At 52.0% G+C, this 115,343-nt stretch carries 98 protein-coding genes and 4 pseudogenes (2 of these 102 cut by a window edge); 36 read left to right on the top strand and 66 right to left on the bottom strand.

Annotated features, from left to right (window positions below; all coding sequences use genetic code 11):
* Positions 1 to 129: the end of a flavin reductase family protein gene (locus M2374_RS13470; RefSeq protein WP_096757013.1), read on the top strand. It extends 444 nt beyond the left edge of the window; the window shows 129 of its 573 coding nt (coding positions 445-573); its start codon lies beyond the left edge, outside the window; it ends in the stop codon at positions 127 to 129.
* Between the two features lie 208 nt (positions 130 to 337).
* The gene (locus M2374_RS13465; protein ID WP_137363323.1) at positions 338 to 2,314 is read left to right on the top strand and encodes an alkyl/aryl-sulfatase; all 1,977 of its coding nucleotides are present in this window, start codon (positions 338 to 340) and stop codon (positions 2,312 to 2,314) included.
* A gap of 38 nt (positions 2,315 to 2,352) precedes the next feature.
* On the opposite strand, the gene pptA is transcribed toward M2374_RS13465, so the two are convergent.
* Complete coding sequence (gene pptA / locus M2374_RS13460; RefSeq protein ID WP_096757011.1) at positions 2,353 to 2,580, bottom strand: tautomerase PptA; 228 nt, start codon at positions 2,578 to 2,580, stop codon at positions 2,353 to 2,355.
* A 22-nt stretch (positions 2,581 to 2,602) separates the two neighbouring features.
* Complete coding sequence (locus M2374_RS13455) at positions 2,603 to 3,538, bottom strand: LacI family DNA-binding transcriptional regulator (protein WP_249420988.1); 936 nt, start codon at positions 3,536 to 3,538, stop codon at positions 2,603 to 2,605.
* Between the two features lie 388 nt (positions 3,539 to 3,926).
* On the opposite strand from M2374_RS13455, the gene M2374_RS13450 reads away from it, so the two are divergent.
* Complete coding sequence (locus tag M2374_RS13450; protein WP_181689089.1) at positions 3,927 to 5,123, top strand: L-talarate/galactarate dehydratase; 1,197 nt, start codon at positions 3,927 to 3,929, stop codon at positions 5,121 to 5,123.
* A gap of 74 nt (positions 5,124 to 5,197) precedes the next feature.
* Entirely contained in the window at positions 5,198 to 6,508 is a 1,311-nt protein-coding gene (locus M2374_RS13445; RefSeq protein ID WP_117342807.1) for an MFS transporter, read from the top strand.
* A 139-nt stretch (positions 6,509 to 6,647) separates the two neighbouring features.
* On the opposite strand, the gene M2374_RS13440 is transcribed toward M2374_RS13445, so the two are convergent.
* From M2374_RS13440 to M2374_RS13415, 6 genes and pseudogenes are all read right to left on the bottom strand, one after another.
* A complete protein-coding gene (locus tag M2374_RS13440) occupies positions 6,648 to 7,421 on the bottom strand; it encodes an amino acid ABC transporter ATP-binding protein (RefSeq protein ID WP_153879576.1) in 774 nt (257 codons plus the stop codon).
* Entirely contained in the window at positions 7,405 to 8,331 is a 927-nt protein-coding gene (locus M2374_RS13435; protein ID WP_117342809.1) for an amino acid ABC transporter permease, read from the bottom strand. Before M2374_RS13435 ends, M2374_RS13440 begins: the two co-directional genes overlap by 17 nt.
* Positions 8,332 to 8,340: 9 nt before the next feature.
* Positions 8,341 to 8,850, bottom strand: coding sequence for a GNAT family N-acetyltransferase (locus M2374_RS13430; protein WP_096757005.1), 510 nt, complete (start codon positions 8,848 to 8,850; stop codon positions 8,341 to 8,343).
* A gap of 9 nt (positions 8,851 to 8,859) precedes the next feature.
* Positions 8,860 to 11,118, bottom strand: a pseudogene (locus tag M2374_RS13425) (NtaA/DmoA family FMN-dependent monooxygenase).
* Positions 11,119 to 11,143: 25 nt separating this feature from the next.
* Positions 11,144 to 12,265, bottom strand: a complete 1,122-nt coding sequence (locus M2374_RS13420; protein WP_115258466.1) for an amidohydrolase — start codon at positions 12,263 to 12,265, stop codon at positions 11,144 to 11,146.
* Positions 12,265 to 13,263 (bottom strand): MsnO8 family LLM class oxidoreductase, encoded by a 999-nt coding sequence (locus M2374_RS13415; protein WP_181689087.1) that lies wholly within the window; start codon positions 13,261 to 13,263, stop codon positions 12,265 to 12,267. Before M2374_RS13415 ends, M2374_RS13420 begins: the two co-directional genes overlap by 1 nt.
* Before the next feature lie 496 nt (positions 13,264 to 13,759).
* Between M2374_RS13415 and M2374_RS13410 the strand changes: the two genes are divergently transcribed.
* Together M2374_RS13410 and ansP are read left to right on the top strand one after the other, a co-directional pair.
* On the top strand, positions 13,760 to 15,301 hold the full coding sequence (locus M2374_RS13410; protein WP_181632213.1) for a PAS domain-containing methyl-accepting chemotaxis protein: 1,542 nt from the start codon (positions 13,760 to 13,762) through the stop codon (positions 15,299 to 15,301).
* Positions 15,302 to 15,447: 146 nt separating this feature from the next.
* Positions 15,448 to 16,890 carry an L-asparagine permease gene (gene ansP / locus M2374_RS13405; RefSeq protein WP_096756999.1) on the top strand — a complete coding sequence of 481 codons (1,443 nt, stop codon included), beginning with the start codon at positions 15,448 to 15,450 and terminating at the stop codon, positions 16,888 to 16,890.
* A gap of 43 nt (positions 16,891 to 16,933) precedes the next feature.
* Here the strand turns inward: ansP and M2374_RS13400 are convergent, their stop codons facing one another.
* The 4 genes from M2374_RS13400 to M2374_RS13385 form a co-directional block, all read right to left on the bottom strand.
* Positions 16,934 to 17,155: a YgdI/YgdR family lipoprotein gene (locus tag M2374_RS13400; protein WP_096756998.1), complete on the bottom strand. Its 222-nt coding sequence runs from the start codon at positions 17,153 to 17,155 to the stop codon at positions 16,934 to 16,936.
* A 137-nt stretch (positions 17,156 to 17,292) separates the two neighbouring features.
* Positions 17,293 to 18,354, bottom strand: coding sequence for a YncE family protein (locus M2374_RS13395; RefSeq protein WP_115258463.1), 1,062 nt, complete (start codon positions 18,352 to 18,354; stop codon positions 17,293 to 17,295).
* A 209-nt stretch (positions 18,355 to 18,563) separates the two neighbouring features.
* Positions 18,564 to 19,598: an NADP-dependent oxidoreductase gene (locus M2374_RS13390; protein WP_137400152.1), complete on the bottom strand. Its 1,035-nt coding sequence runs from the start codon at positions 19,596 to 19,598 to the stop codon at positions 18,564 to 18,566.
* 69 nt (positions 19,599 to 19,667) lie between these two features.
* Positions 19,668 to 20,243 carry an XRE family transcriptional regulator gene (locus M2374_RS13385; protein ID WP_181689086.1) on the bottom strand — a complete coding sequence of 192 codons (576 nt, stop codon included), beginning with the start codon at positions 20,241 to 20,243 and terminating at the stop codon, positions 19,668 to 19,670.
* Positions 20,244 to 20,280: 37 nt separating this feature from the next.
* Between M2374_RS13385 and mddA the strand changes: the two genes are divergently transcribed.
* Together mddA and M2374_RS13375 are read left to right on the top strand one after the other, a co-directional pair.
* Positions 20,281 to 20,799: a GNAT family N-acetyltransferase gene (gene mddA, locus M2374_RS13380; protein ID WP_181689085.1), complete on the top strand. Its 519-nt coding sequence runs from the start codon at positions 20,281 to 20,283 to the stop codon at positions 20,797 to 20,799.
* Positions 20,796 to 21,245 carry a DMT family transporter gene (locus M2374_RS13375; RefSeq protein ID WP_096756993.1) on the top strand — a complete coding sequence of 150 codons (450 nt, stop codon included), beginning with the start codon at positions 20,796 to 20,798 and terminating at the stop codon, positions 21,243 to 21,245. The genes mddA and M2374_RS13375 overlap by 4 nt, the downstream gene beginning before the upstream one ends.
* A gap of 87 nt (positions 21,246 to 21,332) precedes the next feature.
* On the opposite strand, the gene M2374_RS13370 is transcribed toward M2374_RS13375, so the two are convergent.
* Together M2374_RS13370 and M2374_RS13365 are read right to left on the bottom strand one after the other, a co-directional pair.
* The gene (locus M2374_RS13370; protein ID WP_096756992.1) at positions 21,333 to 21,566 is read right to left on the bottom strand and encodes a YdcY family protein; all 234 of its coding nucleotides are present in this window, start codon (positions 21,564 to 21,566) and stop codon (positions 21,333 to 21,335) included.
* A 17-nt stretch (positions 21,567 to 21,583) separates the two neighbouring features.
* The gene (locus M2374_RS13365; RefSeq protein WP_181689084.1) at positions 21,584 to 23,182 is read right to left on the bottom strand and encodes an ABC transporter substrate-binding protein; all 1,599 of its coding nucleotides are present in this window, start codon (positions 23,180 to 23,182) and stop codon (positions 21,584 to 21,586) included.
* Positions 23,183 to 23,464: 282 nt separating this feature from the next.
* Here M2374_RS13365 and M2374_RS13360 point away from each other — a divergent pair, with 282 nt between their 5' ends.
* The 3 genes from M2374_RS13360 to M2374_RS13350 are packed head-to-tail and all read left to right on the top strand — an operon-like array spanning position 23,465 to position 29,917.
* Positions 23,465 to 24,775, top strand: a complete 1,311-nt coding sequence (locus M2374_RS13360) for an SrfA family protein (RefSeq protein ID WP_181518280.1) — start codon at positions 23,465 to 23,467, stop codon at positions 24,773 to 24,775.
* Positions 24,776 to 24,779: 4 nt separating this feature from the next.
* On the top strand, positions 24,780 to 27,761 hold the full coding sequence (locus M2374_RS13355) for a virulence factor SrfB (protein ID WP_181689083.1): 2,982 nt from the start codon (positions 24,780 to 24,782) through the stop codon (positions 27,759 to 27,761).
* Entirely contained in the window at positions 27,758 to 29,917 is a 2,160-nt protein-coding gene (locus M2374_RS13350; RefSeq protein ID WP_181689082.1) for a virulence factor SrfC family protein, read from the top strand. The genes M2374_RS13355 and M2374_RS13350 overlap by 4 nt, the downstream gene beginning before the upstream one ends.
* A gap of 8 nt (positions 29,918 to 29,925) precedes the next feature.
* On the opposite strand, the gene M2374_RS13345 is transcribed toward M2374_RS13350, so the two are convergent.
* Positions 29,926 to 30,099 (bottom strand): GhoT/OrtT family toxin, encoded by a 174-nt coding sequence (locus tag M2374_RS13345; RefSeq protein ID WP_096756988.1) that lies wholly within the window; start codon positions 30,097 to 30,099, stop codon positions 29,926 to 29,928.
* Between the two features lie 193 nt (positions 30,100 to 30,292).
* On the opposite strand from M2374_RS13345, the gene yncL reads away from it, so the two are divergent.
* Entirely contained in the window at positions 30,293 to 30,388 is a 96-nt protein-coding gene (gene yncL, locus M2374_RS13340) for a stress response membrane protein YncL (RefSeq protein WP_115258458.1), read from the top strand.
* Positions 30,389 to 30,612: 224 nt separating this feature from the next.
* Here yncL and M2374_RS13335 read toward each other — a convergent pair whose 3' ends face one another.
* Together M2374_RS13335 and M2374_RS13330 are read right to left on the bottom strand one after the other, a co-directional pair.
* On the bottom strand, positions 30,613 to 32,343 hold the full coding sequence (locus M2374_RS13335; RefSeq protein WP_117342821.1) for a SulP family inorganic anion transporter: 1,731 nt from the start codon (positions 32,341 to 32,343) through the stop codon (positions 30,613 to 30,615).
* Positions 32,344 to 32,732: 389 nt separating this feature from the next.
* Positions 32,733 to 33,599, bottom strand: a complete 867-nt coding sequence (locus M2374_RS13330) for an arylamine N-acetyltransferase (RefSeq protein WP_115258457.1) — start codon at positions 33,597 to 33,599, stop codon at positions 32,733 to 32,735.
* A 236-nt stretch (positions 33,600 to 33,835) separates the two neighbouring features.
* On the opposite strand from M2374_RS13330, the gene M2374_RS13325 reads away from it, so the two are divergent.
* The gene (locus M2374_RS13325) at positions 33,836 to 34,750 is read left to right on the top strand and encodes a LysR family transcriptional regulator (RefSeq protein ID WP_115258456.1); all 915 of its coding nucleotides are present in this window, start codon (positions 33,836 to 33,838) and stop codon (positions 34,748 to 34,750) included.
* 313 nt (positions 34,751 to 35,063) lie between these two features.
* Here the strand turns inward: M2374_RS13325 and patD are convergent, their stop codons facing one another.
* From patD to M2374_RS13295, 6 genes are all read right to left on the bottom strand, one after another.
* Complete coding sequence (gene patD, locus M2374_RS13320; RefSeq protein WP_117342824.1) at positions 35,064 to 36,491, bottom strand: aminobutyraldehyde dehydrogenase; 1,428 nt, start codon at positions 36,489 to 36,491, stop codon at positions 35,064 to 35,066.
* Positions 36,492 to 36,512: 21 nt separating this feature from the next.
* On the bottom strand, positions 36,513 to 37,319 hold the full coding sequence (locus tag M2374_RS13315; RefSeq protein ID WP_096756981.1) for an ABC transporter permease: 807 nt from the start codon (positions 37,317 to 37,319) through the stop codon (positions 36,513 to 36,515).
* Positions 37,309 to 38,253: an ABC transporter permease gene (locus M2374_RS13310; RefSeq protein ID WP_096756980.1), complete on the bottom strand. Its 945-nt coding sequence runs from the start codon at positions 38,251 to 38,253 to the stop codon at positions 37,309 to 37,311. The genes M2374_RS13315 and M2374_RS13310 overlap by 11 nt, the downstream gene beginning before the upstream one ends.
* Positions 38,254 to 39,270, bottom strand: a complete 1,017-nt coding sequence (locus M2374_RS13305; protein WP_096756979.1) for an ABC transporter ATP-binding protein — start codon at positions 39,268 to 39,270, stop codon at positions 38,254 to 38,256.
* 16 nt (positions 39,271 to 39,286) lie between these two features.
* Complete coding sequence (gene ydcS, locus M2374_RS13300) at positions 39,287 to 40,432, bottom strand: putative ABC transporter substrate-binding protein YdcS (RefSeq protein ID WP_117342825.1); 1,146 nt, start codon at positions 40,430 to 40,432, stop codon at positions 39,287 to 39,289.
* A gap of 330 nt (positions 40,433 to 40,762) precedes the next feature.
* A complete protein-coding gene (locus M2374_RS13295; protein WP_096756977.1) occupies positions 40,763 to 42,172 on the bottom strand; it encodes a PLP-dependent aminotransferase family protein in 1,410 nt (469 codons plus the stop codon).
* 350 nt (positions 42,173 to 42,522) lie between these two features.
* Between M2374_RS13295 and M2374_RS13290 the strand changes: the two genes are divergently transcribed.
* The 4 genes from M2374_RS13290 (at position 42,523) to M2374_RS13275 (ending at position 45,478) form a co-directional block, all read left to right on the top strand.
* Positions 42,523 to 43,926, top strand: a complete 1,404-nt coding sequence (locus tag M2374_RS13290; RefSeq protein WP_117342827.1) for a cytochrome ubiquinol oxidase subunit I — start codon at positions 42,523 to 42,525, stop codon at positions 43,924 to 43,926.
* Positions 43,926 to 44,936, top strand: a complete 1,011-nt coding sequence (gene cydB / locus M2374_RS13285; protein WP_115258450.1) for a cytochrome d ubiquinol oxidase subunit II — start codon at positions 43,926 to 43,928, stop codon at positions 44,934 to 44,936. Before M2374_RS13290 ends, cydB begins: the two co-directional genes overlap by 1 nt.
* Positions 44,936 to 45,061 carry a DUF2474 domain-containing protein gene (locus tag M2374_RS13280; RefSeq protein ID WP_137362262.1) on the top strand — a complete coding sequence of 42 codons (126 nt, stop codon included), beginning with the start codon at positions 44,936 to 44,938 and terminating at the stop codon, positions 45,059 to 45,061. Before cydB ends, M2374_RS13280 begins: the two co-directional genes overlap by 1 nt.
* Positions 45,062 to 45,247: 186 nt before the next feature.
* Entirely contained in the window at positions 45,248 to 45,478 is a 231-nt protein-coding gene (locus M2374_RS13275) for a DUF2554 family protein (RefSeq protein WP_096756971.1), read from the top strand.
* A gap of 3 nt (positions 45,479 to 45,481) precedes the next feature.
* Here the strand turns inward: M2374_RS13275 and M2374_RS13270 are convergent, their stop codons facing one another.
* Both M2374_RS13270 and M2374_RS13265 read right to left on the bottom strand, forming a co-directional pair.
* Positions 45,482 to 47,443: a U32 family peptidase gene (locus M2374_RS13270; protein WP_135912009.1), complete on the bottom strand. Its 1,962-nt coding sequence runs from the start codon at positions 47,441 to 47,443 to the stop codon at positions 45,482 to 45,484.
* 78 nt (positions 47,444 to 47,521) lie between these two features.
* Positions 47,522 to 48,058 (bottom strand): helix-turn-helix domain-containing protein, encoded by a 537-nt coding sequence (locus tag M2374_RS13265; protein ID WP_153879599.1) that lies wholly within the window; start codon positions 48,056 to 48,058, stop codon positions 47,522 to 47,524.
* 105 nt (positions 48,059 to 48,163) lie between these two features.
* Between M2374_RS13265 and M2374_RS13260 the strand changes: the two genes are divergently transcribed.
* Positions 48,164 to 49,330 carry a benzoate/H(+) symporter BenE family transporter gene (locus M2374_RS13260; RefSeq protein ID WP_181689081.1) on the top strand — a complete coding sequence of 389 codons (1,167 nt, stop codon included), beginning with the start codon at positions 48,164 to 48,166 and terminating at the stop codon, positions 49,328 to 49,330.
* On the opposite strand, the gene M2374_RS13255 is transcribed toward M2374_RS13260, so the two are convergent.
* Complete coding sequence (locus M2374_RS13255; protein WP_115258445.1) at positions 49,313 to 50,182, bottom strand: helix-turn-helix domain-containing protein; 870 nt, start codon at positions 50,180 to 50,182, stop codon at positions 49,313 to 49,315. The genes M2374_RS13260 and M2374_RS13255 overlap by 18 nt on opposite strands.
* Before the next feature lie 188 nt (positions 50,183 to 50,370).
* Here M2374_RS13255 and M2374_RS13250 point away from each other — a divergent pair, with 188 nt between their 5' ends.
* Positions 50,371 to 51,279: a DMT family transporter gene (locus M2374_RS13250; protein ID WP_096756966.1), complete on the top strand. Its 909-nt coding sequence runs from the start codon at positions 50,371 to 50,373 to the stop codon at positions 51,277 to 51,279.
* A gap of 43 nt (positions 51,280 to 51,322) precedes the next feature.
* On the opposite strand, the gene M2374_RS13245 is transcribed toward M2374_RS13250, so the two are convergent.
* The 3 genes from M2374_RS13245 to tehA all read right to left on the bottom strand — a co-directional run bounded on the left by M2374_RS13245 (position 51,323) and on the right by tehA (position 53,760).
* On the bottom strand, positions 51,323 to 51,994 hold the full coding sequence (locus M2374_RS13245) for a DUF3313 domain-containing protein (RefSeq protein ID WP_115258444.1): 672 nt from the start codon (positions 51,992 to 51,994) through the stop codon (positions 51,323 to 51,325).
* Between the two features lie 168 nt (positions 51,995 to 52,162).
* Positions 52,163 to 52,759, bottom strand: a complete 597-nt coding sequence (tehB, locus tag M2374_RS13240) for a tellurite resistance methyltransferase TehB (protein ID WP_117342834.1) — start codon at positions 52,757 to 52,759, stop codon at positions 52,163 to 52,165.
* Complete coding sequence (gene tehA, locus M2374_RS13235; protein WP_115258443.1) at positions 52,759 to 53,760, bottom strand: dicarboxylate transporter/tellurite-resistance protein TehA; 1,002 nt, start codon at positions 53,758 to 53,760, stop codon at positions 52,759 to 52,761. Before tehA ends, tehB begins: the two co-directional genes overlap by 1 nt.
* A 113-nt stretch (positions 53,761 to 53,873) precedes the next feature.
* Between tehA and ydcK the strand changes: the two genes are divergently transcribed.
* Complete coding sequence (gene ydcK / locus M2374_RS13230) at positions 53,874 to 54,854, top strand: YdcK family protein (RefSeq protein ID WP_181518271.1); 981 nt, start codon at positions 53,874 to 53,876, stop codon at positions 54,852 to 54,854.
* On the opposite strand, the gene rimL is transcribed toward ydcK, so the two are convergent.
* The gene (gene rimL, locus M2374_RS13225; RefSeq protein ID WP_117342836.1) at positions 54,846 to 55,391 is read right to left on the bottom strand and encodes a 50S ribosomal protein L7/L12-serine acetyltransferase; all 546 of its coding nucleotides are present in this window, start codon (positions 55,389 to 55,391) and stop codon (positions 54,846 to 54,848) included. The genes ydcK and rimL overlap by 9 nt on opposite strands.
* A 218-nt stretch (positions 55,392 to 55,609) precedes the next feature.
* Here rimL and alr point away from each other — a divergent pair, with 218 nt between their 5' ends.
* The gene (gene alr / locus M2374_RS13220) at positions 55,610 to 56,836 is read left to right on the top strand and encodes an alanine racemase (RefSeq protein WP_135912003.1); all 1,227 of its coding nucleotides are present in this window, start codon (positions 55,610 to 55,612) and stop codon (positions 56,834 to 56,836) included.
* A gap of 66 nt (positions 56,837 to 56,902) precedes the next feature.
* Here alr and M2374_RS13215 read toward each other — a convergent pair whose 3' ends face one another.
* The 3 genes from M2374_RS13215 to M2374_RS13205 form a co-directional block, all read right to left on the bottom strand.
* Positions 56,903 to 57,127: a YdcH family protein gene (locus M2374_RS13215; RefSeq protein WP_003833168.1), complete on the bottom strand. Its 225-nt coding sequence runs from the start codon at positions 57,125 to 57,127 to the stop codon at positions 56,903 to 56,905.
* A gap of 167 nt (positions 57,128 to 57,294) precedes the next feature.
* Positions 57,295 to 58,950 carry a glucan biosynthesis protein D gene (locus tag M2374_RS13210; RefSeq protein WP_096756958.1) on the bottom strand — a complete coding sequence of 552 codons (1,656 nt, stop codon included), beginning with the start codon at positions 58,948 to 58,950 and terminating at the stop codon, positions 57,295 to 57,297.
* 193 nt (positions 58,951 to 59,143) lie between these two features.
* Positions 59,144 to 60,487 carry a VOC family protein gene (locus M2374_RS13205; RefSeq protein ID WP_181689080.1) on the bottom strand — a complete coding sequence of 448 codons (1,344 nt, stop codon included), beginning with the start codon at positions 60,485 to 60,487 and terminating at the stop codon, positions 59,144 to 59,146.
* A gap of 598 nt (positions 60,488 to 61,085) precedes the next feature.
* Here M2374_RS13205 and M2374_RS13200 point away from each other — a divergent pair.
* From M2374_RS13200 to M2374_RS13175, 6 genes are all read left to right on the top strand, one after another.
* Entirely contained in the window at positions 61,086 to 61,415 is a 330-nt protein-coding gene (locus tag M2374_RS13200; protein ID WP_115258438.1) for a hypothetical protein, read from the top strand.
* 11 nt (positions 61,416 to 61,426) lie between these two features.
* Entirely contained in the window at positions 61,427 to 61,639 is a 213-nt protein-coding gene (locus tag M2374_RS13195) for a hypothetical protein (protein ID WP_181689079.1), read from the top strand.
* Between the two features lie 154 nt (positions 61,640 to 61,793).
* Positions 61,794 to 61,979: a hypothetical protein gene (locus M2374_RS13190; protein WP_135912000.1), complete on the top strand. Its 186-nt coding sequence runs from the start codon at positions 61,794 to 61,796 to the stop codon at positions 61,977 to 61,979.
* A 64-nt stretch (positions 61,980 to 62,043) separates the two neighbouring features.
* Entirely contained in the window at positions 62,044 to 63,069 is a 1,026-nt protein-coding gene (locus tag M2374_RS13185) for a hypothetical protein (protein ID WP_181689078.1), read from the top strand.
* Between the two features lie 88 nt (positions 63,070 to 63,157).
* Positions 63,158 to 63,676 (top strand): hypothetical protein, encoded by a 519-nt coding sequence (locus M2374_RS13180; RefSeq protein WP_146716867.1) that lies wholly within the window; start codon positions 63,158 to 63,160, stop codon positions 63,674 to 63,676.
* Positions 63,677 to 63,726: 50 nt separating this feature from the next.
* On the top strand, positions 63,727 to 64,209 hold the full coding sequence (locus M2374_RS13175) for a hypothetical protein (RefSeq protein WP_135911998.1): 483 nt from the start codon (positions 63,727 to 63,729) through the stop codon (positions 64,207 to 64,209).
* A 580-nt stretch (positions 64,210 to 64,789) separates the two neighbouring features.
* Here M2374_RS13175 and M2374_RS13170 read toward each other — a convergent pair.
* Positions 64,790 to 65,692 carry a manganese-dependent inorganic pyrophosphatase gene (locus M2374_RS13170; RefSeq protein WP_181689077.1) on the bottom strand — a complete coding sequence of 301 codons (903 nt, stop codon included), beginning with the start codon at positions 65,690 to 65,692 and terminating at the stop codon, positions 64,790 to 64,792.
* A 220-nt stretch (positions 65,693 to 65,912) separates the two neighbouring features.
* Between M2374_RS13170 and M2374_RS13165 the strand changes: the two genes are divergently transcribed.
* Positions 65,913 to 66,836 carry a LysR substrate-binding domain-containing protein gene (locus M2374_RS13165; RefSeq protein WP_135911996.1) on the top strand — a complete coding sequence of 308 codons (924 nt, stop codon included), beginning with the start codon at positions 65,913 to 65,915 and terminating at the stop codon, positions 66,834 to 66,836.
* 46 nt (positions 66,837 to 66,882) lie between these two features.
* Here M2374_RS13165 and M2374_RS13160 read toward each other — a convergent pair whose 3' ends face one another.
* The 4 genes and pseudogenes from M2374_RS13160 to umuC form a co-directional block, all read right to left on the bottom strand.
* The gene (locus tag M2374_RS13160; RefSeq protein WP_115258431.1) at positions 66,883 to 68,571 is read right to left on the bottom strand and encodes a methyl-accepting chemotaxis protein; all 1,689 of its coding nucleotides are present in this window, start codon (positions 68,569 to 68,571) and stop codon (positions 66,883 to 66,885) included.
* Between the two features lie 169 nt (positions 68,572 to 68,740).
* Positions 68,741 to 69,859 carry an S-(hydroxymethyl)glutathione dehydrogenase/class III alcohol dehydrogenase gene (locus M2374_RS13155; protein WP_181689076.1) on the bottom strand — a complete coding sequence of 373 codons (1,119 nt, stop codon included), beginning with the start codon at positions 69,857 to 69,859 and terminating at the stop codon, positions 68,741 to 68,743.
* 32 nt (positions 69,860 to 69,891) lie between these two features.
* On the bottom strand, positions 69,892 to 70,167 hold the full coding sequence (locus M2374_RS13150) for a metal/formaldehyde-sensitive transcriptional repressor (protein ID WP_003833178.1): 276 nt from the start codon (positions 70,165 to 70,167) through the stop codon (positions 69,892 to 69,894).
* A 168-nt stretch (positions 70,168 to 70,335) separates the two neighbouring features.
* A pseudogene (umuC, locus tag M2374_RS13145) lies at positions 70,336 to 71,502 on the bottom strand (translesion error-prone DNA polymerase V subunit UmuC); the annotation flags it as partial.
* Between the two features lie 518 nt (positions 71,503 to 72,020).
* Between umuC and M2374_RS13140 the strand changes: the two are divergent.
* On the top strand, positions 72,021 to 74,699 hold the full coding sequence (locus M2374_RS13140; protein ID WP_181689075.1) for a TrlF family AAA-like ATPase: 2,679 nt from the start codon (positions 72,021 to 72,023) through the stop codon (positions 74,697 to 74,699).
* Between the two features lie 482 nt (positions 74,700 to 75,181).
* On the top strand, positions 75,182 to 75,967 hold the full coding sequence (locus tag M2374_RS13135; RefSeq protein WP_181689074.1) for a hypothetical protein: 786 nt from the start codon (positions 75,182 to 75,184) through the stop codon (positions 75,965 to 75,967).
* Positions 75,968 to 76,528: 561 nt separating this feature from the next.
* Here M2374_RS13135 and M2374_RS13130 read toward each other — a convergent pair.
* From M2374_RS13130 to M2374_RS13120, 3 genes and pseudogenes are all read right to left on the bottom strand, one after another.
* A complete protein-coding gene (locus M2374_RS13130) occupies positions 76,529 to 77,902 on the bottom strand; it encodes a hypothetical protein (protein ID WP_181689073.1) in 1,374 nt (457 codons plus the stop codon).
* A gap of 12 nt (positions 77,903 to 77,914) precedes the next feature.
* Positions 77,915 to 80,143, bottom strand: a complete 2,229-nt coding sequence (locus M2374_RS13125; RefSeq protein WP_181689072.1) for a P-loop NTPase fold protein — start codon at positions 80,141 to 80,143, stop codon at positions 77,915 to 77,917.
* Positions 80,144 to 80,160: 17 nt separating this feature from the next.
* A pseudogene (locus tag M2374_RS13120) lies at positions 80,161 to 80,388 on the bottom strand (transcriptional regulator); the annotation flags it as partial.
* Positions 80,389 to 80,955: 567 nt separating this feature from the next.
* Between M2374_RS13120 and M2374_RS13115 the strand changes: the two are divergent.
* Complete coding sequence (locus M2374_RS13115) at positions 80,956 to 81,375, top strand: translesion error-prone DNA polymerase V autoproteolytic subunit (RefSeq protein ID WP_181689071.1); 420 nt, start codon at positions 80,956 to 80,958, stop codon at positions 81,373 to 81,375.
* A 2-nt stretch (positions 81,376 to 81,377) separates the two neighbouring features.
* Entirely contained in the window at positions 81,378 to 82,646 is a 1,269-nt protein-coding gene (locus M2374_RS13110) for a Y-family DNA polymerase (RefSeq protein WP_181689070.1), read from the top strand.
* A gap of 64 nt (positions 82,647 to 82,710) precedes the next feature.
* On the opposite strand, the gene M2374_RS13105 is transcribed toward M2374_RS13110, so the two are convergent.
* The 11 genes and pseudogenes from M2374_RS13105 to M2374_RS13055 form a co-directional block, all read right to left on the bottom strand.
* Positions 82,711 to 83,124, bottom strand: coding sequence for a TetR family transcriptional regulator (locus M2374_RS13105; protein ID WP_181689069.1), 414 nt, complete (start codon positions 83,122 to 83,124; stop codon positions 82,711 to 82,713).
* The gene (locus M2374_RS13100) at positions 83,114 to 84,958 is read right to left on the bottom strand and encodes a tyrosine-type recombinase/integrase (RefSeq protein ID WP_220133092.1); all 1,845 of its coding nucleotides are present in this window, start codon (positions 84,956 to 84,958) and stop codon (positions 83,114 to 83,116) included. The genes M2374_RS13105 and M2374_RS13100 overlap by 11 nt, the downstream gene beginning before the upstream one ends.
* The gene (locus M2374_RS13095; protein WP_181689068.1) at positions 84,955 to 86,565 is read right to left on the bottom strand and encodes a hypothetical protein; all 1,611 of its coding nucleotides are present in this window, start codon (positions 86,563 to 86,565) and stop codon (positions 84,955 to 84,957) included. The genes M2374_RS13100 and M2374_RS13095 overlap by 4 nt, the downstream gene beginning before the upstream one ends.
* A 10-nt stretch (positions 86,566 to 86,575) precedes the next feature.
* The gene (locus M2374_RS13090) at positions 86,576 to 87,733 is read right to left on the bottom strand and encodes a site-specific integrase (protein ID WP_181689067.1); all 1,158 of its coding nucleotides are present in this window, start codon (positions 87,731 to 87,733) and stop codon (positions 86,576 to 86,578) included.
* An 86-nt stretch (positions 87,734 to 87,819) separates the two neighbouring features.
* Positions 87,820 to 87,921: pseudogene (locus M2374_RS13085) on the bottom strand (hypothetical protein); the annotation flags it as partial.
* Between the two features lie 2 nt (positions 87,922 to 87,923).
* Positions 87,924 to 88,343 (bottom strand): translesion error-prone DNA polymerase V autoproteolytic subunit, encoded by a 420-nt coding sequence (locus M2374_RS13080; RefSeq protein ID WP_117342847.1) that lies wholly within the window; start codon positions 88,341 to 88,343, stop codon positions 87,924 to 87,926.
* A gap of 208 nt (positions 88,344 to 88,551) precedes the next feature.
* Entirely contained in the window at positions 88,552 to 89,658 is a 1,107-nt protein-coding gene (locus tag M2374_RS13075) for a DUF4056 domain-containing protein (protein ID WP_137399060.1), read from the bottom strand.
* Positions 89,659 to 90,789, bottom strand: a complete 1,131-nt coding sequence (locus tag M2374_RS13070) for a BamA/TamA family outer membrane protein (protein WP_117342849.1) — start codon at positions 90,787 to 90,789, stop codon at positions 89,659 to 89,661.
* Entirely contained in the window at positions 90,789 to 91,727 is a 939-nt protein-coding gene (locus M2374_RS13065) for a hypothetical protein (protein WP_181689066.1), read from the bottom strand. The genes M2374_RS13070 and M2374_RS13065 overlap by 1 nt, the downstream gene beginning before the upstream one ends.
* A gap of 31 nt (positions 91,728 to 91,758) precedes the next feature.
* Entirely contained in the window at positions 91,759 to 92,874 is a 1,116-nt protein-coding gene (locus M2374_RS13060; RefSeq protein ID WP_164496614.1) for a BamA/TamA family outer membrane protein, read from the bottom strand.
* A complete protein-coding gene (locus M2374_RS13055) occupies positions 92,871 to 94,487 on the bottom strand; it encodes a mechanosensitive ion channel family protein (protein ID WP_181491361.1) in 1,617 nt (538 codons plus the stop codon). The genes M2374_RS13060 and M2374_RS13055 overlap by 4 nt, the downstream gene beginning before the upstream one ends.
* Positions 94,488 to 94,798: 311 nt before the next feature.
* Between M2374_RS13055 and M2374_RS13050 the strand changes: the two genes are divergently transcribed.
* On the top strand, positions 94,799 to 95,707 hold the full coding sequence (locus M2374_RS13050) for a DMT family transporter (RefSeq protein WP_135911989.1): 909 nt from the start codon (positions 94,799 to 94,801) through the stop codon (positions 95,705 to 95,707).
* 49 nt (positions 95,708 to 95,756) lie between these two features.
* Here the strand turns inward: M2374_RS13050 and cybB are convergent, their stop codons facing one another.
* The 7 genes from cybB to deoC all read right to left on the bottom strand — a co-directional run bounded on the left by cybB (position 95,757) and on the right by deoC (position 102,251).
* Positions 95,757 to 96,287, bottom strand: a complete 531-nt coding sequence (gene cybB, locus M2374_RS13045; protein ID WP_115258383.1) for a cytochrome b561 — start codon at positions 96,285 to 96,287, stop codon at positions 95,757 to 95,759.
* Positions 96,288 to 96,448: 161 nt separating this feature from the next.
* Positions 96,449 to 97,348: a sugar phosphate isomerase/epimerase gene (locus tag M2374_RS13040; protein ID WP_115258382.1), complete on the bottom strand. Its 900-nt coding sequence runs from the start codon at positions 97,346 to 97,348 to the stop codon at positions 96,449 to 96,451.
* Positions 97,345 to 98,475, bottom strand: a complete 1,131-nt coding sequence (locus M2374_RS13035; protein ID WP_181689065.1) for a Gfo/Idh/MocA family protein — start codon at positions 98,473 to 98,475, stop codon at positions 97,345 to 97,347. The genes M2374_RS13040 and M2374_RS13035 overlap by 4 nt, the downstream gene beginning before the upstream one ends.
* A 57-nt stretch (positions 98,476 to 98,532) precedes the next feature.
* Positions 98,533 to 99,915 (bottom strand): sugar porter family MFS transporter, encoded by a 1,383-nt coding sequence (locus M2374_RS13030; protein WP_161959024.1) that lies wholly within the window; start codon positions 99,913 to 99,915, stop codon positions 98,533 to 98,535.
* A gap of 121 nt (positions 99,916 to 100,036) precedes the next feature.
* A complete protein-coding gene (gene rbsD / locus M2374_RS13025; RefSeq protein WP_115258378.1) occupies positions 100,037 to 100,537 on the bottom strand; it encodes a D-ribose pyranase in 501 nt (166 codons plus the stop codon).
* 29 nt (positions 100,538 to 100,566) lie between these two features.
* Positions 100,567 to 101,478 carry a ribokinase gene (locus tag M2374_RS13020; protein ID WP_161959025.1) on the bottom strand — a complete coding sequence of 304 codons (912 nt, stop codon included), beginning with the start codon at positions 101,476 to 101,478 and terminating at the stop codon, positions 100,567 to 100,569.
* A gap of 71 nt (positions 101,479 to 101,549) precedes the next feature.
* Positions 101,550 to 102,251: a deoxyribose-phosphate aldolase gene (gene deoC, locus M2374_RS13015; protein WP_115258376.1), complete on the bottom strand. Its 702-nt coding sequence runs from the start codon at positions 102,249 to 102,251 to the stop codon at positions 101,550 to 101,552.
* Positions 102,252 to 102,492: 241 nt separating this feature from the next.
* On the opposite strand from deoC, the gene M2374_RS13010 reads away from it, so the two are divergent.
* Together M2374_RS13010 and M2374_RS13005 are read left to right on the top strand one after the other, a co-directional pair.
* Entirely contained in the window at positions 102,493 to 103,383 is an 891-nt protein-coding gene (locus tag M2374_RS13010) for an AraC family transcriptional regulator (protein WP_161959026.1), read from the top strand.
* A 108-nt stretch (positions 103,384 to 103,491) separates the two neighbouring features.
* Positions 103,492 to 104,418: an alpha/beta hydrolase gene (locus M2374_RS13005; RefSeq protein WP_115258374.1), complete on the top strand. Its 927-nt coding sequence runs from the start codon at positions 103,492 to 103,494 to the stop codon at positions 104,416 to 104,418.
* 42 nt (positions 104,419 to 104,460) lie between these two features.
* Here M2374_RS13005 and aldA read toward each other — a convergent pair whose 3' ends face one another.
* The 3 genes from aldA to hrpA all read right to left on the bottom strand — a co-directional run bounded on the left by aldA (position 104,461) and on the right by hrpA (position 110,923).
* On the bottom strand, positions 104,461 to 105,900 hold the full coding sequence (aldA, locus tag M2374_RS13000) for an aldehyde dehydrogenase (protein ID WP_115258373.1): 1,440 nt from the start codon (positions 105,898 to 105,900) through the stop codon (positions 104,461 to 104,463).
* A gap of 200 nt (positions 105,901 to 106,100) precedes the next feature.
* Entirely contained in the window at positions 106,101 to 106,898 is a 798-nt protein-coding gene (locus M2374_RS12995; RefSeq protein ID WP_181689063.1) for a YdcF family protein, read from the bottom strand.
* Positions 106,899 to 107,020: 122 nt separating this feature from the next.
* Positions 107,021 to 110,923, bottom strand: coding sequence for an ATP-dependent RNA helicase HrpA (gene hrpA, locus M2374_RS12990; protein ID WP_181689062.1), 3,903 nt, complete (start codon positions 110,921 to 110,923; stop codon positions 107,021 to 107,023).
* Between the two features lie 201 nt (positions 110,924 to 111,124).
* On the opposite strand from hrpA, the gene azoR reads away from it, so the two are divergent.
* Positions 111,125 to 111,730 (top strand): FMN-dependent NADH-azoreductase, encoded by a 606-nt coding sequence (azoR, locus tag M2374_RS12985; protein ID WP_115258370.1) that lies wholly within the window; start codon positions 111,125 to 111,127, stop codon positions 111,728 to 111,730.
* A gap of 50 nt (positions 111,731 to 111,780) precedes the next feature.
* Here azoR and M2374_RS12980 read toward each other — a convergent pair whose 3' ends face one another.
* From M2374_RS12980 to M2374_RS12965, 4 genes are all read right to left on the bottom strand, one after another.
* On the bottom strand, positions 111,781 to 111,972 hold the full coding sequence (locus M2374_RS12980) for a hypothetical protein (RefSeq protein ID WP_096756937.1): 192 nt from the start codon (positions 111,970 to 111,972) through the stop codon (positions 111,781 to 111,783).
* Between the two features lie 83 nt (positions 111,973 to 112,055).
* A complete protein-coding gene (locus M2374_RS12975) occupies positions 112,056 to 112,457 on the bottom strand; it encodes a hypothetical protein (RefSeq protein ID WP_181689061.1) in 402 nt (133 codons plus the stop codon).
* Positions 112,433 to 113,737: a phosphatase PAP2/dual specificity phosphatase family protein gene (locus tag M2374_RS12970; RefSeq protein WP_181689060.1), complete on the bottom strand. Its 1,305-nt coding sequence runs from the start codon at positions 113,735 to 113,737 to the stop codon at positions 112,433 to 112,435. The genes M2374_RS12975 and M2374_RS12970 overlap by 25 nt, the downstream gene beginning before the upstream one ends.
* Positions 113,727 to 115,343 carry the 3' portion of a bifunctional alpha/beta hydrolase/class I SAM-dependent methyltransferase gene (locus tag M2374_RS12965; protein WP_181689059.1) on the bottom strand. Its footprint extends 144 nt past the window's final position, so the window shows 1,617 of its 1,761 coding nt (coding positions 145-1,761); its start codon lies off the right edge, out of view — the gene reads right to left on this strand; the stop codon is at positions 113,727 to 113,729. Before M2374_RS12965 ends, M2374_RS12970 begins: the two co-directional genes overlap by 11 nt.

Genomic DNA, 115,343 nt, shown 5'->3' with positions numbered 1-115,343 from the left:
GCTGCAGCGGACGATCGCGTCTTTGTCGACGGACGCTGGCAGTTCGATGATGACAAACTCAACACCCTGCATCATCTCGGTGCGGGCACCTTTATCACCAGCGGAAAACGCATTACTGCAGGTGAGTGATCGGAACGGATGACAGCCCCCCTGTCATCCACGTTTTTTTATTCTACTTTTTCTTAAAACTTCCAAAAAAAACAATTGGATAAAACAGCCACCGTGACCTTGCCGATTCATTCATGTGAATTATAGTTAAGTTTGCTCTAATTCAAATATTTAACCAAAACGCTATCCGTAGACACCGCACGTCCTGAAGTCTCTGAGAGGATTTACGATGCAACTTAATAGAATCGCACAAAGTTTACTCCTGGCTGGGTTATTAACATCGTTTGCCGTCCCTGTTATGGCTGCTGAAGCGCCAAAAGACGCCACTGCCGCCACGCAACAGGCCAACAATGCGCTATACAATCAACTGCCCTTCTCTGATAACACCGACTTTACTGACGCCCATAAAGGCTTTATCGCCCCGATTCCTCAGGAGGTGATTAAAGGTGAGCAAGGTAACGTGGTCTGGAACCCGCAACAGTACGCCTTTATTAAAGAAGGTGATAAATCACCGGATTCGGTTAACCCAAGCCTGTGGCGACAGGCTCAGCTAATCAACATCAGCGGACTGTTTGAAGTAACGGATGGCGTCTACCAGATCCGTAACCTCGATTTGTCGAACATGACGATTATCGAAGGTAAAGAAGGCATCACCGTGGTTGATCCGCTGGTCTCTGCTGAAACAGCTAAAGTAGGGATGGATCTTTACTTTAAAAACCGGGGTAACAAACCGGTTGTAGCGGTAATTTACACCCACAGCCACGTTGACCATTATGGCGGCGTACGCGGCGTTGTTGATGAAGCCGACGTGAAAGCGGGCAAGGTGAAGATTTATGCGCCAGCTGGCTTTATGGAAGCCGCGGTGGCAGAAAATATCATGGCCGGTAACGTCATGAGCCGTCGCGCCAGCTATATGTACGGTAACCTGCTAAAACCGGACGCCAAAGGCCAGGTCGGCGCGGGACTCGGCACCACCACCTCTGCGGGCACGGTTACTCTGATTGCACCCACCAATATCATTGAGAAAGATGGGCAAAAAGAAGTTATCGACGGTCTGACCTATGATTTCATGTTGGCACCAGGCTCTGAAGCCCCGTCGGAAATGCTGTGGTACATCGAAGAGAAAAAGCTGATTGAATCTGCCGAAGATGTCACCCATACCCTGCACAACACCTACTCGCTGCGCGGCGCTAAAATCCGTGAACCGCTGCCGTGGTCAAAATACATCAACGAAGCGATTGTGCGCTGGGGGGACAAAGCTGAAATCCTGATGGCGCAGCACCACTGGCCAACCTGGGGTAACGACAAGGTCATGACACTGCTGAAAAGCCAGCGTGACTTGTACCGTTACATCAACGATCAAACGTTACGTATGGCCAACGAAGGTCTGACCCGTGACGAGATCGCCGCGAACTTTAAACTGCCGGACTCGCTGGCACATACCTGGGCCAACCGGGGCTACTATGGCTCTGTTAGCCACGATGTGAAAGCCACCTACGTGCTGTATCTCGGCTGGTTTGACGGCAACCCGGCAACGCTTGATGAATTGCCGCCGGAAGAAGCCGCGAAGAAATTCGTCGACTATATGGGCGGTGCCGATGCTATTTTGCAAAAAGCGAAAGCCGACTATGACCAGGGTAACTACCGCTGGGTGGCGCAGGTCGTGAGCAAAGTGGTGTTTGCCGATCCGAACAACCAGGCCGCGCGTAATCTGGAAGCCGATGCGCTGGAACAATTAGGCTACCAGGCTGAATCCGGACCGTGGCGTAACTTCTACCTCACCGGCGCACAAGAGTTACGTAACGGCGTGATCAAAGGGCCAACCCCGAATACCGCCAGCCCGGATACCGTCCGCGCGATGACGCCAGAAATGTTCTTTGACTATCTGGCCGTGCATATTAACGGGCAGAAAGCGGGCGACGCGAAATCAGTATTCAACATCGACCTCGGTAGCGACGGCGGTAAATACAAGCTGGAGCTGGAAAACGGCGTGCTAAACCACACCGCCAATTCTGAAGCCAAAGACGCAGACGCAACTATCACGCTCAACCGTGACACGTTGAACAAAATCATCCTTAAGGAAGTGACGCTGAAACAGGCTGAACAGAGTGGCGATGTGAAGGTGACCGGTGACGGCGCTAAACTTGATTCTATGCTGGGCTACATGGATAAATTCGAGTTCTGGTTCAATATCGTTACCCCTTAAACTAACGTACAACGGGCGGATTATCCGCCCGTTTTCTCTCACATACTGTAACCCGGTTTTTTAATCAGCGTATCCATGTGCGGTGCGATTTCCCTATCCCACACCTGCTGCCAGGCTTTTGGGTCAACCTCATTGAGCGCGACGCTCACCGAGCTGTCTTTACTTTGCAGATGGCGAACGATCACCTCGGTAATCTCCGCTGCCAGCGCGGATTTTTGTTCGTCATTCAAATCGCGGGGAAAACATTTAATATCAACGTGCGGCATAGCAGGTTCCTTATTATTGTCTTTACGCGGACTCGCGTACGATAAGATGAAATCCGACATCGATAATATCGTCTTCACGAGGAATGTGCTCAATTCTGTCGGCGAGCAGCGAGGCGGCCCGCTGTCCAATGGCACGTCGGTCTACGCTGACGGTGGTAATTGCCGGGCGATTGCTAGCGGCAAAATCAAGATCGCCAAAGCCCACCACCGCTAAATCGTGTGGTACCGCCAAACCACGGCTTTCCGCCTCCATAATTGCCCCCTGCGCGAGGGTATCCGAGCTACAGACAATCACATCAAATTCGCTGTCGGCAAAAAGCTGCGTCAAGCCACTGCGTCCCAACGCCAGCGAAGCCGGAAGCGGCACATCCACCTGCGGCACCGTGGTAATGCCATGGCGACTCAACACATCACAGAGTCCGTGTTTACGCTGACCGGCGCGGCGATCGGCGGTCCATAACAGGCCCGGGCGACGATAACCTTTTGCAAGGAGATAGTCAGCCACCGCCTGCCCGACTTTTTCGTGCGAGAACCCCACCAGCATATCGATGGGGGTTGGCGTCAAATCCCAGATTTCCACCACCGGGATGGCGGCGTTGAGGATCACTTTTTTCAACTCAACGGTGTGGTGGATACCCGTGAGCACCACGCCGTCCGGTCGACGAGAAAGCAGCGTCGCTACCAGCTCGGCTTCGGTTTGCTGCGTATACCCAGCCACGCACAGCAAGATGTGATACCCACGTTCAGCCAGTTCGTCGCTCAGCGACTGAATGGTATCGACAAACATATTGTTGTTAATTTGTGGGACCACTACCGCAATCAGTTTGCTGCGACGTGAGGCCAACCCCCCCGCCAGTGCGTTGGGAATATATCCGGTGGCGCGAACGGCCTGCATCACCTTTTCTACTGTTTTCGGGCGCACCATTTGCGGGGTATTCAGCGCCCTGCTTACGGTCATTGGCGATAATCCCGCGGTGCGGGCAACATCTTCCAGCGTTGGTGCGCGGGGAGGTCTGGAATTTTTCACGGTTGATGCCTTTGTAAAAATCGCCGATGGATTTGTGCATTATTCATCATGATTTCAGCCATTGCCAGCATCCCTGGTGCATAACGCTGAGAAAACAGCAGCTTAGTGAAATAACACCTTGTAAAATGTTAGCGCCATCATAATGATTTGTGCATTTTCACACAATGCATTGGAATGTGATGCTGTTTATAAAAACAGCCCCTGTTATCTCCGCATTTGTGATCGATTGTTCAAATCAGAAGCAATTTACTGGCGTAATGATTGCGCCATCATTAAAAATGTTAGCGCAATCATTTTATAACCACCAGGAGAGAACAAGATGTCACTAAGTGCGAATTCCGATGCCGTAACTTATGCCAAAACGGCCAACGCAAAAACAGCGGCTGAAACAGGCGACCGTATTGAGTGGGTAAAACTGTCTCTGGCCTTTCTGCCGCTGGCAACGCCAGTCAGCGATGCTAAAGTGCTCACCGGTCGCCAGAAACCGTTAACTGAAGTCGCCATTATCATCGCTGAGATCCGCAGCCGTGACGGATTTGAAGGGGTGGGATTTAGCTACTCGAAGCGCGCAGGCGGTCAGGGTATTTATGCGCATGCCAAAGAGATCGCCGATAATCTGCTTGGCGAAGATCCGAACGATATAGACAAGATCTACACCAAATTGCTGTGGGCCGGCGCTTCCGTTGGCCGCAGCGGGATGGCGGTCCAGGCCATCTCCCCTCTCGACATCGCCCTGTGGGATATGAAGGCCAAGCGCGCGGGCCTGCCGCTGGCAAAACTGCTGGGCGCACATCGCGACTCCGTTCAGTGCTATAACACCTCCGGAGGATTCCTGCATACGCCGCTGGATCAGGTGCTCAAAAACGTGGTTATCTCCCGCGAAAACGGCATTGGCGGCATCAAACTGAAAGTCGGTCAGCCAAACTGCGCCGAAGATATTCGTCGCTTAACCGCGGTGCGTGAAGCGCTGGGCGATGACTTCCCGCTGATGGTTGACGCCAATCAGCAGTGGGATCGGGAAACCGCCATTCGCATGGGCCGCAAAATGGAACAGTTCAATCTAATCTGGATTGAAGAGCCGCTGGATACCTATGACATTGAAGGCCACGCTCAACTGGCTGCTGCGCTTGATACACCGATTGCCACCGGTGAAATGCTGACCAGTTTCCGCGAGCACGAGCAGTTGATCCTCGGCAACGCCAGTGATTTTGTGCAGCCCGACGCCCCACGCGTGGGCGGTATTTCTCCATTCCTTAAAATTATGGACCTGGCGGCAAAACACGGGCGCAAGCTGGCTCCACACTTTGCCATGGAAGTGCACCTGCATCTGTCCGCCGCTTACCCACTTGAACCGTGGCTGGAGCATTTTGAATGGCTGAACCCGTTATTCAATGAACAACTGGAACTGCGCGATGGTCGGATGTGGGTTTCAGATCGCCATGGTCTGGGATTCAGTATTAGCGAACAGGCACGCCGCTGGACGCAGTTAAGCTGTGAATTTGGCAAGCGCCCTTAACGTATCTGGCGGGGAATAATACCCGCCCTCTTTCCCTACAGAAACGCTCTCAAACCTAATAACAGGAGTGGGTGATGAACACAATAATAAAGCGCACTAAAGTGCGTTACAGTATTTTGATATTTCTGTTTCTGGCCACCGTATTTAATTATGCCGATCGTGCAACGTTATCCGTTGTCGCACCGATTATGAGTAAAGAGTTGGGTTTTGACCCTGAAGCAATGGGGCTGGCCTTTTCTGCATTTGGTATTTCATACGTCATTATGCAATTGCCAGGCGGCTGGTTACTGGACCGTTACGGCTCTCGCCTGGTGTACGGCTGCGCGCTGATCGGCTGGTCGCTGGTGACCATGTTTCAGGGCACCATTTATCTGTATGCCAGTCCGCTGATCGTATTGATTATCTTACGTCTGATGATGGGCGCTATCGAAGCCCCCGCCTTCCCCGCCAACAGTCGCCTGAGTGTACAGTGGTTTCCTAATAACGAGCGCGGGTTTGTCACCTCAGTTTATCAGGCAGCGCAATATATCTCGCTAGGCATTATTACGCCGCTGATGACCATCATATTGCATAATTTGAGCTGGCATTTTGTCTTTTATTATATCGGGGCAATTGGCGTTATTCTGGGTATATTCTGGCTGGTTAAGATCAGAGATCCGATGCATCACCCGAAAGTTAACCAGCAGGAACTTGACTACATTCGTAATGGCGGTGGCGAACCATCGTTGGGAAATAAGAAAGAACCACAAAAAATCACCTTTGCGCAGATTAAAAGCGTTTGCGTCAACAGGATGATGATCGGTGTTTATATCGGGCAGTTCTGTGTCACATCCATTACCTGGTTCTTCCTGACCTGGTTTCCGACTTATCTGTACCAGGCTAAGGGAATGTCGATTCTCAAGGTCGGGTTTGTCGCCAGTATTCCTGCGATTGCCGGTTTTATCGGTGGATTGTTAGGTGGCGTATTCTCTGACTGGTTATTGAAACGCGGCTACAGCCTGACGGTTGCCCGCAAGCTGCCGGTCATCTGCGGGATGCTGCTTTCCTGCGTGATTGTTATCGCCAACTACACCTCTTCAGAATTTGTGGTGATTGCCGCCATGAGCCTGGCATTTTTCGCCAAAGGTTTTGGCAATCTGGGCTGGTGCGTACTCAGCGATACCTCACCAAAAGAAGTGTTGGGCATTGCCGGAGGTGTGTTCAATATGTGCGGCAACATGGCCAGTATCATCACCCCACTGGTTATCGGCGTCATCCTTGCCAATACCCAGTCGTTTGATTACGCCATTTTATACGTCGGCTCGATGGGGCTGATTGGGCTGTGTTCGTATCTGTTTGTCGTCGGACCGTTGGATCGTATTACCCTGACGCCGTCCGTCGCGTGATTTAACCGTATGGCGATATTTCGCCCGCTGTTCCGGGACTTGCACTCCTGCGGAACAGCGTTTTTTTACGGCTAGGATTTGCTCAGCGCTCGCTGCATCGAGGTTAGCCATTTTCCCGCGGCACATAGCGCGCCCCGGTTCACAGCACCTTCGACAAAAACTGCTGCGTGCGCGGATGACGCGGATGATTCAGTACCTGCTCGCTGCTGCCCTGCTCGACGATTTTACCATCAACCATAAACACCACCTGATCCGCCACCTCCCGGGCAAAACCAATCTCGTGCGTCACCACCACTAACGTGGTACCGGACTTTGCCAGGGCTTTAATGACATCCAGCACTTCGCCCACCAGTTCAGGATCAAGCGCGGATGTCGGTTCATCAAACAGCATCACACGCGGGTTCAACGCCAGCGCACGAGCGATGGCGATACGCTGCTGCTGCCCGCCAGATAAATGGCGTGACCAGGCATCGGCTTTATGCCGCAAACCTACCGCATCCAGCAGGGTTAGTGCCCGCTCGGTAGCGGATTTCCGTGACGCGAGTCCGTGAGCCACTGGCGCTTCAATCAGGTTCTCCAGTACCGTTAAGTGCGGGAAGAGATTAAAGTTCTGAAACACATAGCCCACATTAATGCGCTGGCGCAGAATATCCGCCTCTTTCAGTTCATACAGTTTGTCTCCCTGTCGGCGATAACCTATATAGTCGCCGTCGATCTGAATGAAGCCTTCATCGACGCGCTCCAGATGGTTGATTGCCCGCAGTAACGTGGATTTTCCCGAACCCGATGGCCCGAGAATAACCGTTACCGTACCAGGCGGGATCTCCAGCGACACGTCATCCAGCGCTTTATGGCGGCCGAAGGACTTGCTGACGCCAGTAATGGAAATATGGCCTTCAGGCGAGTGGGACATGGACGACCTCCTGAGGCGTAAGTTGACGGCGACCTTTAACTGCGCGGCTGACGCGGGTGGTATTGATGGCTGAGCGCCGTTCGCTGCGGGCCAGCGCGCGTTCAACCAGGTGTTGAATCAGCGACAGAACGCTGGTGATCGCCAGATACCACACCGCCCCAACCATCAGCAACGGGATCACCTCCTGGGTACGGTTGTAGATCATCTGGATGGTGTAAAACAGCTCCGGCATCGCCAGCACGTAAACCATCGCCGTCCCTTTCGCCAGGCTAATAATTTCATTGAAGCCGGCAGGCAAAATGGTGCGCAGCGCCTGCGGCAGGATAATGCGCAGCGTGCGTCGCCAGGCAGGTAAACCCAGCGCTGCCGCAGCCTCATACTGGCCGTGATCGACACCGAGAAATCCGCCACGAATAATCTCGGCGGTATAGGCGCTTTGCACCAGCGTCAAACCCACTACCGCGGTAGAAAACTGACCCAGTACATTGATGGTCGCGAAGCTGCCCCACTGAACGTGGGTGAACGGAATGCCAATCGTCAGCGTGTCGTACAGATACGAGAAGTTGTATAAGATTATCAGCACCACGATCAGCGGCAGCGAGCGAAACAGCCAGATGTATCCCCAGGCCAGGCTATTCAGCAGCCACGATGATGAGAGACGTGCCAGTGCCAGCAATCCACCGAACACCACACTCAACAGTGTGCCGATAAGGGTCAGCAGCAATGTTTGCCCCAGACCGGACAAAATCACCGGGTCGAAGAACCAGCGGGCAAACACGCCCCACTCCCAACGCGGATTAAACGCCACCGACTGGATAATCACCGCCAGCACAAACAGCGCGACTATCGCACCTGCCGTGCGCATCGGATAGCGTGCCGGGACGACTTTGATGGTTTCCGTCGTTTTCATTTTTTCTCCTCAGGCAATTTTTGCCTGACCTGCGATGGTCAACAGTTTGGTAAAGCGCAGCCGACCGTCAAACGGCGGCAGGCTGTACTCTTCCGGGTTACGTGCAATATCAAATTGTGGATCGTACCCCTGACGCAAATAGAGCTGAACGGCCTCCGGTTGGCGAAACCCTGTCGTCAGGTAGATACGGCTGTAGCCCGCCAGTAGCGCCCGTCGTTCCAGTTCCTGTACCACGCGCGCCGCCAGCCCCTGCTTACGCAGGGTGCTTTGGGTCCAGATGCGTTTAATCTCAGCCGTGTCTTTGTCGTAAGGTTTGTAGGCCCCGGTGGCGATAATCTCGCCGTCGCGCTCCAGCACCACAAAGATCCCCTGCGGCGCCAGATACCATTCAGTCAATTCAACTTCAGCATCACGGGAAAAATAATCGCCATAGCGCGCGGCATATTCAGCAAACAGACCGTTCAGAATCGGCTGCAGTTCTGCCGCCTCCGGCGAGACCACGCGGAATTGATCGCTCACGTTACCTCCTTAGTCGCCTAAACCGGCCGGGTTGATTTCAGATTGTGGAATGCGTTCCACCCCCTCTCCCCAGCGATTCAAGACTTTGTCGTAGTCACCGTTGGCGATCACACCGTTAAGCGCGGTTTGCACCGGCTGTACCAATCCGCTGTCTTTTTTCAGCGTTACGGCGATATGCGCGGCCTTTGGCCAGCCACCGTCGACGCTACCCACGAGTTGCGTTTTTCCATTGAGCGCTGCTTTCCACGCGCCGATAACGTTAGGGCCAAAATAGGCATCGGCGCGGCCTGACTGTAGCGCCAGCGTCTGGGCGGCATCATCCTTGGTATAGACTGGCGTAAACGCCGGTAACCCTTTCTTCAGGTTCTCTTCATTCCATGCCAGAAGAATGGCTTCCTGGTTGGTCCCGGAGCCGACAATAATGCGCAGCCCGGCGATATCTTTTGCCTGTTCAATTTTGGTCAACTTACTGCCGGTTTTGACGTAAAAACCGAGTGAATCTTTACGATACGTGGCGAAGTCGAACTTTTCTTTGCGCGCTTTGGTGACGGTAATATTGCTGATCGCAGCATCATATTTGCCGGAAGCTACGCCCAACGGCCAGTCTTCCCATGACGTTGGCACCACGTTCAACTCCAGCCCCAGACTGTCGGCCACCAGACGGGCGATATCCGCCTCGCTGCCGATCAGCGTTTTATTGTCATCTGCAAACACCGTCAGCGGCGGCTGGCTCAGTCCGGCAATCGCCACCGTGAATTTACCCGGTACGGCCAGCTGCAGCCTGGCGGGCAACTGCGCGATCGCCTGGGCGTTTTTCACCGTGTTAATCGGCGTTTTATTGGCCTCCAGGCTTACGCCCGTGCCGTTGATGGTGACATCGTTTGCCCAGACGGAAGCGCTGAAAGCCAGGGACAGCGCCAAAAGTAATGATTTTTTCTGCATCGTATTTGTCTCTTATTGTGTGAATTGATTGGCAGGTGTCGCTAAGCCAAGGCTGGCACGCAAAGTCGTGCCGGGGTAGTCAAGACGGAACAGACCGCGCGCCTGAAGTAACGGGATCACCTGTTCAACAAAGCGTGGGAAGGTGTCCGGCGTGCCGCCCTGAATGATAAATCCGTCGGCGGCTCTCTCATCGAACCACTGCTGCAGGCCGTCAGCCACCTGTTCCGGCGTACCGCTAAAGCGGGGGCGTGGGCTGGCCGCTTCCAGCGCAGCCTGGCGCAGGGTTAACCCGCGCTCACGTGCATTGCGCTTGATTTCATCGGTGGTGCTGCGAAAACTGTTTTGCCCGAGATCGCCGAGCTCCGGGAACGGCGCATCAAGGGAATATTGCGCGAAATCGTGATGTTCAAAATAGCGGCCGAGGTAATTCAGCGCGTCGTTAATGGAAACCAGCGCTGCGGTGGTTTGATATTGCTGTTCAGCATCCTGCTCGGTGTCACCCACAATGACGCTGATGCCCTGGAAAATATGCAGATCATCGTCACCCCGCCCCGCTATTTCCAGCTGGCTTTTCACATCCTGATAAAAAACTTTGGCCTCTGCCAGTGATTCCTGATGGGTGAAAATGGCGTCAGCGTGTGTTGCTGCTAATTTCTTGCCATCCTCAGAAGCGCCAGCCTGAAATATAATCGGCCTGCCCTGCGGTGTACGGGCAATATTTAAGGGGCCGGCAACCTGGAAATAATCGCCATGATGATTGAGCGTATGCAGTTTCTGCGGATTAAAGAATTCACCGCTCGTTTTATTGCGGGTAAACGCATCCTCTTCCCACGAATCCCACAATCCTTTGACCACCTGCAAATATTCATCGGCAATACGGTAGCGTTGAGCATGTTCCGGGTGCTGCGCGCGAGAATAGTTCTTTGCTGAACCTTCCAGGGGCGATGTCACCACATTCCATCCAGCGCGCCCCTGGCTGAGATGATCGAGGCTGGCAAATTGCCGCGCGGTGGTAAACGGTTCGCTGTATGACGTTGAAACCGTGCCCACCAGTCCCAGATTGTTGGTGATGCTCGCCAGTGCCGACAATACCGTTAGCGGTTCAAAGCGATTTAAAAAATGTGGGATGGATTTCTCATTGATATACAAACCATCGGCAACAAAAATAAAATCCAGTTTGCCTTTCTCGGCAATTAATGCAGTGTCTTTGACAAACTCAAAATTAATACTGGCATCGGCAAGTGCTGCTGGATGACGCCATGCTGACATATTCCCGGAGGCACCATGCAGAATAGTACCCAACCGTAATTGCCTTTTTTTAGCCATAGTACCCCCTACCCAATAGGTAAAATTAAAGGTGTGTGAATGCCGTTTTCGCTAAATGCGTAAAGTACTGCGCGGCGGGTTCAATTAATCGTTCGTCAGGATTAAATCCCGGATGGTGTAATCCGTATTCGCTGGCGCTGCCAATACTGACAAATGCCCCGGGCGTATTTTGCAGATAGACGGCAAAATCCTCTCCCCCCATATGCAGATCGGCATAGTGCGTCGTGTACCCGGAGGTTTTTGCCACCTCGGTGGCAATCTCTGCCCAGCGCGAATCGTTGACCAGCGCCGTGGGGCCCGCGTGCCAGATAACATCAATTTGTGCGCCAAAGGCGTGGGCAAATCCGGCGGCGATGTCATTCACCCGTGATTTGACCTGCTGCTGAACGACTGTGCGATGGGTTCTGAGCGTCCCTTCCAGCTCAACGGATTCTGGCAGCACGTTCCACGTGTTGCCGCCCTGAATACGGGTCACGCTCAACACCACCGAATCCAGCGTGTTAACCTCCCGGCTGGCCACGCCTTGCAACACCGTCACCAGTTGGCTGGCAAGCAGAATGGCATCTTTGCCTTCATGTGGCCGAGCGGCATGTGCGCCTTTGCCATGGATACGCAGCACGACACGATCGACGTTGGCATAAAATGCGCCGCCACGCGTGGCAAACTCACCCACCGGTAAGCCAGGCTCGTTGTGCATACCGAAAATCGCCGCTACGTTTTGTAGCGCCCCGGCGCGGATTAACGCTTTCGCGCCACCAAAGTTTTCTTCCGCAGGCTGAAACAGGATACGAACCCGCCCCGGTAATGCGCTTTCTTGCTGTTTCAACAACAGCGCAGCACCGAGCATGACGCTGGTATGCACGTCGTGTCCGCAGGCGTGCATGACCCCCGGCGTTACGGAGCGAAACGCCACATCGGCATTCTCTTCTATCGGTAAGGCGTCGATATCGGCCCGCAGGGCGATAACATCGTCTCCTCGCCCAACCTCAGCCACCAGACCGGTGCTCAGTTCAAAGGGCAAAATGTTGACGTCGGCAGCACGCAACCAGTCGCGAATACGCGCTGTAGTCGCCACCTCCTGTAAGGACAGCTCCGGATACTGGTGCAGTTCACGGCGCCAGCCAATAAGCGTCGAGGCCAATGACATCAGACGACCTCCACAGCGGAATGGGCCTGCGCCAACAAATGCAGCGATGTCAGACGCGCATGACCTTCTGCTAGCGGGGTATCGATAATAAATTCATCAATGCCGTACTGCGCGTGCAGGCTGTTCAGCTTTGCGGCCACATCTTCGGCCGTTCCGTGCAACAACGCCTGCGCTCGACGGGCAATTTTTCGTGGCACGCTACCCGCCTGTGCGGCGAATGCCAACGCCTGCTCTTCACTGGCCACCGTCACGCGTTGACCATCTTCCAGCTCAACGCCCCATATTTGTACGTTCTCCGCCAATTGCGCGGCAGTCTCCGGATTGTTCGCCACAATCACCTGCACGGCGACAATCGTCGGGCGCACACTGTTGGCTTGCCAGTAAGTCAGAACATCGCGTAGCAGCGCCGGATCACCGTTCAGGTGTGCGGCAAAGATAAAATTCCAGTCAGACTCTGCCGCCAACTGTGCGCTTGGCACGCTGGCCCCCAACACGAATCTTTGCGGCGGAGAGGGCGGGATCGGCGTCGGAAATACCGCGTGCCCGGTTTCCGTCCCGGTCAATGCCAGCCAGGCATCGAGCTGCGAAAGCTGCTCGGCAAAGCTGCCCTTTTCACTCTGATGTAGCCCTTGCTGGAGCGCCTGCGTTGACAGCGGTAGACCGCCTGGGGCTTTCCCCACGCCGAGATCAACGCGCCCAGGGGCCAGTGATGCCAGTAAATTGAAGTTTTCCGCTACTTTATACGGGCTGTAATGTTGCAGCATAACGCCACCAGAGCCAACGCGGATACGTTGTGTTTGGCCAAGGATCCAGGCGATCACCAGCTCCGGTGACGGACTGGCTAGCTGCGGCGTATTGTGATGCTCCGCTATCCAAAAGCGGTGGTATCCCCACGCCTCTGCCTGCTGTGCCAGCTGTAGCGTACGGGCAAGCGCAATGGCAGCAGTTTCGGTTTCCCCTACGGGGCTTTTATCGAGAATACTCAGGCGATATGACATGTTACAGGCTCACGATTGTTAACATGTCGTCATTATTAAATTATCAAACAACCATTCAGAAACATTTAATTCACATTTACTCAGCTAAAAAATCGCTAACCAACCTTACTTCGACTACGGGTAAGGTCTCTCCTGGGCAGGTATAAGAAGCAGAAAAAACATACCCTACAAAATATAATAGGGTTACTGTTTATGCCAGAAACCCAACAATATCATTTTGCGGTAGTTTTATTTTTGCGCACTATATTTATGCTGAATTTAATTTAAGTCAGCTGAAGAATCTCTTTAGGTTATACACTTGTATTTATTGTTTCATATTTATGACCATTAACAATCTGCATACAACAAAATTTTTATTTGAAATACTTTCGTCAGGCTAATGATTAGTAGAGAATGCAACGTTTCTTATTAAAAATGGTTTAAAACAGCTTTTTAATATCCCCTGGTATTATTCCGGGGATTTTTGTATGACTTGAACATACCACCAGGGACCGCTATGAAAAGTAACATGCCCGTTACACAAGTTGAGCACACACTTAACGCTAAAGCGACGCTGCTGTCGACGACGGATAAAGAAAGCCACATTACCTATGCCAACACGGCTTTTATTGAAGCCAGCGGCTTTAATGAAACCCAGCTCATGGGCGAACCCCACAATATTATTCGCCATCCCGATATGCCCTCTGCCGCCTTCGCCGACATGTGGCACACTCTCCAGCAGGGTGACAGCTGGACCGGGATGGTGAAAAATCGCCGGGAAAATGGTGACCATTACTGGGTTCGCGCCAACGTCACCCCCGTCTGGCACCATGAAAAATTAACCGGCTACATCTCTGTGCGTACCGTTCCATCACGGGAAGAAATAGCCCAGAGTGAGCAGCTGTATGAAAAAATAAATAGCCAGCAATTTAAAGGTTTCCGACTGTTTAAAGGCATTATTATTCGTCGTGGCATACTGGCATGGACCTCTGCGTTTAAATGGTTAAGCATAAGTCAGCGAGTCAATTATGCTTTAGGGGTGGTAGCCCTGCTCTGCGTATTATTAACACTCGCACCGGTGAATTCATTTATTCAGGCTGGCGGAATGATCGTGCTATTTCTGCTATTTGGCATTTACCTTAAGTGCCAAATTTGTCAGCCAGTTAATACGTTGCTCAGTCAAATGAAAAAGGTTGTCTCCGGCCGTAAACCCGATAACTGTCATTTAAATCGCGTAGATGAAATCGGGATGCTGATGCGACTGGTTAATCAATCCGGGCTGAATCTAAATTCTCTGGTGGATGATGTCAGTACTCAAATCGCCGGGATCCGCGAAATCAGTCAACGGGTATCAAAAGAAGGCGTTGCATTGCATACACGTTCCGAAGAAACCTCCGCTGACCTGCAGCAAACCGCTGCCGCCATTGAAGAAATTGGCAGCGCGGTGCAACAAACCGCCGATACCGCCGCACAAACGATGACCATGGCCGATAAAACCAGCGTCAACGCGACGGAAGGCGGCGATATCATGAAACAGACCATCGGCATGATGCAGGCTATCTCGCGTGATAACAGTCAGATCGTCGACATCATCGGTGTTATCGACAGTATCGCCTTTCAGACCAATATTCTGGCGCTGAATGCTGCCGTCGAGGCCGCACGCGCCGGGGAGTCCGGTCGTGGTTTTGCCGTTGTGGCGGCGGAAGTGCGCAACCTGGCGCAGCACTCCGCCTCAGCCGCCAAAGAGATCAAGCAGCTAATTGAGAAGAACGTCGCGAACGTCAACTCCGGCGTAAAAATGGTGGAGCAGACGGAAACGCATCTCACGGGCATGATCGGTGACGTATTGCAGATGTCGATGATGATTAAAGACATCAGCCTCGCGACGCGGGAACAAACCCAGGCGCTGGATCTGATCAATGACTCGATTTCACGCGTCGGCACCATGACCCACACTAACGCCGAGATGGTGGAACGTGTCACTGATGCCACCGCCGATTTAACTCAGCGTTCCTCACGACTGCAGCAGGCCGTTCAGGTCTTTGGCGTATCGGCATGATGCAGGCTTTGCGTCACTGATTAATTGACTGTAGGATGCTCGGCCGACAGTTTTCCCCTCTAACACAATGAAGGGTAACGCTGTTTTCGCCGCTGCATGGGCGGAAAAAAGGATTTTGTTAATTTGTCAGGCCAACAGGAAACGCAATGAACACACACAACACGCAAGCCGCAGAACAACATGCGGCGAAACGACGCTGGCTGAATGCTCACGAAGAGGGGTATCACAAAGCGATGGGCAACCGACAGGTACAGATGATCGCCATCGGCGGCGCGATTGGTACCGGGTTGTTTTTAGGGGCCGGGGCACGTTTACAAATGGCTGGACCCGCTTTAGCGCTGGTGTATCTGGTATGCGGTATTTTTTCATTCTTTATTCTTCGTGCGCTCGGAGAACTGGTTCTGCACCGCCCTTCCAGCGGCAGTTTTGTCTCCTACGCCCGTGAGTTCCTGGGAGAGAAAGCGGCCTATGTGGCTGGCTGGATGTACTTTATCAACTGGGCGATGACCGGGATCGTCGATATCACTGCTGTCGCGCTGTACATGCACTACTGGGGGGCGTTTGGCGATGTGCCACAGTGGGTGTTTGCCCTTGGTGCGCTGGCGATTGTTGGTACCATGAACATGATTGGCGTGAAATGGTTCGCCGAGATGGAGTTCTGGTTTGCGCTGGTCAAAGTGTTGGCAATCGTGATTTTTCTGGTGGTTGGTACGGTCTTTTTAGGTACCGGACAACCGCTGGACGGTAACACCACCGGGTTTCATCTGATCACCGATAATGGTGGCTTCTTCCCGCACGGTCTGTTACCCGCGCTGGTGCTGGTACAAGGTGTGGTCTTTGCTTTTGCCTCTATTGAACTGGTGGGTACGGCCGCCGGAGAATGCAAAGATCCGCAAACCATGGTGCCAAAAGCGATCAACAGCGTGATTTGGCGTATTGGCCTTTTCTACGTTGGCTCAGTCGTACTGCTGGTGCTGCTGCTGCCATGGAACGCCTATCAAGCGGGCCAAAGTCCGTTTGTGACCTTCTTCTCGAAACTCGGCGTGCCGTATATCGGCAGTATCATGAACATTGTGGTGCTGACTGCCGCCCTTTCCAGCCTCAACTCGGGGTTGTATTGCACCGGGCGAATTTTACGTTCGATGTCGATGGGCGGTTCAGCCCCCAAATTTATGGCGAAAATGAGCCGTCAGCAGGTCCCCTGGGCTGGGATCCTCGCCACGCTGGTGGTGTATGTGGTTGGTGTTTTCCTCAACTATCTGGTGCCTTCGCAGGTGTTTGAGATCGTGCTGAACTTCGCGTCGTTAGGGATTATTGCGTCGTGGGGATTTATCGTGGTGTGCCAGATGCGTTTGCGTCAGGCCATTAAAGACGGCAAAGCGGCAGACGTCAGCTTCAAGCTACCGGGCGCGCCGTTTACCTCATGGTTAACGTTGCTGTTCCTGCTAAGCGTGCTGGTGCTGATGGCCTTTGATTATCCGAACGGCACCTACACCATCGCGTCGTTACCGTTGATTGCTATTCTGCTGGTTGCCGGATGGTTTGGCGTGCGTAAACGCGTGGCGGAAATCCAGCGCACCGCGCCGTAATCGCATTCAGGCCTGACAGCGTATCCCCGTCAGGCCTGCTTTCTTAGTTGGCTTCGATTAACTGCGCAACATCATTGCTGTTAATTTCCCGCGCGTTGCCATCCTGATCGGTATAGCTGGTCATCCCGGTGTCTTTATCCAACTGCGGTTTGCCCTGGGTGACGATAGTTTGCCCACTTTTCGTGGTCATGACGTAATCCGTTGAACAACCTGCCAGAGTAAACAGCATTACGCCTGCGCAAAGGCAGATAAATGGCTTTTTCATGATATTCCTGTGTTATGCAATGAGCCGATAAGGACCTAGTGTAAGTCCCTGATGTTTATCAGGCCAGCGATGGGGTGTAACGAGGCGTATCGTGGGGTATGGATAAATAACAGGAGGGGTTTCCCCCTCCGGGTAAATTACAGCGCGATGCGAATCACATCATCCGGCTGTGTGGCTTCCTGCTCACGTGAAGATTTTTGTTTCACGCTAACATACAGGGTTTTGCCATCAGCGGAGAGCGCCAGGCTGTTCGGGAACGTCGGGGTGTCGAATGTTTTGACGACTTTATAGCTTTTCGCGTCAATCACGCTGACCTTACCGGCCTGACGATGCGTCACGTAGGCTTCATTGCGCGCAGGGTTGAACAGCACAGCCAGAGATTCCGGCGCGGCGACTTTCGCCAGTACTTTGCCGTCACGGGTATCAATCACCAGCACTTCTGCCGCTTTAGAATCGGTAATAAACGCGCGGTTACCAGCGGTATCCAGGCTCAGGTTGATAAAGAAATGCTCTTTGCCGTCATCCAGCAGCTTTTTGCGGCTGAGAATTTTATTGTCTGCGGTATCGATGGTAATAAACTCACCGTCAGCATTGGTGGTGTACAAGCGTTTAGCCTTGCTGTCGACAGCCAGACCGGTGCTCATTTTACCGGTGTTAGCAATGGTGGTTTTCAGTTTGATGGTTTCACCGTCGACCACCCAGATCACGCTCTCTTTACCAATCCCGCTGATGTAGACCGTGTTGGTGGCGTCATCGGCTACCAGCTGACGCGGCTGCAGCGGACGGACATCTTCCGAACGTTTACGCGCATCCAGTACCAGACGGCCTTTTACGTCGCCGGTTTTAGCATCCATCGCGGTGACTGCACTGTTGACAGTATTACCAAACCACAGGGTCTGTGTCGCATTATTGATGGTGGCGCCAAACGGTTTCAGGTCGTTATGAATCGCCTGAGTCACTTCCAGCGTGATCGGATCGAGACGGTAAACCACCCCGCCCTTATCCAGCTTACGACTCTGGGAGGTGGCAAGCCACAGCGCGTTTTCCTGTTGGCTGTACGCCATTTCGTAGGCGCCTTTGCCTACCGCTTTGCGCAGCAGTTCTTCCGCAGCCTGCGTACTAAAAGAGGATGCAACAAGCAGTGAACCTAACAGTAAAGAACCACGCAGACGCGGTGAAAACAGATGACGTAAAGACATGACGACTCCCTTTGATAAATTCATTTGTTACTGCTTCACAATGCTTCAATCAGCAAAATCATGGTTTTGCCTTTTTAAGAATGAGAATAGTAATCATTATTTATCTCAAAGTGGAGTGTTTATTCGCTTTCTGGCAACAACCTTCTTATTTTCTCCATAAATGCTTAACGTGCCGCTCACAAACAGAGCGGCACAGCGGATTTTCGCGATTAGTCTTCAGCGAGCCGGATCACAACCTTGCCAAAGTTTTTCCCGGTCAGCAGACCAATAAAGGCTGCCGGAGCATTCTCCAGCCCCTCCGTAATCTGTTCCCGGTACTGGATTTTGCCTTCTTTGACCCAGCGTCCCATCTCCTGCTGGAACTCATGAATGCGATGACCGTAATCCTGACCAATAATAAAGCCCTGCATCCGGATGCGCTTTTTCAGTATGGTGGCCATCAGCAGCGGTAAACGGTCGGGACCTGCCGGTAACGCCGTGGCGTTATAACCACTGACCAGCCCACACACCGGAATGCGCGCAGAGGTGTTGAGTAACGGCAGCACCGCGTCGAAGACTTTGCCGCCAACGTTTTCATAATAGATGTCGATCCCCTGCGGACAAGCCTGCGCCAGCTGTTGCGCGAAATCAGGCGCATGGTGATCGAGGCAAAGATCAAAGCCGAGCACCTCGGTGGCATGACGGCATTTTTGCGCTCCACCAGCCACGCCGACTACCCGACACCCTTTGAGTTTGCCAATTTGCCCGACGGTTGCGCCTACCGGCCCGGTGGCTGCTGCCACCACCAACGTCTCTCCGGCTTTAGGTTGGCCGATATCCAGCAGCCCCATATACGCGGTAAAGCCCGGCATGCCCAACAGACCTAACGCCCAGGATGGATGTTCAGGGTTATCGCCTAATTTTACCAACCCGCTACCATCGGAGATGTCGAAATCCTGCCAGCCGCTGTAGCTCAGAACCCATTCACCAACGTGATAATCAGGATGATTTGATGCCATCACCCGGCTGACGGTACCGCCGACCATCACCGCGCCAATCTCCACCGGGGGAGAATATGAAGGCTCATCGCTCATGCGACCGCGCATATAGGGATCGAGAGACAGATACACGTTGCGCAGTAAAACTTGCCCTTCCCCAGGAGTGGCGACAGCACCCTCTTCCAGATGGAAATTACTGAGTACCGGAGCGCCATGGGGGCGTGAAGCCAGTACCCAGCGGCGATTGCGTTGCAGTTGTTGACTCATTGATGTTCTCCTCTGCTTTTGGCATGAATCCATCAATAGTAGACGCCCCGCGCTAGCGATGCTTTCACATTAATTGCCGACGGCGTTTAACCGCACAACCAGATAAACACAGGGTTGCGCGGTTTCATTAATAAATCGGCAGTCATTCGGCGGGCCGAGTTCCAGACAATCACCGGCCTTCATTTCGTGGCGTGTGTCCCCTTCGACAAACACTAACTCCCCCTGCTGCAGCCAGATTAGCTGTCTGGCCTGAACGTAGGACGAAGCGGGCATGGGAATGTCGCTCCCGGCTGGCAGTTCTATCTGCACCAGATCGATGGGCAGATCGCTGCGCGGGGAGACGTGGCGGCGCAGATAATGGCTTTGCGGATCGTGCCAGACTGGCTGGTTGGCGAAGCGCAGCAGCTTGCCATCCTGCATTTCAGCACGCGCCATCAGCGTTGACATGCTGATGCCAAATGCCCCGGAAAGCCGCCCCAGCAGCGTTGCCGTTGGACTGCTCTCGCCACGCTCAATTTTATGGATCATGGCCCGCGACACGCCCGCGCGCTCGGCAAGTTCCGTCAGCGACCAGCCGCGAGATTCCCGTTCTATGCGAATTCTTGCACCGATCCGTTGATTTATGCTGTCTTCAATAGTATTCATATTGTAATACTATAGTGAACAATACCTGAGGTTCAACATGTCAATTCGCTTTGCCAGTAAAGAAGACTGCGCCGCCATTGCAGAAATCTACAATCACGCGGTGCTGCATACGGCGGCTATCTGGAACGATCAAACTGTCGATGCCGAAAACCGTATATCCTGGTACGAAGCCCGGCAAATACTGGGGTATCCGGTGCTGGTGAGTGAAGAGAATGACGTGGTCACCGGGTATGCGTCTTTCGGCGACTGGCGTAATTTTGATGGTTTTCGTCATACCGTTGAGCATTCGGTGTATGTGCATCCGGATCATCAAGGCAAAGGCCTGGGGCGCGCATTACTCAGCCGGTTGATTGATGAGGCCCGCAGGTGCGGTAAGCATGTGATGGTCGCGGGCATTGAGTCGCAGAATCAGGCATCGTTGCAACTGCACAGCACGCTCGGTTTTGTCTTAACCGCGCAAATGCCGCAGGTGGGGACGAAGTTTGGCCGCTGGCTGGATCTGACCTTTATGCAGCTACAACTGGACGATCGCCGCGATCCGGACGCACGCGGATGAACTCGACGCTAACCCTCTCCTTTCTGATTGCCGCCGGCATCGGTCTGGTGGTGCAGAACACCTTAATGGTACGTATTACTCAGACCTCTTCAACCATTCTGATTGCCATGCTGCTCAATTCGCTGGTGGGTATTGTGCTGTTTGTCAGCATTCTGTGGTTTAAGCAAGGTATGGCGGGGTTTGGTGAGCTGGTTTCCAGCGTACGCTGGTGGACGTTAATTCCCGGTTTATTGGGTTCGTTTTTTGTCTTCGCCAGTATTAGCGGCTATCAAAATGTGGGGGCTGCCACCACCATTGCGGTGCTGGTTGCCAGTCAGTTGATTGGCGGTCTGCTACTGGATATCTTGCGAAGCAACGGCGTACCGCTGCGTGCGCTGGTGGGGCCAGTTTGTGGCGCGGTGTTGCTGGTAATCGGCGCCTGGCTGGTGGCCAGACGCGCGTTTTAACTGCCTGATGGCGCTTTGCTTATCAGGCCAACGGAATATGCCTGTAGGCCGGATAAGGTGTGAGCACCGCCATCCGGCAAGGAAATATCAGAGAATAGTGCCACCTTTGGTGAGCTGCTCGCGGCGGGCTTCCATATCCTCTTTATACTGACGACCATGATGCGCAATCGCCGTGCGCAGACGCTGTTGCTGGGTGTAGCGATCTTCCCGGCTCAGTTCTGCATCATCGCTGAGCGCAATCAGCAGTTCGTTCATATGCGTAATGACGCTCTCTTCAATGGCGGCGTCGACGCGGGCGCTGACCTCATCCAGGTGCGACATACTTTCTCCTTAACTGATTAATTTAATTTAGCTTTTGAAAAATCACTGCCCATCAGGCTAACGCTGTATCCGCTGACGTTACTGCGTGTGGCATAAAACGTTTTGCCGTTTGCCAGCGCGATCCACGGCGCCTGCTGGTAGAAAATCTCTTGCGACTGCTGGTAAAGCGCGGCACGTTCTTGCGGCTTGCTCACCTGTTTCGCCTTTTGCACCAGCGCATTATACGCTTTATCGCACCAGCGTGCGGCGTTGGATCCGGTTTTAATGCTGTTGCAGCCCAGCAGGACATCAGCGAAGTTATCCGGATCGCCGTTGTCAGACATCCAGCCAAACAGCGCGGTGTCGTGCTCGCCCTTACGCATTCCGGAGAGGTACTCACCCCACTCCCAGGAAACGATTTTCGCCTTCACGCCAACCTTCGCCCAGTCACTTTGGATCATCTCAGCGATCCGACGGGAGTTCGGGTTGTACGGACGTTGAACCGGCATCGACCATAGCGTCGCCTCAAAACCGTTCTCCAGCCCAGCTTTCTTCAGCAGTTCTTTCGCTTTTTGCGGGTCGAAATCGTAGTCTTTCAGATCGTTGTTGAAGCCCAGCATATTCGGTGGAATCGGTGATTTCGCCACCGTCCCCGCCCCTAAAAAGACGGCGTTAATGATCGCTTTTTTATCGGTCGCGTAATTCAGCGCCTGACGTACCAATACGTTATCAAACGGTTTTTTCTCAGTATTAAATGCCAGATAACCGACGTTCAGTGCGTCGACCGAATGCAGCGTCAGGTCGTTGTTTTTCTTGATTTCCTCAAACTGCACCGGCGCAGGCGCGGGAATTATCTGGCACTCATTGGTTTGCAGTTTTGCCAGTCGCGTTTGCACGTTTGGCGTAATGGCGAAGATCAGGTGTTTGGTCGGAACGTCACCATCCCAGTAGTTCGGGTTGGCCAGATAGCGGATCTGTGAATCCTGCTTATACTGTTGCAGCACGTAAGGTCCGGTGCCAATCGGCCAGGTATCGACGTTTTCCGGCGTACCTTTTTTCAGCATCTGGTCGGCATATTCCGCAGAGAGAATGGACGCGAAGTCCATCCCCCAGTCGGCCAGAAACGCCGCATTAGGTTCGTTCAGCACAAACTGGACATGATAATCATCAACCTTCTTCACCTCTTTGATCAGCTTGTCCAACCCGACATCGTTGAAGTACTCATAGTTACCCTGCGAGACGTTATGGTACGGATGATCGGCATCTTTCTGACGTAATACCGAGAACAGCACGTCATCCGCGTTGAAATCACGGGTCGGTTTGAAGAATTTATTGCTGTTGAACTTCACGCCCTGACGCAGGGTAAAGGTATACGTCAAGCCATCCGGGGATATCGTCCAGTCGGTAGCCAGAGACGGCACCGGGGTGTTTTTCACCGGATCAAAGTTAATCAGTCGGTTATACAGCACCTGAGAACTGGCCACAAATGATGGGCCGGAGCTGGCGATTTGCGGGTTAAAGGATTCGGGAGACGCTTCAGAGCAGTAGATAAGGGTGTCGGTATTGGCAGCAAATGCAGCACCGGTTGGTAATCCCGCGCTGAGCGCCAGCGCGAGCAACGTTTTCCTTGCAATCATTGTTGTATGCCTTCTTATTTTATTATTCATCTCATTATCAGAGCATAGCTGACAAAAACTGACTAATAACAAATCACTATCAGGTTATTCTTATCCGGTGGTTTTCGCTGATTAATTCGACAGCACCGGTGAAATAATTTCCCTTAAGTCTTTTTCAAAACGTCAAGATTTTTCCCCGTGCTCTATGCCATGAAAATTCGCCCCTTTTTGCCTCTCTTCCACCGTTTGCTCGCGTTTATAAGCCGTAAAGTAGATGTGTGAAGAAGTCTAAGGGATAACAACGTGGCAAAAACTCTCTTGCGCAGCGGCAATTTGGATGACTATCAGGCCGTGGGCGGCGGTGGTCAGGCCGTTTTTGATTCAGCATTGCAAATTCGTGAAACGCTTCGTCTGCGAAAACAGCAGGCCATGGCCGATTGTCTGGCGATCCCGCAAGTCAATGATAATGGCGATCGGGTTGACTGGTATTCCCCGATTGAAGGACAAGCCGTCGCCTGGAAAGCCGCTGATGAAGACGCGCGCTTTCGGGCATTACGCTATCTGGCCAGCACGCTGGACAGCGCGGCGACTCTCAGTCGTAAAAGCCTGCAATCGGGTAAAACCTCGCTGCAATTGTTTGGATCTCTGCTGGAAAAGGCAGTTCAGTTTCCTGGGGAAAATCACGTTTTTCTGGTTGATGGCAAACCGGTGATAACGTTCTGGGGATTCGTCAATCTGAACGAAAACACGCGTGACGATGTGCTCGACTGCTTGCGGATTGCCGATGTTCCTCCGGTCATGCCCGCACCGCAAGCCGAACCTGAAGAAGATATGGTCGTCCCGGAAATCACCTTTGCCGAAGCCGATGCACCTTTACTGACTCCGGTCGTGGAAACACCCAAGCCCGCAGAACCTGAACCGCAGCCCCCGGTCATCGTAAATGAACCCGAGGCCTCACCACCGCCCGTATTGCCAACACCTGCGCGTAAACTGCCGCTGTGGAGCCTGCCGGTTGCCGCGGTCATTATTGCCGCTATCGTTGGACCGTTACTGTGGAAACAGCAGGCGACACGCCCTGCGCCCGCGCTGCAGCCGATTGAGGTTGCGAGGGTCGACATCAAGCCGCTACCCGTACTGACACCTTCGCTGCCGCTGCATCGCGCGGAAGTTGTCCCGGTGGTAAAAAAAGAGAAGCCTGCCGAGGGGCCGGTGGTGATTGCCGCGATCCCGAAAGATGCGCTGGTCATGGACGCGAACCAGATGAAGGTCGGCACCACCCGCTTCCTCAACGGTAACTGGCGCGTGATGGTCGACATCAAAGATCCGGTCAGCGGTAAAGCGCCCTCGCTGCGTTATCAGATCCAGACCAATAAAGGCACTGCGCGAGTCGTCCACGGCGACAATGTGGTATGTCGTGCGGAGATTTTCTCCGGTCTGCACCAGTCGGGTGAATTAATGATTAAAAGTCGTGGGAACGCGCGTTGTACGGACGGCTCGCGTTATCCGATGCCGGAAATCACCTGTAAAGCGGGAACCAACGACGTAGCCGCCTGTACCGCACGTTATGACGATCACGCGGAGATCCCCATGACCATCAAAAAGATAGGTGCCTGATTTTATGTTGGTGAATCTGTGTGATTACAAACAGAGCGTGACGCTCATTGCCAATAGCGGCGTACAGTTTCTGGATTTTGGCCTGACGCCGCAGGAATCCGCGCATCACGGGCGCTTTGTGCGCAAAACGGCCAACGGCCCGCTGCTGCGACTGGATTTCGACCTGACAACGGGCCGCTATACGTTACCAGGTAGCACTGGCGGGCAACCCGAAGTGGTCAAGCCAGAAAGCACCCAGACATTACATTATTCACTGGACGTGCTCGACGGCGTCTGGCTGCCGCTGCCGTTCCTGCGCTTTAACCCGCCGCGCACATTTGTCGAAGGCCCGGATAACTGGGCGCGCGTACAGGTGCGCAAGCTGGCACAACCGGACAGTGCGGGCAACACGCACCGTGTGACCGTGGCGCTGGACAGCCAGTTAACCGAGCATGCCCCCGCCGTATTGACGCCAAATGAAAACGATTTGCTCAACGGCACGCGATTTGCGCTGGCCTGGCACGATAAAGAAATCGCTGATTTTCTCGACCAGACGTGGATTGACGGCTGGCTGCGCGAGTCTTTTTTGCACTATGTGACGCAACAAGAAAACCGCGCCGAACAAGAGATCCAGCTCGCGCTGCGAAATTTCGAATATCAGGCGCACTGGCTGAATGTGTTGACCCTGTTAGGCGAGCAGCTTGCCATTCCGGAAGTAAAGCTGGTGACGCACACCCTTAGCACCCCGGCCATTCCTGTCGATCTGATCTTGGATATCGGCAATACCCATACCTGCGGCGTATTGATTGAAGATCACGGTGACGCCAATGACGGGCTACGCCAGACGGCAGAATTACAGGTCCGTTCATTAAGCGAGCCGCAATACCTCAACGATCCGCTGTTCACTAGCCGACTGGAGTTTTCCGAGGCGCGTTTTGGGAAACAGCACTTTTCCGTGGAGAGCGGTCGTGACGATGCCTTCATCTGGCCGTCGATCGTTCGTGTCGGCGATGAAGCCCGCAAGCTGGCCATGCAGCGCGTCGGCACCGAAGGCAGCAGCGGGATCTCCAGCCCGCGTCGGTATCTGTGGGATGAAACACCGGTGTTGCACGACTGGCGCTTTAGCCAGATGAATGGCAAAACTCAGCGCGAACCGCTGGCAACTGCCTTCCCGCTGATGAATCTGATGAACGATGATGGCCAACCGCTGTTTAGCCTGCCGCAGGATGACCGGCTGCCGGTATTCTCACCGCAGTACAGTCGCAGCACGCTGATGACTCATATGCTGTGCGAAGTTCTGGCGCAGGCGCTGGGGCAAATTAACAGCGTGGCGACACGTCTGCGCCTTGGTTTTCCGGCCTCGCCTCGCCAGCTGCGTACGCTGATCCTGACCCTGCCGTCGGCGATGCCAAAACAAGAGCGTGAGATCTTCCGCCTGCGCATGTTTGAGGCTATTGCATTAGTGTGGAAAGCGATGGGCTGGCATCCGCAGGATGACGATTTTACCACCCGCAAGCAGCAGGAAAAAAGCGTGGTCCCCGTCCCTGAGATCCAGATGGAATGGGATGAAGCCAGCTGTGGGCAGCTGGTTTGGCTATACAATGAAGCGATTTCACACTACGACGGGCACACCGAATCGTTCTTCAACGCCCTCGCCCGCCCGGACCGCCTGCCGGAACCGGGTGAAGTCAACGGTCGCGCCCTGCGTGTGGCATCAATCGACATTGGCGGCGGCACCACGGATATGGCCGTGGTCCATTATCAGTTAGATGATGGCGTGGGGGCGAATGTCAAAATCACGCCGCATCTGTTGTTTCGTGAAGGATTCAAGGTTGCCGGGGATGACTTGCTGCTCGATGTTATCCAACGCTGCGTGCTACCTGCCCTGCAAACCCGCTTACAACAGGCGGGGGTTACCGACGCCGCCGCCCTGCTGGCCACGCTGTTTGGCGACTCCGGGCGCATCGACACCCAAGCGATTTTACGCCAGCAAACGGCGTTACAGCTGTTTATGCCGCTCGGGCATGCGGTGCTCTCCGCGTGGGAGCAAAGCGATGTTAACGACCCGGTAGCGGGGCTACATGCCACCTTTGGTGAACTGCTGGCCCAGCCGCCAACGCGCAACGTGATGAACTATATCCAGCAGGCCATCGATCATGCGTTGCCTGCGGGCTCGCCGGTTTTTGACGTGCTGAGCGTGCCGCTGCAAGTGCAGTTCAGGCCATTACAGGAAGCCTTGCTGGCCGGGCAGTTTACCCTGACCTCTCCGCTGCACGCCGTGTGTGAAGCCATCTCGCACTATCGTTGTGACATTTTACTGGTAACCGGCAGACCCGCCTGTTTACCAGGTGTACAGGCGCTGATTCGTCATCTGCAACCTGTTCCGGTTAATCGTATGATTTGGATGGACAGCTACCGCGTGCATGAGTGGTATCCGTTTAGCCAGCAAGGGCGCATTGGCAATCCGAAGTCCACCGCCGCCGTGGGCGCCATGCTGTGCAGCCTGGCGCTGGATTTGCGTCTGCCGCGTTTTAACTTTAAAGCCGCCGATATCGGCGCGTACTCGACGGTACGCTATCTCGGCGTGTTAGATAACACGGTTAATACGCTGCGCGATGAGAATATCTGGTATCACGATATCGACCTCGACAAGCCTGGCGCAAAGCTGGACGCGCGCCTGAATTTCCCGCTGCGTGGCAATGTGACGTTAGGTTTCCGCCAACTGGAGAACAGCCGCTGGCCCGCCACCCCGCTGTATACGCTCAGTATCAACTCTGCTGAGCTGGCGAAAACCATCGCCGGTGATGGCGTATTAAATGTGCGTCTGCAATTACGTGGCGGTAGCAAAGAGGCCGGCCCGGAATACTTCGTCCTCAGCGATGCCTGGCTGCAGGATGGCACACCCGTTGCCGCTAACGCCTTAACCTTAAAACTGAATACGCTGGCAGACCGCCGCCACAGCGGCAGCCATTACTGGATTGATAGCGGGAGTGTGTACCTGAAATGAGCAAGACGTTAAACACCGCACAGGCCGCCATCGAATGGGTAACGGACGTACGTACACGCGCGGCACGCCTGGATGATGAAGCAGATTCCCTGCTGGCTCAGCTCACATTAGCCGCGGTCAATGAAACCGCGCTCAATGAGACATTCGCCGCGCCGGGTTGTGTGGGATTGTACGGCCACTCACAGGCGGCGAAAGCGCATTTGCTCTGCGCATTGTGCAGCGATTCGGGTGGCAAACTGAACATCATCACGCCGGATCGCAGCATCGATTACTTTACGCACATTAACCCCGGCCATGCGCCAACCAACATGGCTATTCGCTTCACCCGCGACGAAACCCCATTGGACAGCGCATGGCCGCTGCGCCTGCGGTTGATGAGCGAGGCGGAGCTGGTTCAGCTGTTTATCGCCCAGTTCTGTGCGTTACCTGACAACCGTCAGGTTGAAAAAGCGATCATTGAGACGCGGTTAGAAAAATGGCAGACGCTGCGCCAGCGCCATCCTGTGCCGGGGATCTGCGCACAAGACGTGGCCACCATCGCGCGTTTCTGGCGTTCTCGTGTTCCCTCAAACCAGCAGCAAATTGACGATGCGCTGTGGCACCAGTTTGCCATGCTGCTTCCGGCACTGGATCTCACCACCCGGGCACATGCCTGGGCATTACTGTGGGGAGAACAGCCAGAACTCACGCAGCAGTTTCTGGCACTGGCGCATACGCTGCAGCAAACCGGGCATGCCAAAGAATTAGCTGCGCCGTTTAGCCTGCTGGTCGACCATTTCGGCTTGCCCGCCGAAAGCTTTCTCACTCAGGCGGCACTGGCCGGGAACGACGCGCTAAGTGATGTGGTGGTGCATCCCATTGCCGACAATCAGTTGCTTAATGCGGTCAGCCTGTCACTGGAATCACTGGCGCTGTTGACCCGCGAACTGGTACTGACGGTAGAAGACGCGGTGCTGGAGAGCACGGACCTGCTGGATATCCCCCTGGCACCGGATGCGCATCCACACCCGCTATGGCAAGCAAAATTAGGCTGGATGCTGGAGCATTACCGCCAGTGTCTGCAACCCGATGTGTTAGTCATCTGCAACGCGGTATCCACCCGTTCGCAGACGCCGACCGTCACCCGCACACTACTCGGTTGGATCAACGATACCCAACCGCTGCACGATGCTGCGTTACCGGGCGTGGTGTGGGCCATTACCCCACAGGATGCACGTTTTAGCACCCAGCAGAACCTCGATGAAGCCGTTCAGCAATTACTGGGCAAACCCGGACTGCACTGGGGCACGCTACAGGCGCTGGATAAGCACAGTTTACAGCGGCTGGTTGAATGGTTGTCGCAGGCCACTTCGCCCGCTCAGCGTCAGGCTCGGTTTATCTCTCTGCACGAGCAGAACCAGCAGCGAATTCGCGCCACGTTAATGAGCTGGCTACACACGGATGACGAGACGACTGGGGCGAGTGAATCACTTATTCGCCAGTTGCAAGCTCAGGCGGCAAAACATGGCGAGCTGCTGGAGGGACTACTGCCGCCTATGCGCAGCGTGGAGTCGTTGTTACGTATTCAACAACCGCGTGAGGAGCAGGTTAGCGGCTTATTTAATGATGCGATCGACCTGTTTGCTGACGCGCGAGATACGTCTCACCCGCAAGAGAGTGAAGAGACCGGATACCTGGCGCATAAAATGTGGATCAACCATGTGCGCCAGTGGTGTCGTAATGAGAATAACGCGCGTCGCCTGCACCTGGAGCCGGAAACTTTAAGGCAGGTTGCTGACATCCTGGTGACCACCAGTTACCGGCTGGAGATGCCGCAACGCCTGCACGCTATTATGCAGCGCGAGAACGTCTGCGCAGCGCAGCTGCACGCGGATATCGGTGATTTTATTACCTGGCTTGGGTTTGCTCGCGTTGCCGAGGAACAGCGCCCTGCCAGCAGGATCCTAAAAGGTGCCGCTATCTTTAGCGCCCCGCCGCAACAACCGATGCGTCGACTGGCAAAACTGGACGAGCAACCTCGGCATGGTGCCAGCCGATACGTGTATGACTGGTTGGTTGCCCTGTACACCCGCGCCAATGAAAACGTCGGCTATCAGCATCCGCTGGACGTGACTGACGCTGACAGGTTGCGATTAATCGCGCTGCTAAAGGCCTGACGACGTCATTAGAAAAGAGAAAACAGGAGTGCGACGGGAAAGCTCATCGGCCACGTCGCCCCGACTAATACCGCGCTGAGAAAGCGAATACGCTTTTTATCGCGCGATAGAAACCAGGTGATGATAGCCGCGATGGCGGCCATTACCGCATAAAAAACCAGCATGTTTTGGTACAAAGACATTTAGGGCATCCGGGCCAGAAGGGAAAATCGCGCGCAATATGCTCTTTTTTATGACACACATCAAGTTTTATTCATTTTTTTTAAGAAAATTGGCGAGAAAACAACCGCTCTCCGTAATGTTCAGATTTCGTACTATTGCGGATAGTTTTAACCCGTACTATACCCATAAGGGTTAAATCGAAAGGTGGCAAAAATGAATGTTTCCAGTAAAACCGTAGTACTGATAAATCTCTTTGCTGCTGTAGGACTTTTCAGCCTGATATCCGCAAGGTTTGGCTGGTTTGCTTGATGTGACTCTTGTTGATTAATTGCAGCGTCTGCTGGCAGAGAGAACATTCTCTCTGCCATTGATGTGCGATCTTCCCACTGCTTCACCTGCCAGTAAATTATCCTTAGTGTGTAATAGCCCTAACCTTTCTGCGGTAATGAGATAGCGAATCCCGGCATGCATTGCCCCCTAAGCGGCCCCGTATGAAGTGGTCTACTGAATTTGGACCCCTTTCAAGAATTGTGTCACTGGGATGGTACATCACCGTCTGATTCGCCCTCACCCGCACTCTCTTTGCTTTGAATGAACCGGAGTGCCAAATAGAGGTCTGGAGCCAGAAGCATGTCATCATCATTCATTGTTGGCCGGCTTTCTTTAAACCAGCGTGTTAATTCCGTTTTCCGGCCCGCCAGGATTAACGTAATCTGTCGACTTTTCAGGTCACGCTTTAACTCATTAATGGTGGCCAGGACACTTATATCTGAATAGGTGAAGCAGGCAACGGCATCAATAACCACCCATTTAGGTTGTAATGTTGTACCATCAACTAAGTTCAATACCCGACGTTTAAAATAAGCCACATTAAAATAGGTCAACGGGGAGTTAAATCGATACATCAACACGCCCGGAACCATTTTAATATCGGTTGAATTACCTAATGAGTGAATCATTCCATTTTCGTCAGTTCCCAGTAAGTGCTCAGAAGGACGAAAGACTGTACGCAGGAACTGTAACAGACCGAGCAACACGGCAAGCCCGATTCCCTGGATTACACCGATAATTAACACACAGCCAAAGGTGAAGAAGGCCAAACGAAATGCCTGTTTATTTCTTCGCCTCAGGTTCCATAGCCCACGTAAATCAATCAATGACCACGAGGCATACATTAGAACAATACCTAATGCAGAAACCGGAATAAACTGTAATGGCTGAGTAAAAAATACGACTATGATACCGATGAGTAAGGCTGCGACCACGGAAACCAGCTGACTTTTCCCCCCAGTTGAATCATTAACAGCGGTTCGGGAATCGGCTCCACTGATAGCAAACCCCTGAGATAATCCAGACATGAGATTCGCAATACCCAGAGCTCTAAACTCAGCATCAGCATTAATGTCATAGCCATTTTTCGCGGCGAAACTACGGGCGGTCAGCATAAGACTGACAAAACTGACCAAAGCCAGGTTCAGCGCCGGGATCACTAAATCACGCATCAGACCTGGCTGGAACGCCGCCCAGTTAACGACGGGTAAACCAGGCTGAAAACCGTCCCCCCCAATAGTGGTAATCCCATGATTTTGTGCTGATGTTCCCCATACCAGCGCCGTTGTTATCACAATGGCAATCAACGGTGCTGGCCAGTGGCTGCGATACGTTTTGATAACCATTAAAATAACTAACGTTAAAAGTGATAGTCCTAAGGTTAATAAATGGCTGTCTGCGATTCGGCCTGGCAAGGCAATTATTTTTTCAATAACCTGCGCCTCATCAAGTGTGATCCCTAAAACCTTACCTAATTGCCCGACAATAATCGTCACGGCTACGCCATTAAGCAAACCAGTAAGAATGGGATGAGAAAGCAGATCGGCAAGTGCGCCCAGGCGAAATTTACTGGCAAGCAGGCACCATCCGCCCATCATCAATGTCATGATGATCGTCAGTTGCCAGTGCAGTTCGGGATTACCTGCAGAGAGGGGAAACACGACGGCCGCAATCACCGCGCAGGTTGTTGCATCAGGGCCAACAATAAGCTGACGTGAAGAACCAAACAGTGCATAAGCGATCATCGGTAAAACGCAGGAATACAGCCCCACGATTGCCCCAACACCCGCCAACTCAGCGTAAGCAATAGCAACGGGTAGTGCGACAGCCGCAACAGATAACCCGGCTTTAACATCATGTTTTAGCCAGCTTTTATCGTAGGCTAATAAATTTTGTAAACCAGGCATGTAATTTAAAAAAAATTTTCCGAACACTTTATTCTCCGGATATTGTTCTTACCCACGCAATGTTGGCACACTTCTGAGTGAGGTTCTGGTTATCTAATGCTCCCGGAATGAGGCCGCCACCGTTCAGGCCCTAATAACCTCAACCATCTTATTATTCTGACTGGTGTTAAACATAGTTCAAAACCGACCGTGCCTTCTGACCCCAAAAATTGTCCGCTGAGTGCCAGCAGCGGACATTAAGCATGGATTTATGTAGGGGAAAGTGCGATTAGTGCAGTTGTAATATTAATAAGATTTCGCTCGCTGCCGAATAATGAGCAAATCCAGTATACGATTGTTGGTACTCCGCTCAATGATACTGCTCCGGCCGATAACATCAACGTATGTATCGGGCCGGTCGTCAACAACTTGCTGTTTTACGTACTTTCGCGAGTCTGGACCCATTCTTCATGGATCTTCTGTACTTTGACCCACAGTTTTTTAAGCGATATCTCAGGAACGTTTTCGAAAGTCAGACCGAATTCTTCATCAAGCACTTCCTGCCACTCGGGTAAAGACGTTGAGATGTGAGTCGTAACGACTTCGCCATCGGTTTTTGTTAAAACGCAACCTCGCAGTATCGTTTTGCCGTGTGGCTTCCGGAGTTGTGCAGTAACAACTTTTGCATATCCGGATTCAGGGGAATGCATATTAAAGTGATGACGGTCTACGAAATCACTCATAGAAGCGGGTTGCTCTGCCATATTCACGCCTGCGATCCAGCACGATGGATCGGCAATGAGATGCCAATCGCCCACGCCGTCCTTGTCCATGGCTTCCATGCCAAACTGCATCGAGTCCTGGTTAACGGTAGTATTCATCAGAGGCATTTGCTCATGAAGCGCATCGCCAAGACCGACATCCACCCACCATCTCCCGTTGGGATTATTTTCACTCGGCAACCCCTCAGCGATGATAGCTGCATGGTTTTCCAGTTTTATATGCTCAGGGCCTTCAGCGCCGTGGACGTTTGCTGGGTGAATACTCACACGATAACCAAGGTGGGTGAGTAGCGTATGTAAGCCGCCATTGAGCTGAAAACAATAACCACCTCGTCGGGTTGTTGCCGCTCTTCTGAAACTTTCCATGGCGTCAATTCCCCAATCCTGACCAAGGTGGATCCAGAATGTTTCGTAAGGGATCCGCTCTACATGAGCTTGATGTAAACGGGTAAGTGCCTCAATGGAGGGTTTTTCTGCGTCAAGGCCAAGGCGAGCCAGATAGGCTTTTACTAAATCGTTCATGTTAATGTCATATTCCTAAGTCTGTGCATTTTCATTTTTGAGAGTTTATCAGGGGGAAGGTTTAGAGCTTTAAAAATGACTGATGGCGTCAGATAGATTCTAAATCTGCTCCAGGCAATACATTTTTTCTATAATTACGGGCATTGCTAACTGAAAGTGGCTGTATTTTAATATCCACATTCAGTACTGTGTAGCGTCTAAATTGAGAATAATGTTTTCATATTTGAGAGGAGTCGATGGACTTAAATGCCTTAAAGATGTTTGTTCTGACAGCCCGCTGCGGTAGCCTTTCTGCAGCCGCGCGGGAAAACAACATACCGCTTCCGACGCTAAGCCGTAGGATCGCTGAACTTGAGCATGAGCTGGATGTTGTTCTGCTAGAACGCACTGTGAAAGGTTGCAGAGCAACAGAGGCGGGTAAAAAATTGCTGGATCAGGCCAGTTCGGCTATTGATACGCTTAATGATGCCGAGCAGTTCCTCACCACTGCCGATTCCCGCATTACAGGCCGATTACGCCTGACAATGCCTCAATCACTTGAACCGTGGTGGGAAATCATCAGGCAGTTTCAGCGTATATATCCGGGTATTGCCATTAACGTTTATACGACTGAACGTCGAGTGGATTTAGTTTCTGAAGGTATTGATGTCGCGCTGAGAGTTGGAAGCATCTCTGATGATGATGTCGTTGCGAGCCATCTCATGGATTTCAGGCATATTCTGGTCGCCAGCCCGGCGCTTTTTCAGGGCAGTGAGCCCCCCAAAGAGCCATCAGACCTGATGAAGTATCCCTGTGCCGCCTGGGGTTCGGTGATAGGCGCGCGTCCGGTGTGGATGCTCGGTGAACATACCTACGATGTTCCAGCGACCTTCATCGTCAATGATTATCTTCATTTGCGCTCTGGAGCCCTTGCTGGCGACTACATTACTGAGTTACCTGCTTTTTTTGCTGCGGAATACATTAATAGTGGAAAACTGATTGAGGTTTTACCCCAGACACGTTTGCCCTACTCATCATTGCATCTGGTTTATAAAAAACACCGACATGTTTCCACGGCGGCCAGAGCCTACATAGAATTCTGTAAGGCTAATGTACACATACTAAAAGAAAAAAGCCGCGTACCCTCAGATGATGAAAGTATGTATCCATGAATTTGAATTATCAGTCAGATAGCGTATGTAGGTAAGGCGGTGACCGATTCACGCTGTGAGTTCAAGGGGTAGATGCAACGCTATCCTTAATCGAAGGGATGTTGCCATGAAACCCAGATACCGGGCATCAGCGAAGTGATGTTCATTAAGAGAACGGAACGCGACTCCAATGTATGTAAATTAGCCTGACCTCGTGGATATTTCCAACTTACCGCCGTCCGATGGCGACGAGGCCAGTGCCGCGCATAGTATAGACACCCTTCTACCAGTAATTAGCTATCCGTGCGTCTATGGCCATGCGCGGGTACTGATTTTACTCGTGTTTAATCATCACATGGCGGATAACAGTGTAATCCTCGAGTCCATAAACCGACATGTCCTTACCGTAACCGGAGAGTTTTTGCCCGCCGTGCGGCATTTCGCTCACCAACGTGAAGTGGGTGTTGACCCAGGTACAGCCATACTGCAAGCGGGCGCTGAGGCGATGGGCACGACCGACGTCTCGCGTCCAGACCGAAGATGCCAGCCCGTATTTTGAATCGTTAGCCCATGCCAGGACCTGAGCCTCATCATCAAACTGGGTGATGCTGACCACCGGGCCGAAGACTTCCCGCTGAACGATAGCATCGTCCTGCTTCGCGCCCGCCAGCAGCGTTGGGGCAAAATAGTAGCCTGCACCCTCTACTTTTTTACCGCCGGTGATGACTTTGATGTGCCCGAGCGCTTTGGCCTCATCCACCGCTTTGGTGATGCGATCCAAATGAGCCTGAGAGCTTACCGGCCCCAACTCTGTTGATTCATCATTCGGTGAACCGGTTTTCAGGCTGGCGACCGCCGCACCCAATTTTTCGACCAGCGCGTCGTAAATGCCTTTCTGCGCGTAGATGCGACAGGCTGCGGTGCAATCCTGCCCGGCGTTGTAATAACCGAACGTGCGTACGCCGCTCACCACCGCATCGAGATCGGCATCATCAAAAATAATAACCGGGGCTTTGCCGCCCAACTCCATATGCGTGCGCTTAATCGATGGCGCAGTATGCCCAATGATGTGTTCACCGGTAGCAATAGAGCCGGTCAGTGAAACCATGCGCACTTTTTCATGACCGGTCAGCGGATCGCCCACGGTTTTACCACGACCAAACAGCACGTTAATCACGCCTGCCGGGAAAATATCTTTCGCCAACTCCGCCAGCTTCAGTGCTGTTAATGGGGTAATTTCGGATGGTTTAATCACCACGCAGTTACCTGCAGCCAGCGCCGGGGCCAGTTTCCACGCAGCCATCATCAGCGGATAGTTCCACGGTGCGATAGACGCCACCACCCCCAGCGGATCGCGACGGATCATGGACGTATGCCCTTCCAGATACTCCCCGGCCGCCAGGCCGTTGAGCGTACGTGCCGCACCGGCAAAGAAGCGGAAAACATCCACAATCGCCGGAATTTCATCATTTAGCACGCAGTGAAAAGGCTTACCGCAATTCAAGGATTCCAGCTCAGCAAATGTCTGCGCGTTTTCGGCGATAGTGTCCGCCAGCTTCAGTAACAGCTCTGAACGCACTTTCGGCGTGGTTTGTCCCCAGCTGGCAAAAGCCTCATCGGCGGCACGGACGGCTGCATCAACCTGCACGGTTGACGCCTCGGCAATTTCCAGGATCACGTCACCGGTAGCAGGGTTATAGACCGGCTGCTTTTCACCTTCACCGTTGACCAGTTCGCCGTTAATCAGTAATTGATGTTGCATAGCAATTTCCCATATTGTCGTTTATTTACCGTTTCCGGCGAGAGTGTCGCCTTCACGCGTCAGCCACCAGGCCCCTAAAATCGGCAGTGTTGTGACCGCCATCACCAGCAATGCCACTACGTTGGTCACCGGGACATCACGCGGACGTCCCAGTTGATTGAGTAGCCACAGCGGAAGTGTTCTTTCGTGTCCGGCCGTGAACGTTGTTACGATGATTTCATCAAACGACAACGCAAACGCCAGCATGCCTCCGGCCAACAGCGCCGACGCAAGATTCGGCAGCACCACATAGCGGAAGGTTTGCCAGCCATTCGCCCCCAGGTCCATTGACGCTTCAACCAGACTCCATGATGTGCGACGAAAACGGGCCACAACGTTGTTAAATACCACTACCACACAAAACGTCGCATGCCCCACCACGATGGTCAGGAAGCCGGGTTCCAGATTGATGGTTTTAAATGCAGTCAGCAGTGCCAGACCGGTGATAATGCCCGGTAGCGCAATAGGCAAAAGCAACAACAGCGATATTGCGTTCTTGCCAAAGAAATCCCGCCGCCACAGGGCCGCCGCCGCCAGCGTTCCTAGCACCAGTGCGATGGCCGTCGACAGCGCGGCGATCTTAAGTGACAGTGTCACTGATTCCAAAATATCGCTACGCTGTGCCGCCACGCTAAACCACCGTAGCGTAAGCCCCTGCGGTGGAAAGCTAAAAGCGGCTTCCTCGGTATTAAACGCATAGGCGGCGATGATGAGGATGGGAAAGTGCAGGAAAATCACGCCACCCCATGCGGCCAGTTTGAGTAAAAACGGTGCGCGTTCAGAGTGCATCAAACGCTCCCAGACGCTTCACGAACGCCAGATACAGTGCGATTAATACAATCGGCACCAGGGTGAATGCCGCCGCCATTGGCATGTTGCCGATAGCCCCTTGTTGCGAATAGACCATGTTGCCGATGAAAAAACCCGGCGGCCCCACCAGTTGCGGCACAATAAAATCACCCAGCGTCAGCGAGAAGGTAAAGATTGAACCCGCAGCAATACCGGGGATAGCCAGCGGCAGCACTACATAGCGGAAGGTCTGACGCGGGCGGGCGCCCAAATCCGCCGAGGCCTGCAGCAATGACGGCGGTAACCGTTCCAGCGCAGCCTGTACCGGCAGGATCATAAAAGGTAGCCAGATGTAGACGAAAACCAGAAAACGCCCTAATCCTGACGTCGACAGCGTATTCCCGCCCACGGCTGGCAGCGTCAGAAACGCGGTCAGGATCGGCTCCAGCCCGAGATGGGTTAAAAACCACTGCGCCACGCCGTCTTTAGCTAACAGCAACGTCCACGCGTAGGCTTTGACGATATAGCTGGCCCACATTGGCAACATGACGGCGATGTAAAAAAAGGCTTTCATCTTGCCGCTGGTGTAACGCGCCATATACCACGCCATCGGAAACGCCAGAATGGCGCTGGCAATAGTCACCGCTATTGCCATGGTCAACGTGCGTAAAATGATGTCGTAATTCGCCGGGTTAAACAGCGCCTGCAGATTCGCCAGCGTCAGATCTGGCGTAACGGACATGGTGAAATCGTCAAAGGTATAAAACCCTTGCCACAATAGCGTCAACAATGAGCCAAAGTAGACAACACCAAACCACATCAGCGGTCCGAGCAGCAGTAAAAACAGCCCCAGCCCCGGATTACGCCAGAAATAACCTGAGATTTTGTTCAACCTGGTGGTCTGGGGAGGTGAATGTAAAACGTTCATCGCCATTCACCTCTCCTCAACCAGCGGGACCATCACGTCACGTGACCACGAGGCCATGACCTGCTGACCCGGCGACAGCGTTGACGGCAGCGTTTCTCCCGTCAGGTTCGCCTGGCTTACCAGCAACTTTTCGCCACCAGCCAGTTTTAGCTCAAACCGCGTCGCGGCCCCCTGATACTGCACCGCCTGAATAACGCCCGGCGCCTGCACTTCTGCGCCAGGATCATTCAAGCGAATGTGTTCCGGGCGCAGAGAGAACATTCCCTGCAGGCCGCAGACATTCGCCGACATGGCGGTATCAAAGACGTTGGATGTCCCGACAAAGCTCGCCACAAACGGCGTGCGTGGGCGCATATAGAGTTCACGGGGAGAGTCCACTTGCTCAATGCGGCCGTTATTAAACACCGCCACGCGATCGGACATCGACAGCGCCTCACCCTGATCGTGGGTAACAAAAATGAAGGTGATGCCCAGCGCCTGCTGTAGTTTTTTCAATTCCAACTGCATCTGTTCACGCAGTTTAAGATCCAGCGCCCCAAGCGGTTCATCCAACAGCAGCACGCGTGGTTCATTAACCAGTGCGCGGGCGATCGCCACGCGCTGGCGCTGTCCACCAGAAAGCTGCGACGGTTTACGCTCATAAACGAAGCCGAGCGCCACCTTCTCCAGCGCTTCTCGCGCTTTGGCATGGCGCTGTTTTTTATCCATCCCTTTAACCATCAACCCATAGGCCACGTTATCGAGGATCGACATATGCGGAAACAACGCGTAATCCTGAAATACCGTGTTGACGTCCCGCTCCCAGGGCGGCAACTCGCTGGCCTGCTTGCCAAAAATGCTAATTGCACCGCCTGACAGCTGTTCAAAACCAGCTATCAGGCGCAGACAGGTAGTTTTGCCAGAGCCGGATGGCCCCAGCATAGAGAAAAACTCACCATCGTTAATCGCAATACTGACCCCATCGACGGCACGAACGTCCCCGTACAATCGCGAGACATTGTTAAATTCCACTGCGTACGTCATAAAACCCCCAGCGGAATCAGCGACCGCCCATAATGGCTATGTAATCTTGCGTCCAGCGACTGTAAGGAACGAACTTGCCCCCTTCGGCGATCGGCGTTTTCCAGAAGGCGATTTTGTCGAAATAGCTATAGCCATTGGTTTCACATCCTTTTTCACCCAGCAGCGGGCTGGCTTTGCATCCCTCAGGCACGACCGGCAGCGATCCAAACCAGGCGGCAACGTCGCCCTGCACTTTCGGGGTTAATGACCAGTTCATCCATTTGTAAGCACAGACCGGATGTTTTGCTTCGCTGTGCAACATGGTGGTATCCGCCCAACCGGTAACCCCTTCTTTTGGGAAGACGGTGGCGACAGGTTGCCCTTCAGCCTTCAGGGCGTTAGCTTGATAAGGCCATGCGCTGGAAGCGACAACACCTTCGTTTTTAAAATCACTCATTTGCACGGTGGTGTCATGCCAGTAGCGATGGATCAGACTATGCTGATCTCTCAGGACCTTAATGACGGCCTGATACTGTTTCTCGGTCAGCTGATAGGGGTCGGTAATGCCCAGTTGTGGTTGGGTGGCTTTAACAAATAACGCCGCATCGGCGATATAAATCGGACCGTCGTAAGCCTGGACGCGCCCTTTATTGCTTTTGCCGTCTTCCAGCGTTTGCGCTACAAACACCACTTTCCAGCTATCCGGCGGCGTTGGGAAGGTCTTGGTGTTGTACATCAGCAGGTTTGGCCCCCACTGATACGGTGTGCCGTACACTTTTCCCCCGACATTAAACCATTCGCCGTTGACTACACGCGGATCGATGATTTTCCAGTTCGGAATAAGTGCAGTATTAATAGGTTGAACACGTTTCCCCATAATTAAACGCAGTGACGCGTCACCGGATGCCGTGACCAGGTCATATCCGCCTTTTGCCATCAGGCTAACCATTTCGTCTGAGGTGGCCGCCGTTTTCACATTCACCGCGCAGCCCGTTTCCTTCTCAAACTGTGAGACCCAGTCATATTGTTTATCCGTTTGGCCACGTTCGATATACCCCGGCCAGGCAATAATATCCAGGCGTCCTTCTGGTTTATCTAATGATGTTGGGGGTTCAGCTGCGTGGGCGGTCATCAGTGTCATACTGAGCGCACACAGGCTCGTGAGGGCAAATTGCTTGCTCATAACGTCTTACTCCTGTCGAAAAAAAATAATGAGCGGCAGCCTTGCCGTAAATATATGTCCTTTCCTAAAAGTAGTCGGGGTGTTGGCAGCGTTCCTGCTGGCGCAAGGAAATTTAATCAGGTTGTGAGCTAACGCTCATTACGCTGTCAGTTATTGCAACGTTATTTAATCTTCTGGAGTATAGACAACGAGTTAGATGCACGGAGGGGAATAATTAGAGGTATTGATATTTTGTATGGTTGCACCTGAAGAAATAACATCGTGATTTTACTGGTGCTATTTCAAAAATAAGAATGGGCTATTCTTTTATATTGAATAGCCCATTCATTATTATTTCATCATCTCGCGAATTAATTTCCCAAGTTGTTTCACGGCCTGCTCTTCGCGTTCTCCCCAGTGCCATGCGGTATTGAAGCGAAAGAAGCGTGTCCAGGTTCCTGACGTCGAGAACATTTTCCCCGGTGCAATGCTGATATGGTGCGCCAGTGCCTGCGTGCTGAGCTCGCCCGCATCAAGCGGTTCAGGCAGTTCGAGCCACAGAAAATAGCCGCTATCGCTATGATGAATTTTGACTTCCGCCGGAAGATGGCGCAGCAGCGTTTGCCAGGCTTGCTGTTTGCGTTCTGCCAGTTGACGACGTAGCCGACGCAAATGCGCGTCATAACGCCGGGTAGACAGGTAATCCACCAATGCGAGTTGCATCGGGGAACTGGTTGATAAGGTGCTCATCAACTGAAGCCGCTGAATGCGCCGCGCATGCTTCCCCGCCGCCACCCAGCCAACGCGAAATCCGGGCACCAGGCATTTTGAAAACGACGAACAGTGTAGCACTCTGTCGCCACGATCCCAGGCTTTGGCGGGCAGCGGTTTTTCACGGCCAAAATACAGCTCGCTGTAAACATCATCCTCGATCAGCATCACGTTGTATTTTTCCAGCAACGCGACCAGATGGGCCTTTTTCTCTGCGCTGAGCGTAAACCCCAACGGGTTTTGGCTGTTGGTCATCAGCCAGCAAGCCTTCACCGGGTACTCTTGTAAAGCCTGCTCCAGTGCGACGAGATCGATCCCGTCCTTGACGTCGGTGGCAACAGACAGCGCTTTTAAACGCAGCCTTTCAAGCGCCTGCAAGGCGCCGTAAAAACAGGGATTTTCGACAATCACCCAGTCGCCAGGTTCGGTCACTGCCTGCAGGCTCAGGTTGAGGGCTTCCAGCGCCCCGGCGGTAATCACAATGTCATCCGGCGAAATAGTGATCCCCTGCTGTGCATAGCGACGTGCAATGGCATTACGCAATTCGGCATTACCCGGCGGCAGGTTTTCAATCACGCTCATTGCCGTCGCCGTTTTGCTCACCTGCGCCAACGAACGGTTAAGCTGCTGCAGGGGAAATAAACGGGGGTCGGGAAATGCGGACGCAAACGGCATCACCGAAGCATCCCGGCTGGCCTGCAGCATGTCAAAAATATACGTGTTGATATCGACCGCTTCATCGCGCACAACCTGCGATTGCGGGGTTGCCGACTCACGTTCGGGCCGCGCGGCAACATAATAGCCGGATTGCGGCCGCGCAATGATCCGCCCCTGACTTTCCAGCAGCTGATAAGCATGGCCAACGGTCATAAAACTCATCCCACTGGTCGCCACCTGTTCACGTAAAGAAGGTAGACGATCGCCGGGTTGCCAGACGCCAGAGGCGATTTGATCGCGAATTTGTTCCGCCAGCCGTTGATATTTTTTCATGATGATTCTCGGGAGTCAGATGCAGGTGACGCTCGCAGTGTATATCAGTCAATAAAATTAACAACATTCTGACAACTGTTATGGGATTGTGTTTTTACTGCATTGTGAACGAAAGCGGTTAACCACATGCTCACACCGCGAGCCTGCACAGCATCAATTTTCGTCGCGTGCTTTAAATAGAATAAATGATTGATTTAATGGGTATTTAAAAAACAAAGTTTTCATATCAGTACCACTAACAAATAACAGCACTGCAACTGTTATGGTTAAAAAGAACTGTTCTGTTTCTGCCCCCCACTGTTCCTCAGGCATAGAATTGCGCTAAATCAATTTTGCCTGCGGAGTTAAGCATGTTCGGTCTTGACGCGTTTCACCTGGCGCGTATCCAGTTCGCGTTTACGGTGTCGTTTCACATCATCTTTCCGGCCATTACTATCGGTCTTGCCAGCTATCTGGCGGTGCTTGAAGGTCTGTGGCTGAAAACCAAAAATCCCACCTGGCGTTCGCTGTATCATTTCTGGTCTAAAATATTCGCCGTCAACTTTGGTATGGGCGTGGTTTCGGGCCTGGTAATGGCCTACCAGTTCGGCACCAACTGGAGCGGTTTTTCCGAGTTCGCCGGGAGTATCACCGGGCCGCTGCTGACCTATGAAGTACTGACCGCCTTCTTCCTCGAGGCAGGATTCCTTGGCGTGATGCTGTTTGGCTGGCAGCGCGTGGGTCCAGGTCTGCACTTCTTCGCCACCTGTATGGTCGCGCTGGGCACCATTATTTCAACTTTCTGGATCCTCGCCTCCAACAGCTGGATGCAAACACCGCAGGGTTACGAAATTATCAACGGACAAGTCGTGCCGGTGGACTGGTTTGCCGTCATCTTCAATCCGTCCTTCCCCTATCGTCTACTGCATATGTCCGTCGCCGCCTTCCTGAGCAGCGCCCTGTTTGTCGCGGCGTCGGCGGCCTGGCATCTATTACGTGGAAATAATACGCCGGCAATTCGTGCCATGTTTTCAATGGCCCTGTGGATGATGCTGATCGTTGCCCCATTACAGGCGTTGATTGGTGATATGCATGGACTTAACACCCTGAAGCATCAACCCGCCAAGATTGCCGCCATTGAAGGCCACTGGGAAAACGTGTCCGGTGAACCGACCCCGCTGTTGCTGTTCGGCTGGCCGGATATGGAACAGGAGCGCACCCGCTACGGGCTGGCAATACCCGCGCTGGGCAGCCTGATTTTGACCCACAGTCTGGATAAACAAGTTCCGGCTCTGAAAGAATTTCCGAAAGAAGATCGTCCTAACTCCACCATGGTGTTCTGGTCGTTTCGCATTATGGCGGGGCTGGGGATGTTGATGATCTTGCTCGGCACATTTGCCCTGTGGCTGCGCTACAAACAACGCCTGTATACCTCGCGTCCTTTCCTGCGCTTCGCACTATGGATGGGACCCTCCGGTCTGATTGCCATTCTGGCCGGATGGGTGACCACCGAAGTTGGTCGTCAGCCGTGGGTTGTTTACGGCCTGCAACGGACGGCGGATGCGGTTTCCGCACATGGCGATTTGCACATGAGCATCAGCCTGATGGCCTTCTTTGTGGTTTACAGTTCGGTCTTCGGTGTGGGCTACAGCTACATGATCCGCCTGATCCGTAAAGGACCGCAGGAAGATGACCCGACGAGTCCGCCAACGGGTACTCCTGCACGACCGCTTTCCGCTGCGGTCCTCGATTCTCAACCGGAGGCACATCGCTAATGGGTATTGATTTATCAGTTATCTGGTTCGTTATCATCGTGTTCGCCACGCTGATGTATATCGTGATGGATGGTTTCGACCTTGGGATTGGCATTTTATTTCCGGCCATTCAGGACCCCGACGATCGCGATGTGATGGTCAACAGCGTCGCGCCGGTCTGGGACGGCAATGAAACCTGGCTGGTGCTGGGGGGCGCAGGCTTGTTTGGTGCCTTTCCGCTGGCCTACGCGGTGATCGTCGATGCGCTGACCATCCCCTTAACCCTGATGCTAATCGGCCTGATTTTTCGCGGTGTGGCCTTTGAGTTTCGTTTCAAAGCAACGCCCGCACACCGGCCATTCTGGGATAAAGCGTTTATATGCGGTTCAATCCTCGCCACCTTTACCCAGGGCGTTGTCGTCGGTGCGGTGCTTAATGGATTTTCAGTCAGCGGACGCAGCTACAGCGGCGGACCTTTCGACTGGCTCACCCCTTTCACGCTGTTTTGCGGCGTGGGCCTGGTGGTGGCCTATGCGCTGTTGGGTGCGACATGGCTGGTGATGAAAAGCGAAAATCCACTACAGGATAAAATGCGCAACGCCGCCAAAAAACTGCTGCTGGCGTTGCTGGTCGTCATTGCCATTATCAGCCTGTGGACACCGCTGGCGCACAGCGCCATTGCCGATCGCTGGTTTAGCCTGCCAAACCTGTGGTTCCTGATGCCGGTTCCACTCCTGGTCGCGCTGATCAGCCTGTGGTTGTGGCGTTCGCTGGGCCAGCAGCACAGCCATGCACTGGCGTTTATCCTGACGCTGGGGCTAATTTTCCTCGGTTTCAGCGGACTGGGGATCAGCATCTGGCCGCATATCATTCCACCGTCCATCACCCTCTGGCAGGCGGCAGCCCCGCCACAAAGTCAGGGCTTTATGCTGGTAGGTGCCTTGTTGATTATCCCAATAATCCTCGTCTACACCTTCTGGAGCTATTACGTTTTTCGCGGCAAAGTTCAACCTGGTGAGGGGTATCATTGATGCAACAATCAATCTGGAAACGCCTGATGTGGCTGGCGATCCTGTGGGGCGGCAGCGTGCTGGCCCTGGCCGCTGTTGGCATGGCCTTCCGTGTGCTGATGACGGCTGCAGGTTTTAAGTCCTGAGTCTGCATTCATATTGGTCGGGTAGCGTAGCGTTACCCGACAGCTAAAATCCCAACGTTATATAAACAAAAATGCAATAACCGGCGAATTGATGAAACACCGATTGCCTTTAACCCGATTAAATAATGAAATAGTCACCCGACGAAATTACAGCAATTTTTGTTAAAACGTACCAGAGGGTGAATGATGTTTAAGAAAGGGTTAACGGTGTTATTGCTGACCAGTGCGCTTTTTTCTGGCCAGCTTTTCGCTACTAATCAGGGACATGAATATCTTCAGGTGCAGGATGCCGATCACTTATTACGTCATACGGCTGACAGCGATGAACTGCGTATGACGGCGGAAGAATCCGCCGCCGATCTCCGCGAACACCATCACTGGCAAAAATCACGCAAACCCGATACCCATCAAAGTTAACGCTTAGCCTTTACGCTTCGGCAGCGTTTTCATCAGTTCATCCGGACTGACGGAAGCCACGATGCTGCCCGGCAACGGCATTTTCAGAATGTGATGTTTCATCTTGCCGATGACGTGCATTTCGCACGGTCGGCAATCAAATTTCAGCGTCAGCACATCGTCACCGTTGACCAACTGCATTGGCGTCGCTTTCCAGCTTTTGATGTTACCTTTAGCCTGTTTTGGGCATAGATTAAAGGCAAAACGCAGGCAGTGCTTGGTGATCATCACCGGCACCTCGCCTTTTTCCTCATGCGCTTCATAAGCAGCATCAATCAGCTGAACACCATAACGGTGATAAAACGCGCGCGCTTTATGGTTATAGACGTTTGCCAGAAAACTCAGATGGGTTTGCGGGTAAACCGGGGCCGGGTCGGCTACCGGTTTGCGGCGGCCACGCTGGTAACTGGCCAGTCGCGCTGCGTCCAGCATTTCAACGGCGTCACGACGCAGCTGATTAAGCTGACCGTTCGGCACAAACAGTGCGCCCGGCAGATTCACCTGAATATCACGGGCGTAATACAGCGTCTGCCCAAGCTTTGCCAGCCCCTCCTGCAAATTGCTCAGCGCTTTTTCCGCGTTGTTCGCTTCCTCAAACTGGCCGTCCAGCGTGTGGGTGATGCTCACGCCCTCTTCGCTGGTGAGCGTCAGGATCAGCTGTTCCTGCCAGCCGCCCAGTTCAATATCGACCGCCACGCGACGTTCGCTGGACGTTTTGGTCAACGCCTGCTGCCAGTTATGATCGAGGTTACGATTCAACGGATGATGCGGACGCACTTTATGCAGATCGGCCGGCATTTCATTCGGCCAGACCCGATAGCGGTTGTTCCCCGTTTTCTCGACGGTATTGGCGCGAAATCCAACCACATCGCGTTTGATCAACACGTTCAGGCCATCGCCGTTAGCCAGCGGCTCCGTCACTTCAACATCAAGGTGATCTTTTGCTACTTTCAGCACTTCGCCTACCGGCAAGCCGATAAACTTCGGCGAGTCAAATGCACCGATATCCCCTTTGCGGGCGGTGACAAAGTAATCTGTGCTGCCACGGTGGAACGTTTTGTCCGTTGAGGGGGTAAAGAAATGTTCTGTACGACCGGCTGAGGCACGGGCCAAATCACCGCGCTGTTCGATAATCGCATCCAACATCTGGCGATAATGGGCGGTGATATTTTTCACGTAGCTCATGTCTTTGTAGCGGCCTTCAATTTTGAAGGACCGCACGCCTGCGTCGATCAACGCGCCCAGATTAGCGGTCTGATCGTTATCTTTCATCGACAGCAGGTGTTTTTCGTATGACACCACCCGCCCCTGATCGTCTTTCAGGGTATACGGCAGGCGACAAGCCTGAGAGCAGTCACCACGGTTAGCGCTGCGCCCGGTCTGGGCATGGGAAATATAGCATTGGCCGGAATACGCCACACACAACGCACCGTGAATAAAAAACTCAAGGGTCGCGTCGGTAGCCTGATGGATGGCACTAATCTGTTCCAGACTCAGCTCGCGCGCCAGTACAATCTGGGTAAACCCCACATCGCCGAGAAACTTAGCCTTCTCGACGCTGCGAATATCACACTGGGTGCTGGCATGCAGCTCAATGGGCGGAATATCCAGCTCCAGAATCCCCATATCCTGTACAATCAGGGCATCAACGCCGGTCTGATACAGGTCGGTAATCAACCGCTGAGCGGGTTCCAGCTCATCATCGTGTAAAATCGTGTTCAACGTCACAAAGATTTTTGCCCCATAGCGATGGGCGAAAGGCACCAGTTCAGCAATATCCTTCAGGCTGTTACTGGCATTATGACGTGCACCAAACCCCGGTCCACCAATGTAAACGGCATCTGCGCCGTGCAAAATGGCTTCGCGCGCAATCGCGGTGTCACGGGCCGGGCTTAACAATTCAAGACGATGAGGTTGCTGAGGCATACGGTTGTTACCATCCAAAAGCGGTAAAATGGCGGCTATTGTAGTCAGAAGCGCGACGTTGCGAAATAGTTTTCCCTATTAACTCCGTGGGTAATGGATGAGCGAATGAAAGTGAACCGGCAGTTCACTGCTGTTCCGATAACTGTGTGCGGTATCCCCGGCAAAACGCACTCCCTCACCGGTTTTTAACGTTCGCCATCTGCCGTCAATGTCCATATCCAGCAGGCCATTAATCACCACCACATGTTCAATAACGCCGGTCTCATGCGGGGTAGATTCGCTAAGCGCTCCCGGTGCCAGCAGTATCGAAAAATGGTCAAAGCAGAGCTGTGGATCCCACGGGAACAACGGCGTGACGATCATCGCCTGCTGCTGCGGGTCGAATGCGGGCGTGCTCTCCGCTTCCGGCGGCGTGATAAAGGTCGAAAAGGGAACGTTCAGTCCGGTGGCGATTTTCCATAATGTCGCCACCGTTGGGCTGGATTCGTTGCGTTCAATCTGCCCCAGCATGGCTTTTGACACGCCGGTCTCCTGCGCCAGACGTGCAAGGCTCCATTCCCGCTGCTGACGTAACGCCCTGAGCGTGGTCGCCAGATAGTGGGTAACATTGTCCATTCGTTATCTCCCTCGATCTCATATGGCAAAGCACTAGACTATCACTTGTACGCTATAGCGCACAGTGCTACAGTGACCGACCGTTATAACGCACGCGGAGCCGCTATGCGCACATATTCACTCCCTCTGCCTACCGTACTGTCTGGTTTTGTTGCTGTGCTGGTCGGCTACGCCAGTTCAGCGGCGATTATCTGGCAAGCAGCGATAGCCACCGGGGCAACTACCGGGCAAATTGCCGGCTGGATGACCGCGCTGGGCATCGCCATGGGCGTCAGTACGCTGGCATTAACGTTATGGTACCGTGCGCCGATATTAACCGCGTGGTCAACGCCCGGTGCAGCGCTGCTGGTCACCGGTCTGCAGGGTGTCACTATTCAGGAGGCAATTGGCGTATTTATTGTCGCCAATGCGCTGATTGTCCTGTGCGGCGTGACAGGATTGTTCGCCCGACTGATGCAAGTCATCCCTCACTCGCTGGCGTCAGCGATGCTGGCTGGGATCCTGCTGCGTTTTGGCCTACAGGCATTTAATAGTTTGAACAACGAGCTGCTCCTGTGCGGCAGCATGCTACTGGCGTGGTTGGTGCTCAAAGTTGTCGCCCCGCGCTACGCGGTCATTGCTGCGATGTTGGTGGGAATAATGATTGCTTTGATAAAAGGTGACGTTGTCACTAACAACATCACTCTCTCACCGGTGATGCCGGAATTTATCGCCCCCCATTTTTCCCTCGCCCACAGCATCAGTATTGCTTTGCCGCTGTTTCTGGTCACCATGGCCTCGCAAAATGCCCCCGGCATTGCCACCATGAAGGCCTCCGGCTATTCATTACCCGTTTCGCCGTTGATCGTGTTCACCGGCCTGCTGGCGCTGTTGTTTTCCCCGTTTGGCGTCTACTCCATCTGTATTGCCGCCATCACCGCCGCGATATGCCAAAGCCCGGAAGCGCACCCGGACGCCCAGCGACGCTGGTTAGCGGCCGCTGCCGCGGGGGTTTTCTATCTGCTGGCAGGCGTATTCGGCGGTTCAGTGACCGGGTTAATGGCGGCCCTGCCGGTGAGCTGGATCCAGATGCTGGCCGGTCTGGCGCTGCTGGGGACGATTAGCGGCAGCCTGTATCAGGCGCTGCATCAAGAAGCCGAGCGTGACGCGGCGATAATCACCTTTCTGGTCACCGCCAGTGGTTTGACGCTGCTGGGGATTGGATCTGCATTTTGGGGATTAATTGCCGGAGGGGTGTGCTACACGGTGCTGAGATTAGCGCGCCGCACGTAGCTGCGAGGGCGTTTTGCCTGTCACCTGCTTAAAACGGTTGCTGAAGTGGCTGGCGGAGCTAAACCCGCAGGCCATCGCGATATCAGACAAGCTGCGTGAAGAGTAACAAACCAGCTGCTGCGCCAGCGCCATACGGCGCTGCATGACATACTGATGGGGCGCCATGTTCATCGACTGGCGGAACATTCGAGCGAAGTGAAAATCGCTCAACGCCGCTTCACCTGCCAAATCGCTCAGGGTGATGGGGTATGCCAAATGCGCGTCGATATAGGCCAGCACATTACGCAAGGTGACGGGCGCGAGTCCGCCCGTCACCACCGGCGGTCGCCATTGTACGTTACTGTAATGCTGGATCAGGTGCGTTAATAACAGCGAAGATGCGGCGCTCAGCGTGAGATGGTTAGCAGGCTGTTGCCAGTCATTACCAAGCAGAAACTGGCGGTACACAGCGGTGATCCCCGGATCGCTGCCGAAAGTATGTTCGTCCAGAGTAACGCTATAAGGGCTCTTATCCCAGACTTTCTCCCCCACCTCACGCAAATGCGCGTCGGTGCAGTAGAGATGCACAAACGACAGATCGTCGCGGATATCCCAGCTGGATTCACTCTCTTTGGGCATCAGGCAGAAGCGGTCCGGGCCACCGCCGTTCTTCCAGCCGCCCGCCGTTTTGTGGTAACTCTCATAGCCATCTGCCACATACAAACTGAGCGTATGGTGATCGCAATATTGGGTGATGGTATCGCGTTTGTTCGACCACGCCGCCAGCTGGATCCCAGAATGTAACGCAACCGATTCATGCAGCACGGCATTATGTTTGCGTAAGTTTTCAAAGGCATCGTAGGGCTGAGGCATACCATCACTTTCAAAGACGTTGTGAGCAGACTTTCAGTCTATCTCAGCAACAGGGTGTTAACAGCCCTCTTTTCCGCTTTGCATAAAAAAAAGCGCAAGATTTTACAAGTCTCCCGCAATCGGATGAAAGCGCCCTCAGAGGTGGCGTGGCACAGTCTGCCTTTGAATAGGCAAAATGAGAGCGATGTATGAACGCACTGTTGTACAGTCTGGTGGTGGTGATATGGGGCACGACATGGATTGCCATTTACCTGCAACAAGGCCCGGTTGCCGCCCCTGTTTCTATCTTCTGGCGCTTTGCCGTTGCCAGCACGGTGATGATAGTCATTCTGCTGGTCAGCGGAAAATTGCGTAAGCTTTCCGCACGTGACCATCTGTTTTGTTTGTTACAAGGCGGCTGCGTTTTTTGTTTTAACTTCTGGTGTTTTTACACTGCCGCCGCATGGATCAATACCGGACTCGAATCGGTTATTTTCTCAATGGCAGTCCTGTTCAACGCGGTTAATAGCTACTTGTTTTTTGGTCAAAAACCGCCGCGACGTTTTTATGTCGCCGCCGGACTGGGCCTGACAGGCATCGTCACCTTGTTCTGGCAAGATTTAGTCAACAGCGGGTTAAATCATTCACTGCTGCTGGGCATTGGCTTGAGCGCCCTCGGCACGTTTGGTTTCTCACTGGGCAACATGATAAGCCTGCGCCATCAGAAAAATGGCCTCGAGGTGATGACCACCAACAGCTGGGCGATGTTATACGGCACCGTGTTGATTGCTACCATTGCCCTGGTGCGCGGCGACAACTTCACACCTCAGTGGACCTTCAGTTATCTTAGCGCGCTGTTGTATCTGGCAATTTTTGGTTCGGTGATTGCCTTTGGCGCCTATTTCACGCTGGTCGGACGTATCGGTCCCAGCAAGGCGGCCTACAGCACGCTGCTTTTTCCACTGGTGGCACTGACGCTGTCTACGCTGTATGAGGGGTATGTCTGGCAGATTAATGCCATTGCCGGATTAGTGCTGATTTTACTGGGGAATTTGGTGATGTTCACCCGCCCGGAAATGCTGATGGGGAAACTGCTGTACCGCCGCCGGGTCGCCTGAAAAAAATCGCACCATCCGCAGAAAGCAGACGGTGCGTTTTTCATTATTGCTTTTTATTTACGTCAAACATGGAGGCATCGGTCGCCATGTCATCAACAACTTTCTTCAACGTTTCGAACGCCATCGGCGTACTCTCGTTATTCAGATCTTTGCCTTCGCCCTTACGGACAACTTTAATTACCGGCTTATTGGTTGCCGCATCGATCAACTCACCCTCGAAATAGAGGTGGGTATCCATGGTACGGTGCCCTGTTGCCATTTGTGTACCGGCAACAACCAGTGCAACCGGAACCACTTCATAGAATTGCAGCCCTTCTTTACTGGTATCAACACCAGTGATCGCCCCGCGGAAAATCAAAGTACGTGGGCCAGGCGTTGTCACCAGCGGCTTACGCTTACCAATGGAGGTTTTCATTTGAGTATTGGTATAGCTCAGCAGCCTATCAAGAACCTGTTGTCCAACCTGAGTGGTTGGTTTAGGAACCGGATAATACGTAATCGGGTTATAAACGATATTGTCGTATTTAGATTCATTAAAGCTAGGGTCAACCCAACGAAGCACCGGTTGCCCCGTTGCTGATTTAGTTTCCTTCAGGCCAGAATAGTCTTTTAAAAACCCAGAGTATTTCTCCGGCTGAGTCACTTTTGATGCACAGCCAGATAATGCCAACAGGCCAGTAAGCACTGCAACTTTAAATAAAGTTTGAGTACGCATGAAACGGTCCCTTTAGTTTTCGCAATGGTGCCTGAAAAGAATAGCAAATCAGAATCATTTTGGATGCACTAAAAATGGTAAGGACCGCACAATTTTATCTTAACGTTATCTTAACGTTCAGCACAAAAAAAATGCTGAACGTAGAAAGGCTTATCACAAATGGGTAGGTTAACCAGCTTTACGCGCCAACATTGTTGCAAAGCGCAGTTTAATACGGTTGCCGTTCTCATCCGTACGATGAAGTTCACCCACATCTTCGTTATATTTCAGCAGATCCCATCCGGTGTAATAGCGGCGTAATTCTCCGGCTTTAAACGCAAACGGGAACCCAACGGTGCACGGAAAATCATCGGTATCCATTGCCGCGACGATCAGGTTATATCCACCCGGTTTGGTGCAGCGTTGCATATTTTCAATCAAGCCCGGGATAGTTTTTGCTTCGAGGAACATCATCACCACGGTTGAAAGAATAAAATCATATTCACCGTCAAAGCGTAACGCATTGAGGTCCGCTACCTCAGCGTGCAGATTGGTCAGCCCTTCCGCGTCTTTAATGCGCTCAAGGTTGGCAATGCTCATTGGGTTTTTATCCCACGCCGTCACGTCATAACCGTTAGCCGCCAGGTACAGGCTATTACGACCATTCCCACAGCCTAAATCTAATGTTTTGCCTGGCGTAACAATTTTTGCCGCCTCGACAACATCGGAATGCGTGCGGGTTAAATCATATTTCTCAGTAAAGTAGTTTTCGTCACAACGGGTCATTATTTATCCTCAGATTTCAGTAATGCTGCACGCTCCGTGCGAATAAGCAGTTTTCCCTGCATCAGCAATGCAAACGTGCGTATCAGTAATAGCGCAATGATAAAATTGGTAAAAATAAACAGCGGGATCGCCAGCGTATGAAAAAAACCTGACTCGCTGCCGTGGCCTAAATGCAGCCCCGTCGTTGCCAGCGCCGAGACACCGAACGAGAAGCTCCAGAATGATGCATTAAACGGCTGAGACAGATACCACGGCATGAGACGCAACATGAACAGCAGTTGCAGCAGGCCATAGCCGAACAACATTTTTGCCAGCGTATCGCCTTCGCCACCGTTGACGCTGAGCCAGGCACTACAGGCCACCAGCGCCGGAGCCAGTTGAATACCCAGCGAGGTACGTAATACCGCCGGCAGTTCACCAGAACTGCGTAAACGCTGCAGAATAACCGGCTCAAGACTTAACCATGAAAAGACGCCCGCCCCGAGAAACACCAGCCCGGCATCAGTGTAACCAAGCGCGCCGCAGGCCATGGCGCTGATAAAGTTATTGGCCACGGTCGGCAGATACAAACCCGGCGTGGTAGCTTCTTCCGGATGAGAACCCCGCCACAGCCCTGCCGTTTGCCAGGCTGCGTACGACAGCTGGATCACCACCCCAATACCAAACAAGACCACGGCTAAGGGCCGGCACCAGGGAACGAAACCAATCGCCACCAGCATGGTGGTGGCAGGGAAAAGACTGACAAAGCTGCTCATCACCGGGTGGCGTATTTCCGCCAGCACGCTGTGGGGAAAACGCACCAGACGGGTCATAAATGCCAGCGTCAACAGCCCCCAAATGACCATCGCGAGGATCACCAGACCGTCACCTATCCAGTGACTCACCGGCCATATCTGACTGGCATATCGCCAGGCAAAACCCATCCCGATGGTTCCCAGTACCATGCCAAAATAACCGGCCGGAAGATTAAGAACTCGCTCACTGTATTTGTTATTACTCATTTTGTTTATTTTTTAAAGTATATTTGAAATACATTTTATGGAATTTACGGCTGTTTAGCCAGTGCTGAAAACTTTGCTACGTTTAACTAAGGTGCGCAACTGGGAAATTCTTTATGACCAAATACCGTCTGAGCGATGAGCCACGTTCCTTCAGTTATCAGGATAATGGCCACAAAAAAAACGTATTGCTACACCAGGTCATCGCCCTCACCGACTTTAATGATGTGCAAGCCGGTACGCCAGGCGGCTGGATTGACGACGAAAGCGTGCTGGCGCAAAACGGTGATTGCTGGATTTACGATGAGAATGCCATCGCCTTTGCCGGGGCGGTTATCTCCGGCAACGCCCGCATTACCCGTGCAAGCGTGATCAGAGAGGGGACGCAAGTTGGCGATAACGTATGGATTGACCAGGCAGAAATCAGCCATGGCGCAGAAATACGTGACAACGTCACGGTCAAAAATTCGACGGTCCGTGGGGAATGCCTCCTTTCCGGTGAGGCTCGCGTGTTGAGTGGTTCAGAAATCATTGCCGCCAAAGGATTAACCCGTGAAAGCGACCAGATTTTGCACATTTATGACCGCGCAACCGTCAGCAACTCGCGCGTTGTGCATCAGGCGCAAATCTATGGCGACGCTGTCGTCAATTATGCCTTTATCGAACACCGCGCCGAAGTTTTTGATTTTGCGCGAATAGAAGGCAATGAAGAAAATAACGTCTGGATCTGCGATTGCGCGAAAGTTTACGGCCATGCTCGGGTTACCTCCGGAACTGATGAAGATGCCATTCCTACCCTGCGCTACAGCTCACAGGTGGCGGAGCACGCCGTGATCGAGGGTAACTGCGTCCTGAAGCATCACGTGCTGGTTGGGGGGCATGCGCGCCTACGCGGTGGCCCAATCCTGCTTGACGATCGCATTCTCATTGAAGGCCACGCCTGTATCCAGGGCGAAGTGCTGATCGAACATCACATTGAGGTTACCGGCCAGGCTTGCATCGAGGCCTTTGAGGGCGACGCAATTCATCTGCGCGGCCCGAAAGTGATCAACGGCGAGCAACGTATTACCCGCACGCCTCTGGCAGGCTTATTCTGAGGCGCAATCAATGATACGGGCGTAGAGATTCACATCATGGTACTCACCGTTGAGGAACTCCGCCTGCTTCAGACAACCTTCCAGCAGGAAACCATTGCGCTGTGCGACCTGATTGCTTTCACGGTTATCTACTCGGCATTTAATGATAAAACGGCGGATCTCACCGCGCTGCGCGTAATGTTGAATAAACGCCTGTAGCGCCCGGGACAGTATGCCTTTCCCCTGATGTTCTTCATCCAGCCAGTAACCAATATAGGCAGCTTTGTTCAACGGTTCGATCTGGTTAAACGAGATCACCCCCACCACGTTCTGCTGTTCAAAAATAAGGAACATTTTGGCGTAGCCGCGCTGGTGCAGCATCATATTGCCCTGCACGTTCTTGCGTGTGTCATCCTCGGATTCGACAAACTGTGGCCAGTTCAGCGACTGCTGCAGCCAGCGCTTATTTTTGAGTACCAGTTGATGCAATGGCGTGACGTGTTGCTCTTCGACTGCCCGCAGTTCCAGCGTGTCGCTGACGGGGATGACTTCTGGCATGTTTATCTCCTTCACTTTCGTTAACGGGGCATTTCTGACTGGCATCCGCAGATATTAATCTATTTATCATCCCGGACATCATACTTTTATGCTGTAACAGCAATCACTTAGCGACAATCTACCGCGCCGAACCCGCTAATCTGATTAACCGGGCTTCCTCATGGGGAGGATCCGCAATGATGACAATAATACCGCTATTTTTTTGCTAAGGAGCAAGCATGGCAGCACCTTTGGGTCGTTTAGCACTTATCCCGCTGTTTCTGATCACCGCCTGTCACCAACCCGTTCCCACCTCGCAGACCGGTCCCGTGCCTTATGCGGTCAGCAAGCAGGTGGTGGTGGATAATACCACCCTGGAGATCTCCCGCAGCGCGCTGGAATATAATGTCCACAAAGTTCAGCAGTTGCTGGGAGATAAAACTCGCTTGTGCGCCATTCTCAAAGGCGACGCGTACGGGCACGACCTGTCTCTCGTCACGCCGGTGATGATGCAAAACGGCGTGCAGTGTATTGGCGTCGCCAGTAATGAAGAAATCAGCATCGTGCGTCAGGCCGGTTTTACATCACAACTGATGCGCGTGCGTAATGCCACGGAAAAAGAGATGCGTCAGGCGGCAGATTTTGATACTGAGGAGCTGATTGGCAATCTGGACATGGCGAAACGTCTGAGCGCCATTGCTCAGGAGAAAGGCAAAACCATCCGTATTCATCTGGCGTTGAACTCTGGCGGGATGTCGCGCAACGGTCTGGAAGTCAGCACGGCGGCCGGACTGGAAGAAGCCCGCGCTATTTCGGCCTTACCCGGACTGAAAATTGTCGGCATCATGTCGCATTTCCCGGAAGAAGATGCCGCGGTGGTCAAGCGCGATTTGGCCCGCTTCAATATCCAATCAGCCCAGGTTCTCAAGATTACCGGACTGAAGCGCGAAGACGTGACGTTGCATGTGGCCAATACCTTCGCCACGCTGACCGTGCGTGAATCATGGCTGGATCTGGTGCGCGTTGGCGGAATTTTTTATGGTGATACCATCGCCAGCACAGAATACAAACGCGTGATGACGTTTAAATCATCGATTGCGTCGGTAAACCATTACCCGAAAGGTAATACCGTCGGCTATGACCGTACATATACACTCAAACGCGATTCCGTTCTCGCTAACATTCCGGCAGGTTATGCTGACGGCTATCGTCGCGTGTTCAGCAACGCAGGACATGTGCTGATCCGCGGCCAGCGGGTACCGGTGCTGGGTAAAACGTCAATGAATACGCTGATTGTCGATGTGACCGATTTGCCGCTGGTGACCTCTGGTGATGAGGTGGTGCTGTTCGGTAAACAGGGCAAGGCACAGGTTAGCGCAGAGGAAGTGGAAGAAATCAGCGGTGCGCTGTTCACCGAAATGTCGATTCTATGGGGCGCGACGAACAAACGGGTTATGGTCGATTAAGTCTTTGACAGGAAGGGCTTCCCATTTTTTGCGGAAAGCCCTTTTACACAGTGAGAGCCGTACTATTTAGCTCTCACTGACACTCTCTTTTTGCAGGATTTTGAGCAGATCTTCCTTCAGGTGAAGTTTCTGTTTCTTCAGGCGAACAATATCCAAACTGTATCCCCGACCATCCGAACCTTCCAGTCTGGAAATCTCATGATCAAGGCTGTTGTGTTTTTCGAATAAAGACAGAAAGCGAGGATTCTCGGATTTCAGTCGGGAAATGAGGTCTCTGTATTCTGGAAACATACTTTCTCCCTGTTAGTGGACAAAAAGCGTGTATAAGAAATACACACCTTCAGCTTACCCATTTGACATAGGGAAAAATGCGAACAGGATCGAGTAAATAGCGTACAGAATGTTTCAGCAGAGATGAGGTCTGTGACTCCCCTTCAGGAGAGCCACAGACCGTGCGATTAACGCATTTCGCGGTCGTCGACGTACTGACGTTTATCCGGTGCTGGCGGGAAATACTGATACAGCCAGGTCTCGCTGATCGCATCGCCCTGACAACGCAGGAACATGCGCATATCTACCGGATCGGTTGAGTCAGAGGTCGGATACCAGTCAAACTGAATACGATAGCCATCGATCGGCTCAACGTAGAGGATTTCAATCTGCTTCGCTTCGCCGCTTGAGAGCGTAATCACCGGCTCAATACCTTTCGGCGCAGCGGCTTTCAGATCGCCACCGACGAAGTCAACGGCAAAGCGGCGCGCCCATTTTTCCGGGTAATGCTCGCCCGGTGCCCACCCTTCCGGGAATCCTCCCATGCCAGTGCGGGTTGCCAACACACGCGCCAACGGTGAGCGTACCGGTGGCTGTGCGCTCCAGTACAGGCGATATTTGAACTCCAGATCGTCACCAGCTTTGATCGCCTTCTCCGGCTGCCAGAAGCAGACAACGTTATCCAGCGTTTCACCGGTGGTTGGGATCTCCATCAAGCCAATGGTCCCCTTGCCCCACTGGTTACGCGGCTCGACCCACAGGCTTGGGCGCTTATTGTACCAGCCCATGATGTCCTGATAGTGGGAGAAGTCACGATCCAACTGCAACAGGCCAAAGCCGCGCGGGTTGTTATCGGTGTAGGCATTGAACTGCAGTTTTTGTGGATTGTTCAGCGGACGGCAGATCCACTCCCCGTTGCCGCGCCACATTGCCAGGCGGTCGGAGTCATGGATTTGCGGGTGAATGGTATCGCACATCCGACGTTCGTTATTACCGCAGCTAAACATGCTGGTCATCGGCGCAATGCCGAGCTGTTTGATGTCTTTACGGGCGTAGACATGGTTCTGCACATCCATGATCACCTGCGTTTTCTCACAGTGGATCACAAATTTAAACGCACCGGTTACGCTTGGGCTGTCGAGTAGCGCATACACCGTAAAGCTGGTCGCACCCGGTTTGACCGTTTCGAACCAGAACGCGGTAAAGTCAGGAAACTCTTCTTTGCTGTCGGTATAGGTATCCACCGCCAGGCCACGCGCAGACAAACCGTACTGATAGGTGTCATCGACGGCGCGGAAATAGCTGGCACCGAGGAAAGAAACCACATCACGACGGGCCAGTTCTGGCGCTTTAAACACGCGGAAACCAGCGAATCCAAGATCGGTTTGCCCTTCGAGCTGTTTGGTATCTACGCCCGCATCGTTGTATTTGAACAGTTCAGGGCGGAAGTGGATCTCACGCGCCAGATGCGTACTGTCATCAACCGAGAACATGCGCACGCGGCGACGAAACCCCATGCCGACATGGAAAAACTGCGCGTCCAGCTGACGATTTTCAACGTTATTCCACAGCGACTGCTCGGCGTCGTACTGAATACTGTTGTAAGCCTGAGGCGTGAGTTTCGCCAGCGTATCCGGCAACGCGCGCGGCGCACCGCCCCACGGTTTTTGTGCCAAATCATGGGCCATTGATTGCAGTACGGAAAAATCAAAACGTACGGTTTTTCCGTCTGCAATGTCAGACTCTGCCGCATAGGCAGCACGGGAAAAGAGTGATGCAATACCACTGGTTCCGCACACGGCGGCCATTGCCATTGAACCTTTAATAAATCGTCTACGATTCATGCCTGAAAGTAAGTCCTTCTGGTCGTGTGAATGGTCCCGCGCCGGTCAAAATCTGCGGCAAGAGAGTGCACATTTCTGACCGCTCACTCTAGACAAAATTCATTAATAATCCAATTGTTGGTCGCCGATTATCTGTACAAAATCGAAAATATATTATGTCGATGGGAACAGACCGAATCCCGTGTAAATTCCATTAAAGTAAACCACAGCGCCGTTTACTGCGCTCTTCAGCCTCCCGATACAGCACAAACTCATCATAAACCGCACAGCCCAGTGCCTGTTCAAACGCATCCCGACTGGCGTTACCATGACTGCGCGCCTGGGTTTCATTGCCCAGATTAGACTGGAAAATGCCCGCAGCGCTCACCGGTAAGAAATCTTCGTAGGTGATCGGTTGAGCCACCAGCCAGCCTCGTTCGATCAGCGGCTGCGGGTCATCCTCCGGTCGGATCGCCTGACGATGCGCCTCGCCCGACGGCGTTAGTCGATAGCGGAACCAGGCCAGCCCCTGCTGGCGTAGCAAAAACTCACTGTCAGGGAAGGCTTTAAACACCTCTTGAAGATGCAGCTGGTGCATCAGGTTGTCTTTACCCGTTCCCGCGTGACTCAGAAGTTCATCATATAACTGCCTGCCTTTTGGGGTCAGCGCCACGCCACGCTGTTCAATCTCGCCAAAACGTGCGGTGTGCGTACCACGCATTTCACCGGCAAACAGCACCGCCTCCTCCAGCGCTTTAAAGCTGGTCTGGCGCAGCAGAATAGGCACCTCGCGCCGCGGCGGCCCTTCAATAAGGATTTTCGGTTCAATGCCACATTCCGGCATCATCGACTGCACACGGTCGATATCCAGCGTGCGTGGCGTCAGGTGGTTAATGTGGCAACCGGGGAAACACACCACATCAGCAATCAGTCGATGTTCGTTGTGTAGCGCGTGATAGGTCTCTTCATCTACCGTAGCGTGCTGATGCCAGCGGAAGGTTTCCAATGCTTCATGCACAAATTCCTGAGTCTGGGCAGATGTAAAACTACCCTGCGCATCAAACTCATCCAGTAATTCGTGGCAACGGCGCGTAAAAATATCGCGTTTTGCGAGAATATCCGCAGCCCGCTGGCGTAATGTTACGTTATCGATCAACTCGAGGCGCAATAGCGAGGTAAACACCCGAAACGGATTACGCGAAAGCGAAGCATCATCGATGGGGCGAAACGCCGTGGAATGGACGGGAACGCCCGCCTGGGAGAGATCGTAATAGCTGACCGGGTACATGCCCATAATGGCAAACATCCGCCGCAGCGTGGATAATTCCTGCGCGGTCCCTACCCGGATCGCACCGTGCCGCTCAACGTTAAGACGCGCTAACTCATCCGCATTGGCCAGTTTTTCATGCAGCGTCGGGTTATTTTCCAGTACCGCCAAATTCACATCAGCGACAAGTTCCAGCAACGTGCCGTACTGCGGGACTTCCTGCTGGTACATTGCTGACATTGCCTGCGAAAATTGTTCCCGAATCTCATCTGCCGTGATGGTGTTCGCCATAATGTCATGCCTCCAGTGAATATTACCTGGAGTGTAGAGAACGCTACCGAGTCCGGTGGGAAGAATTTACAATCTGTGATTAGCACCCAAACTTTTGATAAGCACGGAGACATTAAAGATCCAGCAATCATGCGGGTCACACTGGAATCATAGAAAACACGAGGCGATTCAGTGTACCCTACCCTGTGACATGGCCTACAGGTAATCGATCACTCTTGCTAAACTATCTCGTTCTCTCACCGTGATAATCTCCTGTTATCACTTCATCGTAGACATATCACACACTTAGCCACACGCACCCTATGTTATGTGCATGCCTCTTGTATGTTGTGTATTGAGTAGTCCATATCATACACAGGTGGGTATAGATTTACTTGTAAATAACTCACGCGTTATAAAACCCTCCCCGTACTACATGCCTCATTGCCATCACATACTGGCTAACACAATACGCGGGAACGCACCACTCAATACCTCCGTGGTTTACCCGTTGATTTACCCATTGAAAGTTAACAATTATGCAGAGCATGAATGGCACTTAAAATAGAACACATATCAACCACAATTAGCCATTCGTGCTCATATCATATGTTTCACTATGTTTATCATTGTGTTTGCTTTTGTGTTTATTGATAATGCACTTCCCCCGTCACTGATGACGGCTAACTTTGAATGCCATGCAATGATTAAGGTAACAGAGTCAAACATCAAGCAAGTGCAAGGGGCCATTCGTGCAGCTACTGATAAGCGTGGTTTTGAATACGTTGTTGCTTCCTTCAATGCGTGTCAAGAACGAGGAGAAATGGATATTGTGTTTAATCTTCCTGTTGGTGAATACCGTCGTTATGCTGCCCTGTTAGCTGATCTTGTTCGCATCGAAAAACAGATGATAGACATGATTTCAGCTACAGCAGCCGTAATGTTGTAGAGGTGTACACAATGAATGTGATAGCGGGTGATGTTGCTATTCATCCTGTTTCATTTATCAATCTTGTTGTGGTCGCTTTTTGGAAAATTATTGAAGATGTGTTTATCTCATATGATGACGGAATGACAGAAACCTATCTGCACAATGCAACTGAACTTATTCAAGATAAGAAGGAAGAAAATCTGACTAACTCACTGATAACCACTCTGATCACGCCTATGTAGAACATAATGGACAAGTTCTAACTTATGTTGATATACAAGGTAAAACTAAAGCACCAAGTGAATAAGCAATTAATATTGTTCAAGAGTTTCTATATAAATAAATCTCAACAGAGGATTTGAAGTTGGAGGCTGGTTTGTTCTCGTGAGCTTTATTATGTTCATGGAATATGGAAGCGATCGTGTTTATTGGTGGTTAGCTTGGCTGACAGACGATCAATTTTATATGGCTGGTTTAGGCGCGGGATTTATTGCTCTAATTGCTTTCATTCCTGCTGTTTGGGTTGGTGCTCTTATGGCTATCACAGCTTCAATTACTTATGTGAAAGACGGCATACGATAAATAAAACGATAAATAAAGAATTAATGATGATAGCACCCTATTAATCCTAAATGGAGTTTTCATAATGTTTAAGAAATCAGTGGTTGCAATGTTAATTGTTCTTCCAATGTCTGCTTTTGCTCATGGTCATGGCGGAATGGGTGGTCACAACTTTGGTGGTCATGGTCATGGTGGTAATATTGGTCATGCGTTTGGTAGCCACTCCTTCGGTGGTAAACTGGCAGGGCGTATGAACGCTAGTGGCGGATTCACTGGCTTCTCTAAAGGTTCTATCAACATGAGCGATCATCCTGTTGCTCAGAACATTGCAGACCATACCACTCATACCGCGTCTTTTAAAGACGGCACTTTCATGGGCACAACTACCACCACCATTGGTGATATAACTCGTGAAACTTCTACAGTTGTGTCTGCTGATATGCGTTCTCACACTAAAGCCATCACTAACGGTGAAGTATCTCATGTGAGTATTCGTAGCTATGCTGACGGTATTGGTGGTCTGAGTGTTCATGCTACCAAAGACGGCGACACTGCGATTGGGACAGTGAAAGCATATAACGATGTAGCAAATGCTGGCGTCGTTAACCACATGCTGAAATCTGGTGACATGACTCGTGTTGCTCAGACAGCAATCGCACCAGACTTCCGTAGCCGTACGGTAGCGGTTCGTGACGATACTGGCGTAACTGTCCACATGCAAGGTTATGTGGGCAATGAGCAGGCTGGTATTGGTTATAACAAGCATGTTGCCACCTATGGTGAGTATGGCTTTGAACGTTCAGTGAATACGCTGGGTATTGCAACTGTCGGCATGTATGGTCCAGCTCACTATGCTGAGAAAGTTGCCAACCTGAAAACTGGTACAGTGAAAACGATCACTGACATTACACCACCTGCACCAACTCCTGTGGTGATTCACGTTGTTCCACTGACTCCGCTGACTCCTGTTGTACCACAGCCAACTCCGGTTGTTATTCATGTAGCACCAGCAGCCGATGTAACACCTGCTGTCGATCCTACTCCAGCAAATGTTACTACTGTGTACAACGATAAACACGGTGATAGTGTCATCTTGTATTGGAATATCTAACTAAAAGCACTGTTTTATACAACATTAGGGCTGGAGAAATCCGGCCTTTTTTTTAGTGGAAATAAATTTGTGAATGGAGATATTGCAAATGATGCTTAATGCGGGTGATTTTCTAAAATTGATTAATCTTGATCCATTTAAGAAATCTAACAATGAAGCAGGTGTGTCTGTTTCTCGTGGTGTTGAACTGGCTAAGCTGCGTGATGCTGTAAAAGAGAAACGTGTTAATTTGCGTGTTCTCTTGAAGTGGTTAAATGCTTCTGCTGGCTGTCGTTTACAAGAACGTTGGTTAACTAACTTCTTCGCTAACGAGCTAGGAACCTCTCAGCAACGTTCAGGCAAGAGTAAAGAGGACAAGCTAAAGGAAGAGGTTAACCGCCTTACGGAGCTTCTCAGAGCGTCACAGGAACAGAATCAGATGATTGCTATGGTTGCTTCTGAGGACAATCAGAAATCTATTTTTGCTGGTATCGTGGAAAAGATTGAACTTGAGACTCAATCAGAAGTAGCAGCCTTTGTAGAACAAGCTGCAACACGAGCTAAACAGAAAGCTATCGATCAGATGAAAGCTATCTTTCCAGACTGGGAACCAGCAGAGGACGCTTGAACGTAAAAGGCAGTGTGTATTAACATACGGCCTTAACTTTTTAGGGGCATATGATGAAGAACGTTAATTTAATATTGCTCGGAGATAGCACACAGCCACAAGAGAAGCGTATGAAGGAAGCGCTCAAGATAAGCAAGGGTGTGAAACCTGCTGCTGTGTTGGATGCTGTGAAAGAAGCATATGATGGTACAGGGAAGAAACCTAGCCTGAACTATGCACAGCTTGCACGATGGAGAAAGGGTTTAACCTACTATCGCTCACCTCCTACTGTAGACGCTATAGATCCCTATACAGAATTATTTACTCCCCTGTACCAACTGCTAGAGAATCCAGTGGTGGTAGCTTCCATCGATGTAGAAGAATTCGAACAACGATTAAGAAAGCAGGTTGAAGAACGTGAACGGCTATTGAGTACGGCAAGACGGGAAGAAGCAGAACGTATTATGAAAGAATCAGAAGAACGTGATCATAATAGGTTGATGGAGGAATTAAGTAAGCTGATGGATAAGCTGAGAGAGCTTAGGAAAGATTAATGCACATTTTTGTGCATTTAGAATAGTTGAGAAGGGGTAGCCTAATATTATGGTTCCCTTTTCTGTTTTTATTTCACCGGAAAGAGTTTTGATACTACTACTGCGTTAATTATTCCCCTTCTTACTACCGCACTGATAAGCACATTCACCGCTGTGAGAATTATCACACCGCCTACATGATGAATAGCTTTGGCTATGAAAGATCAAAATGGTATAGAGTCCGAAGGACGACTAACCAGACAGCCTACAGAGCGTTTAAATGATGCAAGGCAGGCAATCACCTTACCTACTCACAAAACCGCTTAAAATGGCTTAATTTCAATGGACAAAATTGTCCAGAGAAAACTATTCTTTCTCGGGGATTTCCCCGAGAAAGTGAGGAGTATTCCTGCTAGACAAATTTGTCCAGCGCTATGAATACTACGTACTCCTGTGTATGTTCTTGCTTGCTGCTATCACAACAGTTTCATACAATAACTACCTGCACAAGCTCGCAACTGGTTGTTTTTAATATTCATACCGAATATCAAACTGTGATCCCGCATGAATTCCCCCCACCCGCGTAGACGATGAACGGTGCTTACTGGCGTGGTTTCAAATGGTTTTCCAGCCACGGCAGCATCTGTTTTTTACGACTCAGCATCCCTTCAACCTTGCAGGGCTGCGCGATATCTGTCAGTTCTTTTCCGGCAAACCACAGGCTGGTGTCGCCTTTGTTGATATCCGTCAGCATCAGCACGACCAGCGCAGCATGGTGTTCCTCAGCATAGCGCACCATTTCCGCACGCAAATCGTCCAGCACCGGCGCCACCTGATCCAGTGCGTAAAGCTCGAGCTGCGCCACGCAGACCTGGTGCCCATGAATCGTGAACGTTTTGCAATCTTTATTGAGAAGTTGCCGGGCGCTCATCCCCTCCACGCTGGTTTTAGCTGATAGCAGGTCGCGGCAGAATGCCTCCCGATCAACTCCCGTTTTTTCGACCAACGCGTCCACCGCCTGGCAGTCGTCTGCCGTAGTGGTAGGTGAGCGTAGCGTGACAGTGTCACTCAAAATGGCCCCCAGCAGCAACACGGCCTCGGAGGAAGAGATCTGGCGACGCTCCTCTTCCGACATCAGTTGCCATAACAGCGTCGCGCTACTGCCGACCGGTTTCACCCACACTTCCGGCGGTAAACGCGTCATCAAACCGCCGAGGCGGTGGTGATCGATAATACCAACGACATTACTCTCAGCCAGAGAGTCTGGACCCTGAGCGGGTTCAGTAAAATCCACCAGCCAGACATCTCTGTCGGTCAACGGAAACGTCAGCAGTTCGGGCATCGAGAGTCCCGCGTGCTCAAAGATAAATTGTGTTTCACGGTTAGGTTCACCCGCGCGCCATGCCGTCGCCTGCTGGCCGCGTAAGGTTAACCAGCGCGCAGTCATCGCGGCGGTGCAGATGGCATCGCTATCGGGATTAAGGTGCCCTATGACATGTATCATTAATCAGTGCCTTGTAATGTGAAGAGAACAATAACCAAAGTATAACGATCGGGTACATTCCCTTCCATGATCCCGCTGCGCAGTCAGGCAGTACAAAACATAAGCAAAATAAATCAGTTGTAAGTAAAATACGATAAATGTTAATAATATTTTGCTATCAGGTTATCAAAAACCAACAACTTTACTTGCTACCGATACGGCTCTGTTTTTAACATCGCTTATGGAAAAAAATGTTCTGTTCAATCAGCGTATTCGCTTGCGCCATCTTCACACTTTTGTCGCCGTTGCCCAACAGGGGACGCTGGGGCGCGCGGCTGAAACCCTAAACCTGAGTCAACCGGCTCTCTCCAAAACACTCAACGAACTGGAGCAACTGACCGGGACACGCCTCTTCGAGCGCGGTCGCCTTGGTGCGCAGTTAACGCTACCCGGCGAACAGTTTCTTACCCATGCGGTAAGAGTGCTGGACGCACTCAATACGGCCGGTCAGGCATTAAATCGTCGGGAAGAAGCACATAATGATGTCGTGCGCATCGGGGCACTACCGACGGCTGCACTGGGTATTCTTCCCGCCGTCATTGGTCCGTTCCACAAGCAGCAAATGGAGACCACGCTGCAAGTTGCCACCATGAGTAACCCGATGATCCTCGCTGGGTTAAAATCCGGGGAAATCGATCTCGGCATTGGCCGGATGGCCGATGCGGAACTCATGGTCGGGCTAAACTACGAATTATTATTTCTCGAGTCGCTCAAGCTGGTAGTACGCCCTAACCACCCGCTGTTGCAGGAAACCATCACGCTAAGCCGGGTGATGGAGTGGCCGGTCGTGGTATCGCCAAAAGGTACCGCGCCGAGGCAGCATGCGGAAGCCCTGCTGCTAAGCCAGGGGTGTGAACTGCCGCGAGGTTGTATTGAAACGCTGTCGGCGTCGCTGTCGCGCCAGTTGACAGTGGATTACGACTACGTATGGTTTGTGCCGTCAGGCGCGGTGCGGGAAGATTTACGCCAGGCCACACTGGTGTCATTACCGGTACCGACGCAAGGATCCGGCGAACCCATTGGCATTTTGACCCGTAGCGACGTTCAGCTCTCTACCGCCGCACAGATCCTCATCGCCGCGATCCGCAAAACTGTCCCGTTTTGATCTTTCCCACCGCCAAAAATAAAGGGACCCGCGGGTCCCTTTATCGTTAAAACGTTTCCCAATTCTCACCGTGGGATGGCGACGTTTGCGGCGACGAATAAACCGGTGTGGCAGCAAGGGGCGCGCGTTTTTTCACGCTGCCGCCCTGCAAGCGAAAGGTGCCAACTGCCTGGGTTAAACGTGCAGCCTGCTCCTCCAGCGAGGCCGCGGCAGCAGACGCTTCTTCGACCAGCGAAGCGTTTTGCTGCGTGACTTTGTCCATCTCTGAAATCGCCTGGCTCACCTGCACGATGCCCCGACTTTGCTCATCGGAGGCGGCAGCAATCTCCAGCATAATATCGGTCACGCGTTTTACCGCATCGACGATATCTGTCATGGTATTGCCTGCAGCCACCACTTCCCCGGAGCCTTGATCAATCAGCCGTACGGATTCGCTGATCAATCCTTCAATCTCTTTTGCTGCCTGGGCACTACGGCTTGCCAGTGTACGCACTTCGCTGGCCACCACCGCAAAGCCGCGCCCTTGCTCGCCTGCTCGCGCCGCTTCCACCGCCGCATTCAGCGCCAGGATGTTGGTCTGGAAAGCAATGCTGTTGATGACGGCGGTAATTTCAGAGATTTTCTTCGAGCTGGTCGAAATGTTGCCCATGGTATGCACCACGCCAGAAACCATCTGACCACCCCGACTGGCTTTGCCGGAAGCATCTTCCGCCAGTTTGCTGGCATGATGTGCATTATCGGCGTTCTGTTTCACCGTAGCCGTCAGCTCTTCCATACTGGCCGCCGTCTGTTCAATCGCCGCAGCCTGCTCTTCCGTACGCGATGACAGGTCCGTATTCCCCATAGAGATTTCACTGGTCCCGCGATAGATTTCTTCTGCCCCCTGACGCACGGTTCCCACGGTTTTTACCAGCGAATGCTGCATGGCCTGCAAATGACGGCTCAAACGACCAATCTCGCTGCGCCCGGTGGGCTCATCCTGCATGGTCAGATCGCCCGCTGAGATTTGCTCAATGCGTTGGGCGGCACGCAGCAGCGGATGGATCACGGTACGACGCAGCACCATAAACGTCATCAGCGTCAATGCCAGTGCCAGACCGAATGCGCCCAGCATAAAGACCATGCCAATTTGTGTCCGATGATGGGCCTGCTCACTGAGCTGGTTCGCCCTTGCGGTGCGGATCTCAATGGCCTTCAGCAGCGCTTTGTTGTAGGCGGTATCCAGCGGTCTGGCCTGTTCATTTTCATGGTTAATGATCGCTTCAAACATGCCGTTTTTGGCGTACTTGAGCATCGGCTGCAAACCGTCGATATAGGCTTTGAAACTGGCGCTCAGTTCAGCGTCCAGCGCTTCATCTGCCGGCGTTTTCACCGCCCGAGACAGATAGGCATTAAAGCCCTCCTGCGACTGCTTAATCCGCTTTTCCGCCTCCGCAATATTGGCCTTCATATCGTCCATTTCGGCAATACGACTCGCCGCACCAGCATGGATCATATTGATACGCGAGGTGCGCAAGTGGTTAGAGCTGTTCGATAACCCCATCCTGACCTGAATTTCATCAGTCACATCGCGCTGATCGCGGTCGGCCTGCATAAGAAAATAGCTCGCCAGCCCGGAACTTAAGGCGAACAGCAGAAGGATGCCACCGAGAATGGAGGAAAACAGCGGAACCAGTCGGATTTGATGCAGGAAGCCCAGTTTGTGCTGGGCCTGCATCGATGTTGTGTTGTCCATGACCGTCGACTCTCTTGTAGGGTTTATGCGTGAAAACACGCCCGATAGATAGTCATCGGCAATCCGCCAGGATTGCTTACCGCGAAAAGCGCCGGTTTCGTCACACTTTCACAACATCATTCTAAAAAATTCAGGAAAGTGCCAGCGGAGAGTTCCGCTGGCGGATGGATCAGTTATCGCCAAAGTGGATAACAGTACGAATAGACTTACCCTGATGCATTAAATCGAACGCCTCGTTGATCTGCTCCAGCGGCAGGCGATGCGTAATAAACGGATCTAACTGAATTTTCCCGCTCATTGCGTCTTCGACCATGCCCGGCAGCTGCGTACGCCCTTTTACACCACCAAATGCGGAGCCGCGCCAGACGCGTCCGGTCACCAGCTGGAACGGACGTGTTTTGATCTCCTGCCCAGCGCCCGCCACGCCAATGATGATGCTCTCGCCCCACCCTTTGTGGCAGCACTCCAGCGCAGCACGCATCACGTTCACATTACCGATGCATTCAAAGCTGAAGTCCACGCCGCCGTCGGTAAACTCAACAATCACGTCCTGCACCGGCTTATCGTAATCGTTCGGATTGATGAAATCGGTCGCACCCATTTCACCGGCCAGCTTGAATTTCTCCGGGTTGGTATCGACCGCTAAAATGCGCCCGGCTTTCGCCTGTACCGCGCCCTGGATAACCGCCAGACCGATACCGCCCAGACCAAACACCGCCACGGTGTCGCCTTCTTTTACTTTTGCCGTGTTATGGACGGCGCCTATCCCGGTGGTAACGCCACAGCCCAGCAGACAGACTTTGTCCAGCGGTGCCTGTGGATTGACCTTCGCCAGCGAGATCTCTGCGCACACGGTATATTCACTGAAGGTGCTGGTGCCCATGTAGTGATAAATCGGCTCGCCGTTGTAAGAAAAACGCGTTGTGCCGTCTGGCATCAGACCTTTACCCTGGGTCGCGCGCACGGCCTGACAGAGGTTGGTTTTGCCCGATTTACAGAACTTACACTCGCCACATTCAGCGGTGTACAGCGGAATCACATGGTCACCCGGTTGCAGGCTGGTGACGCCTTCGCCCACTTCAACCACAATGCCGCCGCCTTCATGGCCCAGTACTGCCGGGAATACACCTTCCGGATCGTCGCCCGAGAGCGTAAATGCGTCTGTATGGCACACACCGGTGTGGGTGATTTTAACCAGCACTTCCCCTTTTTTTGGCGGCGCGACGTCGATTTCGACAATTTTTAACGGTTGGCCGGGGCCAAATGCAACTGCAGCACGTGATTTCATTTGTCTCTTCCCATTATTGCGAGGTGATGGTGTTATTTTAGATAAGCGCGCAGAAGATGGCCGATTTCAGCCATACGCACGGCACGCTGGTCCGGGGTGGTCTCCCCACTGACCAGTTCATCCTTCAGGTGGATCTCAACCATTTCGCCCATCAGGCCGTTGGATGCGCCGCGTACGGCGGCAATTTGTTGCAGGATCGCCAGACAGGGTTCGCCTGACTCCAGCGCGCGCTCGAGCGCATCAACCTGCCCACGAATACGTCGTACACGAGTGAGAATGCGTTTTTTATCTTCAGGTGAATGCGGCATACGCCCTCCGGATACTATAGGGGGGTATGGTATTTCATTTAATAGCCCCGTGTAAACGGTGAAATTTATGGGGTCATGAGGAGAGGCGCTATTGACCACCAGTATCGGGTAATTAAATAAATGCGAGGCGTCTCCAGAAAATAAATAACATCTCCCTGTTTTATACAATCAACTCACCCGCAGCAAATCCGCAAAACGCGTGGTATATCGTGGGGATAGCATTCCTCGTTTCATTTTCCACTGCTGTTCTATTCCCTGCCCGGCAAACCAGAGCGTTCCGCGCCCTTCTTTATTGAGCCGATCCACCACGGTCATCAACTCCGCGCTGTTGCGTCGAGGGCCATTGTCATCAAACAGATTCAACTGTGCCACGCCTGAACTGAAAAAATCCCCCAGCATCACGCCCGCTTTTTGATAACGCAGTCCGTCTCGCCAGATAACGTCCAGGCAGCGTGTTGCCGCATTGATAATATCCCGACTATCCTGGGTGGGGATCAGCAATTTGGTCGACGCGCTATTAGCATAATAAGGTTCATTCGGGGCAAATGGACTGGTTTTAATAAACGCAGAGATAAACTGACAATACTGGTGTTCCCCGCGCAATTTTTCTGCTGCACGCGCGGCATAGGCGCAAATCGCCTCCCGCATGGCGTTGTAATCCGTGAGCCTCTCACCAAACGATCTTGAGCAGATGATTTCCTGCTTCACCGCTGCAAACTCTTCAAAACCCAGGCAGGGTTCACCGCGTAGTTCACGTACGGTACGCTCCAGTACCACGCTGAAATGCTTGCGGATAACGTCAGTGTGGGTATCCGCCAGATCCAGCGCACTCTTGATACCCATCGCGTCGAGTTTCTTGCTGGTACGGCGACCAACGCCCCAAACATCATCGACCGGAAGCGCCGCCATCAGCTTACGCTGGCGTTCCCTGTTCGAGAGGTCCACTACGCCGCCCGTCTGCTGTTGCCACTTTTTGGCCGCATGGTTCGCCAGCTTCGCGAGGGTTTTGGTGGGCGCAATACCTACGCCGACGAGCAGATGTGTGCGCTTGTGCAGCGTGTGTCGAATTTCACGTCCAAACGCCGCCAAATTGCAGCAATTCCTGACTCCAGAGAGATCGCAAAACGCCTCATCAATTGAGTAGATCTCCACCCGTGGCGCGATCTCTTCCAGGGTGGTCATCACCCGCTGGCTCATATCGGCGTACAGTTCATAGTTGCTACTGAAGGTAACAATCCCGTGCCGGCGGAAAATTTCTTTCTGTTTGAAATAAGGTGCGCCCATTGTTACCAGCCCTTTGGCTTCGGCGCTGCGGGCAATGATGCAGCCGTCATTGTATCTGAATGAAGCTAACTATTAGTTGATGGCAATGCTATGATTTTTAATGGGATTTAATTACTAACTTTTTTCAGGTTTTTTGATTTTGAGGACATACTCTATTGAACAGGTTTAGAGGTTAATGTTGATGCAACTCTAAATATAGGTGGACCGGATAACCGTGATTCTTCCAAGTTATAAGCATCCTGAATTCAGCACTGTTAATTTTTAGAGAGCCTCTGGCTAATCTAGTTTCTGCTTTTGCTCGTGAGGGACAGCCATACTCAGATCTCCCAAATTGCAGGAGATTTGAGTATGAACAAGTCACCTTAGAACAAAGGTTATATCATCGCCCAAAAATGACCACTTCAGATATTTCATCTCCGGGGAAATGGGTCACTTCATTTTTCTGCCCTCAGGAAACGAAAAATGCGCGCCGGATCAAATCTGCTTCACGTGAGTGTATTAATCCCGTAGCCCGGACGTTTTAACCCCATTAAGATGGCGTATACACTTTCTGTATGAAGGATCCGCCGGTGATAGGCTCACAATGGAATAAATGGGATTTACATATACACAGTCCCCTGACGTGGCTGGCCAACAGTTATACTCCGAACGATATTGAGAATTATGTTCACATGCTGGGGGCGCATCAGCTGTCTCTCATCGCTGTGACGAACTACTTTTATTTTCGACAAAACGAACTTGAAATCATCCGGGAGGAGATTGCCCGGCAGGGCCTGGAGATAACGGTACTTGCCAATGTGGAATTTCGTCTCGATCAGCAGAACCGGGATGACCAGTTCATTAACATCCATATTCTTTTTTCAGAAAAGCTCTCAACCGAGCGCATCAATGAAGCCCTTTCACGCCTGCCGATCAGGCTGACGGATGGAGGGGGGAAGAATGTCTACTGCTGTGAGAAAAGCGTTGGCGACAGCGGGCACGGCGTTGAGACCATCACCGTTGCACTATCAGAGCTGACTTCCCATCTTAACTCCGTGCTACGTCCATTCCAGGATTTTCTGATTGCCGTTTGCCCCAACGGATATGGTGGATATCGTCCAGGGTCCACTGGACGGTCCGCAGCCGCCGCGACCGAGATTGACCGTCAGGGACAGATAATTTTCGGTGGTGCCGCCGACCGTGCATTTTACCTGCGGACCGACCGTTATCCCGGCGCTACAATCAAACCCGTCTTTCTGTGTTCAGACGCGCACAGCATGGCACAGATTGGCGGGCGTTATACGTGGGTAAAAGCGATGCCGACCTTTGAGGGACTCCGGCAAGCCTTGCTTGAACCCGAGTCGCGGTTAAGGATAGGTGATGACTGGCAGGCCACCCGCACACCCAAGGCCCACTTCAGTAAGATCGAAGTGGAAGGGACTATTTTTGATGGGCAAGAGATCCGTTTCCGACAACTGGTAATCCCCCTGAACCAGGACATGGTCGCCATTATTGGAGGTCGGGGAACCGGTAAAAGTCTGCTCCTGGATGCGCTTCGCTCCCGGTTTGCCGGAGCCGCTGCTAGGGGAAGTGAGCAACGTGCTGTAAATGTGCAGAATCTCTGCATTGAACTAGACAAGGCTAACGGGGAAAAAGTGCGCTTTGATGCACATTCAGAAGGATATGAATATCTCCATGTATCGCAGGGCGAGATCAAAAAACTCTGCCAAGAGCCCGGTCTTATCAGCGATGAGATTAAAAAAATGCTGCGACTGTCTCCTCACCATGAGGCTGGCAGTACGGGCCTCCAACTGAACGAAAACCTCAGTGCCTGGCGCGCATGGCGTGAGTTTCTTACCTTTAAAAATGAGCGTGATGAGCCAATCAACACACGGGCATTTCAGGAAGCTCTGGCGAGAACGGCCCGAGAGAAAATTGATGTCTTGACCAGCACCCGTAACAGGGAGCTGATCGCACAGTTTCGTGACAACAGCGGCCAGCAGGCCACCCTGACACAGGCCAGAAAACATGCCGCCGGGCTGCAAACAGCGATTGATACCGCCACCCGGGAGTTAATTACTAAGATTGACGCCGTCAATGCGGCCGTCGATGACGGTACGGTTATCCCATACCCAGATCTGTCATTGCTGGCCGCCGCTGTCGGGACAAAGCTTGCCAGCATTGACGAGCGGTCTACCCAGCTCACCGAGGATAATCGCCGTATAATTGCATCATTTCAGGAGCAGGGACTGGGTCAGGATATCCCGGGATTGCTGGAGAAGGTGCAGGAATATCAACTACAGGCGGATCGGGCTGAAGAACACTTGGGTACTATCGACGCCCGAGAGGCACAGTACCAGCAGGAGTTACTCCAGCGAGGCGAACTGGCTCCCGCATTTATTGACACACTGCTGGCAAGACAGGCGGTTATCGATACTGCCTATGCCTCTCTGGCTACCAGACCGCATCTGACTGAAGATCAACAGGCGCTAATACGGGATATTCTGACGGACATTCATATTTATGGCCGGCCGCATTTTGATGTAGCTGCATTTTACAACGGCATGCTGGATCATATGAACCGCGGCCGGTTCAGGGCTTCCGCTGAACAGACATCTGTTGAACGGCTGCGCGATGTGTTCTTGGTGCAAACCATTTCTGATTTACATGCACTACTTTCTAACGCTCCCGTAATAGCACTGCCGGAATGCCCTGACAGGAAACTGTCCATTGAAGAATTTCTGTGGCGCAGTGAGTATTTTAACAGTCAGGGACCGTATGCCCTCCTGAACTTCCTCTTCAATCCCGAACATATCCAACAATACTTGAGTGTCAGGGCGGAGTTTGAATATAAGGGAAAAACCGTCGAGAAACTTTCTGCCGGTCAGCGTGGAACCTTTTACGTTTGCCTCAAACTGGCTACGGATGCATTTGGCTCACCTTTTGTCTTTGACCAGCCGGAGGATGATCTGGATAACGATTTCATCATGCACAATTTGGTGCCGCTATTCCGGAAAATCAAACAGTACCGTCAAGTTATCATAGTGACTCATAATGCTAACTTGGTAGTAAATTGTGATGCGGAACAGGTGATCATTGCCACAAACGATGAAGAAGTGATCAGTTACCGGGCCGGGGCACTGGAGTACGGCGATCATGACGCACCTAACAGCATGCGCAGAGCAATCTGCGATGTGCTTGAAGGGGGACGTCACGCATTTGAGGCTCGAGAGCAGAAATACGGCATGCTCTGGCTCAATCCCTTATAAAGAGGAACATTAACTGGGGTCTCTGAGTGGCATTTTAAGTAGCCAGCAGAGATCCGACTTCGCCTAGAGCAGTTGGCGCAGCGAAACCACCGTCTCGTGGTGTCGGATTTTCTACGTGAAATGCGTTTAGGTTTTAGCGGACTGACCACGCGGATGGCGCGCATGGAGAAATTTGATGAACGCCCTATGGGAGAAGTACAAACTTTCCGAATAAGGCCTTCAGGAATCAGCCTGTTCGACAGGCTTGAGTGCATAGATTCTGCAACGTCCCTCCTTGATTAAGGATAGTGTTGCATCGACCCATTGAACTCACAGTCAGAAGCGGACATTGCCAGCATTGAGTTTCAGTTTTGAAAGGTATATCTTTCGATTTAGTTCACATAGAATAAACGTGTTAAAACTATCGGCTAGGTGAGCTTATTAATATAATAAACGGGAAATAATTTTATATTTCATTCAGAATATAAAAAGGGGTTTGAGTTATGTACGACTATAGTTTTTTACTTACTCCACATACAGGCTTTGTTAAAGGGTTATGTGGTGTTTGGTCGAATGATTTCTCTATAAATGATGATTCTGACTCTGATTTAGGACAGACAGATGTTCATATACTATCATCTCCTCATTTGAACATTATATCTGACCCAAATGAATTGGCTTCAAAGTTAAAAGGTTTATTGATGCTTATAAACGGCGCACTTAGCGTCCTTCAGGGTTTTGAAAGATTTAAATCTTATGGTCCTCTTTCTGTTTCTGGAAGTGATGGTATTAATTACTCAGAAATCAGCAGCTTTAAATCAATGAATGTAACTCAGGTAAACCCCTTTGATTTTCATTGTATACAGCAACTACATCCTCGCGCTAATTATTTTTCACGATTAATTAACTTATCATCTAAACATGAATCCTTACGTGTTGTTTTAGGTATGTGTGCCTTAGGTGATGATTGGGTTAATCTTTATCGTTTGTGGGAAACAATTAGGGAATATGTATATGATAAACATAAAAAAGGTGAGCTGAATATTTCTGGCGGTAATAAAAGCAAGAAATCTCAGAGAGATAAAATAATTAGCATGGCTTTTAATATTGACGAAAAGGAAATCAGCAGATTCACGGGCACTGCCAATAGCTTTGAACTATTAGGATATCTTGCGAGGCATGGGAAAGGAAGCCCAGGAGGAATGTTAAAAAACCCAATGTCAAGAGTTGAAGCAAGTATTTTCGTGCACAATGCAACGTTCAGATTTTGCAGGCTATTTTTGATGTAAGTAAAAAGTTAAAGCTATCATATTTAAAATATAGAAAACTGCGGTTATCGTGCACCAGAAAACGATATCCGCATTGTATCTGCTGTAATTACGCAAGGTTTTAGAATAATGGCGAAGTTCATCTTTTTCAGGCTTCGCCCACTGGAGTTATGCGTTAAAATTCATTCAGGAATAATGGAATGCAATTCGTGACTCACCTGGACTTCATAGTGTTTCAATAGTTCTCCGATGTTAATTCCTACTTTCTCTTTGATAGGTTAAGGTTGTTGTTGTGTCGCCGATTATTGCAGATAAGTATTCCATTCCAGGATGAACACAGCGTTCCTGACAAGTTTCAGCTATCAATACGAATTTTTCTTATTATTTGGCTAGTGAGAGGCTATGTTGTAATCCGACTAGATATAGGGATTTCTTCAACTGAGCTGCTCAATTAGAGCAGAACAGAATAAAGAGCCTTCTGAAGAAGAGTCCATGATTTTATGGGCTCTTTTTTCATCTTTAAACCACTTCCACGAGACGTGGCGATTGCTCGTATCAGGTGGCCAAATTCAGTGTGGCGCTTCAGTTCTTAGCTCGGTGAGTGTTTTCCGTTCGTAATAGAAACCAAGAAGGGTGTCTGATGACGTCCTGATAGTTGCGATAGGCGCCGATGGTTGCCTGCAATAAGCTGACCGCGCCAGCGGCAAGCGATGTGACAGCTGGCGCACCGACATATCCCAGCACGGCTGGGGCAGACAGTAACGCAACATCCTGTAGGCTGCGCCTTTTCCATCCACGCAATTTTTCTCGAAGATCCTCTAGTCCTTCATCAGCAATACGCTCCTGAAATCGCAGTTGAAGAAGGCGAATTTCGTTCGGATTCGCAGCTTGCTCCATTTCAAGCGCACAGTTGCGAAGAGCACGTCGGAATGCCGTGGCACTCGGTTCATAATCCGTACGGATCCTGAAGAGCGCTTCAGACGACAGATCAGGCAAAAATGGGAGATCAATCTCGAGCATTCTGCGTGAAAGAGTTCCTGGTGCACCCAGTTTTTCCAGTACTTTGCTCTGAAATGGGCACCGGGTCGCAAGTGAGGCGTTGGCCCGACCTGCCTGACTTAAATCGGTCAGAAGGCCGCTGTAATGGAAATACAGGCTACGATTTATTGCCCCACGAACCCAATGCTCGTAATGGCTTCGGTTACGGAGTTTACCCCGGGTAATTTCTACCGTAAGCGAACCATCTTCGTTCTTATTTACCGGACGTATATTCTGGAACATATGGCCGTTGGTAAAAGGGCTCAGGCAATCTTTAAGCTCCAGCATAATCTCGTTCGGAAGCTTGCTTTCCGGAACAAAACGCATGTGGCCTTCTTCACTAACTCGCTCCACTCCTCGGACTTTCAGACTACGCGTATAAAATTCGGCGATGGCTGGCGGCATCATACTGCCAAGAAAACTCCGATCGGCATTTTCATCGGTGAAGCCTATCTTACGCTGCTGTTCCTGCTGGACTGACTCACTGGACGTGAAGATAATAAAGCCAGCCTGAATAAGTGCAAAGTGCTCCCTGATAAAACGTACAAACCGTGCTATATCATGACGAATATTCTCTAGTCTGTCGCTTTGACGGTTCTGCACCAGCAGGTCAACCGCCAACGCCAGGTCTGTGCTACCCAACCGAAGTGCGGCCTCTTCAAGCGCATCAGGCAAAATAATGCGATCCGCAGACAATAATCCCGGCCGGTAAAGTGCAAGTTGATCAAAGTGAGTCATCCATAAACTGAGTGGTGAACGTCTAAGAAACTCGTCTTCATTGCGATACGTACTGACAGACTGCAGGTAATCCTGCAGGGCAGACTGAAGAGTTTTTTCACTAAGTGGTGCATAGTCAGCAGCAATCAATTTTTCATCCCACAGGATATTTTCTGTAAGCGCAGGCAGGTTGTTATACATAATAAGTTCCTTTTAAATCCTGATATCCCGGTTTGAGCGTTTTAGTGTTTTCAGTAATTCATCAGCCTCAGCAAACAATCGAGGATCTGTTGTCAGTTCCTGAAGCCGTGCTACTACCGCGTCTATTGGCCCCATAAGGTTACTTACGTTTTCGCTATTCAGCGATCGGTAATCTCCCGTAACGGAACTCCAGGCGTACCCTCTCAGTCCATTAAGTAAGTGGATAAACCCATCATTGGTTTCCTGAACAGTCCCTATCCAGCGGGATATCTCGGAGGCAGAATCTATGTCCCGCCAGGCGTATAGGTATTCGCCCAGATCCGGGTGGGCGAATACGGAATCCAGCATCTCCGCAGTACGCATTCTCATTGCCAGAGCTTCAGCCAGGGCGCTGAGTTCGTCATCAGAAAGAAACTGATCTTCCTGTTCCCACGAACGAGTTCCTCGCAGTCCATGCCCCCACAACAGATCGCGCATTAATCGCACCAACCAGTTCCGGGCTTCTCCCTGAAGAAATAGTGTTCTCAGTAGCCACAGGCCTCTGGCGCGATGTAACCCGAGTATCCTTCCAAGTAGATGACACACCTCCATAAGAGATGAAGCGTGACCGTAATCCTTGCGTCCTAATGATTGCTGCCGTTGTACAGCTATATCGCCGTACTGAAAGAAGAATCTCAGCAGTCCCTCGCACTGACTGAATGTGAGCTGCGCGATTTTACGGGGAGTTAACTGACTTAAAATATGATCATACCAGGTGACATGACTGAGATTTATTTCGCGGATGTTTTCCAACATTTCAATTGCAAGCGACAGCCGTTCCGCCGGGATCCCGAATCTGAATAACAGGTTATCCAATACACCCGGGGGCAACACATTTTGCGGTGCGGAAAAAGCAAAGTAGTAGCGCCAGTTCGTCGGGCTGTTAAGCCGCTTGTGTATCGGTGCCGGTTCTTCTCTGAGCGAAGTGCCTGTATTAAACAGAACCAGATTATCGGCAAATTCCGTAATGCCGGGTAGCCAACGTCCCAGCTCTGTCACTGACGCAGATTCCGGAGAGGTATAATGTTCAAGGCATGCCTTGAGTTTCTGTTTTAGCCTTTCTTGTTCAGGCTCGGCGTGGGTGAGCTCACCTGAGACCGTAACGAAGTATCGGGCCAGATACTGTTCTGCCCAGTCATACAGCCCAGGGTTGGTTACCCGGATGAGTTGCAGGAGGCACAGGTCTGGGAAGTACACATAATCTCGGATGCTGGAATAGCGAAATTCCAGAGCACTTAGTACCAGTGCTACTTCCCGCGGAGTGGACAACTCCTGGCCATAGATCCAAGAGACTTTTCGTAAGTCTGTCTGTTCAGCTTCTGTAGGCAGATCCTGATTGACCTGCTCATAGAGCGCTATCGCGCCACGTAACAGCTCGCGCTGGAGGTCAAATATTTCATGGTGCGGCAGGGTAAACGACAAGGGGATGATCTTCTGCAGATATAATCGACCATCAGGAACACCAAGCTCCCTTTCAATGGCATGAGCCAGCACCTCCGGGTCATAACACAGTATATATCGAAATCCGGAGAAATCGGCCACTGAGCGAACTAGCCGCAGAACTTCCACTGCCTGCGCTGGCTCCAGCCTGTCCAGATCGTCAATCAGGACGACGAAATTCAGGCCATAGCTAGCAATGCCGGCTTCAATACGGCGCCTTAACAGCTCAGTGGTTTCCTTGTGCGCAGAAAGATCCAGCTTTGATACGGTTTTCATTCCCTCAGCTACAAACCCCATGCCGGGCACAAAATTCCCGCCAAACTCAGCCAGCGGAGCCAGCCGGCCTGATGCCTTCTGTACATAGCCAAGGAGTGACTGTGCAAGTGGTGAAGCTGGTGCCTTACGCAGTTTTTGCCACAATTTTCTGGGGCGTGAATAGTGACTGGATGCATGCTCATCCAGGATTGCCGCCACAGGTAGCAGCAACGATTCAATTAACGGGCTTCCGGCTGCACTTAGCCAGGGAGAAACAGGTAATACATGAGTATTTTTCTGGTCTTGTGCATTCAGATGTTCCATCAGCAGGTTAAGCAGACTGGTCTTTCCGCTACCCCATTTTCCTTCAATACCGAAAACCTGACTGCTTCCCTTGGTGAGTGCCAGGATCCGTCCGGCCAGATTGGAAGCGATAGAGTCATAGCCATACCGGTCCTCCGCAGTTCCGGTAACAGGACCATCATTAACTGTATGCCTCTCCTTCATTTCAGAGATCTCCGGGGAGAGGTGCCACAAGTCTGACCTAGAATGATATGCCTATGCAGCTGCTGTACTGTTGCATCCGTATCGGCAATCAGTTGAAAATAACCGTCGCTGGTCTTGGCAGTTTTCAGACTGTTATCGAGAAAGCGTTCGGCTAGGGCATTGACGGAAATATTTTCGCTGCTGGCGCGCGTTTTGAGCGCGGTGATCAGTTTTTTATGAAAATGCAGATTTAGTTGGCTGAGCATCATCATTCCTTTTAATTTTGGTTCTATTTTTTTGCTAGCATAACAAATTTATAAGATGCTAAATATTTGAGTGCTCTAAGCTGCAATTCACCCCGTAACGTCGACTTTTGCACCGAGTGCGTTTGCCTGCTGGACTACCGTACTACCTACACCGTCAATGAATCTGTATCCATATCCTTCAGCCTACATTCCATGTCCACGAACCCATGTCTTTGGTCGTGAACGGGCAAGGAATGCTGACCCGCATTATCGTCTACATATAAATCCTTTGCATGCTCATGGTGTTGGCGGGATCCTTACTTTTTGATCTTGACCATGGCAGTTAATGAATAATACTGTATATAAACACAGTCATTCTTGGTGGGAAATCTGCCATGTAGCAATCGGTCTACACAAATGCGAGATAAGTCAGCACGTTGAAGTCATTGAGGCACTAAATGGCTTTTCTGTGATCGGTAGCTCCTGCAGGACGGATACCAGCACGTTACCCACCTGATAACCGTGCTGGGTTTGATGAGCCGCTAGTGATATCGGTTTTACCTTTTCAAATTTACGTTGGTGATTATTATGCAGTTTTTCACGCCCACTGACTTGCGTCAGATTGTAGCTTTACCTCTCTTCGCGGATTTGGTTCCTTGTGGATTTCCGAGTCCTGCGCAGGATTATGTCGAGCAACGCATCGACCTGAATACACTGATGGTGCAGCATCCTAGCGCGACGTATTTTGTTAAGTCCTCTGGTGACTCCATGCGTGATGCAGGGATCGGAGAAGGCGATCTATTGGTGGTAGACAGTTCTCGCAAACCCAGTCACGGAGATATTGTCATCGCTGCGATCGATGGGGAGTTCACTGTTAAACGGCTACAGCTACACCCCATCGTGATGCTCAAACCAGACAACCCTTCCTATCGGCCAATAATGATTGGCTGTGAAGAGAACCTAGAAATCTTCGGGGTAATTACCTACATAGTTAAGTGTGCGAGCTAGGAATGTTTGCACTGTGCGATGTGAATTCATTCTACGCATCCTGCGAAACAGTATTTCGCCCGGACCTGAAGGGGCGACCGATTGCGTGTCTCTCGAACAACGATGGCTGTGTGATTGCACGTTCGGCAGAGGCAAAAAAAATTGGCATTAAGATGGGTGAACCGTATTTTAAGCAGAAAGAATTGTTCAGGCGTCACGGTGTAGTCTGCTTTAGCAGCAACTACGAGCTTTATGCGGACATGTCCGACAGGGTGATGACGACCCTGGAAGAAATGGCACCTCGCTGCGAAATTTATAGTATCGACGAGGCCTTTTGTGATCTGACAGGAGTGCGGAACTGTCGAGATCTGACAGAGTTTGGGCATGAAATCCGCGCTACTGTCTTGCAGCGCACGCATCTTACCGTTGGTGTAGGTATAGCCCAGACAAAGACGCTGGCTAAACTGGCGAATCACGCTGCCAAGCAGTGGCATCGGCAGACGGGGGGAGTAGTGGATCTGTCGAATCTGGAGCGTCAGAGGAAACTGATGGCTGCGCTACCTGTTGAAGAAGTATGGGGCATTGGGCGCCGCATTTCCAGGAAACTGGAGGCTATGGGGATCAAAACCGTATTGCAGTTGGCTGATACAGACATCCGTTTTATCAGAAAGCACTTCAATGTGGTGCTGGAGAGGACTGTTCGTGAGCTCAATGGCGAACCATGTCTGGAGTTAGAGGAGTTTGCGCCGGTGAAACAGGAGATTGTCTGCTCCCGCTCTTTTGGCGAGCGCATTACTGATTACGAAGAAATGCGTCAGGCGATCTGCAGTTACGCCACTAGAGCCGCCGAGAAGTTGAGGGGTGAGCATCAGTATTGTCGTTTCGTGTCGTCGTTCGTCAAAACGTCGCCTTTCGCACTTAACGAACCGTATTACGGCAACTGTTCCTCGATAAAGCTCCTGACCCCGACACAGGATAGTCGGGATATTATCGGCGCAGCCACACGTTGCCTTGATGCCATCTGGAAAGATGGTCACCGATATCAGAAAGCAGGTGTGCTGCTGGGTGATTTTTTCAGCCAGGGAGTGGCACAGATCAACCTGTTTGACGACAATGCTCCGCGTCATAATAGTGATCGGTTGATGGAGGTGCTGGATCACCTCAATGCTAAAGAAGGTCGGAGGACGTTGTATTTTGCCGGGCAGGGTATACAGCAGCAGTGGCAAATGAAGCGCGAAATGCTCTCACCGCGATATACGACGCGTTATTCCGATTTGCTGGCTGTCAGATGAATGGCTGGTTAATCTCTGAACCCTGATTTTTTTACATTATCCAATAGTTATCTAATCCAGAAGGCTAGTTTTGTGGTTTGGGGGGAATAGATAAGACCTTCCCGGTACATACTGCATTCAATTCGGCTATTTCGAATTGCAGACGTTGATTTATAGAAGCTATTCGGGCTAGCTCCTCTAAAAGTTGGGCATTTTCCGCACGAAGTACCCTATTCTTTTCCTTTTCAATGAGTAGCGCCTGATGTTTCGAGTTCCGCTGAGTGCGTGCCGATTTACCCATGATGGTGCGAATTCTCTCCGCTACCGCAGGGTAGGTGTTATGGATGAGGCCGGGTGTCACTCCTGCTACTCGGGCAACTGAGGCGATGGACATCTTTTCGTTGCCTTCGATAAGGTTATCAATAGCCTTATTAAGGGCATCTAGTGTCTTTGACCGGCAACGAACAAGAGGCTGTCGCTTCGTGAACTTAATCGCCATTCTCATCCTCGTCGTTATTGTCTTTGATAGGAGAAAGACCTAAGCCCGTGATGACAGCCAGTGCGACCTGCAAGTCGCGTTCTGCTCGCTGCTTTACTGCCGGTCCTGCATCCTCAATTTTGAGTAGTTCCTGCTGTTGGCTGTAAATACCTTGCCATGTGTCAGCGAAAGACTCATCAATCACCGAGTTTTGGCATCCTGGGCAGCGCGTTGCTTCGTATAATCCAGCCCCACCACAGCCACGCTCTGTCGCAATGCACCAGCCGTGGCCAGTGGCTCGAATATTCGCGTGCGGAGCGGTATAGGTTAGTAGAGCCGTTCTGTCTTTGATTGGAATAGCCCGTAACTCAACGATTTGTTTGCCAGCACCACCGGCTAGCGGCCGATCGCCAAGCCATGACTCAATCAAATCGATTTTAAACTCTGTCATCTGCTGCAGAATCTCATCGAAAAGAGTAAGATCTTGTTGTGGATTAGAGGCATAAAGCTGGGTCATGCTCATACTACTGTGCTTGAACTGCCATTTTAGCCAGATAAGTGAAGTACGTCCCATGCGTGATTCTACAAAACATCTTGCATAGGTACGCCTACATTGGTGTGTTCTCAGTGGCCAGTTACTGCCAGCAGATTTTGCAAGACGATCAAATGCGCGATTACACGCGGCACCACTAATAGCCTCAACATGCTTCTCTCCAGTTTTTCCATTTTTTGCATGGCGTCCTAAAAATAGTCTGTTCAAATCTTTTCTTGCTTTCTCCAGTCTCAGGTAATGCTGGGAAGGACTATCTGGGGTAATAATTTTTTCAAGTTTATTGACCTCTTGTTCAAGCTCCTTTCTGAGAGATGTGGAATACCGAGAAAAAATTTCCAGCACTTGCAGCGTTAATTCAGGGACAAGATACTCAACCGGGCCTTTCCCGGTTTTGTGTTCAATAGTCGATACCCAACAAAACAACACATTTTCTTTATATTCTCTTCGCCACTTACCCACTTCGATGCCAATAGCTTCATCATTGCGCATGCCACTAGTAATTGATATAATATAAAGAGTTGCGTCCCGAACACGAATTATCATTTGGTTATCATAGGGATGATAACCTATACCATTGCCGGTTAATTCTGCTTTGGCATCTGAAATAATGGATTCACAATGGTTGAATATTTTGACCTGATCTTCTTGCGGTATAATCCCTGTCAGGCCAACATTTTTACCCACTGAATCAACACCCTTGTGTTTTCCTATTCCGCAAACTCGCCACAGAGTAGACGTTCCCCATGGATAGAAGTGAAATGGAAACATCATGTCAGTGGAAAATATCCAGAGAAAATCAATAATTCGTAATCGTCCATAAAGTGGCAGAGGCTTTAATTTCAAATCATGTTTGCAATGGTGAATATAGTTGCTGATATGAATTGGATGAACATCACAGAATTTTGACACTCGATGGTTATTGAGCCAACGAATGAATGGGGTGACGCTTGCAGCAACCAACGTAGTAATTCCTCTGGCAATGGGAGGGTTTAGCCCCGGCAATCCTCGTTTAAACCATGCATATACGACTGCCTTGCAGTCATCTGTGAGGGCTTTAGGCATTGTTGCCTTCCATGTTATGTACTTTTCTCCGGCAGAGGCATTAGCCTGTTCGAAGTAAGGACGCATATCCCATCGGTCCTCACCAAATCGACTTAGAATCAATGTTTCATTGTACTTGCTTACAATAGCACTAATCACAATGTCATCTCGCTCAGCAGAGTTAACCCCATTTAAGGTAACAGGTTGTATGCTCAGGATATCATAAGCTTTCAAAAGAGAATTGCTGTTTGTGATATTCAAAGTATACCTCCTGATTTCTTTTTCATGAACTCGATTTTCTTTGCCCAAAATGGATGAGGGGATGATTCAGCTTTGGCTCTGGCTTGATTTATTAAATTAATATTAAATTTTTTGGATGTGAATTCATTGATTAATCTAATATAACTATCCTGATGTTTCCGCCATTCCTCCCACTCCTCAGTAAGAAAGTATTCAACTTCGGCATGCAGAAACTGCTGATAGCTGAATAAACGATATAAATCATCCAGCGACCCCACAATCGCATAGCTAGGACATCCCAAACAGTGGATAAACTCAGAGCAGTGATTCAGACCATCTTTCGGGGCCCGATTACCATACAAAGTATCCTTGCAGCCCCCTGGCGGAGTTGGAGTAATATTGATACCGCGCAACGTGTCAGTGAATGCTTCCCCAACAAATTTAGCTCCCTCAACTTTAATTTCATCATTCATGTTTAGATAATGATTATCTGCAACTTCAGGGCTATGTCCCATGATCGATGAGACTTCAATAATATCACCACCGCTGAGTTGCCATAATCTTTTTTCCATGGTTTTACGCAGCCGACTGAGCGATACATGTAGACGTTTACCATTATCGCTTTTAAGTTCGTGTCGTTCACATATGCTTTTTGTACAAGCAGTCAAGGCACCTGGTGTGAGCATTACAATTTTATTATTTGCACCTCGTTGCCCTGAGCGGTACAACCATATATATGAATTAATATCTTCGGAGGCGAGTAATGTTAGTGGTTCGCTAATTTCAAGTGCTTTATTCAAAACGGCAACGCCGTCAAGAGGAATCGCGCTATATTCATCAAGCAGTTTAGTTTGGCGGATGGTTTTAACCTGAGCACCTTTCCCTCTTCTTTTTATAGTATTAATTAGTTTCAGATTTGGTAAAAACGGATGGGGCTTCAAGGCGTCTCTGGTCATTTCCAGTAGTGGTGTTGTATTCACCCCCGATCTGGCTGCTGTTATCAGCAGCATGACTGACATTTTCTCAGCGTTGTTTCCATGGAAATCATCTTCATAAATGGCGACAAGATCTGATTTTAACGCACTTATCAGCCTCTGCATTTCCATCATGGAAAATGGTTCTGCATCTTTTGTCCGCAGAGCATTATTGGGGAAAGGATTGAAGGGCAGGCGCTCTTTTATATCCCCCTCAATGAATCCATAGTCAGCAAGCAAGATAACCAGGGATTTTAAACTTGTATAATAATTTTTGGCTGTTGAACCATTGGGATACTTCATCTTCAACCAGGATGTGAACCGTTCTAAATCACCGCGGGTCAACTGGTTTGGTGTCGCAGGTGGTGATGTTATAATTCCATTTTGGAGAAAATTAAGAAATGATCTTAGCCCGTTAACTGAATATCCAATCAATGTAGAAACAGAGAGATTGCCGCCGCGTAATAATACTCTGATGACAATCATGCTTTGAATAGCCCATGTGTCAAAACCTATCCCTAAGTACTGCGAATGATCTAACTCCCGGTGATTTCTGGGGTTACGCGGAAGATTGATTTTAATGTTGTCGTCGATAGCATCGGATTCTTTCGTAGTCGATGGTAGCGTGGATGTGTAATTTTTCTGCCGGGCCAATGGCTTTGCCTCAGATGTGATTGATGGAATCAGCCATAAACATCGTATCAATCTCATCCTCGTATGCAAGGACGGACTGTGCCTCTAGCTGGTTTATCAGATGAAGATAAATCATCGTTGTTTGCACATCAGAATGTCCCAATCTGTCCCGAACATATAATAATGGCTCTCCTTTAAAATCTTCACCCCTCCGCAGAGCCAACAAGGTATAAGTGCCATAAGTATGACGCAACATATGTGCCCGAATATAAAACCCACATTTTTTCTCATAGGATTTCATCACATCGACAACGGCATCCTTAGAATAAGGTCTGCCATTATTAGTCAGAAGAAGAGCGCTGTAATTCTGATCGCTATAAGACTTGCGTATTTCTCTTTGGTGAAGGGTGTATGACCACATCATTTCCATCAATGACCAAGGGATATCGATAATCCGTGGACGATCGTACTTGATATGCATATCCCGAGGATCCAGGGCAACGCTGATCATTTGCCCTTGACGTAGCCCTTTTGCAAGTCTGGGATTGAAAACATATTTTAGGGGAAAAGATCTGGCTTCGCAGGAACGAACTCCCGTACGTACCATGAGATGAAACAGTATCTGGTGACAGGGATCAGTTTCGAGTGCAAGGCACTCTTTTACTTGGGTTTTTGTCAAAAATTTAGTGGAACGCCTGTGTTCGCGAATTATCACGGAAGCCTTGGTGCTCTTAGCTCCTGGCAATGCGACATGGCTGAGTAAACCCGTATGTGAAAACGTTCTGATCAACTTCTCACCAAAGGGTAAAACAGTTATTAGGTCACGCTGTTTAGCCCAGCGGTAAAACCTGATGAGCAACGATAGGCGATTATTCACTGTACGTGGATCGAGAGCCAGGTCGCCAACTGACCAATCTCTGTACTTCGAAAGAACGCTAAGGCCATGTGCAGGACTTTCATCATTCCAGGATAAATGATTTTTTTCCAGAAAAGCAAAATAGTCATATAAACGACGGCCATATGCCTCCCAGGTCAGAGTACTGAGAGATTCTCCTGATTCAATAAGAGTATGCCAGAGGTAGGATTGTGCTGGCTCAACTGGCCACCCATCTGCGGCAATCAACAATGGGAAGCCCTCGAAGGAGCGGCCTGATACAGTTAAGTCCTTTGTTGCAAATACAAGCCTCATATCACACCTCAAATCATCATGGATGAATGAAATTGCGGCTACAGGATATGAACAGCATAGATTAACTAACGTTTTTAACCACTCAGATCGTTATTCGATAGCACCACCACCGGGCGGCCTTTCAAATCCGGGCGAAACACGGTCTCACAGCTGGCATAGAATGCATTTACATCACAGAGCGCAAACATACTCACCCCGTCGATTTGACGATAAAAGTCACAACACCAAAGATATCGAGCGTATCTTCACTGCTGATCCGAATCGGTGACCAGGCGCGGTTCATCGGATTAAGCTGCACGGTAGGTCTGAGCTGGAGACATTTTACTGTAAACTCACCGTCCACCGCGGCAATCACAATATCCCCGTGAGCGGCGGTTCTGGCGCTGTCAACAATCAACAGATCGCCCTCATTGATCCCGGCATCAACCATCGAATCGCCTGCCGCTTTCACAAAGTAGGTCGCGCTGGGGTGCTTGATCAACAAGGCATTCAGATCAATACGCTGCTCCACGTAGTCCTGTGCCGGGCTGGGGAACCCGCACGCGACAACATCACTGAAAAGGGGTAGCGCGATCGCCTCGCGCGGCTCTGAAGGTCTGTACAACATCATGACGCATCCCTCACATACTGTTTTTATATACAGTAGTTGTAGTGAGGCATGCAATCAAGTGATGGGAAGACGGGCGCTGTTTATTGCTTAACCACCTCACGTGTAAGTATGGGTTGCGGTTAAAAATATCGGTTTTGTAAATTATTTCGGGAGGCCCAAATGTTGACGTTTTTTCAGCCAACCCACACCACCGCTGCGCTGAATTTAACTATTTCTGAAACCGTTCACGTTGTGTTTTATCCGCCTCTTCTGCCTGGTTTGCCAACGGCTGGAATTGAGCCGGACCATAAAATACTTTTGGTAAAGGAAGTGATTCCATCGACGTCCCCGGATATATTTGCAATTCCCCCAGTCGAGACAACTGATACCCCAACACCACGGCGGGCATTGTGAGCATATAAGGTGCCGTTTTTTCGTAAGAGACCGGGGTCGGTAAGCGATTGTGGTCGAGATTATAGTTACGCTTCAGCACCAGAAATTTATCAGGCACCCTGCGTTTGCTATTCCACCAGTCACCGTCCAACTCACGAAACTTTCTTTCGGTTTCAGTTCCGGTGACCACCCCGAGCTGCAATAGCGCATGGCGCAGTTCACCGTCCATCGCGGCGTTATAAGCATCGATAGTTTCTGCTTTTCCTTGCAAAATCACGTTGATGGCAAGCCGTGCCCCCAAAAGATTTGAATATAAATCTTCCGGTGAAAATGCAGATATCTCTTCGGAAAATCCGGGAACAGACTGAAAACCGTACCATTGTGCAATTTCGTGCCACTGTGCCAACTGAAACGCCAGATGGCCTGCCAGCCAGGCCGCCAGGGTATAGCGCTGGGACAGTGAAGACGGCGGCGTAAATGCCAGGAGCTGCACTCGGCGAACGCCCAACTCTTCACTGTAGAAATAACGCCAGCGCTGACCCAGTTTGGGAAGAATACGCGAGAAAATATAGAACGTATTATCCGCCGTATCGCGAACATGGGCGATATCAATAAACCCACCGCGATGGGTATAAATAAGACCGCTTTTTTCTGCGCTGAGCCCGACAATATTCTTCACGGCACCCAGCGCACTATCGTTATAATGATGGCTACCCAGCGTATCCAGGGTCAGGACGTTGCCAATCTGGTAAACCGGAATCGGGACCCCAACCGCACGGACGTGAAGATCATAGCCAAACGCACAGCAAGGACGTAACGACTCCGGCGGCGAAAGCTGACTGACGACCGGGTAAACCTGGCGCGCGTGCTTTATCGGAAACAGGTCCCCTTCTGCACAGGCCAAACCCGCCACCAACCACAAAAACATTAACCCTTTACGCATTCAGAAAGCCTCCGCAACCTGAAAATAAAAACCGGCACTTTCTTTACCAAACCCCAGATCCAGACGCACGTTCATCGCGGGCTTCACTTCAAACCGATATCCCACGCCTGCCGTGGGTAACAACGGATGATCGTCCAGCGCGCTGATGTTTTTTCCCAGCGTCCCGGCACCCAGCCACAATACATATCCGTGTCGCCAGTTCAGCTTTCGTCGGTACTCTACCTGCCCACTGACAACATCGTTGTCCCGGTAGCGGCCCTGATAATAGCCACGCATCCGCCGATCGTCGCCAGCCATCGACAACCGATCCCAGGGAACATCCCCTCGCGTAAAACGGCCCCAGAGATCAAAGGCCAGTACCGTTTTTTCATTCAGTAAGTGGTAGTAATCATATTGCCACTCGGTTGCGTTGAAATGGGTGTCAGACCCTACCGATGGATCGAACCAGGTGTATTCCACTTTAAAGAACTGTCCTCGTTGCGGGCGAGTGATCGCATCGCGAGAATCGTAATTCAGGCTGATGCTGGCACCCGATGCAAGTGAGGAGGACTGCGCGTCATAGCGTGTAAAGGTGTCATCCGCGCGGGGATCATCAATAGTCGCGTGCAACGTTGAAAAGTCCCAACCGGCGCCAAGATAAAGATTTTTAACGACCTCCCGCATAATAATCGGATGCACGCGGATGGCGTTATTGGTGTACTCTTGCTCATTGCCCTGCGCCGCATCGTAGCCAATGCCCCAGAAACCAGTCGGCACTCTGTTCACCGAACCGTCAACAAACAGTCGCCAACGATCGTCAGTAAAAAAGGTGTAACTGCTTAACCCAATCCCTAGTGCACCGCTGCTACTGACATAGCCGGTAAAAGACAGCGACGAGTTCTGGGTGGTTTTATCATTGGGATCGACCCGATAAATTCCCGCCACGGCCATCCCCAGACCCAGCCTGAGTTCAGGGGTATAAAACGGGCCCGGCAACACGCTCCAGTTAACGCCCTTCTGCGGATCATAGTGGTTATCGGCCCCCAGGCCGGAAAGCAGTTTATCTACTGATTTTTGATCCAGCGCTACTGCCGCCGAAGGCCAGGCGGTCAGCGTCAGTGACAATGTCAGCATGATGCGATGGGGTCTCATCAGAAACGGTACTCTCCCGCCACGAAGAAACTGTTACGCTCATTGAAACCGAATTCTGTGAGGACATTAAATTGCGGCGTCATTTCAAACTGGGTACCAATCAGCATATTCCAGGGTGATGTTAGCTTCTGTTTAACATCAAACCGCCCTTCATTATTCTGGTTCACGGTGTCAATGAGCGGTTGCAGTGCGGCGGGCATATGCAAGTCGGAAAGGCTGCCCCGGAACTCCTGCTGAACATTCTGGTACATACTCCCCAGCCAGACGCTAAGGTGAGACTCTCCGATGGGCCCCTGGAAACGAAAACGGTATCCCACCCGAGGTGACACCGTTAGCGCTGAAATTTTGCCATCCAGAATGTCGAAATCAGTACGGGTGTAGTTGGTGTCCACTAGCGCAAACCAATTTTCATATCCGCCCGCCAGCGTGATTCCGGTTCCCCAGGTCGTGCCTTTGAAGTCGAGAGTAAAATCGATATCCTGCAATTCACCACTCTGATAAAGCTGATGCACCGACGAGGCAATCACCCTGTCAATACCGGAATAGCGTGTCGGATCGGCATCGACGGAAACGTTCGATACCGATGAACCGCGCGTATGTCCCACTAACCCGTAGATATTGAGAAACGGAAACACCCACATATCGATACGCAGGTTTTCTGATTTACTTTGCTCACGGGTATGCCCGGCATCAATATTAAACATATCGGTCGGGATCGCATGGTTACCCAACGCCAGCCCTGAAAAACCAATGCTGTCGACATCAATGTTCTGGCGCATATTCATATAGCTGAGATTGGCGCCAAACGGCAACGGAATCGAGTATCCCCGGGCTTTGGCCTCTTCTCCCCAGATGGGAAAGGTGCGCTCTTCCGTATCCGCGGCACACGCCACACCAGAAACCAGCAGAAGCGGCACCATCGTATTAGTCCATCTCATTATTATCCTCATTTATGTCTCGCTTCATTGGTTACAGGCCAGCGCCCACATTGAAGTAAACCGCCTCTTCGTTATCACTAAGGGCAACATCAATGCCGGTATGCAGACCGTATTCCCGGGCGATTAAATAGCGGAATCCCGCGCCCCAACCAACTTCGGTGCTGGAGTAAAGATCGCCTGCATTGTCGGTAGCACTCCCCGCGCCTACGAATCCCTGAACAATCCAGCGCGACGTCATTTGCCAGGCAAGCTGTGTTTGCACGGTGCTGACATCATTGCCTTGATAGCGATAACGGGAGATCCCACGCAGCGCGATATAAGGACGCGTCATCGGTGGGAGATGTTGGTCATGTCGGGACAGCATTTGATAATTAGTTGCCAGAGAAAGCGTCCAGTCCCGACTTAGCGGCAAGAAAAATTTGCCATCAAGCGTCAGTAAATCGTAGCGGTAATCGCCCCCAAGGTAGTGACCGTAAAACTGATATTCACCGCTGAGCGACACACCGTGTCCCGGCCAGAAAAAGTTATCGGTGGTGTCGTATTCTGCGACAATCCCTAAGCCCGATGACGTGCTACTGTCACCGAGGACGTGTTTCCAGACGCGGTCGATAACCGGGTTGTTTCGCGCAGAAATATCCATTTTCGCCCAAAACTGTGAGGCCCCTAAAAACACCGGAGAATCACCGACACGGAACAATAACTTTTGTATCCCGCCATAACCTTTGGTCTCAGTTTCAATCGCGCGATTGTTGCCGAAACCCGCGAGGTCACCCGAATAGATATCCAGATCGATATTTGCGTAACCTGCCGCAATAAAGTAACGAATATGATCATCCGTCCAGGTATGCCGGTGGCCACCCCCCACAAACCAGGTACCGTTATCCGTCGCGCCGCCGCCCAGCGCGGTCATGGCCGGGGGAATGAATTGCCCGTCAACCTGCTGGCCTTTTCCATGAAGAAATAAACCAAACACGCCGCCGCCATAGCCCACGGCAGGTTCTGTAATCACCACGGGGATGGGTAAAAAGCCGTACCGGTTTTCTTGCAAATAGCGGCTCATATCCAGCATCCCATCTTCAGGATCGATCAGGCCAACGGCGTGCGCTTGTCCGCAGAAAATCAGCAGCAAAAGGGAGGTTTTTTTCATGGCGCGGTTCCTTCCGGCGGTATGGCAGGCGCGGCATACCAGTTTTCTTTCGGCACCCTCACCGCATCATCGGGTTGCAACACAAAATTCGGCGACATGATCTGTACGCTAAATTCGTTGAACACATCCTGAATATGGCTGTACAACGCGTTGCGCGCCTCAGCCAATGACTGCCCCGGTAATAACCTGACCTGCAATTCATAAGAGACATACCAGTCCATTAACGCCAACTGGCGCACAAGCGGCGGCTGGGATAGATCGATTCCTTTTGCCCGCTTGGCAGCCAGTTCCAGCATGGCATGCACCTGCCGCCAGGGGGTGTCATAACCGATGGTGACACCGACGGTCAGATTGATACCGCCCCCCGAGTTTTGTGCGCTGAGATTGGTAATTTTGCCGCTGACCACCACCGCGTTCGGCACCGTGACGACGTAATTTTCACGGGTAATGATTTTGGTAGCGAGCATGCCTATCTCGCTCACCAGTCCTTCGTTATCCGCAACGCGAATAACGTCACCTTTACGCAGGGCGCGGGAGTAGATCAGCACCAGCCCGCTCATGGCATGATTCATTACCCCTGCCGACCCGAGTGTCAGCATCAGACCAAAGAACACGCTAATCCCTTTGAACGCCAGTGAATTGGCGCCTGGAAGGAAGGGATAGGCTGCTGAAAGGGCGAACAACCACACCACCACGGAAATCAGCTTACGCGTCGCCCCCACGGTTTCAGGGTGAATACCGGGAAGCTGTAAGCGCCCTGCTTCTACCTGATTAAGTACAACTTTAAGCAGCTTAAGAATAAACGCGGTGATAAGAACAATAATCAGGACAATCATCAGCCCCGGTAATGCCGACGCAATCGACAGCGCGATTTCACGCAGCACCCGTATCGACCAATCACCCAAAGATGTCCCCCAGACACGCGTCCAGGGAAACAGGCTAAATACCCAACTGAGCCAGACATACAACGCGACTATGCCCAGCAGAATCATCAATAAGGCATACAAACGTGCCTCGATTGCACCAGTAAAACGCCGCCAGCGCTGGGGGAGCCAGCTTCTGTTGGCAATGATTCGACGCCGGTAATAACGGCGAACCCATCGCCATGAACGGTACGCGCCATAGAAAAAAAGAATCAGCCCCAGCAATCCCGCGGCTGTTTTCACCGCAGACAGCGCCAGCCAACCGCCGTCAAATTGATCGCGCAACGCCGTCCGCTGGGTCTCCATGCGCACCAGCACCCGCTGAGCGGCCTGATCGAGGGTCAGATCGTCGCCTTCATCCAGATCGGCTTGCGCCAGCAGCAGCAGCGGTTTGCCGTTCATGACGATCAGCCTTCCCGGCTGGTTGTAGCGGGTTATCGGCACAATTTTCAGCGGTTCACGCAGGTCCGCCTGCGTAAAATTACGCAGCGTATTACGGATGCGCAACACCCGCTCTTCTGGCGTGGTTAAGCCAAATTTTGCCTGCAGCATCACAATCGGCTGGTGAAAGATATACACCGTCCGCGCACGTTCCTGTTCCGATGGCTGCTGTCGGGGCTCCGCCGCGAATGAGGGAAAAGCCAGAGCGCTAATAAAACCCATCAAAAAAATGAGCAGTACCTTGTTCATACTCACCATCCCGCATGTGTAAACATACTGACCAACACTGTCCGCTTAAATGGAACGGTCTTGAGCATGGTGGAACTCCTTTCATTAGCGGCAAAAAAAGTATAGGAAACAAATTGATGAAAGACGCAGTTAAAAAAAACAATATTTTTACAATTTTAAACATATCAATATTGTTTATAAAAAAGTGCATGCATGATTAGTAGTCTATTGATTAGAAAGGAGGTAATAAAAAACAATGATTTTTCGATAAACGGTATCGCGGTCATAAACCGGGTATAGTGGCGCCATAAAATCATTAAAACGGATACACCATGAGCACTGCAGGGAAAAGTAACCCACTGGCGATTGGCGGCCTGGTCGCCTTGACGCTCATCTGGAGCTACAGCTGGATCGCCATGAAACAGGTCACGCTGTACATCGGCTCGTTCGACTTCACTGCCCTACGCTGCACTTTCGGCGCACTGGTCTTATTTATTGTCCTGATGCTTCGAGGCCGAGGGATGCGCCCGACGCCTTTCCGCTATACGCTGGCAATTGCTTTGTTGCAGACCTGCGGCATGGTTGGGCTGTCGCAATGGGCGCTGGTCAGCGGCGGGGCTGGTAAGGTCGCGATCCTGAGCTATACCATGCCATTCTGGGTGGTGATTATGGCGGCCATGTTTTTGGGCGAACGCATGCGGCGTATACAGTATGCCGCGATTGCGGTAGCGGCATCCGGACTGCTGCTGGTTTTACAGCCGTGGCAGATGGACTTCACCTCAATGAAAAGTGCGTTGCTGGCGATCCTGTCGGGGATCAGTTGGGGGGCGAGCGCCATTGTCGCCAAGCGCATGTATGCCCGTCATCCGAATATCGATCTGCTCGCGCTAACCTCATGGCAGATGCTGTATGCCGCACTGGTGATGAGCCTGGTGGCCTTCCTGGTCCCTCAGCGCAGCCCTGACTGGCAGCCGGTGGTCTTCTGGGCGTTAGGCTATAGCGCCATACTGGCAACGGCGCTGGCATGGAGTTTATGGCTGTTTGTCCTGCGTAATTTACCAGCCAGTATTGCCAGTTTAAGCACATTGGCGGTACCCGTTTGCGGGGTCCTGTTTTCCTGGTGGCTGCTGGGTGAAGAGCCCGGCGTAGTTGAAGGGAGCGGGATTGTATTGATTGTTGTGGCGCTGGCGATCGTCAGTCTGAAAAAACGGTCCCCTCAGGTGCAGAGCATCAAAAAATAAGTGGCCCAAAACACACGCCCCGCATAATGCGGGGCGTTGATTATCGACATTACGAACGCTTGCGCGGCATCATGCGTAGCAGGGTATTATCCCGCCAAAAATAGTGATGCATCAGGGCGGCAGCGGCATGAAGACCAATGACAAAATAGCCCAGTTTTGCCAGCGTCACATGCCAGGACTTCAGCATATCCACAATATCAAAGTTGGCTTCTGTCGCATGTGGCATAACGATGCCAAAGGCGATCCACGGATTCCCTCGGTTGTACATCATCACCAGACCAATTATCGGCAGGACGATGAACAACAGATAAATAACCAGATGCCCAAGATGCGCCATACCGGTCATCATCGGCTTCGGTTTTGGCACAATCGGCGGCGTCGGATATTTAAGTCTGACCAGCAGGCGCGTTACCATCAGCGCTAAAATCGTGATGCCGCAGGACACGTGTACCATGTTGAACCCGGGGCGATAGCTGCGCGGGAAAAATCCGCGGAGTTCCATGGCACAGTAGGTCACAATCACCAATAAAAAAACCAGCCAGTGGATGCCAATTTGCAGGCCAGAATACTTATTCCCCATAACACTTCCTGAGTAAAAACAATAATGCGTCAACATAACCAGCTTTTGTTAAAAATTCATTAACTTTGTTAGATCCTTTTCCGTTGATTACGTGTAACCGCAAAAAATAACGATTGCCGGTACCCCGCCAGTACAGCGGAATACCGGTTGCAGATGAAGCATTACGTCCCGGTCACCATCAGTACATCATCAACAAAATTTTTGGCGCGCGGAATATCCGACTCATCCACATGTTCAATAATCAGCGGAATATTCGGATGGTTTTTAGCGAGTAGTTCCACATACAGCAGATAGTTGAGTGACCCGAGGCCGGCAGCTGGCAGTTCCACCGAACCGGCCCCACGGAAGCTATTATGCTCCGCGGCACCGTCACCGAATTTCTCAATAACCACATCAGTTTTTTTGCAGTCCTTGGCGTGGGCAATTTTAATTTTACCGTCGAGCACGTTGAAGATGCTGTGTAGTGTTTCATCAATAGCATCAATGTTTTTGTCGTCGAAATAGTTGGTGGGATCCAACGCCAGCCCAAGCCCTGGATGTTCAACATCACGCATCAACCGCGCAACCTGGCTTACCGAACCGATGATGTTGTTGACGTAGTTTTCCACCAGGAAAACCGCCCCATGCTCCCAGGCAAAGGTCGCCAGCTCTCGGGCGATACTTTTGAATTCCTGATACGCCTCTTCGGTGCTGTTTTGGGGATCGTATAGCCAGTCGCTGTCGACGTTATAAGTCCCTGTTTCGCTGATCACATACGGCGTACCAAAATCCCTTGCGTGCGCAAGGATCTCTTTTACCGCTGCGATGTTCTCCGCGCGTTTTACCGGATCAGGATGCACGAGATTGGTATAAGCTGAAATGGCAACAATGGGCAGATTCGCCTGACGAAACGCGTCACGCACCTGGTGCGCTTTCTGTTTGGTAATGTGTCCACGGCTGAGATCAATATCAGTGAATTCGAGGTCGAGCTGTACGCAGCCCATGCCCGCCTGCTTAATCTTCGCAATGGTCTCTTCCAGCGTGTAAGGGTAATAACCGGTAAAGATGCCGACGTTAATCATTTTGTATTCTCCTGAAGGATTTCATTGAGATAAACCGTTCGTTCTTCCTGTATTGAGAGGTAACAGGCTTCAATACAGGCCAGCGTGCCTACATTATCTTCTGCGCTGATGTCCGGTTCGACGCCGTGCTCCAGAGCGCACATTAGGTTCGCCATAGTGCCGATAAACGCATCCGGGAACCACTGACGTTCCCATTGCGGCATCACCCAGCGATCCGGGTAGTCGCGCGATGCAAGTTTCAACGTGCTGCCGCAATACTCCGGCGGTCGGCGGTGCCAGCCGAAATCGCCTTCTGCCAGCCCATCGGTACCTTCCACACGCCAGTTGATGTAGTTGTTTTTGGCACAGGGTTCCCCCGGCCAGGCCCAGACATCATCCAGGCTGGTCGCGATCAGGCCATTGGCATACTGGAAGGTGTATTGCGTAATACCATCGGTGTGTTCAAAGGTGGTTCGCGGATCAGTGCGGCACACAGCGGTCACTTTTATCGGATGACCAAATAAAAAGCGGAAGGCATCGATATGGTGAATCGCCATCGCATACAGCTCGAGCTTTTTGTATTGCTGCAGGAAGTGCTGCCAGTCGGGTATAGCGCGCATATCAATACTGGCAATCACCGGCGTGCCGATGAGTTGATTACCGAGAATGTACTTCAGCGCCCGCATTGATGGGTCATAGCGCATATTGGAGTTCACTGCGATGGGAATACCACTCTGTTGACTCAGCCGCACGATTTCACGCCCGGCCTCCAGCGACATCGCCAGCGGTTTCTGACAAAGAATGGCTTTCACGTTTTTCGCCGGGGAATCTTTAGCGCAGATAAAGCGTACGATCTCTAACTGAATATGCGGCGGTACAGCGATATCAATAATCTCAATCTGCGGATCACACACCATCTCCTTCCAGGATGCATACACTTTCGGGATGGTAAACATGTCGGACAGGCGCTGGCTATGGGTGGTATCCAGCGAAGTGATACCGTAGGTCGTAAAACCGGCTTTCTGATACGCCACCAGATGGCAGTGCTCAACGATAAAGCCAGCCCCGATAATACCGATTCTATAATCTTTTCTCTGCGGTAACGCCGGACGAGTCGCCTGTTCTAATAAGCGTTCTAACGAATCCATGATGCCCCCGTTGATGATGATATGCGTTGGCGGCGAGGATCACCTCGCCGCTGTTGTTTAGTGCAGCGCACGGCCTTTCACCACCGAACGCTCTCGCTGTGGTGCAGCACTCCGCTGTTTTTGCAACCAGAATTGTTCAATTTCTTCCAGCGATTTGCCTTTGGTTTCCGGCAACATCCGTTTGGTGATAATCAGTTGGATCAGACACATCACGGCAAAGAAATAGAATGTGTTGTTACCGCCAAAGGTGGCGAGCGTAAAAGGAAACAGCCAGACCACCAGGAAATTAAAGATCCACTGGGTAAAGGAGACCAGCGCCACCGCTTTGCTGCGGATCGCGTTAGGAAACATCTCCGAAACCAACGTCCAGAAAACCGGGCCGATACAGGCAGAAAAACAGGCGATATACGAGAACAAAAAGAACAGCGTCACCCCCGCTGGCAAGGCATGATGGAACGAGAAGCCGAGGAAAAACAGCGACACACCCATAATCAACGAGCCATAGAGATAAAGCGGGCGGCGCCCTACTCGATCAATTAACACCACGCCAACCACGGTGGCTGTCAGGTTAATAATGCCCATAAAGATATTGAAATAGAGCGCGGAGCTTATTGAGAACCCGGCAGCCATCATAATTTTCGGCGCATAATCGAGGGCGGCATTACAGCCGATCAACTGCACCAGCACAGCCAGAATCAGGCCTAGCATAATGCTGCTGCGCGCGTCTTTATGAAACAGCGTGCTGGACTGAGTAGCATGATGGGCCGCGAGGTTTTTCTCCACATCAGCGGTCATTCTTTGCGCTTCATCAGCAGAATAAAAACGTTGCAATATATTTAGCGCTTTTTGCTTTTGGCCTTTCAGGGTAAGCCAGCGTGGGCTCTCTGGGATAAACAGCAGCCCGACAAAGAATACGACCGCCGGGACAACGCCGGAAATAAACATCAACCGCCAGTTATTTTCCAGATCCTTAAGAAAATAGTTGGTCAGATAGGAAAGTAAAATACCCAGCATGATGCACAGTTGATATATCGCAGTCATCCGCCCACGCATGGAGGCAGGGGCCATTTCCGCGACATACATCGGCGACAAAACCGAAATCGCTCCCACGCTAATCCCACCCAGCAAGCGGTTCAGGATAAATGTGGTTTCATTCGTGGCGATGCCGGTGCCCACACAGGAAAGACCAAAGATAATGGCAGAAATAATTAAAACACGTTTGCGGCCAAATTTATTAGTGATATACCCCGAGCTGAACGAACCGATAATACAGCCAACTAATAATGAACTGACGCCCCAGCCAAGCTGGAGTTCATTCCAGTTAAAGTAAGTCTGAATAAAAGGAATAGCACCGGCAATAATCGCGATATCAAAGCCAAACATGATCCCGCCAAAAATAGCCGTGCAGCAGCTAAAGTACAAATAAAATGGATATTTCATCGTCACAATCCTTACCAGCATACGGGCTTAATGAGGAGAGAACATTGCCCATATCGCCTTGTCGTGTGCCTGCAATAATCCGCTAATGACCAGGCTGTTGCGAAACGCAACAGCCGCCACATTATTTAAGTTGTGGTACGTAATTTTCTTTAATCCGCTGACGGCGTGTTACGTAGGCGGGTAGCGGCTGCACGTTCGAACCCTCGGAAAACCAGGCGAAGGGGTCGGTACTGGCCACCAGCGCGAAATTGGCCCACGGGTTAAACGATCCCGAACGGATAATCACTTTGGCTTGGTGGGCAATCTCGCTGCACAGTCTTTCATGGCTGGCTTCGCTAAAGTCCGCGCCGGAACCGGTATAAATATCCTGTACCTGACGGTACAGATCCGGATTACAGTCGCGCACTTCGCGAGCGAACTGAATATCTTCGACAAAAACCTCCTGGCGCAGGACGCGGAGAATATCCGTCACGTCCGGGATACCTGGCCAAAAACCAAGATCGATACGGTTAGCGTTCGCCGGGATCGGGAAACCAGCATCGGTCACCAGAATAATATCGGTGTGGCCCAGGGTAGACAGCGCTGCTGCCAGTTGAGGATGTAGGATACGTTCAGGTCTCATTGTTATCTCTCCGAATGGAATTTTTATAATTAACAACCGAGAAAATCTTCAACGTCTTTGCGTGTTTTGTAGGAAGGGACCGTTTCCCAGTCACAGCAGCACAGTGCGGCGGTGGCATTGGCGAAATATGCGGCTTTATCAATAAGTTGACCTTCGCTTAAGGCGACTGCCAACCCGGCGTTAAAGCTGTCACCCGCGCCGTTACTGTCCACCACGTCGACCTTGCAGGACGGGATTTTCAGGGTGTCGGTACGGGTAAACACCGCGCTACCGGCATCCCCCAGCGTCATCACCACATGGCTGCAGCCGGTTTCCAACAACAGATCGGCAATTTCACGGTTACTGCGCCCATCGTCCGGAGCCAGTCCTAGCGCAACGCGCGCTTCGGTTTCATTCGGCGTCAGGTAATCGATATGGCGAAGATTCACGCCGCGCAGGTCACAGGCGGGCGCCGGATTCAAAATGGTAATCTTTCCAAGCTGTTTGGCGAGTGTCAGGCCATAGAGTGCGGTTTCTAGCGGGATTTCCAGTTGTGCCAGCACAACTTTACTCTGCGCCATTTGCACTTGCGCTTCGTCCACACGCGCCGGAGTGAAAAGCTTATTGGCCCCCATATCCACGACGATCACGTTACGGGCCTGATTATCTTTAATGATCAATCCAGCGCCGGTGGGCAGCTCGGGCGTTAAGGTCAGCGCCTCAATATTGACGCCTTCTTCACGCATTAACGCGACGAATTCATGGCCAAACGTATCGTCGCCGACCACACCTGCATAGGCCACGTGGGCTCCGAGTCGGGCCGCCTGTACGGCCATATCCGACCCCTTTCCACCCCAGGTCTGGCGGAAGTCGGTGCCGATTAATGTCTCGCCCGCCAGCGGAATACGTTCAGCCGTCATGACCAGCGCTTTGGCATAGCTACCAAGGATAAAAATACTCATCAGTCATTCTCCTTTTCACCTGACAATGGCATAACAATGCGCCATCGCAGCCAGGCTGCGACGGCCATACGTTAATAAGCGTTAATATCCCCTGTCAGACCTTTTACCAGTTCAGGTCCGGAACTGGTGCCGACCAGTTCCGCCCCGGCTTCGAACATCGTTTTCATTTTTTCCAGGGTATTGACCTTACCGGATACTTTTACCCGACACGGTAACTGAATATGGGCTTTGAGAAGCTGGACATCTTCTACCGTCGCTTCACACCCCCCCTTACCCCAACCGCTGGACTGCTTCACCCAGTCAATACCAGCTTCGAAAGCATAGCGTGTTGCTTTGATTTTCAATGCCTCTTCGGTAATAAATCCAAACTCCAGCATGGCTTTCACTTTCATACCGAGGTCATGGGCCACATGGGTCACGGTCTTCAACTCATCAAAATAGAGATCGTCCTGGCCGCCCAGCAAATAGCCAGGGTTCGGCGGGAAGTCGAACTCATCCGCGCCCTGCTTCGCCAGTTCGCGCACCACCGCCACTTTCATTGCCGTCGTATCGTTAGCCATCGGGAAATTAACGGTCGTCGCCACGCGCACGCCGCTTCCTTTCAGTATCTCTTTTGCAAGAGCCACCCAGCAAGGTGCAATCATGGCGGCATCAAACTGGTACTGCATGCAGGTTTCCAGATGTTGAATCACCCCTTCACGCGTCAAATCCGGGTTGACGTTGGTGTACTGAATCGCCTTTGCGATCTGACGCGGGTCGTTAAAATCAATCATGGACAGCTCCTGTGTGGTAAGTAAAAAAATTGTAAGAACACAGTGAAGATGACGTTACTTTAGCCGGGGCTGACGATAAGCGTGATGGGCAGGATTCCCTGAAACATGGATGAAATTTTCATGTCAATGGAAATGTGAGTGAGTTCAAAAATTGTTCATGTAAAAGGCATGCTGGCTGGGAAAAAGTGCCACCATGGTGAGTACAACGGACGCATCAAAAACACAATGCCAAAGGCCAGCCATGCCCACGCAAAAACAACGGACCCGCATAATTGCCAACTGGTATCGTGGCTCCGATGAGTTTTCACCCTTGATTAACTATCGAATTTTACGCGCCGGCCATATAGATACTGCCGCAGATTTCCGCGTTCATCGCCAGTCGGTCGTCGGCCATGAGTTGATCTTTTGCCTGCGCGGTGCGGGTTTTATTCGTATTGAGGATCGGTTATATCCAGTGAGTCAGGGGCAACTGGCCTGGCTGCCAGTACGCTGGCCGCACGAACATTTCCCCGATAAAGGCGACCCATGGGAGATCCTCTGGCTGCGAATAGAGGGATCGAAATTGAATAATATCATGCAGATAATGGATGTCCCTCAGCGCCCAGTATTCCAGTTTGCGGATCCAGAAAAAGTTGTTGAGATTTATCACCATATTTTTGCTCGTATGAACAGCTACACCCTTGTGACCGACGCTTACTGCGATATGCTGTGCAGCCAGCTGATTTTTACCCTGCTGGAAAACCGGAGCCACGACGCCGCGCAGTCACAGGTGATCACCCATCGGGGGCTGGGCAAACTGCTGTACCAAATCCACAGCCATTACAACGATGAGTGGGATATCGAAAAGTTTATGCATTATTGTCAGGTGAGTAAGTCGCAGCTTTTTCGCTTGTTCCAGGCGACGTTTAATCAAAGCCCGCTCAAATGGCTGAAGAATTATCGTCTGTCCCAGGCACGACGCTTACTGGTGGAAACTCAGGAAAGTATCAGCCGAATTGCGGTTCAGGTGGGATACAACGATCCGCTGCATTTCTCACGGGATTTTCATCGTGCGGTAGGTCTGTCACCCAGTGCATTTCGCAAACAGGAACAGCTGGAAGGTGCCCACGCGTCCAGGCATGAGGTGGAATAACGTATACCCCTTTTTATTTCTCGCGAATTCAAGACGTTGTGAATCGTTCCCCGTTTTCAATGTATTAATTATGTTATAGCTACCCTTTGCCACTGAGGGAGCAACGTAATGGAAGCACTGAGCCGTGAAACATTAGAGAATATGATGGCGCAAGCCGTTGCCCACGCGACCACCTACCCGATATGGCCGCAGGGCGAAGCCCCCGGAGCAAAAAATAGCGATGCGGTATTTACGCCTGAACCCCGGCACACCGGAACGTCAGACTACGACCGCGCGGTAACCGGCATTCGCGCCCCTGAAATTACCGTCTACGCCCCCGCCAAACCGAACGGCGTGGGGATCCTGGTCACCCCTGGCGGTTCTTATCGTCGCGTTGTGATGGATAAAGAAGGCAGCGCGCTGGCACCGTTCTTTACCGCGCGTGGCTATACCCTGTTTGTGATGACCTATCGCATGCCGGGAGACGGTCACGAGGAAGCATCAAACGCACCGCTGGCCGATGCCCAGCGCGCCATCCGCTACATTCGCGCCAACGCACAGCAGTGGAAAATCGATCCGCTCCGTCTCGGCGTACTGGGGTTTTCCTCCGGGGGGCACGTCGCCGCCAGCCTGGGAACCCGCTTTGCAGAATCGGTGTATGCGCCGATGGATAGCATTGATGAACAGCCCACTCGCCCTGCTTTCATGGCGCTGGTTTATCCGGTGATTAGCCTGCGGGAAGGTGTCGCCCATCCGGGCTCACGTCTTGAGCTGGTTGGCGCCGCGCCCGCAGAGCAAGACATTCACCACTACTCCCTGGAAGAAAGAGCGGATGACACCACGCCGCCCGCCTTCCTGCTGCATGCGATTGACGATCCAGCGGTCAAAGTCGAGAACAGCCTGGTCTTGTTTACTGCGCTGCGCAAGCTCGGCGTACCGGTTGAAATGCATCTGTTTGAACGGGGCAAGCATGGGTTCGGCATTCGTGATACGCAAGGACTGCCGCTGGCCATCTGGCCGGAGATGATGATGAACTGGATAGCCAGCAAGGTGTAATGATTATGCCGGGTAGGTCGCTAAACCAACCCGGCAAAAATATCAGGATTGCAGATAAACCACTTGCGTTTGCAGGTACTCGTTCAGACCGTGCTTGCCATCTGCCCCGCCGATACCGGACTTGCGCCAGCCTGCGTGGAAGCCCTGCATCGCTTCGAAGTTTTCACGGTTGATATAGGTTTCGCCGAATTTCAGCCCTTTAATCGCCTTCATCGCCGTGTTCAGGTTTTGCGTGTAAATCGATGAGGTCAGACCGTAGTCGCTGTCGTTAGCCATCGCAATCGCCTCATCCAGGGCGTCAAACGACACCACTGGCAGCACCGGTCCAAAGGTTTCTTCGTGCATAATCGCCATCTCCTGGCGCACATCCAGCAATAACGTTGGCGGGTAGTAATATCCTTTCCCCTCAACCGCTTTGCCCCCCAGCACCACGCGGGCCCCTTCCTGCACCGCACGCGCAACTTTCTGCTCCACACGCTCCCGCGCCGCGGCGTTAATCAACGGCCCCATCGCAATGTCCTTACGTTCCGCAGGATTGCCAAACTGCACCGCTTTCATCGCCTCGCCCAGGCGATTAACAAACTGATCGTAAATCCCCTTCTGGACGTACACGCGCTCGGCGCAGTTACACACCTGCCCGGTATTAATCACGCGGGAATCGACAATCGCCTTCACGGCCAGCTCGAGGTCCGCATCATCCATCACGATAGCCGGGGCTTTACCGCCCAACTCCAGGCACACTTTGGTGATATTTTTCGCCGCCGCTGTCATAATTTTCTCACCGGCCACTACGCTGCCGGTCATGCTGACCATCGCCACTTTCGGGTTCCCGGCCAACTCCTGACCCACCGTTTCTCCCCGTCCGAGCACCAGGTTAAACACCCCGCGCGGCAGGCCGATGTCATCGACAATTTTGGCAAAAGCGATAGCGTTGTTCGGCGTAAACTCGCTTGGCTTAATGACAATGGTATTCCCGGTCAGCAAGGCGGGAGCCAGCTTACGGGCGATCAAGAAAAACGGGAAGTTCCACGGCAGAATGCCCGTGGTTACGCCAAGGGCGCGTTTAAACAGCAGGATGTTCTCGCCCGGACGATCGCTTTGCAGGATCTCACCTTCATAGCGGCGAGCCCACTCCGCCATGTAATCGATATAGTCGGCGGTAAACGCGACTTCAACATCCGCCAGTTGCTGGATTTTGCCGCCTTCCGCCACGATAAGCGCGCTAATTTCACCGGCACGCTCACGGATCCCGGCGGAAATCTTGCGTAGCCAGCTGGCGCGTTCAATGGCGGGCAGCGCCTCCCACTCAGGCTGGGCGCGATGCGCTGCGTCAATCGCTTTGCGCGCATCCTCAGCACGGCCATCAGGAATACGGGAAATGACCTCTTCCGTCGCCGGATTGACGACATCAATCCAGGCGTCATCGTGCCAGGTCACAAACTGCCCATCGATATACATAGGATGTTGTACGGGTACTGACATGCGTTGCTCCTGTGATTGATTTGTTTTTAACAAGTAAAACTATTGTTAATTAATATCAATCATGCATAACACATTGCCACTGCGATGGTGGTTCTGTGAGCCGCTTCATAAAAGCGTCAAGCAACGCCATGGTGACGAGAAAAAACCGGCGGGATGAATGCCCGTTTGCACAAAAAAAAGCGACAAACGGGCAGCAGAGATTACAGAGAGCGGCTGTTCAGGAAGTCAATCAGCGCGGCATCGCGTTGCAGATGTAACCCTGCTTGTTCGACGATCGGCGGAATATCCACATGCGTAATAAAATCGCGACCACGGGGTCCATAGCCAGTTTCATCATCACGCAGACGCGGAAGCTCACCGGTAATAAGAGACAGGTAGCGGTCCACCGACCACAGACCTTCAGCGGTTGGTGCGAAATCCACGCCGTCGCCCTGTAGCGTTAACGCAGGGACAAAACCAGGGAAGCTGAGCCAGCGCGGCGCCTGCGGATCGTCACGCGTGACGCGCTCAAAAGTCGCCATGGTGCGGCGCTGCATGGTGGGGTCCTGCACCACAATCACGGTTTCCATGGTCTGGGTTGCCTGACGCAGTAACGCACAGCTAAAGCGGGCATTCTCCCCACAGTTGGTGGATTGGTCCTCCACCCAAATCGTCTCACCGGGAATGTTCCAGAACTGGTGCGCGATATCGGCAAGGATCGCCGCTTCTGCGCGTCCGGCGGTACGCAGGGTGTTATAGCGTGGGTGCTGCGCGATGGCGGCGTACAGAAAGGTCGTGGAATGACCGATACCGCCACTAATCAGCAACGGAACCTGTTGTTCTTTCGCAATCCGACACGCCGCGTCGATGGTCGGGATCACCGCATTCCCGGCCAGAATCACGCAATCAGCCTGAACCGTGATATTTTCGGCGAAATCATTCTGCGCCAGCCATTGCACCACGGTGTTAATCGCCGTAAGGGTGCTGGCGGAGAGTGGCGGAAACTGTCTCATGTTCATGACTCCTGGTGTTTATTCTTTACCGGGTTCAGTAAGCCTGATAAGTGCAGCACCATCAGGCACTGCACCGTATATCGCCGGATGGCGGCGTCGCCTTATCCGGCCTACAGCCCCACCACGCGTTAACCCGTAATCTGATCCATCGCCTGCAGGATACGCTTATCCGAAATCGGATACGGCGTACCAAGCTGCTGGGCAAAGTAGCTGACGCGCAGTTCTTCTATCATCCAGCGGATCTCTTTGACATCGTCATCTTCGCGACGCGCGGGCGGCAGTTTATTGAACCACTGCTGCCAGGCCTGCTGCACGCTGTCCACTTTCAGCATCTGCGCACGATCGCGGTGCGGATCGATGGCCAGTTTCTCCAGACGTTTCTCGATAGCCTGCAAATAACGCAGCGTATCGCCCAAGCGTTTGAAGCCGTTGCCGGTAACGAATCCACGGTAAACCAGTCCGCCCATTTGCGCTTTGATATCCGAAAGCCCCAGCGCCATGGTCATGTCCACGCGGCCTTTCAGGCGTTTGTTGATATTGAACACCGCTGTCAGGATCTGTTCGACCTGTTTGGCAATCTCCACCACGGTGTCATTCAGTTCGGCGCGCACTTTTTCGTGCAGCGCCGCAAAGCCCTCTTCCGTCCACACCGGGCCGCCGTTGGCGTCGATTAATCGATCCACACCACAGGAGATACAGTCATCAATCAAATCCAGCACTTTGCCGTACGGGTTAAAGTACAGCCCCAGCTTGGCTTTATTCGGCAACTTCTCGTGCAGATACTTGATGGGCGACGGAATATTCAGCAGCAGCAGACGGCGTAACCCGCTCCACATAGCCTGCTGTTGTTCCAGCGGATTATCAAACAATTTGATAGCCACGCTGTCGCGTTCATCCACCAGCGCGGGCCACGCTTTGACTTTATAGTTACCGCGTTTTTGCTCGTAGCTTTCCGGCAACTGGCCGAAGCTCCAGATGTGCAGCCCGCTCTGTTCGATGCCGTCATCCGCCACCGCCGACAGCGTTTCCTGCACTTTGCCTTTCAGCGTGTCTTTCAACGCCTGCAGCGAACGACCTTCCTGCAGCTTCTTGTTTTTATCATCCACCACCCTGAAGGTGATTTTCAGGTGATCGGGCACCTGATCCCAGTGCCAGTCGTCGCGGTCAACGGTAACGCCAGTCATCCGGCGCAGTTCGCGCTCCAGCGAGTCCAGCAACGGCAGTTCCAGCGGCGTTACGCGGCCTAAAAACGCTTCCGCATAGTTTGGCGCTGGCACAAAGTTGCGTCGCACCGGCTTCGGCAGCGATTTAATCAAGGCGATCACCAGTTCACGACGCAGCCCCGGAATTTGCCATTCAAACCCGGACTCTTCGACCTGGTTTAACAGCGGCAGCGGAATATGTACGGTGACACCGTCGGCGTCAGCGCCGGGTTCAAACTGATAGCTCAGTCGTAGCTTGAGATTGCCCTGATGCCAGAAGTTCGGGTAATCCAGCTTGCTGATTTTTTCCGCGCCTTCTTTGATGAGCATGCTCTTTTCAAAGTTGAGCAGGTCCGGCGTTTCACGGCTGACCTTTTTCCACCAGCTATCAAAATGGCGGGCAGAAACCACATCATGGCTAATGCGCTGGTCGTAAAATTCAAACAGCGTTTCATCATCGACCAGGATATCGCGGCGGCGTGATTTGTGTTCTAACTCTTCCACTTCCGCCCGCAGCTTCAGGTTGTCGCGGAAAAACGCATGCCGGGTCTGCCAGTCGCCTTCCACCAGCGCGTGACGGATAAACAGTTCGCGTGACAGCGCAGGGTCTATCAGGCTGTAGTTGACCTTACGCGCAGCGACAATCGGCAGCCCGTAGACGGTGACTTTTTCTGTCGCCATCACCGCACCCTGCGCGCGCTCCCAGTGCGGTTCACTGTACGAGCGTTTGATCAAATGCTGGGCAACCGGCTCCACCCACTCAGGGTCAATACGCGCGGCAATACGTCCCCACAGTCGGCTGGTTTCCACCAGTTCTGCCACCATCGTCCACTTCGGCGGTTTTTTGAACAAACCGGAGCCGGGGAAGATCGAAAAACGAGCGTTACGCGCGCCGGTAAATTCCTGCTTATCGGCATCTTTCATCCCGATATGCGACAGTAAACCGGTCAGCAGCGCGACGTGGATCTCCCGATACTCAGCAGGCTCGCTGTTAACCGGGATCCCTAACTCTTTCACCACCTGACGTAGCTGGGTGTAAACATCCTGCCATTCACGCACGCGCAGATAGTTGAGGAAATCGAGCTTGCACTGGCGGCGGAACTGATTCGACGACAGCGCTTTTTGCTGCTCGCCAAGGTAATTCCACAAGTTCACAAAGGCGAGGAAGTCGGACTCTTTGTCGTGGAATCGACGGTGTTTTTCGTCAGACGCCTGCTGTTTGTCCATCGGACGCTCACGCGGATCCTGAATGGACAGCGCCGAGGTAATGATCATCGCCTCACGCACGCAGCCATGCTTCTGCGCTTCCAGCACCATCCGCGCCAGACGCGGATCCACCGGCAACTGACTGAGCTGGCGGCCCAACGGCGTGAGTTTATATGCGGTTTGCTGTTCATCAGTGGTGATTGCGCCCAGCTCTTCCAGCAGGCGCACACCGTCCTGAATATTGCGTTTATCCGGCGCTTCCACGAACGGGAACGCGGCGATATCGCCCAGCCCCAGCGCGGTCATTTGCAAAATGACGGAAGCCAGGTTGGTACGCAAAATTTCCGGATCGGTAAATTCCGGGCGCGACAGGAAGTCGTCTTCGGAATACAAACGAATACAGATCCCTTCCGATACGCGTCCGCAGCGGCCTTTACGCTGGTTGGCGGAGGCCTGCGATACCGGTTCAATGGGCAAGCGCTGAACTTTGGTGCGGAAGCTATAGCGGCTGATACGCGCGGTACCCGGGTCAATGACGTATTTGATCCCCGGCACGGTCAGTGAGGTTTCCGCCACGTTGGTCGCCAGCACAATACGGCGTCCGCTGTGCGACTGGAACACGCGGTTCTGCTCGCTGTTGGAGAGACGCGCATACAACGGCAACACTTCGGTGTGGCGTAAATCCAGCTTATTCAGCGCATCGGCGGTGTCGCGGATCTCACGCTCGCCACTCATGAAGATCAGAATATCCCCCTGGCTTTCACGTCCCAGTTCATCCACCGCGTCAAAAATCGCCTGCAGCTGATCGCGCTCGGTGTCGTCCGCATCTTCAACAATCGGACGGTAGCGCACTTCCACCGGGTACGTTCGACCGGAGACTTCGATAATTGGCGCGTTATTGAAATGCTCTGAAAAACGCTCAGGGTCGATGGTCGCCGAGGTGATAATGACTTTCAGATCCGGGCGACGCGGCAGCAGCTCTTTCAGATAGCCGAGCAGAAAATCGATGTTCAGGCTGCGCTCGTGGGCTTCATCGATGATGATGGTGTCGTACTGCATCAGCATGCGATCCTGCTGGATCTCCGCCAGCAGGATACCGTCCGTCATCAGCTTAACCATGGTGTTATCACTAACATGGTCGCTGAAACGCACTTTATACCCGATGCAGCCGCCCGGCTCAGTTTGCAGCTCTTCGGCGATACGGTTAGCTACGGTACGCGCCGCCAGTCGACGCGGCTGGGTATGGCCGATAAGCCCCTTCACCCCACGCCCCAGCTCCATACAGATTTTCGGTAACTGGGTGGTTTTACCGGAGCCGGTTTCCCCGGCAACAATCACCACCTGATGGTCGCGAACCGCGTCCAGGATGTCTTGTTTTTTCTGGCTAACAGGCAAGTTTTCCGGGTAGGTAATGTCCGGTCGTGCCGCTTCACGCAGCACAACTTTACCGGCAGCCTGTTCAATCTCTTTTGCCATCTCCTGGTAAATGGCCTGTTGTGCATCAGGATTTTTAACCTTCTTCACGCCGTGCAGGCGGCGGGAGAAACGCTGTTTGTCGCGCAGCATCAGTGACTCCAGCTGCTGCTGTAACATGTTGAAGGTTATTTTTTGTTGTTCTGTCATAGCGTTAGAGGGCAGTGCTCTGCCGGGTTAAATCTCTTTAAGATGATAGGTATAGAGTACCACATCGGCGCTTTTCATGTGTTGTTCAATAATTTCGAACATAGGATTCGATATATTGCGCTATCACTGCGGCAGGATTGTGAATAAAGTGTCAACAAGCAACGGGGCACATCCCCTTCAAACACATAAAAGGAAACACCCATGAGCAAGGTATTAGTTCTTAAATCCAGTATTCTGGCAGGGTACTCTCAGTCTGGTCAGTTGTCTGATTATTTTGTTGAACAGTGGCGTGAAAAGCACTCTGCTGACGACATCACCATCCGTGACCTGGCGGCAAATCCTGTTCCGGTACTGGACGGCGAACTGGTAGGTGCAATGCGCCCGAGCGATACGCCGCTGACGCCGCGTCAACAGGAAGCACTGGCGCTGTCTGATGAGCTGATTGCTGAGCTGAAAGCCCATGACGTGATTGTGATCGCCGCGCCGATGTATAACTTCAACATCCCGACGCAGTTGAAAAACTATTTCGATCTGATTGCGCGTGCTGGCGTAACCTTCCGTTACACCGAGAAAGGGCCGGAAGGTCTGGTGACCGGTAAACGTGCAGTTATTGTCACCAGCCGTGGCGGTATCCATAAAGATACGCCGACTGACCTGGTTACCCCATATCTGTCGACCTTCCTGGGCTTTATCGGCATCACCGATGTGAACTTCGTGTTCGCAGAAGGTATCGCGTACGGCCCGGAAGTGGCGACCAAAGCACAGTCTGACGCCAAAGCCGCCATCGATAGCGTCGTCGCTGCCTGATAATTCACCCTCTCACCATCCGGTGGGAGGGTTTTTAACCCACACCAATTTTACTTCTTTGCCCGCATCCGCATCTGCTTGCCGTGAATACGATTGATATCACGCCAGATTATCGAATACTCCCGGCATTTCGCCAGATTCTCTTCCCAGCAATGGCACAAAAATTGTTCAGGCTCCGCAACATCCCGGCTTAACAGTTTGAACAGCCAACGATTCCAGACATACCACTTGAGAAGCCACATGATTTCACTCCAGGAGACGCAGGAGAGGGAATATATCAGCATCAACACCGTGTAGTGTGGCAACTATTGCGCTGCCGAAAACGCTACACCAGCATGATCAACCAGGCCGCCCACAGCGCAGCAACCCAATAAAGCGTACGCCGAAACTGCGCCAATGCCCCCGCCTGGCGCTCGGTCAGACTCAGCGTCCTCAGCTTGTCGCGCTGCCAGATGGCAAAGAGTGCCTCTCCGGCCTGCACGTTGTTTTGCACATTGAGCAGCGAAAAGTAGCGGGCATCCAGCCACAGGCGCCAGCAGCCAAACCAGACAATGGCGCACAACAGCGCGATAACCGCACGTAGCCCCCCCGACGGTGCGACAACGATCGCCCACACCATGGGTGGGACGCTAAAAAGCAGGATGAAACGCCAGCTTTCCAGCGTGTGTCGTAGCAAATCGCGGTGCAGCGCCTCATTATTCGTTACACCGTCACTTTCTGTTTCCATTGCTGCAGCCTCTCCAGATGTTTATCCGTCAGCACCACCTGCGCCCGACGTTCGCGAATATACGCCACCGCCTGCTCAACGGTTGCCACATGGCCGCATTGCAACAACCACGCCGCAACCACCATCGCACTGCGCGACAGCCCCAGCGCACAGTGTACCAGTACGGTCCCCTGCTCTTTATGTAGCGTTTCCAGCCGGTCTACCGCCTGTTGTAACTCGGCGTCGCTCGGGATCACCAGATCCAGCATCGGGACGCAAGCGTAGGCGCGCATGGAAGTAGCATGCCCGCGCGCAAATTCAAAGGTCAGGTCAAGTACCGCGTTTTGTTCAGGTATGCGGCGTGGAAAACTACCGAGATAGACGCCAGCGGTAATGTTGCTCAGCGGTGGCAGACGGCGGGTAAATCCGCGCATCGACAGCCACATCCCTACTCGCCAGGGCAGCGTCAGCCCGTACACGGCAGGCGGCAGTCGCCCTTGTTCATCTTTGCCCGTGGTCGCCGCGCCGAATCCGCCGTAGCCATAGCTCACCATCAGCAACGATACAGCAGGCCACAGCAGCCAGGGCGTTAGCCATACGCTGGCAATAGTGCATAACGCGGCGCCCGACAAATAACGATGCATCAGCCTTAAGCGCGCCGCATCCGGTTTGCGCCAGCACCAGCAACGTTTTTCCGGCACCATCCAGTCAATCAGCATGCCTGCCGCCAGCCCGGTAATGATATCGATAAAATGATGCTGCCAGGTGGTGAGTACCGACACGGCGATCAGCAAGAACCAACCGTCACATAACCTGCGCCAACCCCCACTGAGGTGATGACTGAAATGCCGCCACAGCAGCCAGCAGAGAATAATATGCAGCGACGGGGACTGGTTATACGGCAAGTCGAACTGTTCAAGCTGAGCAAACAGCCAGCCTGCCGCGCCGCTGACCTCCGGGCGCGTAAAGCTAAACTGGAGTGGAAACAGCAAAAAACCGACGCAGGCAATCACCGACGCCAGGAACAGACGCAGCACCAGCCGCCGCTGCTCAACGCGCGTGGTGCAGACAAACAGTGACAATCCGTAAAACAGATCCAGACTCCAGTACGGCAGAATAGTCCACGGAAGAAAGGGAATGGCGGACTCCCAGCCAAACACGATGCTGCCCACATTGCCATGCTGCGTGTCCTGCCAGGCAGTAAACTGATTGACCTTGCCATAGGTAAGAAAGAAAAAAGGCGCCAGCAGCATTAGCCAGCCCACCGCCTGTACCATCACCTTACGGCGTTCAGCCCCCACGGCGCACCGCCAACGAGACAGTGAAAATCCCCCACTCATCAATCAGCTGCGTGCACTTATCAAACCCGGCTTCCCGCACCAGCGCATCCATTTCCCCTTGCGTACGCACGCGCATCACCCAAGCTTTGCCGTCTTTGTGGCTGGTCAACGACCAGGCGATGGTTTTTAACTGCGGATGCCAGGGCTGCCCGGTGTAGATCAGTACGCCTCCAGGGGCAATCGCGTCAGCCAGCCCGGCGAGCGAATTACGTACCAGCGTGTTCTCCGGGAAGAGTTCATATAACCCAGAAACAATACCTAATGTGGGACGCGGTTCCAGCGACGCCAGCTGTTCGCGGTTGAAGGCATCGCCCTGCTCGAAGCGGGCAATTTCAGCCATACCGCGGCTGGCGATCATCTCACTGCCTTTCTTAACATTCAGTTCGCTGTAATCGCGCAGCAAAATCGAGTTGACCGCCGCTTCGCCTTCCAGTGCGTCAAGCACATAGCGCCCGTGTCCGGCCGCGATATCCACTACATGCACTGCGGTTCCTTGCTCTGCCAGTTGCCCCACCGCCTGGCGGATCAGCATCTGCAAATGAACCTTGCGCTGGCGGATCCCCTTCCAGCCCACGCTGTTCAGGTAGTTTTTGTCAATCAGCCGACCCAGCGCGCTGCTGCCCTGAGGCTGGTTGCGATAGACATAATCCAACGTACTACCCGAATCAAAACCGGTCTCAAACCCCAGACGCACGCCCGTTGATTGCGTCCCGAGTAATTTCATCCCATAGCGCAGGCCACGATAGGCAATATCGTCAAGCGAATACGGCGCAGGTCCGCCACTAAGCAGCCGCCAGCTATCTGCTCCTGGGCTCCAGCGGTCTTCATTACGGTAGTCAAAGCGCTGCGGCGGCATCGCGTACAGCGTGCCGATAAAATCACGCATTTTGTCGAACGCCAGATGCCGGTCTTTTTCACCCAGTGTGTCGTGATAAAAGCCCGGCAACACGTGCAGTTCCTTGAGTGGGCTTCTGAGGTGTTGGTAAAAATCAATTTGCGGCTGGCGATGGACCACAAAATCATCCCCGGAAACCAACAGCTGTACAGGCAGAGTAATGGCGCTGGCATCGCTGACAATACGCTCCGCCGTTTTATAGAGATCGAGCAGGATGTTCACCGCAATCGCCCGGGTAATCTGTTTATCCTGGTTAAAACTCGCCACGCGCTCAGGATCGTGCGTCAGGTATTTGCCCTTGACGTAGGAGTTGACGAAAAACAGGCCGCGCAGGCGATGCATTAAGGCCAGCCCCGGACGGGCAAACGGTACGTACAGTTTGACTTTGAACGCCGGGGACGCCAGCACCAGCCCACGAATGGAAGGCGCATAATCATGAGCCCAGGTCGCTGCCAGCACCGCACCCACGCTTTGCGCCACCACCACCACATCTTCCATTGCAGCCTGGCTGTCAGCAGCGGCAAAGCGCACGAACTCGTCGATATCCTGCACCGAACGTGCAAGCGACGGGCTATATCCGCGCGGTCCTGGCGACTGCCCGTGACCGCGCGCATCCCAGGCATAGAACGCGGTGTCTGGCATCGCAAGCTCATCGACAATGTGTTGCAAACG

Source organism: Citrobacter sp. JUb117, assembly GCF_024809055.1.
In the GTDB taxonomy this organism is placed as follows: Bacteria; Pseudomonadota; Gammaproteobacteria; order Enterobacterales; family Enterobacteriaceae; genus Citrobacter; species Citrobacter gillenii.
The sequence above is the reverse complement of the archived record's forward strand: the minus strand, read 5'-3'. Positions and strand labels throughout refer to the sequence as shown.

Bases quoted from the DNA above. Each gene is read 5' to 3' on its own strand.
- M2374_RS13375 (WP_096756993.1), top strand. From the start codon at position 20,796: ATGAACTCGACGCTAACCCTCTCCTTTCTGATTGCCGCCGGCATCGGT.
- M2374_RS13270 (WP_135912009.1), bottom strand. From the start codon at position 47,443: ATGCCTCAGCAACCTCATCGTCTTGAATTGTTAAGCCCGGCCCGTGAC.
- M2374_RS13115 (WP_181689071.1), top strand. From the start codon at position 80,956: ATGCAGTTTTTCACGCCCACTGACTTGCGTCAGATTGTAGCTTTACCT.
- tehB (WP_117342834.1), bottom strand. From the start codon at position 52,759: ATGACCCGTTGTGACGAAAACTACTTTACTGAGAAATATGATTTAACC.
- rimL (WP_117342836.1), bottom strand. From the start codon at position 55,391: ATGCCAGAAGTCATCCCCGTCAGCGACACGCTGGAACTGCGGGCAGTC.
- ydcK (WP_181518271.1), top strand. From the start codon at position 53,874: ATGACCAAATACCGTCTGAGCGATGAGCCACGTTCCTTCAGTTATCAG.
- M2374_RS13020 (WP_161959025.1), bottom strand. From the start codon at position 101,478: ATGAGTATTTTTATCCTTGGTAGCTATGCCAAAGCGCTGGTCATGACG.
- mddA (WP_181689085.1), top strand. From the start codon at position 20,281: ATGTCAATTCGCTTTGCCAGTAAAGAAGACTGCGCCGCCATTGCAGAA.
- M2374_RS13190 (WP_135912000.1), top strand. From the start codon at position 61,794: ATGTTCATGGAATATGGAAGCGATCGTGTTTATTGGTGGTTAGCTTGG.
- ansP (WP_096756999.1), top strand. From the start codon at position 15,448: ATGAACACACACAACACGCAAGCCGCAGAACAACATGCGGCGAAACGA.
- M2374_RS13245 (WP_115258444.1), bottom strand. From the start codon at position 51,994: ATGCGTACTCAAACTTTATTTAAAGTTGCAGTGCTTACTGGCCTGTTG.
- M2374_RS13325 (WP_115258456.1), top strand. From the start codon at position 33,836: ATGGACTTAAATGCCTTAAAGATGTTTGTTCTGACAGCCCGCTGCGGT.
- M2374_RS13260 (WP_181689081.1), top strand. From the start codon at position 48,164: ATGCGCACATATTCACTCCCTCTGCCTACCGTACTGTCTGGTTTTGTT.
- M2374_RS13410 (WP_181632213.1), top strand. From the start codon at position 13,760: ATGAAAAGTAACATGCCCGTTACACAAGTTGAGCACACACTTAACGCT.
- M2374_RS13005 (WP_115258374.1), top strand. From the start codon at position 103,492: ATGGAAGCACTGAGCCGTGAAACATTAGAGAATATGATGGCGCAAGCC.
- M2374_RS13420 (WP_115258466.1), bottom strand. From the start codon at position 12,265: ATGTCATTGGCCTCGACGCTTATTGGCTGGCGCCGTGAACTGCACCAG.
- M2374_RS13060 (WP_164496614.1), bottom strand. From the start codon at position 92,874: ATGAAAAAAACCTCCCTTTTGCTGCTGATTTTCTGCGGACAAGCGCAC.
- M2374_RS13130 (WP_181689073.1), bottom strand. From the start codon at position 77,902: ATGTATAACAACCTGCCTGCGCTTACAGAAAATATCCTGTGGGATGAA.
- M2374_RS13125 (WP_181689072.1), bottom strand. From the start codon at position 80,143: ATGAAGGAGAGGCATACAGTTAATGATGGTCCTGTTACCGGAACTGCG.
- M2374_RS13290 (WP_117342827.1), top strand. From the start codon at position 42,523: ATGTTCGGTCTTGACGCGTTTCACCTGGCGCGTATCCAGTTCGCGTTT.
- M2374_RS13040 (WP_115258382.1), bottom strand. From the start codon at position 97,348: ATGATTAACGTCGGCATCTTTACCGGTTATTACCCTTACACGCTGGAA.
- M2374_RS13440 (WP_153879576.1), bottom strand. From the start codon at position 7,421: ATGTCCCACTCGCCTGAAGGCCATATTTCCATTACTGGCGTCAGCAAG.
- M2374_RS13385 (WP_181689086.1), bottom strand. From the start codon at position 20,243: ATGAATACTATTGAAGACAGCATAAATCAACGGATCGGTGCAAGAATT.
- M2374_RS13465 (WP_137363323.1), top strand. From the start codon at position 338: ATGCAACTTAATAGAATCGCACAAAGTTTACTCCTGGCTGGGTTATTA.
- M2374_RS13050 (WP_135911989.1), top strand. From the start codon at position 94,799: ATGAGCACTGCAGGGAAAAGTAACCCACTGGCGATTGGCGGCCTGGTC.
- M2374_RS13370 (WP_096756992.1), bottom strand. From the start codon at position 21,566: ATGTCGCACCTGGATGAGGTCAGCGCCCGCGTCGACGCCGCCATTGAA.
- M2374_RS13090 (WP_181689067.1), bottom strand. From the start codon at position 87,733: ATGAGGCTTGTATTTGCAACAAAGGACTTAACTGTATCAGGCCGCTCC.
- tehA (WP_115258443.1), bottom strand. From the start codon at position 53,760: ATGAGTAATAACAAATACAGTGAGCGAGTTCTTAATCTTCCGGCCGGT.
- M2374_RS13105 (WP_181689069.1), bottom strand. From the start codon at position 83,124: ATGGCGATTAAGTTCACGAAGCGACAGCCTCTTGTTCGTTGCCGGTCA.
- M2374_RS13010 (WP_161959026.1), top strand. From the start codon at position 102,493: ATGCCCACGCAAAAACAACGGACCCGCATAATTGCCAACTGGTATCGT.
- M2374_RS13350 (WP_181689082.1), top strand. From the start codon at position 27,758: ATGAGCAAGACGTTAAACACCGCACAGGCCGCCATCGAATGGGTAACG.
- M2374_RS13155 (WP_181689076.1), bottom strand. From the start codon at position 69,859: ATGAAATCACGTGCTGCAGTTGCATTTGGCCCCGGCCAACCGTTAAAA.
- M2374_RS13345 (WP_096756988.1), bottom strand. From the start codon at position 30,099: ATGTCTTTGTACCAAAACATGCTGGTTTTTTATGCGGTAATGGCCGCC.
- M2374_RS13135 (WP_181689074.1), top strand. From the start codon at position 75,182: ATGTACGACTATAGTTTTTTACTTACTCCACATACAGGCTTTGTTAAA.
- M2374_RS13415 (WP_181689087.1), bottom strand. From the start codon at position 13,263: ATGTCATATCGCCTGAGTATTCTCGATAAAAGCCCCGTAGGGGAAACC.
- hrpA (WP_181689062.1), bottom strand. From the start codon at position 110,923: ATGACAGAACAACAAAAAATAACCTTCAACATGTTACAGCAGCAGCTG.
- M2374_RS13165 (WP_135911996.1), top strand. From the start codon at position 65,913: ATGGAAAAAAATGTTCTGTTCAATCAGCGTATTCGCTTGCGCCATCTT.
- M2374_RS13210 (WP_096756958.1), bottom strand. From the start codon at position 58,950: ATGAATCGTAGACGATTTATTAAAGGTTCAATGGCAATGGCCGCCGTG.
- deoC (WP_115258376.1), bottom strand. From the start codon at position 102,251: ATGATTGATTTTAACGACCCGCGTCAGATCGCAAAGGCGATTCAGTAC.
- M2374_RS13395 (WP_115258463.1), bottom strand. From the start codon at position 18,354: ATGTCTTTACGTCATCTGTTTTCACCGCGTCTGCGTGGTTCTTTACTG.
- M2374_RS13080 (WP_117342847.1), bottom strand. From the start codon at position 88,343: ATGATGTTGTACAGACCTTCAGAGCCGCGCGAGGCGATCGCGCTACCC.
- M2374_RS13180 (WP_146716867.1), top strand. From the start codon at position 63,158: ATGATGCTTAATGCGGGTGATTTTCTAAAATTGATTAATCTTGATCCA.
- M2374_RS13030 (WP_161959024.1), bottom strand. From the start codon at position 99,915: ATGAAATATCCATTTTATTTGTACTTTAGCTGCTGCACGGCTATTTTT.
- M2374_RS13110 (WP_181689070.1), top strand. From the start codon at position 81,378: ATGTTTGCACTGTGCGATGTGAATTCATTCTACGCATCCTGCGAAACA.
- M2374_RS13455 (WP_249420988.1), bottom strand. From the start codon at position 3,538: ATGACCGTAAGCAGGGCGCTGAATACCCCGCAAATGGTGCGCCCGAAA.
- azoR (WP_115258370.1), top strand. From the start codon at position 111,125: ATGAGCAAGGTATTAGTTCTTAAATCCAGTATTCTGGCAGGGTACTCT.
- pptA (WP_096757011.1), bottom strand. From the start codon at position 2,580: ATGCCGCACGTTGATATTAAATGTTTTCCCCGCGATTTGAATGACGAA.
- M2374_RS13150 (WP_003833178.1), bottom strand. From the start codon at position 70,167: ATGCCGCATTCACCTGAAGATAAAAAACGCATTCTCACTCGTGTACGA.
- M2374_RS13175 (WP_135911998.1), top strand. From the start codon at position 63,727: ATGATGAAGAACGTTAATTTAATATTGCTCGGAGATAGCACACAGCCA.
- cybB (WP_115258383.1), bottom strand. From the start codon at position 96,287: ATGGGGAATAAGTATTCTGGCCTGCAAATTGGCATCCACTGGCTGGTT.
- M2374_RS13250 (WP_096756966.1), top strand. From the start codon at position 50,371: ATGAACGCACTGTTGTACAGTCTGGTGGTGGTGATATGGGGCACGACA.
- M2374_RS13170 (WP_181689077.1), bottom strand. From the start codon at position 65,692: ATGATACATGTCATAGGGCACCTTAATCCCGATAGCGATGCCATCTGC.
- ydcS (WP_117342825.1), bottom strand. From the start codon at position 40,432: ATGAGCAAGCAATTTGCCCTCACGAGCCTGTGTGCGCTCAGTATGACA.
- patD (WP_117342824.1), bottom strand. From the start codon at position 36,491: ATGCAACATCAATTACTGATTAACGGCGAACTGGTCAACGGTGAAGGT.
- M2374_RS13330 (WP_115258457.1), bottom strand. From the start codon at position 33,599: ATGAACGATTTAGTAAAAGCCTATCTGGCTCGCCTTGGCCTTGACGCA.
- M2374_RS13390 (WP_137400152.1), bottom strand. From the start codon at position 19,598: ATGAGTCAACAACTGCAACGCAATCGCCGCTGGGTACTGGCTTCACGC.
- M2374_RS13450 (WP_181689089.1), top strand. From the start codon at position 3,927: ATGTCACTAAGTGCGAATTCCGATGCCGTAACTTATGCCAAAACGGCC.
- M2374_RS13305 (WP_096756979.1), bottom strand. From the start codon at position 39,270: ATGACGTACGCAGTGGAATTTAACAATGTCTCGCGATTGTACGGGGAC.
- M2374_RS13365 (WP_181689084.1), bottom strand. From the start codon at position 23,182: ATGATTGCAAGGAAAACGTTGCTCGCGCTGGCGCTCAGCGCGGGATTA.
- M2374_RS12980 (WP_096756937.1), bottom strand. From the start codon at position 111,972: ATGTGGCTTCTCAAGTGGTATGTCTGGAATCGTTGGCTGTTCAAACTG.
- M2374_RS13275 (WP_096756971.1), top strand. From the start codon at position 45,248: ATGTTTAAGAAAGGGTTAACGGTGTTATTGCTGACCAGTGCGCTTTTT.
- M2374_RS13055 (WP_181491361.1), bottom strand. From the start codon at position 94,487: ATGAACAAGGTACTGCTCATTTTTTTGATGGGTTTTATTAGCGCTCTG.
- M2374_RS13255 (WP_115258445.1), bottom strand. From the start codon at position 50,182: ATGCCTCAGCCCTACGATGCCTTTGAAAACTTACGCAAACATAATGCC.
- alr (WP_135912003.1), top strand. From the start codon at position 55,610: ATGGCAGCACCTTTGGGTCGTTTAGCACTTATCCCGCTGTTTCTGATC.
- M2374_RS13065 (WP_181689066.1), bottom strand. From the start codon at position 91,727: ATGAGATGGACTAATACGATGGTGCCGCTTCTGCTGGTTTCTGGTGTG.
- M2374_RS13400 (WP_096756998.1), bottom strand. From the start codon at position 17,155: ATGAAAAAGCCATTTATCTGCCTTTGCGCAGGCGTAATGCTGTTTACT.
- M2374_RS13215 (WP_003833168.1), bottom strand. From the start codon at position 57,127: ATGTTTCCAGAATACAGAGACCTCATTTCCCGACTGAAATCCGAGAAT.
- M2374_RS13160 (WP_115258431.1), bottom strand. From the start codon at position 68,571: ATGGACAACACAACATCGATGCAGGCCCAGCACAAACTGGGCTTCCTG.
- M2374_RS13075 (WP_137399060.1), bottom strand. From the start codon at position 89,658: ATGCGTAAAGGGTTAATGTTTTTGTGGTTGGTGGCGGGTTTGGCCTGT.
- M2374_RS13295 (WP_096756977.1), bottom strand. From the start codon at position 42,172: ATGAAAAAATATCAACGGCTGGCGGAACAAATTCGCGATCAAATCGCC.
- M2374_RS13035 (WP_181689065.1), bottom strand. From the start codon at position 98,475: ATGGATTCGTTAGAACGCTTATTAGAACAGGCGACTCGTCCGGCGTTA.
- M2374_RS13445 (WP_117342807.1), top strand. From the start codon at position 5,198: ATGAACACAATAATAAAGCGCACTAAAGTGCGTTACAGTATTTTGATA.
- M2374_RS13310 (WP_096756980.1), bottom strand. From the start codon at position 38,253: ATGGCGATGAACGTTTTACATTCACCTCCCCAGACCACCAGGTTGAAC.
- yncL (WP_115258458.1), top strand. From the start codon at position 30,293: ATGAATGTTTCCAGTAAAACCGTAGTACTGATAAATCTCTTTGCTGCT.
- M2374_RS13355 (WP_181689083.1), top strand. From the start codon at position 24,780: ATGTTGGTGAATCTGTGTGATTACAAACAGAGCGTGACGCTCATTGCC.
- M2374_RS13315 (WP_096756981.1), bottom strand. From the start codon at position 37,319: ATGCACTCTGAACGCGCACCGTTTTTACTCAAACTGGCCGCATGGGGT.
- cydB (WP_115258450.1), top strand. From the start codon at position 43,926: ATGGGTATTGATTTATCAGTTATCTGGTTCGTTATCATCGTGTTCGCC.
- M2374_RS12995 (WP_181689063.1), bottom strand. From the start codon at position 106,898: ATGAACATGAGACAGTTTCCGCCACTCTCCGCCAGCACCCTTACGGCG.
- M2374_RS13205 (WP_181689080.1), bottom strand. From the start codon at position 60,487: ATGGCGAACACCATCACGGCAGATGAGATTCGGGAACAATTTTCGCAG.
- aldA (WP_115258373.1), bottom strand. From the start codon at position 105,900: ATGTCAGTACCCGTACAACATCCTATGTATATCGATGGGCAGTTTGTG.
- M2374_RS13200 (WP_115258438.1), top strand. From the start codon at position 61,086: ATGTTTATCATTGTGTTTGCTTTTGTGTTTATTGATAATGCACTTCCC.
- M2374_RS12975 (WP_181689061.1), bottom strand. From the start codon at position 112,457: ATGGAAACAGAAAGTGACGGTGTAACGAATAATGAGGCGCTGCACCGC.
- M2374_RS13185 (WP_181689078.1), top strand. From the start codon at position 62,044: ATGTTTAAGAAATCAGTGGTTGCAATGTTAATTGTTCTTCCAATGTCT.
- rbsD (WP_115258378.1), bottom strand. From the start codon at position 100,537: ATGAGACCTGAACGTATCCTACATCCTCAACTGGCAGCAGCGCTGTCT.
- M2374_RS13265 (WP_153879599.1), bottom strand. From the start codon at position 48,058: ATGGACAATGTTACCCACTATCTGGCGACCACGCTCAGGGCGTTACGT.
- M2374_RS13070 (WP_117342849.1), bottom strand. From the start codon at position 90,789: ATGAGACCCCATCGCATCATGCTGACATTGTCACTGACGCTGACCGCC.
- M2374_RS13280 (WP_137362262.1), top strand. From the start codon at position 44,936: ATGCAACAATCAATCTGGAAACGCCTGATGTGGCTGGCGATCCTGTGG.
- M2374_RS13435 (WP_117342809.1), bottom strand. From the start codon at position 8,331: ATGAAAACGACGGAAACCATCAAAGTCGTCCCGGCACGCTATCCGATG.
- M2374_RS13195 (WP_181689079.1), top strand. From the start codon at position 61,427: ATGAATGTGATAGCGGGTGATGTTGCTATTCATCCTGTTTCATTTATC.